The organism is Nocardiopsis oceani (assembly GCF_054777395.1).
Genome location: NZ_BAAHAR010000018.1, coordinates 1 through 114771, shown reverse-complemented (window position 1 = coordinate 114771; position 114771 = coordinate 1). Strand labels below are relative to the sequence as shown.

Here is a 114771-nt window from a genome sequence, read left to right as displayed (position 1 = left end):
CATCGACCGGCTGCCCGCGCCCGCCCTGGCGCGTCCCGCCAGCCAGGCCGAGCGCGTCGCCGACATGCTCCGCGCCTTCGTCATCGACGGTGAGCTCGCACCCGGGGTGCGCCTCTCCGAGGAGAAGCTCAGCCGCAAGTACGAGGTCTCCCGGAACACGCTGCGCGAGGCCTTCCGGCTGCTCAGCCGCGAGCGCATACTGGTGCACCACATGCACCGGGGTGTGTTCGTCAGCCGCCCCACCAGCGAGGACGTCCTCGACCTGTTCAAGGCGCGCAGGGCGCTGGAACTTCCCGCCGTGCGCGGAGCCGCCGAAGCACCGGAGGACCTGGTCCGGGCCGTGGGCGCCGCCGTCGACGAGGGTGAAGCAGCCCGCGCCCAGGAGGACTGGTGGGGGATGGGCAGCGCGAACATGCACTTCCACGAGGCGCTCGCCGCGCTGGGGGGCAGCGCGCGGATCAACGAGTTCATGCGGCAGGTCCTCGCCGAGACCCGGCTCGTGTTCCACGTGATGGCCGCGCCCCGCGAGTTCCACGACCCCTACCTCCAGTGGAACCGGCGCATCCACCTCGCCCTGGAGCGCGGGGACGCGGCCACCGCGTTCGGGGAGCTCACCGAGTACCTGGACACCTCGGAGCACCAGCTGACCACCGCGTGCACCGAGATCGAGAGCGGCACCCGGGCCTGAGGGTGCGGGCGGGGGCCTGAGGGAGCGGCCCTGAGCCGGGACCTGGCCGACCGCGGTCGGCCGGAGTCGGCTGGTTTACGGTCCGGCGGTGGTTCTTCTCCGCGGTCGGAGCGAGTGCGGGTTCAAGTCCCGTCACTCACCCCAGAGGTGAAAGCCCCTGACCAGCGCGAAAGCGCAGTGGTCAGGGGCTTTTGCGTTGCCGGAGGTGCACCGGAGGGTGCACGGAACCCACAACCCGGGCCGGTGAGTGTGCACCACCCATCCCGTCACTCACCGATGTCGCGGGGGTGCACGCCCGTGCACCCCGGCCCAGACCCGCCCCGCAACCACACAGACCCGCCGCATACGCGCATTGGTACATCCGTCGGACACCCGCCCTGGCCTGCGCAAAGATCTTCCAGGACCTTCGCGGATTCCCTTCGCTTTCGCCCGCACCCAAGCGATGGTCCACCCATGGCAACCATCAACCAGCGCACCCTGGCCGACGGACGCGCCCGCTATTGGGTCAAATGGCGGCTGGGCGGCACCCGTGGCGGTGCGCCCCAGTCCGAACCCTTCGGCACCCGCGCCGACGCGCACACCTTCAAACTCCACGTCGAAGCCGCCGGACACCACTGGCCAGAGAACTGGATACCCCGCCGGGGCTGGGCCGAGGGGTGGGTCCCCGGCCACGGCTGGATCAAGGTCGAGGAAGAGGAGGGGCCCGAAGCCGAACCGGTGCTGTTCGCCGACTTCGCCCGCGAGCTCATCGACTCCATGACCGGCATCGAGGAACGCACCCGCGCCGACTACCACCGCGAACTCGAACTCCACCTGATCCCGCACTTCGGACAGGTCAACCTGCGCGACGTCACCCAGCTCAAACCCAAGGACGTCCGCGCCTGGGTCAACCAGCTACGCACCGGCACCCCCGATCCCAAGGCCTCCTACCGCACCCCCAACCCCAGCCGGGGCCGCCAGAAGGAACCCGGGTGGCTGCGCAAACCCCTCTCAGCCAAGTTCATCCACAACCTGCACGGGCTGCTCTTCTCCATCTGCGAGGCCGCCGTACGTGAGGACCCGCCCATCCGGCCCTCCAACCCCGCCGCCCGCACCCGACTGCCCCGCGCCGATCACGAGGCCGACACCGAGATGTGCTTCTTGACCCGCGAGGAGTTCACCCTGCTCCGGGACTCGATGCACCCCGACGTACGCGACATGGTCGAGGTATTCGTACGCACCGGCATGCGCTACAGCGAACTGGTTGCCCTGCAGGTCCGCGACGTCAGCTTCACCCCGACCATCGACCACGAGGGACAGCATCAGGTGCGCGGGCACCTGGACGTGCGCCGGGCCTGGAAGCGCGGACCGAACAACACCTTCCACCTGGGAGCGCCCAAGACCCGCAGCTCCCGGCGGCGCCTGCCGCTCTCACCCCGCACCATCGACCTGCTACGCCCCAGGCTGGAGGGTAAGAAGCCCGAGGAGTTCGTCTTCACCACCGACCAGGGGTCCTGGTGGCGGCACTCCTCCTTCTACGGCCGCCGCTGGGCACCCGGCGTCAAGGAGGCCCAACGGCGCGGGCTGGGCAAGAAGCCGCGCATCCACGACCTGCGCCACACCCACGTAGCGTGGCTGATCGAGAAGGACGTGCACATGTTCAAGATCCAGCGCCGTCTGGGGCACACCTCGATCACCACGACCATGGACCGCTACGGGCACCTGGTCACCGACATCGACGACACCATGATCGAGGCCATCGACGGTCCGCCCACTCCCCCGAGGCCGCGCACCGACCCCGGCGGTGAGCAGCGCCTGCGCCTGATCTCCTAAAGCCCAAGGGCAGGAACGCCCGGGGCCGGTGGCACGGGTCAGCATCCGCACCACCGGCCCCGTTGTCGGCTCCCTCACTACCCGGGTTGCCTCCAACGGTGGGCCATGCGCCTGGTGGTGAGGGCGTGCTGGGCCGCCCCGTCCACGATCGCTTCCAGGTCGCTCGCGCTGAAGCGCACGTGCTTGCCGAGCCTGCGGTGCGCGACCCTGCGCAACCGCACCCGTTCCCGGAGCCAGGACTCGGGCACCGCCAGCACCCGCGCCGCCTCAGGGATCGTCAACAACCGCTCCGGCCGGGCACCTTCCGTTGTCCCCTCACGCCGCTCGGTTTCGCCCACGCGTGCCCCCTTCGCGCTCTACCCGCACCGCGACCCGGTAGCGGCGGCGCTCCTCCTCCGAAGCACCGCCCCACACCCCGTACTGCTCGTCCCGGCGCATCGCCTCGGCCAGACAGTTGAGCTGCACCGGGCACACCCGGCACACCCGTTTGGCCGCACGCACCGAACCGCCCTGGGACGGGAACCACAGATCCGGATCCCGGCCCCGACAGGCCGCGTACCCCCACCAGCCCCCGGCGGCCCCGCCATCGGGCGCCGTGGGGCCGTCAGCGCGCCGGTGGGCCCCTGACGGCCCGCCCGCGCCCGGTGGGCGCGGCACCGGTTTCCGGCCCGCCACGCCGCGCACCGGCCCCGGCCCGTCCGAGCGCGGCGCGCGAGGCCCGTCCGCCCCGTGTGTGGGTTCGTCATCCATGGGCGCCGCCTTTCGCGCGGCCGGGCTCGGGCATCGCTGACCTCGCTTCGCGCAGCCCGGCCGGCCTCATCATCGGCGCAGTCATGGTCGTCAGGGCAGAAGTAGAGCAAGGCTGATCTGATGACGGCTGGGTTGGCGGGGAGGGTTTCCGGCAGGCTGAGAGGCCTGCCGGGTGAGGGTGTGCGGGGGCGTTCACGCCCCCGCACACCCGGGCCGCCGCCCGCCCTACGTGATGGAAACCGCCTACTGGGGTAAAAAGCCGGGGCGACCGCTGGACCACCCCAAATCCCGTCTGACCTGCCGTGAGTCCAGACTCAGGGGTGGTCCACCCAAGGCGGGTCCCCCACCCGGCCCACCGGTCGGAGCAACGGCGGGACAACGGGGCGGACCTCCCATTGGCCCACTGGTTCACTGCCCGATCCGCGCCCATCAGTCTTCCTCCTTCGCCTTGCGCCACGGGTGGAGAAAGGCGATGTCGAGCAGACTCAGCGGCCGCGGATCGGTGGCCGAACGCCACACCCTACGTCCGGCTCCCAACGACGCCATCCGGTGGTGGGTGCTCAGGTACACCCCCACCTGCTTCGAACAGTGCTGGGCCAGCTTCTTCGCGGCGTTGGCCTCGCGCTCTTCGGAGTGCACCAGGAACAGCACTACCGAGGGCAGCCTGCTCGTCTCGGCCAGACGCGCGTAGCCGTGCATCTTCATAGCGAGCTGGGTCAGCGACTCCGAACCGGTGTCGTACTCCACAAACGCCCACAGTCTTTTCCCGCTCTGGTACCAGAACAACAACCCGTCGGGGCGGATATGACGTCCGTATTCGCGTTCGCAGCCGCGCTCGCCCCGCCAACCGCGGACCTCGGCACCCACCTGCCGTGCGCCCTTGAGGAACTCCACCCGCGACTGCGCCAGCCCCAGGATGTGGTCCAACTTGGCGGAGAAGGCCACCGCCAGAGCCCGGTCTCCACGGAAGTTGAGCGCGTCCGGTTCCTTGCCCTGGTGCAAAGCAACCAAGACCGCACCGGTCGGCGACAGAATCCAGTAGTCGGGTGCGTTGCGGTCGTGGGCATGGCGGCGAAAGCGGTTGACCACCCCGTACCGGTGGAGGCTGAGCATCCGGCTGCGGGCACGCCGCGCGCCCGCGTCGGGGAAGTAGATCTGGTGCAAGTGGTGAGTGGTCAGCACTCGGTGCTCCCACAACCCGACGAGAATCCGCCTGTCCCGGTCAGTGATCCGGGGAAGCAGTCGCGCAAGGGTCTGTTCGTACTCGTTCACGGGCACCCTCCCAGGTGACGGCTGTTTCGCCCTTCACTGAGTAAGAAGCACGCCCGCACCCCGGGATTCGACACCCCGCACGAAGATTCCCCGAACCGGCCACACCCGCGCCCGGAGTTGAAGGCCGCTGCGAGCGGCTCGTCACACCTTCAGGCCTAGCTCAGAAGGGGCTCACACCTGCCTCACCACGGCGCGGGCCGACGCTAGAACTCCCACCACGCAAAGCAATCGGGACGGTGCCACCTACGGCACCGCCCCGAGAGCGAGAGTGTGCGCTCAGGTGGTCAGACTCAACCAGGTGCGGACCGCGGCGGCCAGGTCGTCGAACTCCCCCGGCCCCTCCCCCACCGAGGTGCGCGCCCTGCTGGCGCGAGCCCGCTCCGAATCGTGGAACAGGTACAGGCGCACCCCGCGAACCCCGTCATCGTCCATACACCACCCCTGCTCCGAAGGGTGTGGCCGTCGAGGTGGCGGAACCCGCACCGACCCCGGCTCAGGCTCGGGTTCCCCCTCCGCGGAAGCGAGTTCGGCTACCGTCCTGCTCCGCGTCGTGGCAGAGGCGGCGAGCAGGACCTTGGGGGTCGCGCGGCGTTCCAGGGCCAACCGGCCTTCGCGCCGGGGACGGTCGCTGTTGCGGCGCGGTGCGACTTCGAGCGGGCTGCGCAGCACAGCGGCCAGGACCGCGCCGAACAGCCACCGCACGCGCTGTCCCCAGCCCCGTACGGGTTTGCGGTGCCTACCAGTAGGCTTCTCCACGGACCTCCTCCTGCTTTCTCAGGTGGGGATGTCAGCCCCGGCCCGGTGTTCGCCGCACCGTGTCGGGGCGCCTCCACTTCTGGTCGTTCTTCGTTCTTCGGCATGAACAGGTGTCTCTGGCCCCGAGCTGCACGCCGCCCAGGGCTGCGCTTCCCACCCACGCCAGGCAGGGCCCAGGGCCCTGGATTCCCCACTGAACACGCCGTTCCAGCGAGGGGTTGTCGATGTTCGCTTGGGTGAGCAAGGTGCTTCAACCCCGACCGACCACAAACCGGTCGCGGAGTCTCACGCGGCCATCCGCGTACGCCCGGAACGGTCGAAAGCGGCACGAACGGTCAGCCCGCCGCCCGGCTCCCGGGTGAAGTCCCAGTACAGGGCCATCGCGTCCACCATGGCAAGCCCGTATCCGCCTTCGGCGAGCAGTACCGAAGGTCCGCACTCCCCCGGCACCGGGCGCGCCTCGGGCACAGTCGCCTCCTGCCCAATGCGGGGGCCGTCGTCGGTCACGCGGAGCAGGAACAGCCTTCGCCGCCGTTCGATCTCGATGCGCACGCGACCTCCGGGCAGCCCCGAGGCGGTGTGCTTCAACGCGTTGGTGTGCAGCTCAGAGAGCGAGACCAGCAGCGGGTCCGCACAGGGTGGGGGTGTGTCAAGTTAAGGGTGTAACTATTTTTCCTGGTCAGCGGCGTGTCGGGGTCAGCCGGCCAGTTCCGGGCGGACCTGAACGACTACGTCACCAAGTACGCCTTCCTGGCCCAGGTGATGCGCTACCCCGACGCCGAACTGGAGCGCCTGTACCTTTACGGGCGCTTCCTGCTGCGGAAGCTGCCCGCGCGCAAGGACGGCGGGGTGGACCTCGGGGACGTCGACCTCAGCCACCTGAAGCTGTTCCGCAAGGCCGAGGACGACCTACGGCTGCAGGCGGAGGGCGACCAGGAGCTGCCCGGCTTCTCCGACGGCGCGGGCGGGTCAAACGAGGGGAGGAAGGAACTGCTGTCGGAGATCATCGAGGTCTTCAACGAGCACTTCGGCCACAACCTCAACGCGGCTGACAAGCTCATGGTGGAGGAACGGTTCCAGTCGGTCGTGGACCAACCCGACCTGGAGATGGCCGCCGTCAACAACGACGAGGGCGCCTTCCGGCACGCCTTCGAACCCGCCATGAAGGAGGCCGTGATGGAGCGGTACGAGAGCGGGGTCGAGTTCACCGAGCGCTACTTCGGTGAGCAGGACTTCCAGAGCTCCATCAACCGGGCCATGAGCCGGGTTGCTTATCGGCTGCTGCGCCAGCGCAACGGCCTCAGCACCGTCTGACAGCTGGCCGCCTGATCCGCGAAGCGCTCGGCCCCGCCCGCTGACTCACAGCGTGCGGGGCCGAACGGATCAACCAGAGGAGGGTGGCTAGCGAGGGTTGTCCTTGGCAGTGCCGAGGAAGGCCTGCCACTCATCGGCGCCGAAGAAGAGTGCGCCCAGCTCCCGGTGCTTGGTGTCGCGGACGGCTCTTCCCCGTCCAAGGTCGGCTACCTCAACGCAGTGGCTCTCGGTAGCGCTGTAGGAAGACTTGCGAAACTCCATGTCAGGCTTCTTCCAAGATCTTCTTGAGTGTCTTGATCGATTCGCTCTCACTCAGGGCTGAACGCATCAAGGACGCAAGTACTTGCCGGTAGTCATCGATTTCATCGGTTTTCTCCAAGAACGTGCCTCCGGTGCGCCCTTCTAGGTAGACGAGTGAGGGGTCGGATTCGTCGGCATAGTCCAGGATGACAAAGCCCGATCCCATGGACGCATGCAGCCCAGCGCTGAGCGGCAGCACTTGCAGCGTGACTCGGTTGACCCCTTCTCCCAGGCCGATGAGGTGTGTGATCTGCTTCCTTGCCACCTCTGGGGAGTGGGCTGCCCGGAGGAGTGCGCACTCGTCCACGATGGCCAAGAGGTTCAGGTCTTCGTGCAGGAGCTTTTGGCGCTCAAGGCGAGCAGTGACAACCCGGTCGATGTCCGCATCGGTGACTGCCCCGCTCGCCCGCGCGGACACCGCCGCATAGTCAGCGGTCTGCAGTAGGCCGGGGACGGTAGCTGGCTGGTAGACGCTGATGGTGGCGGCCTCAGCTTCGAACCCGAGGTAGTCCGCGTCGAGGACGTTATTGTAGCTGTGCCACCAGCCTTTCTCTCTGGCCTGCCGCCCCAGGGCAAGGATGGCATCGACCCTCTTCGTGTCCTCGATCCCGTAGAGGCGCATGAGGTCCCTGAGCGCGCTGGGGTCGGTTCTGTGTCTTCCGCTTTCGAGGTGGTTGATCCGCCCGGAAGCCCAGCCGAGTTCTCGCGTGACCTGCGCGGTTGACATCCCTACGGCTTCGCGCAGCCTGCGGAGCTCGCGGGCCAGGCGCCGACGGCGCACAGTCGGTGAGGACCTTTTGACCATGGTGGAGATGCTAGCGGCTGACGAACCAGACATACTCATCAATTTAGGTCCTCCACTTGATCTTATCAATTGATGAGTCCATTCTAGTGTTCGTAGGGCAGAAGGCGGCACAGCTCTGGAGGCGCCGAAGTCCACACACGTGCAAGCGCGGTGTGGAACCGAGGCAACGCAGGATGCGCCGATTCGGCCTGGTCACCGGGGAGAGCGCCAGCTCGCCGCCGGGATAGCCGCTCACCAAGTGGCGGCCACATGAAAGCGGGCTCTGGGAGCGATAGCCGCGCCCCCAGAGCCCTGAGACAACACCAGACCCCTGCTCGAAGGAGCTGTGCGTCATGACCATTGTGCCCCGTCCCCGCGTGCCCTTCCACACGCCCACCCCGGGCTTCGAGGGGCGGCGCTGGCCCTCCCGCGTCTACCCCGGCGACCTCTCCCAGGCCGCCTGGGTACGCGAGGACCTGCGCGCCGACCTGTTCCGCCTGGAAAACCTCTGCCCCGACCTCGCCGAGACCGTCACCCTCTGCGCCAGCGAGATGTTCGCGAACTCCGCCGACCACTCCCGCTCCGGCCAGCCGGGCGGCCGCGTCATCCGGACCCTGGCCATGCCCACCCTCCACACCCTGCACCTGTCGGTCGTCGACGACGGCGCCCGGGACGACGCCCCCACCCGCCCGGAGATCCCGCGCCAGCGCACCGTGACCGAGTGGGAGGAGGCCGAACGCGGCCGGGGCCTGCTCATCGTCGACGCCCTCGCCGCCCGGTGGGGCAGCCGGGCGGTGGTCGACCTCCCGTTCTGCGGCGGCCTGGGCACCGCCGTATGGGCCGAGTTCACCCTGCCCGCCGTGGCCGCGCCCGCCGACAGGGAGGGTGCGCGATGACCGCCGAACCCGTCTCCGCCGGGGTCCGCGCGGTCTTGGACGCACCCCGGGGACGGCGCTTCCCGCGCCCCGGCACCCCGCCGTCCTCCACCCGGGAACAGCGCCTGCTGGCCCAGATGGCCGACAACCCCCGGGTGGCCCACCGCCAGGCCCACGGCACACTGCCCGCCTGGATGCACACCCACGCCGCCCGGCTGGCCGAACGCGACAACCAGCCCTTCAAAGAACAGCGCCGACCCCCGCCACCACCGCAGCCCCCACCGGTACCCCCGGTTCCGCCTCCCCGGCCCGCCCCCGACGACGGACCGCCACTTCCCCGGCCCCGCCCGGTGCGCCCGCCACTACCGCGCCGCATCCGGCGCCCGGCCAGCCACCGCAAACCCCGCCGCCTGGGCCGCGCCGCCTGGCGCCTGACCGGCTACACCCTCGCCGCCCTCGCCGGAGCCCTGGCCCACCACCTCAGCGCCGGCCTGCTGTAACCACCCGCCCACGCCCCACCACCCGAAAGGCCGCGCCCGGCCCCACAGCCCGGCGCGGCCTCCTGCCTACTCCGCGCCCAACCGACCGTGCTCCTGTCCTCCTGGACCGAAGACACCGTGGTCAAGCTGCGCCACTTCTACAACCGGCACTTGACCAAACGCCTCATTGATGCACTGTGGGACGCCAAACACCCCGTGCTCTTCCATTACAGCCCGGATTCCCGGATGCTGGGCCGGGCACCGGCCGGTGTCCGGGAACTGCATTGAGGAATCCTAGAACGCAGTGCGAAATGTAGTATGAGGACGGCGTCAGAAATCTTCCTTCATCGATCTCAAGGCGGCAGCCGGATGCGACGAACACGGTGGAGTGCCGAGAGCCCCAGCTCAGCGCCACCGTCCACGTCCGTGATGACGCCGCTCTCCATGCTCTTGCCGGGAACGGGAATCCATGCCTGCTGGGTGCTGCTCATGCCCTTTCAGGTCTCCTCCGGCCAGGACACGCCGAGAGACGTGTTGGTGCTCGCGACTGCCTACACCGGGCTGCTGTTCGTCATCACACTGGCAGGACTGTTGGCGTTCGCCATCATGGGAATGGGAAAGGGAGAGAAGGCCGAATCCGCAGCCGTTGTCACGGCCTCGCTCACAGCTTCCGTTCCGTACTTCGGCATCCCCGCCTCCCTGCTCCTCACCGAACCGATCAGCCTCCCACTGCTGGTAACTCCCCTAGTCCTGGGCCTTTTCGGCTACTTTCTGCAATGGATCTCCATGAGGATCTTCATTGTCTTCCGTGTCCATGCGACGGTCAGAGTGCTCGCGGTGGTACTGCCCATCGCCTTGATCTGCCTCCAAGTGTTCTGGGCCTCTCAGACCTGATTGGCCCGTGTCCCGGCACCCGGGTTCTTCCGGCACAGCATGCAGTGATCCGGAACTACTGATCTCTGAAGGTGAGGCTTGGCGTTCGGCAATCCCTCGTGTCATGCCGCATGTCCGGTTGGGGACCATCGGGCCGCCTCCCCGACCCCGCGCCCCCGTAGGATCGCCACCGGAAGGACGCGACAGCCGCGCGGCCGGGCCGGGGAGGGCGACGGCCGCGCCCGAGGCGGAATGGGGCCCGGTGCACGCCACACCCGAGCGGATCGCCAACCGCTACGAGATCACCGATCCGATCAGCACCGGCGGGATGGGGCAGGTCTTCCGGGGCTACGACACCGTCCTCGACCGCCAGGTCGCAGTCAAGGTCATCCGGCCCGACCTGGTAGGCGAGACCGCCAAGTACGCGGAAATGGCCGGCCGCTTCCGGCGCGAGGCGCGCATCACCGCCCGTATCGAACACCCCAACGTGCCAGCGGTCTACGACGCGGCCGTAGACACCGACAAAGGGCTCCTCTACCTGGTCATGCAGCTCGTGCGCGGGGTCCCGCTGGGCGACGTCATCAACGAGCACGCCCCGGACCCGATGCCCGTCGCGGCGGCGGTCGCCGTGGCCGCGCAGATCTGCTCGGCGCTCTCCCACGCCCACGCCGTCCCCGTCGTGCACCGCGACCTCAAACCGGGCAACGTCATGGTCGCCGACGACGGAACGGTCAAGGTCCTGGACTTCGGCATCGCCGCCGTCCTGCGCACCGACACGACCCGGATCACCATGACCGGCAGCCAGCTGGGCACCTGCGCCTACATGCCCCCGGAACAAGTCCTGGCCGGAGGGGTCAACCCGCGCAGCGACCTCTATTCGCTGGGCTGCGTCCTCTACGAGACCCTCACCGGCCACAAGGTCTTCTCCTCCGGCCACACCCCCTTCGCCCTGCAGCGGGCGCACGTGGAAGAGCAGCCCCGTCCGCCGTCCAAGCACCGCCCCGACCTACCCCAGGACCTGGACCGGCTCGTCTTGGACCTGTTGGCCAAGGACCCCGAGGACCGGCCCGCCACCGCGCAGAACGTCTACGAACGGCTCGCTCCCCACCTGCCCCAGTCCGACCCCTCCGCCCCCGACAAGCCCCTGCCCCCCGGAGCACTGCCGGACCCCACCCGCCCCTACCGGCGCCCCATGGGGCCCCGGCCCCGGGCGGCAACCCCCGTACCGAACCGGACACTGCCGCCCACACTCGTCGAACCGACCGGCCAGGCGGTACCGGGACTGGCCCCCGGGGAGCTGGCCGAAGCGGACGGCCACGCCCAAGCGCTCCTCGACGAGGGCCGCTTCGCCCAGGCCGTGGGCGTCCTCGACGACGTCATCCAGCCCGCCGCGGCCGCGCTGGGCACCGAGTCGGCACAGGTCGTCGAGCTGCGCCTGCTGCGCGCCACCGCCCTGGTCCTCGGCGACGACGCTGGCCGGGCCCTGCCCGAACTGACCTCCCTCGCCGACGTTCTCGAACGGCAGGCTGGACCGGACGACGGACGCGCCCTCCTCTGCCGCCAGCAGGCCGCCTACTGCATGGCCCGGCTGGGCGAGACCACCCGCGCCCTGCGGGCGGCCGAGGACGTCCTCGGCAGGATCAGGGCGGCCCACGGGGAACACTCCGAGGACGTCCTGGACCTGCGTCGGGAGATGGCCATGTGGCGCCTGCGCTCGGGAGACGCCGAACGCGCCGCGGCGGAACTGCGGCCGCTCTACTCCGACCTGCGCGCCGCCTACGGACCGAACGCCCCCGAAACCCTCCAGGTAGCCGACCTCCTGGGAAGGCTGGGACCCGGCCGCGGCTGAACCCGGCCCCCAGTCAGAGCAGCCCCCTTCAGAGCAGCCACAGCCAGAGCCGAGCCGTCCCACCCCGGAGCCAGCCGCACCAGCCGGAGCCGAGCAGACCCAGCCAGAAGGAGACCCCTCCCCCATGCCCCAACTCGCCCTGGGAAAGCAGTTCTTCGAGAGCTGTGAGTACGACGAACTCCCCCCGTCAGCGCGCAGGAACGTCCGGCTCGCCATGGAGAAGTTCGGCCTCCTCACCCCCGCCGAGCTCAAGGCCGACAAGGGCCTCAACTTCAAGAACCCCCAGGGCCGCCGCAACCGCAGCATCTTCACCTTCAAAGTGGACAACTTCTACCGGGGCGTGGTCCTGGCCCCCGCGAGCGGCGACAGCTACGTGCTGCTCAAGGTCATGAACCACGACCCCGCCTACGTCTGGGCCAACAAGCAGGACGCGGGCGTCAACCGGCTCACCGGCTCGGTGGAGATCTGGGACGCCGAAGGGCTGGAGCGCCTGACCCCGGAGCTGGAGGAGAGGGCCGCTCCCACCTCGCCCGATCAGCGGCTGTTCGCCCGGGTCTCCGACGGGGACCTCACCGCCCTCGGTATCCGTGACAAGGTGCTGCGGGCCGCCCGCACCGCCGTGGACGCCGGCGCCCTCGCCGACATCGTCCCGTTCCTGCCCGAGGACCAGGCCGAGGTGCTGCAGTACCTGGCCGCCGGCTTCTCCGTGGAGGAGGTCTGGCGCGACATCGTCGCCCACCGCCCCTCCGGCGCGGTCAGCACGGACCTGGACACCGCCATCCGCAACACCCCCACCCGGGTCCGCCTGGTCTCCGGCCTCGACGAGCTGGAGGACATCCTCTCCCAGCCCTTCGCCGCCTGGCGGACCTTCCTGCACCCGGCGCAGCGCAAGGTCGCCTACAAGGCCAGCTACCCCGGCAGCTACCAGGTCACCGGCGGCCCCGGCACCGGCAAGACCGTCGTGGCCATGCACCGGGTCAAACACCTGCTGGCCTACCTGCGCCCCGACGAACGCATCCTCCTCACCACCTTCACCAACACCCTCGCCACGGCGCTGGGCACGGGCATCCACCAGCTCGCGGACGGGGCGGCCCAACTGGACCGGCTCGACATCACCACCGTCAACTCCCAGGCCAGCAAGGTCCTGGCCGAGGCGGACGGCGGGCGCTCCCCCCGCTTCATCTCCGATAACCAGGAGCTCGACCGCTGGCGCGGCATCGTCCGGGACCGGGGACTGGAGTGGCCCGCGGAGTTCCTCCAGCAGGAGTACCGGCACGTCGTGCTCGCCCAGCGCCTGGACACCCTGGAGCAGTACCGGGCCGCCACCCGCAGCGGACGCGGCAGCCGGTTGGCCGCCGCCCAACGCGAGCCGGTGTGGAAGGCCATGGCCTCCTTCGCCGAGGGTCTGGACACCGACGGGGTGCAGACCCACCTGCGCGGCTGCGACCTGGCCGCCCAGATCCTGGAGGAGACCGGGCCCCGCTTCCGGCACGTGGTGGTCGACGAGGCCCAGGACCTGCACCCCGCCCAGTGGCGGTTCCTGCGCGCGGCCGTGGCGCCCGCACCCGACGACCTGTTCATCGCCGGCGACCCCCACCAGCGCATCTACGACGCCAAGGTCTCCCTGAAGGCGCTGGGCATCAACGTGGTGGGGCGCTCGCAGCGGCTGCGCCGCAACTACCGCAGCACCCAGCAGATCCTCACCTGGTCCCGGCCGCTGCTGGACGGGGAGAAGGTGGAGTCCCTTGCCGACGGCGGCACCGAATCCCTGTCCGGGTACCGCTCGGCGCTCCAGGGCCCGGCGCCGACCACGCACGCCGCCGATGATCTGGAAGGGGAGCTGGACGCGCTCGTGCAGCGGGTGCGCGACTGGATCGAAGCGGGGGTGGAGTCCTCCTCGGTGGCGGTCGCCGTCCGCGCCGGGTGGGTGGGCAAGAAGGCCGTCGCGGCCCTGAACGGCGCGGGGATCGAGACGTGCGGGCTGCGCGAGGCCGACAACGAGACCCCGGGCGTACGGGTGGGCACCATGCACTCGCTCAAAGGGCTGGAGTTCCGGTGTATCGCGGCGTTGGGGGTCGCCGACGGGTCGGTACCCAACTCCAAGGCGATCACGCCGAAGGAGGTGGACGAGCTCCAGCACAGGGCGGACATGATGGCCGAGCGGTGCCTGCTCTTCGTGGTCTGCACCAGGGCCCGGGACCACCTGCACGTGTCCTGGAGCGGCGAGCCGAGCCCGTTCCTGTCGGAAGCGGGTATCGCGTGAGCCCGGATGGTATGGGGTCGGATGCTCCGGGGGCGGAATGCGTGAGCCCGGAACGCACGGGCACGGAACACACGGGCACGGATCGCCTGAGCCCGGGGGAAGCTCCCCCGGTGGGTGGGGGGTGTTGGCGCGTGGGGCCCGGTGGGTGAGGGTTTGCCGCTAGTGCGGGTTACCCCGTTTCCCGCCGCCCGATGGTGGCCGTCTCCGCTGCGCGCCTCAAGGTCGTCGCCATCGAGCGCTTCGCGCGTCATTGGCGCTCCACCTTGACCCGCTTCGCTCCGACGGCGGGTTGGCGGCTATCAGGAAACGGGGGACGTGTGGTCGGGGAGGCGATGGGCCCGGAGGGCCCAACGGCACAAGCACGGCCTGGCGGCCGTCGGTCGCCACTTCGCCGGAGCGTTGACGGGTCGGGTGTCGCGGCCGGTCAATCACCCCTGCGAACTACTGCGGCCTGCGGCCGGTGGGCCACTCCGCCGGAGCGTTGACGCCTGGCGGTGTCGCGGCTGGTCATGGTGTGCGGCGGACACCCGGGGGTGGAGGACTCGGTGCCTGGGCATGGGCGTGTGCGGGTAGGGGCCCGGCGGACGCGGGGTGATTGGGGGTTGGGGGTGGCCGGTTACGGGTGCGGGATTGGGTGTGGGGCTGGGTCCCCATCCCCATCCGAAGCCCCATCCCGGTTTCCGGTGCGGCCTCGGTTGCGGCCCGACCACATCCGGCGGTCCTTGCGCACCGACCACCGGTGCTTGATCTGGTTGTGGGTCGCGCACAGCGGCTGGATATTGGTGGCGCTGGTGGTGCCGCCCTGCCAGAACTCCACGATGTGATCAGCTTGCGTCCACGGGAGGGGTACGTCGCACCCGTACTGCCAGGCGCAGCTGGTGTGGCCGTGGAAGGCGGCCGCCCGGATCTTGGGCGGGGCCAGCCGGCACGAGCGGCCCACGTCCAGGACCTGGCCGTTCTTCTGCTCCACCACCAGGCGGCGGATCCAGCTCTCCCCCAGCAGCTCACGCACCACCGAGACGGGCACGACCTGCCCGGTGTCGGTGGTAGCCGGTGCGGCGTCTTCGGCTTCCTCGTTGCCAGCCAGGGACGTGGCGGGCACGGTGATGTTGATCAACGCCGTCGCCGTAGTCGGGGTCTCGCACCCCTGGTGGGACTGGGCGAACCCCAACGCGGCCATCAGAGCGTCGTAGGTGCGCTCGTACTTGGACAGCCCGTCCTCGGGGTGGAAAGGCACCTGGTAGTTGTCCAACGCCACCTGGATCCGCAGGGCGTCAGCGGGAGAGCCCCACACCTGGAACAAGAACGTGCGGTCGAAGGTGGTGACGAGCTGGGCGCCCCGGGCCGCGTGGGCGGCCGCGTGGGCGGCCGCGTGGTCTTTTTCCACCTTGTTGGGGTTGAGCCCCATGCACAGCTGGTGGGCGAAGCGGGTGATCTGGCCCACCGACATGTTCGGGCGGGTCTCCTTGAAGTTCAGGATCCCGAACTCCATTTTCGCCCGGAACAGCTCCGGGTCGGGGTGGTCGCTCTTCTGCCTTTTCTCCACCCCAGCATCGGCGCCCTTGATCACCGCGGCAGCTTCACCCACCGACAGCATTCCTTGCGCCAGGGCTTCCCGTGTGGGGGTCATTTCCTGGCGGAATTCGGCGCGCCCGATCAGGGCCAGGTCATTAGCTTGCGCGGCGGGGATGCCGAAGGCGTGGCGCAGCCACGCTTCCAGGCTCTTCTGCCCGCCCTGCTCCAACAGCTGCCCGGTGGCCTCCAGCTGGGCCAGCCGGGCGGCCATACTGACTTTGATCTGGTCGAGCTGCTCCCACACCCGGGTGGCCTGGTCCAACACCTCACCCGCCGCCCCCAGCGGCACGTCGCGGCCGAAGAAGCCGACGCTCTCTTCCCGGGCAGCGTCCACCGCAACATCCACCGGGGTGAACCCGGTGGGGGTGGGTGCCGCAGGAGAGATCGTCATTCTTCCATCATAAACGAAAAGGCGCGAGAAAGGGAGTGTTACCTGCGGTAACTTCAGATCTCTTTCCCCGGGTGTGCGCCCCGGGGACCTTTCCGGTCGTCCTTCTCCCTCCACCCGGAAGTGCCTTTATTTCCCCGCCTTCTCTGGCTTTTGTCGGCACCTGGAATTCCAGGTGCCTCAACGGGGGTGATCTTGCCCCTGTCTCCATTCTCGACGGCCGAGGGTGGAGACAGGGGCAAGATCATCGGGGAAAAGGGGCGGCCCGACCGCAAGGGGTTCGCCGCAGACCATGACCGGCCGTGACACCCGACCCGTCAACGCTCCGGCGCAGGGGCAGGTATCGGCCGCCAGGCCGAGGGGGTTCGGTCGTTCGGGCGAAGCCCGAAAGGCCTCGGACCTCAACCACCCAGCCCCTCTTTTCCATAGCCGCCAACCCGCCGTCGTAGCGGAGCGGGTCAAGGTGGAGCGCCAATGACGCGCGAAGCGCTCGATGGCGACGACCTTGAGGCGCGTAGCGGAGACGGCCACAATCGGGCGGCGGGAAAGGAGGGAACCCGCACCCAACAAGCAACCCCCACCCAAGCAACTCCCCCTTCAGCAGCCCCACGCCAGCCTTGGCGCACCCCCACCCCCCTTCAGCAGCCCCACGCCAGCCTTGGCGCAACCCCAACTCCCCTTGTCATCAGGCCCCCATCCGGTCATCTGGCTCACAGACCCGCAACCGCCTCCTGGCGGAGGTCCCGAAGTGCCAGAATGGGGCCCGTAATGGAACTGAACGGACGTCCCGTCAGCACGGGAGAACTCGCCGGCCTCGCCCTGCAGGGCTACGGGCACTTCACGACCATGCTCGTCGCGGACCTGCGGGTACGCGGCCTCGACCTCCATATGGAACGCCTGAGCCGTGACTGCGTGACGCTCTTCGGCACCGAACTCGACATCCCGCGCGTACGCGAACTCGCCCGCCGCTCCGCCCGCGGGCACCCCTCCCCCTCCGTGGTCCGCGTGACCGTCTACGACCCCTCGCTGGACCTCGGGCGCCCCTCCGCGAAGACCCTCCCGCAGATCCTGGTCACGACGCGTTCCGCACCCGCCTCCGCGCCGCCGCCGGTCCACCTCGGCACCCGGCTGTTCTCTCGGGACACCCCCACGGTGAAGGGCACCGGCCTGTTCGGGGTGATCCGGCAGCGGCGCGCGGCCCAGCTGGACGGGTTCGACGACGCCCTCTTCACGGGCGTGGACGGCCGCGTCTCCGAGGGCCCCACGTGGAACATCGGTTTCCTGGACGGCACGGGCCTGGTCTGGCCGCAGGCACCCTGCCTCCCCGGGGTGACGATGCGCCTGGTCGACCAGGTCGCCGACAGCCTCGGGGTCCCGGTGTCCACCCGCCCCCTCGCAGCCGTCGCGGCGACCAGGACGGCCGGTGCCTTCGTCACCAACGCCGCCACGGGCGTGCGCCCGGTCGCCTCGATCGACGGGGTACACCTCCCCCAGCCCGAGCTACTCGGCAAGCTCGGCCGGGCGTACCGGGAGTTGCCGGGACTTCCGCTGTGACCGGGACTGCCGCTGTTGCCGACCGGAGGCGACCCGGCCCGCGCGGCCGGGCCACCACAGGCGGGGTCCCGTGTCCAGGGAGAGCGCCGGGATGAGGAGTGTCCGCACGAGCAGCGCGTCCACCAGGACACCGAAGGCCACCAGGAACGCCACCTGCAGCAGGAACAGCAGCGGGATGACCGCGAGCGCCGCGAAGGTCGCGGCCAGCACCACTCCGGCCGAGGTGATCACCCCTCCGGTCACCGTCAGCGCACGCAGGATCCCCTCCCGGTGCCCGTGCAGGAGGGTCTCCTCCCGCGCACGGGACATCAGGAAGATGCTGTAGTCGATCCCCAGCGCCACCAGGAACACGAAGGCGAACAGGGGCACCACGGGGTCGGCTCCCGGCAGGTCCAGGACGTGGTCGAAGACCAGGGTTCCCACGCCGAGGGCGGCGGCGAAGGACAGCACGTTGGCGGCCATCAGGAGCAACGGTGCCACGATCGACCGCAGCAGCGGGATCAGCACCAGGAAGACCACCACCAGCACCAGCGGCACGACCACCGCGAAGTCCCGCTGCGCGGTCTCCAGGGTGTCCAGGTCGGTGGCGCTCACCCCGCCGACCAGGGCGTCGGCATCCTCGATCGCGCCCACTTCAGAGCGCAGGTCGCGTACGGCGTCCACCGCTTCGGGTGACTCGGGGTCGGCCGCCAGTACCACCTCGACCAGCACCCGGCCGTCCTCGACCAGGGGCGGGGCCTCAGCGCCGGGCGGGCCGGCCTCGGTGACCGGGCTCGCGCCGTCCACCTCGGGCAGGTTCTCGGCGGCAGCCACGACCTCGTCGAGGTAGCCCTCCTCCGCGACCACCAGCGCTGGGGCGGCGCTGGAGTCGGCGCCGAACCCGCGGTTGAGCGTCTCCTGCCCGTCCACGGCCTCGACGTCGGTACGGAAGATCTCGGCCTGGCCCGTGCCTTGGGCGCTGAACTGGGGAGCGAACACCGCGGCGGCGATCAACAGGGCCGCGGTACCCAACCAGTAGGCGCGCGGGCGACGGGCGACGGCGGTGGCGATCCGGCCCCAGAACGGGTGCTGTTCCAGGACCCGTTCGGTCTCTTGGCCCTCTTCATGCCGCTTGTGGTGTGGGGCGCTGGGCCAGAAGGCGGCGCGGCCGAACAGGGCGAGGGCCGCGGGGAGGAAGGTCATCGCGGCGAGCATCGCGGCGGCCACACCGATGGCGACCACGGGTCCGAGGCTGCGGGTGGAGGCGAGGTCGGCGGCGAGCAGGCAGAGCAGGCCGAGGATGACGGTTCCGCCGGAGGCCAGGACGGGGCCGGTGACCCCGCGGACCGCGGCGAGCACGGCGTCGGGGACGCGATCGCGGGCGGCCAGTTCCTCCCGGTAGCGGGCGACCAGCAACAGCGCGTAGTCGGTACAGGCGCCGACCACCAGGATGAACAGGATGCCCTGGCTCTGGCCGTTGAGGGTCACCAGCCCGGTGTCGGCTGCGGCGTAGACCAAGGCGCCGGAGAGCCCGAGGGCCAGCAGGGAGGCGACGACCACCAGGACCGGCAGCAGAGGTGAGCGGTAGACCACCACGAGGATGACCAGGACGGCGGTGATCGCGACGAGCAGCAGGGTGGAGTCGATACCGCCGAAGGCCGCCACGAGGTCGGCCGCGAACCCGGCGGGTCCGGTGACCTCGGCCTGGAGGCCGGGGACGGCTTCGTCGTCGAGGAGGGCGCGCAGATCGGCCACCGAGTCACCGGTGTCGTACTGCGACCCGATCGGGACGACGAGTTGGGCGACGGAGGAGTCCTCGGTCCCCTCGACCGGGCCGATAACCGGGCCCGAGACCCACGGCTGATCCGCGATCCGCTCCCCCAGCGCGGCCGTGTCGGCCAGGTCCGCTTCGGTGAGCTCCTGACCCGAGGAAAGGACCACGACCGCGGGGACGGCGTTTTCACGGTCGAAGTCCTCGGCGATCTCGCCGACCTCGGTGGATTCGGACCCCACCGGCAGGAACGCTCCGGGGTCGTTGGTCTGGACCTCACCGAGCTTGCCCAGGAACATGCCGAGCGGCCCCGCACCGATCAGCCAGACCAGGCTGACCAGCAGCGCGGCCCCGACCCACCAGCGGGACCGCCGGGGCGGAGGTGTGTTTCGCGTGCTCACCGTGGGATGCCCTTCCGGGACGGGCCGGATCACGTACGTGTACGACCGGCACGCCAGTTTAACTTGAAAACCAAGTCTCTCGTATTTCTAGTGATTTCTGCCCATAGGTTAGCCCACCCGGACCGGGCTCCCCCATCGGGGGCGGTCCGAGGCCGGGCGCGCGGCGGCGGGCCGGTGGTGAGGCTCCCCCGGTATCGGGTGGACCACGCGGGGACGCGCCGGGGAAAGCACGGCCCTCGGGGCCTGTGGACAACCTCCGGGCGCTCCCCGCGGTCAGGTCCCTACCGGTGCCCTGTCGTCCTGCTCGGCCCGGGCCGCGATATTGCCCGCCATCGAGCCGAACACGATCCCGTGGAACGGTGTGACCGCCTTCCAGTAAAGGTGGCCCAGGAGCCCTCTCGGGTGAAACACGGCCTGCTGGCAGAAGACCGTCCGGCCCCCGCGGCGGCCCACGCGCAGTTCCAGCCAGGCGGCCCCGGGCAGGCGCATCTCGGCGCGCAGCCGCAGCAGCTCGCCCGGGACGATCTCCTCCACCCGCCAGAAATCCAGCGAGTCACCCGCCCGCAGCCGCTCGGGGTCGCGGCGCCCGCGGCGCAACCCGACCCCGCCCACCGCCCGGTCGATCCAGCCGCGCGCCGCCCAGGCCAGCGGCCAGGAGTACCAGCCGCGCTCCCCGCCGATGCCCTCGATCACCCGCCACAGGGCTTCCGGGGAGGCGTCCACGTAACGGGCCCGGCGATCGGTGTACAAGCTGCCACCGGTCCAGCCGGGATCGGTGGGCAGCGGATCGGACGGGGCGCTCGGCCAGGCCGCCGACGACCAGCGCGTGTCCACCCGGTCCTCGCCGATCCGGCACAGGGCCAGGCGCACCGCCTCATCGAAGCCGATCCGGTCCCGGTCGCCCAGCGCAGCCGCCAGATCGTCCTCCCCCACTACTGAGTCGTGCCGCAGCGACTCCACCAACGGGCGGGCCACCGAGGGCGGCACCGGAGTGATGAGGCCGACCCACAGACTGGACAGTCCCGGAGACAGGACGGGAACCGGGATGATCAGTCTGCGGGCCAACCCGGCCGCGGCGGCGAACCGCTGGACCATGTCCGCGTAGCTGAGGACCTCGGGGCCACCGATGTCGAAAGTGCGGTTCAGGCCCTCGGGCAACTCGTCGACGCGCACCAGCAGTCGAAGCACGTCGCGCACGGCGACCGGCTGCACCCGGCTGCGCACCCACCGGGGCGTGGTCATCGCCGGAAGCCGTTCGGTGAGGTGGCGCAGCATCTCGAAGGACGCCGACCCCGACCCCAGGATGACGGCGGCGCGCAGCACCACCGCGGGCACCGGGCCCTCCAACAGGATCCGCCCGACCTCCTCGCGCGAAGCCATGTGCTCGGACAACTCCGTGTCCCGCGGGGCGAGACCACCGAGGTAGACCAAACGGCCCACCCCGGCCGCACCGGCCGCCTCGGCGAAGCGCTCCGCGCCTTCGGCGTCGGTGCGCACGAAGCCGTTTCCGCCGCCCATCGAGTGCACGAGGTAGTAGGCCGCGTCCACCTCCGCCAGCGCGTCGGCGAGGCCGTCGCCGGAGACCACGTCCCCCTGGACCACTTCCACCCGGTCCCGCCAGGGATGGTCGCGGAGCTTGTTCGGTGTGCGCGCCAGGCAGCGCACCCGGTAACCGGCGTCCAGCAGCTCCGGCACGAGCCGCCCGCCGATGTACCCGCTGGCCCCGGTCACCAGGGCCAGTCGGCCGTCGGACCCTCCGTGCACGCCCTCAGTTCTTGTCACCCCTTCATCTCCTCAGACGTGTCGGTGGCGGTCGACGTGGTCGACGTGCCCCCGGAAGCCGCGTCGTCCTCGGCTGGCTCGGTCCTCGGTCGGGGAACACTCCCGCCGTGCCGCTCCTCCCGGTGCCTGCGGTACGGGTTGTCGGTGGCCAAGCCGCCGCTGAACCTCCCGTACATCCCGAAGGTCATCACCATCAGTCCCACCGCGAAGCTGAAGATCACGTTGGGCATCGAGAAGGCCAGTATGTTGAAGTCGGTGCTCATCAGGTACAGGTTGACCAGCCCGCTCACCACGAATCCCGCACCCACCAGGACGCAGATAGTGGAGGCGTACGTGCCGCCCAGGACCGCCGCGCCCATCAGGAGCGAGCCGATGGCGACCGAGATGAAGCTCAGTGCGCCGTTCGTGGACAGGCCCGCGATGACCTCCCCCTGGGTGTCGAACAGCGGGAGCCGCACCAGCAGACCCGCGGTCCCGAACCCCACCAGCACCAGACCGGTCAGTCCCGCACCGATCCGGTAGACGAGGTCCAGCCGCCGGTCCGCCCGGCGCGTCGTGTCAAGATCCATGATGCTGCCCCTTTCGGTGCTCTCATGACTAGAGTCAGAGGTCAGCGGCTTGCGCCACAAGTCGCACCGCTTTCGCAACGTCTTGGGGTGCCATGACCGACGCACTCACCCCTGGGGCCGCGGCACGCCTCCTCGGGGTCGCACCGACCACCCTGCGCAGCTGGGACCGGCGCTACGGGATCGGCCCCCGGGAGCGCAGTCCCGGGGGCCACCGGCGCTACTCGCCCGCCGACGTCGCCCGGCTGCGGGAGCTGTGCCGCCTGGTGGGTGAGGGCATGCCGCCCGCGGACGCCGCCCGACAGGTGCTCGCCCCGGGAGCCACACCGCTCCCGGCCGTACCGGAACAGTCGGTGCCGGTACCGCCCGCGCCTCGGACACCCGACCCGGGCCCCGCCTGGCGGCCCGGGGGCGACACCCTCCCGCTCGGCGCCGCCACACCCACCCTCCAGGGCGTCGCCCGCGCCGCCATGCGGATGGACTCGGACCTGGTGGAACGCCTCCTCCAGAAGGCCGTGGAGACCCGCGGCACCGTCGCCGCCTGGGAGGACCTGGCGATGCCGCTCCTGTACGGGATGGGCCGCAAGTGGGAGGACACCCGGCGCTACGTGGAGGTGGAGCACCTGCTCTCGTGGAGCGTGTCTTCGGTGCTGCGCCGTGTCCCGGCACCGTCCCCCGGTCGGAACCCCGGTAGCCGCGACCGCCCCGTCGTCCTTTCCTGTGTGCCGCACGAGATGCACAGCCTGCCGGTGGAAGCGCTGGCCGCCGCCCTGCGCGAAGCCGGTCTGGCCCACCGCGTCCTCGGTTCCTGCACTCCCGCGGAGGCGACCGTACGGGCGGTACGGCGCGTCGGCCCGCGCGCCGTGGTCCTCTGGTGCCACACCGGTGGCGAGCGCGACGCGGAGACCCTCGTGGCGACCGCGCGCACCACCCATTCCGCCCCTGAACGCACGGCCCTCTACACGGCCGGACCCGGCTGGCGCGAGGCCGGGAACGCGCTCCGGATCGCGGACGGACACCTGGGTTCCCTGACCGAGGCCATGGCCGTCCTGGCTCACTAGGGCTTACGGGCGCCTTTGGGGATCCTGGGGGCCAGCGGTCCGAACGAGTGCCACAGGTGTTCGGCGGTAGTCAGCGACATCGCGGCGACCGGGGTGGTCAGGCCCATGGCCAGTTCGCGCGGCAGGCGGGAGTCACCGTCCAGGAAGGCAAGCACGTCGCCCAGGCGGTTGGCGGCGAAGAGCCGGGTGAAGAAGTCCGCGCCCGACACCCGGCCGCTGTCCAGGGCACGCAGCATGATCGCGTCCATCGCCAAGTGGCGGCGCCGGTGCGGGACCGGCGGCACCGGCACCCGGCCCGCGACCAGGGCATCGGCGATCGCCGCCGTCTGCCGGGCCACCCCGCTGAAGGTGTAGCCGGTCGAGGGGCGGGTGGCCCCTCCCGCCGTGCCCACTCGGAACAGGCGGCGCCCGGTGCGGGTCGGGAAGCGCGCGTCGGTCATCGGGATGACGCCCTGTTCGGCCGCGGTGACCTCCACGTCGGGCAGGCCCACCCGTTCGCAGTAGTCCTTGAGCGCCCGTTCGTACTCGGGGGTGGTGAGCGCGGAGCGGCCGAACTCGGTGTACTCCACGAGGGCCTCGCGGCGCGACAGCGGAAGCACGTAGCCGAAGGCCACCCCGTTCCGCGGCTGGGGCGGCCGCAGGTCCATGAGCACGGCGGCGGCCGGATCGAAGGTGTCTTCAGGTGTGCGCACGAACCACCCGCGGAAGTGCTGGAGGAGCCGGGTACGCCCGCCGGACGGCGGGGCGGGCGGCCGGGAGTCGAAGACCCAGCGGGCGGTGTACCGCACCCGCTCACCGTCGGGCGCCACGGCGAGGACGGTGGCGTGCCCGTCGCCGTCGGCCACGTCCTCGACGAACAGCCGGCGCTGGTCGAGGTGTCCGTCGGCGGTGGCACGCACGTGCGCCTCGACGTCGGCCGAGCGGAGCATCTTGTAGACGTAGGGCGCGGCCGACGACCGGTGTTCGGCCCCGTCTGCCCCCAGTACGGACAGGTCCTCCCACCGGGCCGCGAGCAGCGGGTCCCACGGCCCTCCGTCAGGCTCCCAGAAGCACCAGGTCCTGGGTGGCGGTGTGTGCGGGCCCGGAGGAGGTTCCAGGAGGGCCGCCCGCAGCGGGGACACGCGTCGCTCGTTGACCTCACCCATGCGTTGGGCCAGGGTGAGCCCTGCGGCCCCGGCTCCGATGATCAGCACGTCGTAGTCGGTCATAACCCCAGCATGCCCGCTCAGGCCACGGAGGCCCCGCCTCTGTCCACCCCTTGGAGGAGCAATGGTCAGCCCGACCGGGCGGATGAAGACCGGAACGGTCACCGACGAGTTCGACCGCGCCGCCGCGGCCTACGACCGCCTGGTCGCGGCCAACCCCGGCTACCACCGCGACCTGCGCACGTCGGCGCGCCGCCTGCGCCTGCCCGGCCGGGGCGCGGGACTGCTCCTGCTGGACCTGGGGTGCGGCACCGGAGCCTCCACGGCCGCCCTTCTGGCCGAGTACCCGATGGCCCGGATCGCCGGGGTGGACGCTTCCCGGGGGATGCTCGACGCCGCGGCGGCCAAGGAGTGGCCGGAGAACGTCACCTTCCACCTGGCACGCGCGGAGGACATCACCCCGGCGTGGGCGGAAGGGCTGCTCGGCGGCCCCGCCGACGCGGTGTTCGCCGCGTACCTGGTGCGCAACGTGCCCGACCCGGACGCTCTCCTGGCCACGGTGCGCGCGCTTCTGCGCCCGGGTGGGAAGGTGGCGCTGCACGAGTACTCGGTGGCCGACTCGGCCTCGGCCCGGGCGGTGTGGACCGCCGTGTGCTGGAGCGTGGTCATCCCTGCGGGACGGGCGCTGGCAGGCCGCGCGGACCTGTTCCGCTACCTGTGGCGGAGCGTTCTGGAGTTCGACGGGCGTACCGCCCTGCTGGGCAGGCTGCGCGGCGCAGGTCTGGAGTCCGTGGCCAGCGCGCCGCTGCCGGGCTGGCAGTACGGGATCACCCACACCTTCGTGGGCCGCAGGCCCTTGGCGGGACAGGACGCGGATGGGAACTGACGCCAACGACCCGCGGGCCGAAGCGCTCCCCGCTCCCCCTCCGGTCGGCCCCCGCCCGGAGCGGAAGCCCCGTGCCGCCGTGGTCGGCGGGGGCATCGCCGGGCTGGCGGCCGCCTGCGGTCTGGCCGAGCGCGAAGTGGACGCGGTGGTGTTCGAGCGCGAAACAGGGCTCGGGGGCCGCCTCCGCGGCTGGGACACGACCCTGGCCGACGGCAGCACAGCCACGATGAGCCGCGGGTTCCACGCCTTCTTCCGCCAGTACTACAACCTGCGCGGGCTGCTCCGGCGCGGCGACCCGGACCTGGGGTCCCTGGTTCCGCTGCCGGACTATCCGCTGGTGCACCGCGGCGGCGCGCGCGACCGTTTCTCGGGGCTGCCGACCACCCCGCCCCTGAACGCGTTCGCGCTCGCCGCCACGAGCCCGAGCTTCCCCTGGACGGAACTGGCCGGGGTGAACCTGCCCGCGGTGCTCCAGCTCCTGGACGTGGACGTCCCCGGTGTCCACGAACGGCTCGGCCACCGCAGCGCCCGGGAGCTGCTGGCGGTCACCCGCTTTCCGAGCACCGCACGCCATCTGGCCTTCGAGGTGTTCAGCCGCAGTTTCTTCGCCGCACCCGAACAGCTCTCCGCCGCCGAGATGGCCGTGATGTTCCACCTGTACTTCCTCGGCTCCTCCGAGGGCCTGGTGTTCGACGTTCCGCGCTCGCCCTTCCCCCAGGCCCTGTGGGACCCCATGGAGGGGTACCTGCGCGAGGCGGGGGTCGGGTTCCGCACCGGTGTCCGGGTGGAACGCGTCGGCCCCGGGGAACGCCTGCGCCACGCCGTGCACTGGTCGGACGCCGAAGGCGGGCACAGCGCGGAGTTCGACGCCGTGGTGCTGGCGACGGACCCTCGCGGGCTGCGCTCCTTGGTCGCGGAATCGCCCGGCCTGGGCTCCGGCGGGACGGGCTCCGACGCATGGCGCGAACGGGTGTCCCGGCTCCCTTCGGCGCCACCGTTCCTGGTGTCGCGCTACTGGCTGGACCGTGCGGTGCGCCCGCACCGGCAGGCGTTCCTGGGCACGGCCGGTTACGCCACCCTGGACAACATCAGCGTGCTGGAACGCTACGAGGACCAGGCGCGGGAGTGGTCGAGGCGCACCGGTGGCTCCGTGGTGGAACTGCACGCCTACGCGCTGCCCGAGGGGTGCGACGCCGAGGCCGAACAGAAATCGCTGTGGGAGCAGGCCGCCGCCGTCTACCCGGAACTGGCCGCGGCACGGCGGGTGGACGCGCGGCACGAGCTGCGTGCCGACTGCGCGCTCTTCCCGCCCGGCGGTTACACGGACCGGTGCGAGGTGACCACCCCGGACCCCTTCCTGGTCGTCGCGGGCGACCACGTGCGCGTGGACCTTCCGGTCGCGCTCATGGAGGGGGCGGCCACCAGCGGTCTGCTGGCCGCCAATGCACTGCTGTCCGGCTGGGGACGGTCCGGGCACACGCTCTGGACCGTGCCCCGACGGGGCCGGAACGCGGCCTTCCGCGCGCTGGCCCGCGCCGCGCGGAGCACGTAGGAACGAGTCAGCCCGGCCAGCGGCCGGAGGCACGCAGGAGGTAACGCCGTTCGGCGTAGGCGAGGTCGTCCTTCCACAGACGGCGCGCCACCAACCGCATGGCCGGTCGGACCGCACCGGCCGCGCGGCGGGCCAGCGCGAAGCCGGTGCGCTCGGACGTGGCGACCGTGGCCTCGATCACCGCCGTACGCGGCACGCCCCCGCGGTCGACACCGAGCGGGGTCGCGTGGGTCTCGACCACGCTGCCCGACCCTTCGCCCTCGACGATGCGCATGACCACCGTGCGGGGCTCGGGGCAGGTGAACTCGGCGCGCACCGGTACGCCCCACCGGCCCGCGACCTTGAAGCCCACGTCCACCACCATCCGGTCCGGCACCGGGTCGGCCCCCTCCGGGACCTCGGTCACCCGCAGCCCCACGAACGAGTAGGGGTGGAACCACGATCCGTGCCACGGGTCGAGCCGGTTGGCCACCACGTCCTCGGGTTCGCACCGCCCCGCCAGGCTCTCCACTGCCGTGATGCTCCCGGCCGCCTCCGGGCGGCGCGGGACGACAGGCGCGTCCAGGGGCTCCTCTCCCCCGGCCTCGTCCAGGCGGACCCACACGAGCACGCCGTCATCGTGCACCGGGTACGGGCTCCACCCCGGAAAACCGCCCGAGCCCAGCGACAGTCCATGCCAGCGGCACACCAGACGCCCCTTGGCCACCGCGCCCCGGCACAGCGGCGCTCCCAGGTGGGGGCAGGCCCCGGGGCCCGCGTGCGCGGTGCCGTCCGGGGTACGCCAGGCGACCAACTCGGTTCCGGCCACCACACGGCCGAAGGGGCGGTCCTGGCGCACCTCCGTGCTGGCCGCCAGCACGAACCAGTTCCCGGAGGGGCGGGCGAGCGCTCGCTTGAGCGCCGCTCCGATGACCGCGGGCGAGGCCTCCCGCCAGGTCGGTTCCTGGCGCGACCAGGTACTTTCGGGCATCCGTCGCAGTGGCAGACGGCGGGGTGCGGGGTCGGGCAGCGACATGGGGGCCTCCTCGCCTCGGGCACCGGGTGGGGATCCGACTCAACCAGCTCTCGGACGCGGCACCGTCCGCGCCCACAGCGAACGGGCCAGGGCGGGAACCGCCGCGGCCAGCTTCCGGCTGTCGGAGACCCGGTGCCGGACACTCCACACGTCGAAGTCGGCCGCGCTGATCTCGTCCAGGATCGCGCGGTAGAGGCGGAAGGCGGTGGCGACACACGGGCGGGCCACCGGGGCGAGCATCGCCACGCCCGGTTCGGCTTCCCGGTAGAACCCTTGGTTGACGTCGACCAGCTCGGCGACCGCACGGCGAGCCCTCGGGTCCGGGGTACGGGTGCGCGCGCAGTGCTCCAGGAGCTCGCGGTCCACCCGGTGCTCGGCCAAGACGTCCTCCGGCAGGTACACGCGGCCGCGGCGCAGGTCCTCGGACACGTCGCGGAGGAAGTTGGTGAGTTGGAAGGCCTCCCCGAGCGCCGCAGCGTGCGGCTCGGCCTCCTCCCTGGGAACGGAGGTGCCGAGCACCGGCAGGACCTGGAGCCCGATCACCGCGGCCGAGCCGTACATGTACTCGCGCAGGTGGGCGAGGTCCGCGTAGGCGTGCACGTCGAGGTCCATGCGCATGGACGCCATGAAGGCGGTGAAGTACTCCTCCGGCAGCTCGTACCGCTCCACCGTGTGCGCCAGAGCCCGCAGGACCGGCTCGTCCGGCTGCCCGCCCCGGAACACGCGGCGGAGGTCGGCGTCGATCTCGGTGAGCCGCGCCCGCTGGTCTTCCACACCGGTGTCCGGTGCCGGTTCGTCCACGATGTCGTCCACCCAGCGGGCGAACCCGTACAGGGCGTGGATGCCGGGGCGGCGGCCGGGCGGCAGGACCCGGGTCGCGGTGTAGTAGGTGCGGCCGTGGCGGGCGTGCAGGGCCCGGCAGCGGAGGTAGTCGCCGCGCAGGCGCTCGGGTTCGATGCCCGCCGCGTCGAGTTCGCCGGTCCCGGTACTCATCGTGGTCCCCGTGCTCCGGTCCGGGCCACGACGCGCGCGGCCGCCAGCTTTCCCGAGAGCAGGACCGTCGGCAGGCCCACGCCCGGCGTCGTTCCGCAGCCCGCCAGGACCGCGTTCGCGGTGCCCGGAACGGTGTTGCGCGGCCGGAAGGGCCCGGTCTGCGCGAAGGTGTGCGCCAAGGAGAAGGGTGTACCGCGCGCCATGCCCTGTCTGGCCCAGTCGGCCGGGGTGACCAAGCGCTCTGCACGCACGGACGCGTCCAGGCCGGTCATGCCCCTGGATTCCAGGGTGGCCACCATGTGGTCACGGTAGCGCGGGCCCTCCCGGTCCCAGTCGATGTCCGCCGAGGCCAGGTTGGGTGCCGGCGCCAGGACGTAGAGGAGGTGGCGGCCGTCCGGGGCGAGGGACGGGTCGGTGGCGGTGGGCTGGGTGACCAGGAGCGAGGGATCACTCATGGTCCGGCCCTCGTCGATGATCTCGGTGAAGGTGCGCTCCCACCGGCCGCCGAAGGAGATGGTGTGGTGGGAGAGCTGGTCCCAGGTGCGGTCGGTGCCCAGGTGCAGGACCACCGCCGAGGGCGAGAACCGGTGCGGGACCGGACGCCGGGAGCGGTGGCCGAGCAGCCGGTGGGCGGCGGGCAGGTCGGTGGTCAGCACCACCTGGTCGCAGGGCAGGCGCTCCTCCCGGTCAGTGACCACCGCGGTGACGCGGTTCCCGCTCCGCTCCAGGGCGCGCACCGACTCCCCGAAGCGCAGGACGGCACCGGCCTTGGCCGCTGCGCCCGCCATGGCCTCGCCGACCGTCCGCATCCCGCCCTTGGGGAAGTAGACGCCCGCGACGGTGTCCATGTAGGCGATGACCGCGTAGGCGGCGAGCGCCCGGTCCGGGGCGACCCCGGCGTAGAGGGACTGGAAGGAGAAGATCCGGCGCAGCCGCTCGTCCTTGAGGTGCCTCCCTACGGCGGGAGCAAGGCGGCCGAACCCGCCCATCGCGGCCAACCGCACCAGGTCGGTACCGAGCAGGTCCAGCGGGGAGTCGAACTGGGCGTCGATGAACGAGCGCATCTCCACCTCGTACAAGCGGGCCAGCCACGCGCGCAGCCGCAAGTAGCCCACCGCCTCCCGGACTCCGGCAACGCGGGCCACCTCCGCGGCCATCCGTGTGCGGTCGGTATGGACATCGATCGTGGACCCGTCGGCGAAGGCCGCACGGTAGGCGGGCGCCAGCGGGAGCAGTTCGAGGCGGTCGCGGACGGACTCACCGACCGCGGCGAACGCCTCGTCGAGGAGTTCGGGCATGGTGAGCACGGTCGGCCCGGTATCGACCAGGAAGCCGTCCATGTCCATGCGGCCCGCGCGGCCGCCGGGGTGGTCCTCCCGTTCGACCACCACTACGTCGCGCCCGGCACCCAGCAGGTGCAGCGCGCACGAGAGTCCGGACAGGCCCGCCCCCACGACGACCACGGGCTTCCGTCGGCTGGTCTGACTAACGGCCACAGATCCTCCTCCTAGGAAGGTCGTGCGGTCGGCAGGCCCACACCCTCCCCCACAAGGACATACCCACACATAGTTCGAAATCCATTTATCTCGCCTGTCGAACTATTTCACGAAGCCCCCCTCCGGGGCCAAGCGACACTTGGGACTCCGCCTAGACTCGGCGTGAGTGATCGGAGGGCCCGTTCACGGAGCGGTAGGGAGACCCATGGACACCGTGCCCAGCACCGAGACCCCAGGGACGGCACCCGGGGACGGCCACGGGCACAGGTCGCGCGAGGACCTCTACCTGGCCCTCCAGACCGACGGCCAGCAGCTCGCCGTGCGCCTGGTGCGCCTGCTGCACCGGATGGCGGCGCGCACCGGGATGAACCCCACCGACTTCCAGTGCTACACACTGCTCCGCGTGGCCGGATCGATGACCCCGGGGGAGATCGCGGACAGCCTCTGCCTGTCCACCGGGTCCGTGACCGGCGTGGTCGACCGGATGGAGTCCCACGGCCTGGTCGAACGCGCACCGCACCCGCTGGACCGGCGCAAGGTCGCGGTTCGCCTGGTCGAAGGTGCGGACGGGACGGTCGGCCCCACGGCTCCAGGGATGCGGGAGGCGATGACCGCCCTGCACTCCGACTACTCACGGGAGGAACTGGAGCTGATCGTGGGCTGGTTGGAGCGCGTCGGGGCGACGTTGGACAGCCTCATCGAACGCCGGGATTGAGTCCTTCTCCGGCCGGATCCGAACACCGGACCGGACGTCACTCCCAGCGACCGACAAGGCACGCTTCGTCGGAAACGCTCTGTGACGTCATAGTCGCTTTACTGCTGGCCACCGAGCCTCTACGATCCCACGAGACATGTCCGAGGCTGGCAGCAGGAACCGGCTATCCAACCCCCGTCCGCAAATCCGTCGGGGCTGGGAAGGAGTCACCATCTCATCCCTGCAGGAGTACATACGAGAACGCACCAATCCCCCGGTGTTCTTCACCTCCAGTCTGGTGATCGTCGTCTTCGTGATCCTGGGCGTCGCCTTCACCGATCCGTTGCTCGAAGCCGCCCAGAATACACGTGACTGGATCGGCGAATCGCTTGGCTGGTTCTACGTCCTGGCGACCACGTTCTTCCTGGGCGCCGCGATCTTCCTACTGCTGAGCCGGTTCGGCAGCCTCCGGCTGGGGCCGGACGACTCCAGGCCGGAATTCAGCACCATGGCCTGGTTCGCGATGCTCTTCACCACCGGCATGGGCATCGGCCTGGTGTTCTGGGGTGTCGCTGAACCCGTCGGCCACCTGCACGCGCCCCGTGACGGCGCCCTCGCCACACCGGAAGGGGAGGCACCGGCCGTCGAGGGGGCCAGCGAGGCCTTGGCCGCGAGCTTCTTCCACTGGAGCTTCCACCCCTGGGCGATCTACATCGCGGTGGGACTGTCCCTGGGCTACTTCGCCTACCGCAAGGGCCTGCCGCTGCGCCCCGCCTCGGCGCTCTACCCGCTGCTGGGCGAGCGCGCCTTCGGGTGGCCCGGCAACCTGGTCGACATCATCGCGGTGTTCGGCACCATCTTCGGACTGGCCACGTCGCTGGGCCTGGGAACCCTGCAGATCAACAGCGGTCTCACCCAGGTGTTCGGGATCCCCAACAACTCGATGACCCAGTCGATCATCATCATCGTCATCACGGCGATCGCCCTGTACAGCGTGTTGTCCGGGATCGACAAGGGGCTGCGCAGGCTTTCGGTCCTCAACCTGTGGCTGGCGTTCCTCCTCATGGTGTTCATCTTCGCGGTCGGACCCAAGCTGTGGATCATCAGCGGCATGACCACGGGCGCAGGAGACTACCTGGCCAACCTGATCCCGTGGAGCCTGTCCTTCCCGAGCCCGCTCGCCGATGAACAGGCAGCCGGCTTCACCACCGCGTGGAGCGTCTTCTACTGGGGCTGGTGGATCTCCTGGGCCCCGTTCGTCGGTATCTTCCTGGCCCGGATCTCCTACGGGCGCACCATCCGCGAGTTCATCATGGGCGCGCTGTTCGCCCCCGTCGTCGTGTCGATCCTGTGGTTCGGCGTGTTCGGCGGCTCGGGCCTCTACTACGAGCTGTTCGGTGACGGCGGTTTCCAGGACGGCGACGAGGCCTACGCCGCCTTCCACCTGATCGAATCGCTGCCCTTGGCTCCAGTGGTCACGCTCATCGCGTCGGTCCTGCTGATCCTCGTCGTGGCGATCTTCTTCATCACCTCGTCGGACTCCGGCTCCATCGTCGTCGACATGCTCACCAACGGCGGCAGCACCAAGGCACTGAAACTCCAGCGCGGCTTCTGGGCGGTCAGCGAGGGGGCTGTGACGCTCATCTTGCTTGTGCTGGGCGGGGAGCAGGCACTCGATGCTCTCCAAGCCGCATCCGTCGTCACCGGTCTGCCCTTCGCGGTGATCCTGATCTTCATGCTGTGGGGTCTGTTCAAGGCCTTCAGCAACGAACCCAAACCGGGGGCGCCCAAGACGACCCGGGCCGAGGACCGGCGACCACCCGAAAGCCCCGTCCCACGCAGTTAGCTCCACGGACCACTGACAGCACGCGCAAGTAGGGAGGCGGCCGATGGCGCCGAAGAGGTTCAGCAACCCCTTCCACGGGGTCGTCGACATGATCACCGAGATGAACCGCATCTCCGACACCATGTCGACGATAGAGACCAGCCAGGCAGGCGAGCGCGAACGCGGTTACGCCGACGCGTGGAGCCCGCCCACGGACATCCTCGCCCGCGGCACGGACCTGGTGATCCGCTGCGAGGTCCCGGGGGTGCAGGAGGAGGACGTGTCCGTCACCTTCAGCCACTCGGTCCTCACCATCACCGGTGAGAGGCAACGGGACGAGATCGACGTCGTCTACTACTCCTCGGAGCGGTTCATGGGCACCTTCCGCAGGGAGATCAGCCTGCCGGAAGGGGTGGACGAGAACGACATCCAGGCCAGCTTCGACGAGGGTCTGCTGGTAGTGACGGTGCAAGGTGCAGCACACGCCACCGGACCCGCGCAGATCGCCGTCCGCAGGCGCAAGCGCAAGTAACACTGGCACTAGCAGAGAACCCCGCCGGAGCGTGCTCCGGCGGGGTTCTTCTCGTCCGGAGCCTGAGACGGCCCCGGTCCGGGGTCCAGCGCCCCCGGAGCGGGCTCTAGAAGACGCGGTCGGTCTCGTACGGACCGATCACGGCCAGGGCGCGGGGGCGGCCCAGCATCTCCGCGGCGACAGCGGCCACGTCGTCCGCGGTGACGGCGTCGTAGCGGGCCAGGTCCTCGTCGATGGAGAAGTGGCGCGGCTGGGTGAGCTCGTGGGCGAGCAGACGGCCCATGCGGGCGTTGGTGCCCTCGCTGCCGAGCACCATCGCCCCCTGGATCTGGCCCTTCGCGCGGGCCAGCTCCTCAGCGGTGATACCGGAGGCGGCCACCTTGGCCAGCTCCTCACGGCAGACACCGATGACCTCGTCGGCCTTCTCCGGCAGGCACCCGGCGTAGATCTGGAAGGTCCCGGTGTCGGCGTAGGCCGTGTGGTAGGCGTGCACCGCGTAAGCCAGCCCGCGCTTCTCCCGCACCTCCTGGAAGAGGCGGGACGACATACCGCCGCCCAGGGCGGCGCTGAGCAGCCGCAGGGCGTGCCAGCGCGGGTCAGTGCGGGTGAGACCCTCCGAACCCAGGATGATGTGCGCCTGCTCCGTCTCACGCGACTGCACGACCTGGCCGCCGTACGTGGGCACCGGTTCCCGGAACCCGCGGGGCCCGACCGGGCGGGCGTCGCCCGCCGCCGCCAGGTGGCCGGAGAACATCTCCCGCACCTGCTCGACGACCTTGTCGTGCTCCAGGCTCCCCGCCGCCGTGACGACGAGCTCTGAGGGCACGTAGGCGTCCCGGTACTGCTCGGCGATGCGCTCGCGCGGCAGTGCCTTGATGGTGTCGATGGTCCCGAGGATGGGGCGGCCCAGCGGGGTGTCACCGAAGAAGTGCTCCGCGAAGACGTCGTCCACCAGGTCGGCGGGCTCGTCCTCGTACATGGCGATCTCCTCGAGGATCACGCCGCGCTCGGTCTCCACCTCGTCCGCGTCGAGTACGGAGTTGGCGACCATATCGCCCACCACGTCCACCGCGAGGGGCAGGTCCCGGTCGAGGACCTTCGCGTAGTAGCAGGTGTGTTCCTTGCTGGTGTAGGCGTTGTGGTCCGCGCCCACACCGTCCAGCAGCGCGGAGATCTGCATCGGGGTGCGGGTCTTGGTCCCTTTGAAGAGCAGGTGCTCCAGGAAGTGCGCCGAACCCGCGTGCGCGGAGTCCTCGTCGCGGGACCCGGTGGCGGCGGAGATCCCGAACGCCGCTGAACGGCCCCCGGGGATGTTCTCGGTGACCACCCGCAGACCGCCGGGCAGTACCGTCCGGCGCACCAGACCGGAACCCCCGTCGGGCTCCAGCAGCGTCGCGGTCGTACCCGGCTCCTGCTCGGCGGCGGTGGGGACAGAACTCATGAATCCTTCTTCTTCGCGTCGGGGTATCCAGCAGAGCATACGGGGGCGAACGACGGCGGGGCGGCCGCATCGTGAAAGACGCGACCGCCCCGTACCGGGCTCAGCCCTGAGGATCAGGTGTTCTCGGAACGCCCGCCCGAGTTGCGGCGACGGCGGCGGCGCGGGGCGCCCTCGCCCTTGTCGTCGCCGTTGCCGTTGCCGTTGCCGGAGTCCTCGTCCGAAGCCTCGTCGGCGTCGGCCTTGGGCGCCGGGGCGGCCTCGGACTCGACGACCTCGACGGGGACCAGGGAGAGCTTCCCGCGGTCGTCGATCTCGCGGATCTCGACCTGGATCTTCTCGCCGATGCCGATGACGTCGTCGAGGTTCTCGATCCGCTGGCCGCCGTGCAGCTTGCGGATCTGCGAGATGTGCAGCAGACCGTCCTTGCCGGGCAGCAGCGAGACGAACGCGCCGAAGGCGGTCGTCTTCACGACGGTGCCCAGGTAGCGGTCGCCCACCTCGGGCATGGTCGGGTTGGCGATCTGGTTGATCGTGTCCCGGGCGGCCTCGGCGGAGGGCCCGTCGGTGGCACCGATGTAGATGGTGCCGTCGTCCTCGATCGAGATGTCCGCGCCGGTGTCGTCCTGGATCGAGTTGATCATCTTGCCCTTCGGGCCGATGACCTCGCCGATCTTCTCGGTGGGCACCCGGACGGTGAGGATGCGCGGAGCGTGCGGGCTCATCTCGGCCGGACGCTCGATGGCCTCCTGCATGACGTCCAGGATCGCCAGGCGGGCGCCGCGGGCCTGCTGCAGGGCCAGGGCCAGCTGCTCGGCGGGGATGCCGTCGAGCTTGGTGTCCAGCTGCAGGGCCGTGATCAGCTCACGGGTACCGGCGACCTTGAAGTCCATGTCACCGAAGGCGTCCTCGGCACCGAGGATGTCGGTCAGCGTGACGAACTGGTCGCCCTCGCTGATCAGACCCATCGCGATACCGGAGACCATCTCCTTCAGCGGCACACCGGCCGCCATCAGGGACATGGTCGAGGCGCAGACCGAACCCATCGAGGTGGAGCCGTTGGACCCGAGGGCCTCGGACACCTGGCGGATGGCGTACGGGAACTCCTCGCGGGCGGGCAGAACCGGCAGCAGGGCCCGCTCGGCCAGGGCGCCGTGCCCGATCTCGCGCCGCTTGGGCGAGCCCACCCGGCCGGTCTCACCGGTGGAGTAGGGCGGGAAGTTGTAGTTGTGCATGTAGCGCTTGGTCTTGTCCGGGTTGAGCGTGTCAACCGTCTGCTCCATGCGCAACATGTTCAACGTGGTCACACCCATGATCTGGGTCTCGCCACGCTCGAAGAGCGCCGAACCGTGCACCCGCGGCAGAATGCCGACCTCGGCGCTCAGCTGGCGGATGTCCTTGGGGCCGCGGCCGTCGATGCGGACCTGGTCGCGCAGGACGCGCTCGCGCATGAGCTGCTTGCTCAGGGTCCGGAAGGAGGCGCTGACCTCCTTCTCGCGGCCCTCGAAGTCCTCGGCCAGCTTCTCGGTGACGGAGGCCTTGATCTTGTCGAGCTCGCCCTCGCGCTCCTGCTTGTCGGAGATGGTGAGCGCCTTGGAGAGCTCCTCGCGCACGGCGCCCTCGACGGCGGCGTAGGCGTCGTCCTCGTAGTCGAGGAAGATCGGGAACTCGCCCTCTTCGCGGCCGGCCTGGTCGGCGACGGCCTGCTGGGCCTTGCACAGCACCTTGATGAAGGGCTTGGCGGCCTCGATGCCCTCGGCGATGGTCTGCTCGTTGGGGCCGACGGCGCCCTCGGCGACCAGCTTCAGGGTGTGGACGGTGGACTCCGCCTCGACCATCATGATCGCGACGTCGCCGTCGTCCAGGACACGGCCGGCGACGACCATGTCGAAGGTGGCGTTCTCCAGCTCGCTGTGGGTCGGGAAGCCGACCCACTGGCCGTCGATGAGCGCGACGCGGACGCCGCCGAGCGGGCCGGAGAAGGGCAGCCCGGCGACCTGCGTGGACATCGAGGCCGCGTTGATGGCGACGACGTCGTACAGGTGCTCGGGGTGCAGCGACAGGATCGTCTCGACGACCTGGATCTCGTTGCGCAGGCCCTTCTTGAAGGAGGGGCGCAGCGGACGGTCGATCAGGCGGCAGGTGAGGATGGCGTCCTCGGAAGGACGGCCCTCACGCCGGAAGAAGGAGCCGGGGATGCGGCCGGCGGCGTACATCCGCTCCTCGACGTCCACCGTCAGGGGGAAGAAGTCGAGGTTCTCCTTGGGGCGCTTCGAGGCGGTGGTGGCCGACAGGACGACGGTCTCGTCGTCCAGGAAGACCGTGGCCGAACCAGCGGCCTGGCGTGCCAGGCGACCGGTCTCGAAGCGGATGTTGCGGGTACCGAACTTGCCGTTGTCGATGACGGCTTCGGCTGAGTAAACGCCCTCCATGGGCGACCTCCTACTACACGTATTCGGGTTCGACGCGCCGGACACAGCTGTGCCGAAGGCGCGGCGCGTTCTTGCTCCCGCGTCGTGCCCCGGAGTTGATGACGGCCGGTCATCGATCGAAGCCCACGGCACCGTCCGTACTGGTACGGGCGGTATTCCGGAGACCACTACCGAGGACCGACCCCGTGGACCGGGGAAGCGGCGCGGGTGGTGCGCGGGTGACGTCCGGTGTCGGACTCCACTCCGGTTACACCTTACTAACAAAGAGGGAGCGGCCGAAGCCACTCCCTCCGATCAACCTAGCGGCGCAGACCCAGGCGCTCGATCAGCGAGCGGTAGCGGGTGATGTCCTGCTTGGCGACGTACTTGAGCAGACGGCGGCGGCGGCCGACCATCAGGAGCAGGCCACGACGGCTGTGGTGGTCGTGCTTGTGGTCCTTCAGGTGCTCGGTGAGCTCCGTGATCCGGTGCGTCAGCAGCGCGACCTGGACCTCGGGGGAGCCGGTGTCACCCTCCGAGTTGCCGTACTCGGCGATGATCTTTTCCTTGGTGGCGGTGTCGATCGACACGGCGCTCCTTCACATGAGAGTCGGTACGCAGGGCGAACCCCGGTACATGACAGGGTTCAGACGCGGTGACCGCGCGTACGAACAGTCACCGTCGCGTGTGGCGTGCGCGGCCCGCCGCCGATGGCGTGGGTGCACCGCGCTCCCGCAGGATCCGCGCACCGAGGGGCGCGGCCGACAGCGGGCACACGTGGACAGGACCACCCTACCGCAAACCGGGAGGTGGCACGCCTGTGTCCAGGGTGACAGCGGACTCAGACGCCCAGAGTGTCCCGGCAGCGGTCGACGTCGCGGCGCATCGCCACGATGAGCTCGTCGATACTGTCGAACCGCTCCTGCCCGCGGATACGCGCGGTGAAGTCCACGGCCATGCGCAGCCCGTAGAGCTCCAGGTCGTCGCGGTCCAAGGCGTAGGCCTCGACCGTGCGCTCCGCGCCGTCGAACGTGGGGTTGGTGCCCACCGAGATCGCCGCGGGCCACTTGGTCTCGTGCCCCTCCGTCCGGTCCAACCGGCTCAGCCATCCGGCGTAGACCCCGTCGCCCGGAACGGCCGTGTCCTGGGCCAGGTCCATGTTGGCCGTGGGGAAGCCCAGGAGTTCGCGCCCGCGGGCCGCACCGTGCACGATCTCGCCGACCACGCGGTGCGGGCGGCCCAGCAGGCCGGCGGCGGTCGCCACGTCGCCGTCCTCGAGGAGGGAGCGGACCCGGGTGGAGGTGATGGTGTCGCCTTCGGCGATGAGGCGCACCCCGTCCGCCGTGAAGTCGTACTTCTCCCCCAGCTCGGCCAGGGCGGCGACGTTCCCGGCCGCGCGGTGGCCGAAGCGGAAGTCCTCGCCGACCACCACCGCCGCGGCGTGGAGGCGGTCGACCAGCACCCGCTGGACGAACTCCTCGGCGCTGAGCGAGGACAGTTCCTTGGTGAAGGGCAGGACGCACACGGCGTCGGCCTCGTACGAACCCAGTAGCTCGATGCGCCGCTCGACCCGGGTCAGGACCGGGGGTGTGGCCCCGCGCAGCACGCGCTGCGGGTGGGGGTCGAAGGTGACCACCACCACCGGGAGCCCCAGTTCGCGCCCGCGGGCCACCGCGGTGGCGAGGATGGCCTGATGTCCGCGGTGCACACCGTCGAAGACACCGACCGCCACCACGGACCGCCCCCAGTCGGCGGGAATGTCCTCCAGCCCGTCCCATCGCCGCACGTTCGGCTCCCCTTGTTCGTGGTCGTGAACTTCGTCCGTCTCAAGCCTGCCACGTCGGAGACCGCGCATCCGACACGCACCCGGTGTGGCCCACCGCACTCGGCCACCGCTCTCCCGTAGGCAAAGAAGGGTTGGCGTTGCGCGGACACCCGGTTTACCGTGCCCGGATGGCGATGATCGACACCGGTACGACGAAGCTGGCCTACGACGAGGCCGGGGCCGGGCCCGCGATCGTCTTCGTGCACGCGGGTGTGGCCGACCGCCGGATGTGGGGCCACCAGTTCGCGGAGTTCTCCAAGGACCACCGGGTGGTGCGCTACGACTGGCGCGGCTACGGGGACTCGGCCGACCACGACGGCGGCGTCCGCCACCACGAGGACCTGCTGGCGCTGATGGACGCGCTGGACATCGGCGAGGCGGCCCTGGTCGGTGCGTCCTACGGCGGTGCCTACGCGGTCGATGCAGCCTTGCATGCCCCCGAGCGGGTCAACCGCCTGGCTCTGGTGTGCCCGGGGATGTCGGGGCACGTGTGGCCGGAGTCCTTCGTGCGGGCCGGTCAGGAGATGGCGCTGTCCGCCGTGGCGCAGGATCGCTTGGCCGCCTACCAAGCGGGGAACGCGACACCCGACCAGGCCGACGTGGCGGCCATGGCCGAGGCGCAGGCCCGGTTCATGGTGCTGGGCCCGGATCGCCTCGACGAGGAGATGCCCGCCGAGGCCTGGGACCTGTCGCTGCTGATGCTCCGCGAGATGTACACGCGCCGCTGGGCGAGCCCGGCCAACCACACCGAGTGGCCGGAGCACCCGGCCGCGGACCGCCTCGGAGAGATCGGGGTCCCCACCCTGGTGGTCAAGGGCCTGTCCGAGATCCCCGAGGTCCAGGAGGTCGCCGACCGCTACGCGGAGGGCATTCGGGGGTCCCGGCTGCTGGAGATGCCCGACACCGGCCACCTCCCGTCCATCGAGCGCCCCGGGGAACTCACCGCCGCCCTGTCCGAGTTCCTCAAGAAGTCCCCCCACCACCTCTGAGCCAAGTATCAGAGGAAGAGGAACTACTTTCCCCGAAACCGCACACAGCCGGTGACGCCCCGCTATCTTCACTCATGTGAGCGATTCACTTACATCAGACCTACACGGGGAAACCACCTGGCAGCCATCCGAATGGCATGGTGGCATGATGGGTAGCATAAGTAGCATGAGTGATGCTACTCAGAAGTACTCGATCACCCTGCCCAGGGACATCGCTGAGCGGGCACGCTCCCGAAGCGGGCCCTCCGGCCTGTCCTCCTATGTCGCCGCTGCTGTCGCGAGACAGCTTGAACGGGACAATCTCAACGACCTCATCGGGGAGATGGAAGCACACCACGGTCCTATCACCGATGAAGAGCTCCATCAGACGCGCGAGGAGTTGTACCGGGCTCGCAAGGAGCAGGGCACCCCGGGACCGGTGGAGTAGGTGACACCTAGCCCTCGTCCCAACGGCACGCTCGTTCTCGACAGTGAAGGACTTGCCAAAGCGGTCCTCCAGGATCGGAGTGTCACTCGCTGGCTTGTACTCGCCAGGGCCGAAGACAGTCGAGTCCTTACGAGTTCCGCAACACTCGTAGAAGTGATCCATCCGCGTATCAACCGCGCGGCATTGGACTGGCGGCTCTCACAGATCACCGTCGAACCGGTAGGTGAGCAGACCGCCAGAGAAGCCGCCCGACTGCTGGCCGAAGCAGGCTTGCACGGCCACCGGCATGCCATCGATGCGATGCTGTGCGCCACCGCGCTCGCGGCGCCCGGCCCGGTCACCATCCTGACCTCGGATCCCGACGACCTGCGCAAGCTCTGCGGGGACAAGGTCACGGTCATCAAGATCTGACGCCGACCTGAACGGCGGACGTCCAAGCGGAAGTGTGGTTGATGGTGGACGAGAAGAAACTCGACAGGCTGGCCGACTACTACGGAAACCGGGACATCAGCGAGGAGATCGACGCCGCCGAGCTGGAACAACACGCGTCGTTTGACAAGGTCATTGTCGTCTCCTCGATTGAACTGCCCAAGTACCTGATGGACCGAGTACGGGAAGCAGCCTCCGACGAGGGGGTCAAGCCAACCGTCCTCATGCGCCGCTGGATCGAAGCCGGGCTGGGTTAAGCCGGGGCGAAGACCACTACGGGTTTCATGTGGCCGGGGCGGTTCTCTCCCAGGGCCACCACGGTCCCGTCCGGGGCGAACAGGCCGATCGGGCCCTCCCCGAGGGAGCTCGGTCCAATGCGGTTGCCGTGCCGGATGGCGCGGGTCTCGTCCTCGTCCATGGTGCGCACCGGGAAGGCCACCGCGACGGCCTGGGCCAGCGGGACCTGAGTGAACTCCTCGGCGAGCTGGTCCAGAGTGCGCGCCTGGGACAGGTCGTAGGGGCCCACCCGGGTGCGGCGCAGCGCGGTGAGGTGGCCGCCCACCGCCAGATCCTCCCCCATGTCGCGGGCGAGCGAGCGGATGTAGGTACCGCTGGTGCAGCTGATGACCGCGTCCACGTCCACGAAGGCGCCCTCGGGATCCGGGGTCCGGCGGATGCCGGTCACCTCGAACCCGGTGACGGTGACCTCGCGGGACTTCAGGGCCACCTCCTTGCCCTCACGGGCCGATTTATAGGCCCGCTTGCCATCCACCTTGATCGCGCTGACCTGCGGCGGCACCTGCTGGATGGGGCCGGTGAGCTTGGCGACGGCCGTGTGCACGTCCTCGTCGGACACCCCGGAGGCCTCCGCGCGGGTACCGGGCTCGCCCTCGGCGTCGTCGGTGTTGGTGACCAGACCGAGCCGGATCGTGGCCTCGTAGGTCTTCTCCGTCAGGGTCAGGTGGCCGAGCAGCTTGGTTCCCTTCTCGATCCCCAGCACCAGGACCCCGGTGGCCATCGGGTCCAGGGTGCCCGCGTGCCCCACGCGTCGGGTGCGCGCCAGACCCCTGGTCTTGGCGACCACGTCGTGTGACGTCCAGTCGGCGGGCTTGTCGACGACCAGGACACCGCTCTCGGCCATGGGACTCCTCAGGGATGTGGAAAGGGAAGGGTGGCGGCGCTGGTCGCACCGCCACCCGAAGGGGTGTTACTGGTCTTCGTCCTCGACCTCGCGGGGGACCTTGTACGGGTCCGCCTCACCCGCGGGCTCGGCTCCGGTGGCCCGCTGGGCCACTTCCTCGTCGGACTTGCGCGCGTCGACCAGCAGCTTCTCGATGTGCTGGGCGTTCTCCTGGACCTCATCGATGATGAAGGTCAGGCTCGGGGTGTGCCGGATACCGGTCTGCCGACCGACCTCCGTTCGGATCACACCCTTGGCGCTCTCCAAGGCGGCCGAGCTGGCCGCCTTCTCCTCCTCGGAACCGAACACCGTGTAGTACACCTTTGCGTCCCGAAGGTCCGCGGTGATGCGGGCGTCGGTCACGGTGACGAATCCCAGGCGCGGATCCTTGATGCGCCGGTCCAGCATCTCAGCGACGATCCGCTGGATACGGTCCGCGATCTTGCGCGCGCGTGCGGCGTCAACCATCGTCAGTCTTCCTCTTCGTTGAAGAGCCGCTGCCTGGCGGAGAGCAGCTCCAGTTCGGGACGGCCCGCGACGAAACGCTCGCAGGTGTCCATCAGGTCCCGTGCGTGGGCGGCGGTCGGCGCGACCACCGCCACACCGATCTTCGCCCGACGGTAGAGGTCGTGCTCCCCGACCTCCGAGACCGACACCGAGAACTTCCGGCGCAGTTCGGCGATGACGGGCCGGACCATCGAACGCTTCTGTTTGAGCGAGTGGACGTCTCCGAGGAGGACGTCCAGAGTGAGCGCCCCAACGTACAAGTGATCACCTGTGGTGTTGTGTGAGCCGTCAAAGGCGGGGCCCCGGACACGCTCGTCCGGGGCCCCAGGTGGATCAGTCCGCGCGACCAGCTAGTCGCGGGGCTTCTCCTGCATCTCGTAGGTCTCGATGACGTCCTCGACCCGGATGTCGTTGTATCCGACGCCGATACCGCACTCGAAGCCGTCGCGGACCTCGGTCGCGTCGTCCTTGAAACGGCGCAGCGAGTCGACGTTGAGGTTCTCCGAGATAACCCGGCCCTCGCGGATGAGACGCGCCTTGCTGTTGCGGCGGATGATCCCGTCGCGGACGATCGAACCGGCGATGTTGCCGATCTTCGGCACCTTGAAGACCTCGCGGATCTCGGCGCTGCCGAGCTGGACCTCCTCGTAGATGGGCTTGAGGAGACCCTTGACGGCGGCTTCGACCTCGTCGATGGCCTGGTAGATGACCGAGTAGTACCGGATGTCGACGCCCATGCGGTCGGCCAGCTGGCTGTTCTTGCCCTCGGGCCGAACGTTGAAGCCGACGATGATCGCCTCGGCGGACGACGCCAGGTTGATGTCGTTCTGCGTGATCGCACCGACACCGCGGCCGATGATCCGGATGCTGACTTCCTCGCCACCGGCATCGATCTTGAGCAGCGACTCCTCGAGCGCCTCGACCGAACCGGACATGTCGCCCTTGATGAGGAGGAGCAGCTCGGAGCGCTCGCCCTCCTTGATGGCGGACTGCCAGTTGTCGAGGGTGACCCGGCGGGCCGACTTCGCCTGCTGCGCGAAACGCTCGCGCGCCTCACGCTGGTTGGCGATCTGACGGGCCACACGGTCGTCCTTGACGACCAGGAAGCTGTCACCGGCGCTGGGCACGTTGGTCAGACCCAGCACCTGGACCGGACGGGACGGCTCGGCGCTCTGGACGTTCTCGCCGTGCTCGTCGAGCATGGCGCGGACGCGGCCGTAGGCGTCGCCGCAGACGATGGAGTCCCCGACATGGAGCGTGCCGCGCTGGACCAGCACCGTGGCCATGGAACCGCGACCGCGGTCCAGGTAAGCCTCGATGGCCAGACCCTGCGCCGACATGTCCGGGTTGGCCTGGAGGTCCAGGGCCGCGTCGGAGGTCAGCACGATCGACTCCAGGAGCGAGTCGATGTTGTCGCCGCGGAGAGCGGAGATGTCCACGAACTGGACGTCGCCACCGAACTCCTCGGCCACCAGGCCGTACTCGGTCATCTGGGCACGCACCCGCTGCGGGTCGGCGCCTTCGACGTCGATCTTGTTGACCGCGACGACGATCGGGACGTCGGCCGCCTTGGCGTGGTCGATGGCCTCGGCCGTCTGCGGCTTCACGCCGTCGTCGGCCGCCACGACCAGAACCGCGACGTCGGTGACCTTCGCACCACGGGCACGCATGGCGGTGAACGCCTCGTGACCGGGGGTGTCGATGAAGGTGATCCTGCGCTCTTCCTCGTCCACCTCGGTCGCGACCTGGTACGCACCGATGTGCTGGGTGATCCCGCCGGCCTCGCCGCTGACGACGTTGGCCTTGCGGATGGTGTCCAGCAGTCGGGTCTTACCGTGGTCGACGTGACCCATGACGGTGACCACCGGCGGGCGCGGACGGAGGTCGGCGTCGCCGCCCTCGTTCTCGCCGAACTCGATGGAGAAGGACTCCAGGAGCTCGCGGTCCTCGTCCTCGGGGCTGACGACCTCGACCCTGTAGGTGAGCTCCTCGCCGAGCAGCTGCAGTGTCTCGTCGGGCAGCGACTGGGTCGCGGTGACCATCTCACCCAGGTGCATCATGACCTGGACGAGCGACGCCGGGTTGACGTCGATCTTGTCGCCGAAGTCCGACAGCGAGGCACCACGCGACAGACGGATCGTCTGGTTGTTGCCGCTGGGGATCTTCACGCCGCCGAAGGACGGGGCCTGGAGGTCGTTGAACTCCTGACGCCGCTGCTTCTTGGACTTGCGGGCGCGTCCGGGACGACCGCCGGGACGGCCGAACGCACCGGCCGTTCCGCCACCGCGGCCACGGCCACCGCCGGGACGGCCGCCGAAACCACCGGGACGACCGCCGCCACCGGGGCGCGGACCCGCACCCGCGGGAGCGCCGCCACGGCCGCGGCCACCGCCGCCGGGACGACCGCCACCGCCACCGCGACCGCCGCCCGGGGGCGGGGTCGGGCGCGACGAGGGCATGTTCATCGGGCTGGGACGCGGACCGCCGGGACGGGGACCGGGGCGCGGGCCACCGGCACCACCGGGACGCGGAGCGCCACCGGCGGCACCGCCGCCGGGACGCGGGGTGCGCTGGTCACCCTGCTGCGGACCGGGACGCGGGCCCGGACGCGGAGCACCGCCGCCCGGACGCGGGGTGCGCTGGTCACCCTGCTGCGGACCGGGACGCGGGCCCGGACGCGGAGCACCGCCACCCGGACGCGGAGCGGCCGGCTTGGAGCCCATGCCCGAGGCGTTGGACGCGAACGGGTTGTTGCCGGGGCGCGGACCCGGACGGGGACCGCCCGGACGCGGGCCGCGACCGCCGTCACGGCCACCGGAACGCTCCTGGCGGTCGCCGCGCTGCGGTCGCTCACCGCGGCCGACGGCCGGACCGGGCTTGGGCGCGGCCGGACGGGGCCCTTCGCCGCGGGGCGGCTTCGGACCCGGCTTGGGGCCGGGCTTGGGCGCGGACTCCTCGGGCTTCTCGAAATGCGGCACCGCGGGCTTGTCCACCTGCGGGGCAGGCTTCTCGGCCGGCTCCTCGGGCTTCTGTTCCTGCGGGGCCGCGGGCTTGGCAGCGGGACCCGGCTTCGGGCCCGGCTTGGGAGCGGGCCCCGGTTTGGGAGCTGCGGGGCGCGCGGAGCTCTCGGCGGCGGGCTTGGCGGGGCCGGGCTTTGCAGCCGAGTCACCCTTCTTGCCGTTGCCGTCGGAACCCTTGTCGTCAAAAGCTTCTTGCAGGCGTCGCACGACGGGGGCCTCTATCGTGGAGGACGCCGAACGAACGAATTCGCCCATCTCGTTGAGCTTGGCCAGCACGGCCTTGCTCTCTACACCGAACTCCTTCGCGAGTTCGTACACCCGGACCTTCGCCACTACTCTCCTTCAGCTTCGGTCCGGGACATGGGCTTGTGCCGGACCGTCGTTAGCTTGAGTTACTCATCGCTGCGTACTCATCAGGCGCTCATCGCAATCTCGACCTGCTTCCTCATCGCTACACAACAATGGGCCAGCTCTGCGTGCCGACACAGCACAGCACACCGACCTCGGTCTCTATAACCTCGAGGCCAGCCCAGACATTCCAACCCTATCCGGATCGGCGAAGTGTTCAGTCACGCGGGGCGTCACCGAGTAGGGCCGCCACAAGTGAGGCGTCCCACCCGGTGGAACCTCCACCGTTCCGGTTCCGAAAGGCACGGGACCACACCCTGCGACGTTCGGCGAGCTCGAGGCATCGCCGGTCGTGGTGCAGGTATGCGCCGCGCCCCGGACGTCGACCCCGGGTGTCGGGCGTGATGACCGTGCCCTCGGCCACCAGCCGCACAAGGTCGGACTGGACTGTCCGCGACCGGCACCCCACGCATGTACGCACGGGACGGTCACGACCGTCTTCGGCCACCATATCGTGTCGGGACATACCTGCGACCCGATTAACCGGCCGAAGGTGCGTTGCCACTGCCCGGCTCGACCCCGCCGTAGCCCTCGGCCACAGGCTCGAAAGTCCCCCCGCTGGGCTCATAGCCCTCACCGGCGGCGTCGGCGGGCTCCGCGTCCGAACGGATGTCAATCCGCCAACCGGTCAGGCGCGCGGCGAGCCGGGCGTTCTGCCCTTCCTTGCCGATCGCCAGCGACTGCTGGTAATCGGGCACGACCACGCGGGCCACACGGGCGGCCAGGTCGAGGATCTCCACGGAGCTCACCCGGGCCGGGGACAAGGCGTTGGCGACGAACACCGCGGGGTCCTCGGAGAAGTCGACGATGTCGATCTTCTCTCCGTGGAGTTCGGCCATCACGTTCCGGACACGACTGCCGAGCGGACCGATGCAGGCGCCCTTGGCGTTGACGCCGCCCCGGTTGGAGCGGACCGCCATCTTGGTGCGGTGACCGGCCTCACGGGCGATCGCCGCGATGTCGACTGTGCTGTCGGCGATCTCGGGGACCTCCAGCTCGAAGAGCTTGCGCACCAGGTTGGGGTGGGTGCGCGACAAGGTCACCGAGGGGCCGCGGTGGCCCTTGCGGACCTGCACCACGTAGGCCCGCAGGCGCTCGCCGTGGGTGTAGGCCTCGGTGGGGACCTGCTCCTGCGGGGGCAGGATGGCCTCGATCTTGCCGAGGTCGACCAGGACGTTCCGCGGGTCCTTGCCCTGCTGGATGATGCCGGAGACGATGTCGTGCTCGCGGCCGGCGAACTCGCCCAGGGTCAGCTCGTCCTCGGCGTCGCGCAGACGCTGGAGGATGACCTGCTTGGCCGTGGAGGTCGCGATGCGGCCGAAGCCGGTGGGGGTCCCGTCGTGCTCACCGACGACCTCACCCTCCTCGCCGGTCTCGGCGACCCAGACGACCACGTGGCCGGTGGAACGGTTCAGCTCCACGCGGGCCTTCTTGTCGGCGCCCTCTTCGCGGTGGTAGGCGATCAGCAGCGCGTCCTCGATGGCCTTGGCCACCAGTTCGACGGCGATGTCCTTCTCGCGCTCCAGGCTGCGCAGGACACTCATGTCAATATCCACGGGGCTCCCCCTCTAGTCCGCCGCGTCGGTGTCGGCGTCGCGGCGGAATTCCACCTGGACCTTGGCCTTGGCGATCTTGTCGTAGGCCAGGGTGCGGGTCCGGCCCTTGACGTCCAGGGTCACGCCCTGGTCGTCGGAGTCGGTGACGCGACCGGTGACATCCCCTCCCTCGACGAGGGAGACCTTCACCAGTCGACCGCGGGAGCGCCGCCAGTGGCGCGGCTGCGTCAGCAGACGGTCCACCCCGGGTGAGGTGACCTCCAGGACGTAGGGCAGTTCACCCATCACGTCGGAGGCGTCCAAGCTGTCGTTGACGGCCTGGCTGACCTCGCCGACCGTGTCCAGGTCGACCCCGTTGTCGGAGTCGACCACCACGCGCAGGACCCGGCGCTTGCCCGCCGGTGTCAGCTCGACGGCCTCCAGGTCCAGTCCGGCTTCGGCCAGTACCGGCTCCAGCAGCTCGACAATGCGCTCATCGCGCGCGTGCGCTCCCATGCGTTCTTGCCCCTCAAACGGCGAAATTCCGCCCGCTCGGCCGTCGGCCGTTGAACGGGGCGGTCCAGCTCTGTACGTAGTCTGCATTCGGTCCGCGCCCCACGGGGGACACGTGAGTGCCGCGCGTCGCGTGCGACGGCGGCTGTGGATGCAAGGGTATCCACACCTGGGGCGGCCCCAGGTCGGTAAGTGCGGGCAGGGCGCGTCGCGGCCTCCGGTGCCGGTGGCCGGAAGCCCGCGCTCGTACGGGGTGTCGCGGCGGACCACGCCCGCCCCCGGCCGTGGAAAGATGGGGCTGGCCGCCGCTGACAGCGGGAGCCGTGGAGACCGCGCCGAGGCGCGGGGCAGGGAGGAGACCGCGTGGGCCTGTGGAACGTCAACCGCCGCACAGTGCTGGGTGTCACGGCCATGGGCGTCGCGGCGGCCGGGACCGCGGGTCTGAGCGGTTGCGGAACGGCCGACTGGTATCCCTCCGACGAGACCCCGGACGTGTACGTCCTGCGCTCGCTGATCAGCGACAAGGAGCGGATGATCGTGCGGTACGAGACGGCGCTGGAGAACGGCACGGGCCCCTCGGAGCTCCTGGAGGAGTTGCTGGAGCACCACCTCACCCACGTGGACTCCCTCGTCAACGCCCTACCGGAGGACTTCGCCCAGGACGAGGACGAGCCCGGCGGAGAGACCGGGCCCGGCGGGGCGGAGGACGGCCAAGAGCCCCCGGCCGAGGACCCAGCGCTGGACGCGGTGCTCGACGTGTCGGGGCTGCGCGCCCTGGCGGCCGCGGCGACCAGCGCACGGCTCGACCAGGCGGCGGCGGTCACCGACCCCGCCCTGGCCCAGCTCATCAGCGGGATCGGCGCGTGCGAGGCCGGGCACGCCCACCTGCTCGCGCGGGCCTGAGCGCGCCCGCCGCCCAGCTCCCGAAACACAGCTTCCGCACCCCGGCCGACGCCCCGCAAGGAAGGCACACACGTTGAGCGACAGCGCTACGCCCTTGGAGACCGCCGCTGAGAGCCCGGCCACGGAGGAGGGCGGCGACCCCACCGCCGCGGCGCTGGCGGAGGCCCTGAGCGCTGAGCACGCGGCCGTGTACGGGTTCGAGTTCATCGGCGGGGCGGCCGAGGACGAGGACCGCCGCGATCGCGCGTCGGAGGCCGCCTACCAGCACAAGGCGCTGCGCGACGCCCTGCACGAGGCCGCGGTGGAGCGGGACATCGACCCCCCGCCCGCGCTGTCGTCCTACCCGCTGCCCGAAGGGCGCGGCGGCGAGGACATGGACTCCTTCGCCGCGGGCCTGGAGACGACCTCGGTGGACGCCTACCTGTGGTTGAGCGCCTCCGCCGACACCGACCTGCGGACCACCGCGGCGCGCAGCCTCCAAGAGGCGACGGTCCGGTCCCTGGAGTGGGGCGCAGGCCTCGACCCCCTCCCCGGTTTCGGGGAGAGCTGACGACGGGGGCGGCGGCCCGGGGTCCGGGCCGCCGCCCCCGTCGTGCGGATGCTGCCTGAGAGCCTACTGACAAAGGGGTTTGGTTACCCGGACCGCGGCCAGGAGCAGCCGGAGCCCCCATGAGCGGAAACTATTGGGCGCTAGTGCCCACACACAGAACTGAAGTTGCTTCAGTTCGGTAGACACCTGTGAGCTGGGTTTCCCTGCTGGTGCGGGGTTCCCTGCTGGTGCGGGGTTCCCCGCTGGTGCGGGGTTCCCCGCTGGTGCGGGGTTCCCCGCTGGTGCGGGGTTCCCCGCTGGTGCGGGGTTCCCTGCGGGTACGGGGTTCCCCGTTTCCTGCCGCTTGATGGTGGCCGTCTCCGCTGCGCGCGTCAAGGTCGTCGCCATCGAGCGCTTCGCGCGTCATTGGCGCTCCACCTTGACCCGCTTCGCTGCGACGGCGGGTCGGCGGCAGTCAGGAAACGGGGGGCGTGTGGTCGGGGCGGCGACGGGACCGGCCTTCGGCCGGGAACTGCCCCGGGCCTGCGGCCCGGTCCGGCCGTGGCCGGCCGGATTCCTTCCCGTAGGTCTGGTTGTGTCGGCAGGCGCGTCGCAATCCAGTGGCCGGCCGGCGACGAAGAGCCCGATCAGGTGCCTGGGTGGCTGGGCGCGTCCCACCGGTCTGGCGGCTCGGTGGGTGGACCGGTCGGGGCGGGGTGGTGCTGTTGGACCGGTCGGGTGTGGGTTCCAGGGCATCGACCCCCCTGCTGGAGTCATTTTGGGCACCGAGAATGCCTCCAGGGAGGGGGCTCACCGGCCCCCGGGTGCTTCCGGGAGGGGGCTCGGCGCCCCAGGCGCCCCCATGTGGGGGGGTAGCGGGCGCCCCCGGTGGGCGCCCCACACGGAGGCAGCCCCGCTGTCCGAAACCAGCCCGGTGGTGGTGACCGCTGCGTCCAAAACCGGTTCATCCCCGATGATCTTGCCCCCAGCTCCACCCTCGGCCGTCGAGGGTGGAGACAGGGGCAAGATCATCGGGGAAGGGGGAGCTGAGTCTGACCGAAAGCCCGGTGGGACGCGCTCTGCCATGCGCCCGGCCTGATCGGGCCCTTCGTCGCCCACTGGCCACTGGATTGCGACGCGCTGGCCGATCAAGCCGGGCGGACGGGCAGGGATCCGGCCGGCCACGGCCGGAGGGCCGGGGCACCAGGCCCGGACGGGCGAAGCCCGGCCCACCGGGCCGGACGGGCGAAGCCCGGCCCACCGGGCCGGACGGGCGAAGCCCGGCCCACCGGGCCGGAGGGCCGGGGCCCGAAGGGACCCCTTGGCTACCCCGACCACACGCCCCCCGTTTCCTGACTGCCGCCGACCCGCCGTCGCAGCGAAGCGGGTCAAGGTGGAGCGCCAATGACGCGCGAAGCGCTCGATGGCGACGACCTTGACGCGCGCAGCGGAGACGGCCACCATCAAGCGGCAGGAAACGGGGCAACCCGCACCCGCAGGGAACCCCGCCACAGAGGAAACCCCCACCTGGGACCCCACCCTCACGGCAATCCCCGCCCACCCTTTGTCAGCTTGTCAGCAGACTCTGCGGTGCCTACTCGGCGCAGGCGGCGACGGTGCGCTCGATGATCTCCTCGACCGGGAGGTCGTCGCGCTCGCCGCTACGGCGGTCGCGGAGCTCCACGACGCCGTCCTTGAGGCCTCGGCCGACGATGACCACCGTGGGGATGCCCAGCAGCTCGGCGTCGTTGAACTTCACGCCGGGGGCCGCCTTGCGGTCGTCGACCAGCACGCGCAGGCCCCGGGCCTCCAGCTCACGGCCGATCCGCAAGGCCTCCTCGACCTCACCGCCCTTGCCGGTACCGACCACGTGCACGTCCGCGGGGGCGATTTCGCGCGGCCAGACGATGCCCTTGTCGTCGTGCGACTGCTCGACGACGGACGCCACGACGCGCGAGACACCGATGCCGTAGGAGCCCATGGTGACGCGCTTGGGCTTGCCGTCCTGGCCGAGGGCGTCCAGCTTGAACGCGTCGGTGTACTTGCGGCCGAGCTGGAAGATGTGCCCGATCTCGATGCCCCGCGCGGTGTACAGCGTGCCCTTGCCGTCAGGCGAGGCGTCGCCGTCGCGCACCTCGGCGACGTCGATGGTGCCGTCCGGGGTGAAGTCGCGCCCGGCCACCAGGTCGACGATGTGGTGGTCGGTCTTGTCCGCGCCGGTCACCCAAGAGGTGCCGGTGACCACGCGCGGGTCGACCAGGAAGCGGACCTTGTTGTCGATCAGCGCCTTCGGGCCGATGTAGCCCTTGGTGAGGAAGGGGTTGGCGGCGAAGTCCGCCTCTTCCAGGATCGAGACCTCGGCGGGCTCCAGCGCGGCCTCGAGGCGCTTGAAGTCGACCTCGCGGTCGCCGGGTACCCCGATGGCGAGGAGCTCCCACTCTTCGCTTCCGGGGGTACGGGTCTTGACCAGGACGTTCTTCAGGGTGTCGGCCTCGGAGAAGTCGCGGCCCATCCCGGCGTTGTTGAGGAAGTCCACCAGGGTCTGGATGGTGGCGGTGTCCGGGGTGTGGTGGACCCGGGCCTCGGGCAGCCCTTCGACGGGCAGTTCCGCGGGTGCCGGGGTCTTGACTGCCTCGACGTTGGCGGCATAGCCGGACTCCGTGCTGCGCACGAAGGTGTCCTCACCGGTGGGTGCGACGGCCAGGAACTCCTCGGAGGCCGAACCGCCCATGGCGCCGGAGGTCGCGGAGACGATGACGTACTCCAGGCCGAGCCGCTCGAAGATCCGGATGTAGGCGGCCCGGTGCTTGTCGTAGGAGGCCTGCAGGCCCTCGTCGTCGATGTCGAAGGAGTAGGAGTCCTTCATGTGGAACTCGCGGCCGCGCAGGACACCGGCGCGGGGCCGCGCCTCGTCGCGGAACTTCTCCTGGATCTGGTAGAGCACGACCGGGAAGTCCTTGTAGGACGAGTACTCGCCCTTGACCAGGACGGTGAAGAGCTCCTCGTGGGTGGGGCCGAGCATGTAGTCGGCACCCTTGCGGTCCTGGAGCCGGAACAGGTTGTCGCCGTACTCGTCCCAGCGGCCGGACGCCTCGAAGTACTCCTTCGGCAGCAGCGCGGGCAGGAGGACCTCCTGGCCGCCCATGGCGTCCATCTCCTCGCGGACCACGCGCGACACGTTCTCCAGGACCCGCTTGCCCAGGGGCAGCCAGGAGTAGACACCGGGGGCGGCGCGGCGGACGTAACCGGCCCGGACGAGCAGCCGGTGGCTCGGCACCTCGGCGTCCGCCGGGTCCTCACGCAGGGTGCGCAGGAACAGGGTCGACATCCGCAGTAGCACGGCCACTCCTCGGTGATCGCGCCCAGAGGGCGCGGTTGGAAAACTTGGGGAAACCCAGGCTAGCGGTCCTCGGAGGGGTTTCGCGCGTCCGTTTCGACAAGGGCCGCGGGAGGCCTAACGTAGGAGGGATTTCCCTAACGTAGGAGGGATTTCCAGATGTGAGGCGGGGACATGGGCAGACGTGTGCGTGACAGGGTCGAGGCCGAGGACGAGGTCTCGGCGGTGCCCGGGGTGGACCTCCTCGCCGACGCGGACCGCCCCAACTCGTGGTTCCTCCTGGTGGAGGGCACCCCGCAATCGCACGTGGACCTGTCCGACCCCGCTTACCTGGACTTCTCGTACGTGCGCCGGATCGCGCACGCCGCCGACCTGGTCGCCCCCGAGGGCGAGCCGATCGAGGCGATGCACCTGGGCGCCGGAGCGCTGACGGTGGCGCGCTATGTGGCGCACAGCCGCCCGAAGTCACGGCAGCGGGCGGTGGACGTGGACCCGGCTCTCGTGGAGACGGTACGGCGGCGCCTCCCTTGGGACCGCAAGGCGCAGCTGCGCGTGGGCATCGGCGACGCCCGGGACTGGATCGCCGCCCGGCACGACTCGAGCGCCGACCTGATCGTGTCCGACGTGTTCGCCGGGGCACGGACCCCGGCCCGGCTGACCTCGATGGAGTTCTACGCCGAAACCGCCCGGGTCGTGCGGCCCGGCGGGTTCCTGGTGGTCAACATCGGTGACGGCTACGCCCTGAAGCACACCCGGACCCAGGTCGCCACGGTCGCTTCGGTGTTCCCGCACGTGGTGATGACCGCGGAACCCGGCGTCCTGCGCGGTCGCCGCTTCGGCAACCTGGTCCTGGTGGCGGGCCACCGGGCGCTGCCGACGGACGAGCTGGGGAGGCTGGCCCACCGCGATCCGGAGATGGCCAGGATGGTGGAGGGCGAGGACCTGGACCGGTTCGTCTCCGGGAGGGCGCCGGTCCGCGACGCCGACGCGGTGGACTCCCCCGCTCCCCCGACCGACATCTTCTGAGAGTTGGTCGGGCCCGGTCTCCTCGAGCAGCGGAGTACGCCCCCGGGAGTAGGCCCGACCCCGAAGTGACCTCCTGAGGGGGACGGCGTCCCGGAGGGGACCGCCGTACTGTCGGACTCGTGGCAGCACTACTCACCCGCGTTCCCCGTCCCACCCGAACCGACCTCTGGCTCGCCTTGGGGCTCCTGTTGCTGTCGGTGGGCAGCACGGCCGTGATCGAAGTGGTCGATCCGGTCCCGGAGGACACGCGTCCCTGGCCATGGGGGTACGCGCTCATCCTCGTGGCCTGCGCGCCGGTGCTGTGGCGTACCGCGTGGCCGTGCGTGACGGCGGCGGTGACGGTGGTGGCCGCGACCGTCTACTACCCGCTCTCCTTCCCCGACGGCGCGGTCATGCTGAGCGCGCTCGTCATGCTCTACACCGTCGTGCGCTGGGGCTACCGGATCTTCGGCTGGCTCCTGGGGCCGGGGCTGTTCGTCCTGCTCAACACTTACACGCTCCTGAAGGGCGGTGCCCTGCGCGCCGACTCCGTGGCCACCCTCGCCTGGATCATCGTGCTGCTGTGCGTCGCCGAGATCCTGCGGTGGCGCGCCGACTACCAGCGGGCGGACCGGGAGCGCGAGGCCGGAGCGCAGCGCACCATGGAGGAGGAGCTTCTCCGCAGGGCCTCGGACGAACGGCTGCGCCTGGCGCGCGACGTACACGACACCGTCGCGCACAACATCTCGCTCATCAACGTGCAGGCCGGGACGGCGCTGTACCTGATGGAGTCCCAGCCCGAGCGGGCCGCCGAGGCGCTCGCCACCATCAAGCAGACCAGCAAGGACACGCTCACCGAGCTGCGCTCCACGCTGGGTGTACTGCGCGCGGTGGACGAGGCTGCTCCCCGGTCCCCGGTCCCTGGGCTCGACCGGCTCCAGGACCTGGTGGAGGGCGCCCGTACGGCGGGGTTGGCCGTGGACCTGTCGGTGACCGGCACCGAACGGCGTCTCGCCGTCGGTATCGACGGGGTGGCCTACCGGGCCGTGCAGGAGGCGCTCACCAACGTGGTCCGGCACTCCGGCTCGGACCGGGCCCGGGTCGGGATCGATTACGGCCCCTCGGCCCTGGTCCTGGAGGTCACCGACGACGGCCGCGGGACCGTGGGGCCGCCGGCCCCGGGCAACGGCATCACGGGGATGCACGAACGGGCCGCCCTCGTCGGGGGAACGGTGGACGCCGGACCCGCCGAGGGTGGAGGATTCCGGGTGCGGGTCGCGCTGCCGGTCGACGGCGGCCCCGCCCAAGGGCAAGGGGAACCCGATGAACGGGGGGAACACGGTGATCCGGGTACTGCTCGCCGATGACCAGGCCTTGGTCCGGGCGGGGTTCCGTGCCCTGTTGGACAGCGCCCCCGACATCGAGGTGGTCGCGGAGGCCTCCGACGGCGGGGAGGCGGTCCGCCTCGCCCGCGCCGAGCGCCCCGACGTGGTGCTGATGGACATCCGGATGCCCGGCGTGGACGGCTTGGCAGCCACCGAACGCATCCTCGCCGAACCCGCGCTGGACCGGACGCGGATCGTCATCCTCACCACGTTCGACCTGGACGAGTACATCTTTGAAGCGTTGAGGGGCGGCGCGAGCGGCTTCCTGGTCAAGGACACCGAACCCCACGACCTGCTCCAGGCGGTGCGGGTCGTCCACGGGGGCGAGGCGCTCCTGTCCCCCGGCATCACCCGGCGCCTCATCGCCGACTTCGCCCGCCGCCCTGCCCGGTCTCCGGAGCCCTCTGTGCGACTCAACGGGCTCACCGAACGCGAGCGCGAGGTACTCGCCCTGGTCGGCCGCGGCCTGTCCAACGAGGAGATCGCCGGGGAGCTGGTGCTCAGCCCGGCCACCGCCAAGACCCACGTCAGCCGCACCATGGTGAAGCTGGGCGTGCGCGACCGGGCCCAACTGGTGGTGCTCGCCTACGAGACCGCGCTCGTGACACCCGGATGGACCCGGGACCACCCTTAGAGGGCCCTGAGGGACATCCGGGATCGCCCGTACACCCCGGGAAGTAGGCCCCTTCCCCGCATACCTCACTCGGGGGTGGCCAAGAGTCGCCCGGGAGACGATGTGGCGGCCCCGGCCGTCGGCGGATGCTGTTCAGCGTCCCCACCCGCCGACCGCAGAGGCCGCACGATGTTCGAGGACCCGCTCGCCCTAGCCCGGCTGCAGTTCGCGCTGACCGCGGCCACGCACTACATGTTCGTGGCGCTCACGCTCGGGCTGGCCCCGTACATCCTCACCACCCAGCTCCTCGCGACACTGCGCGGCGATCGCGCGCGGATGACCTCCGTGCGCTTCTGGGGAGGCCTCTACCTGGTCAACTACGGCATGGGGGTCCTGTCCGGCCTGGTGATGGAACTCCAGCTCGCGCTGAACTGGACCGGGCTGCACGAGATGTTCGGGTACACCTTCGCCGCTCCGCTGGCCATCGAGACGATGACCGCCTTCTTCGTCGAGTCCACGTTCCTCGGGCTGTGGATCTTCGGTTGGGACCGGATGGGGCGCTGGGCGCACCTGTTCTGCTTCCTGGTGGTCACCGTGACGGCGTACTCGTCCGCGTGGTGGGTGCTGGTCGCCAACGGCTTCCTACGGCACCCGGTGGGCTTCGAGATAGTGGACGGGGTCGCGCACATGACGGACCCCGTCGCCATGATGACCAACCCGGCGGCGGTGTTCGCCTTCCTGCACGTGATCACCGGCGCGCTGCTCCTGGGTGCCTTGGTCGTGGCGGCCGTGAGCGCCTACCACCTGAAGCGCGACAGCGACCCGCACGGGATCTTCCGGCGCGGGAGCCGTTACGCGGCACTGATGGTGTGCGTGATGCCGTTCCTCGTGGTGAGCTTCGGCGGCGCCCAGTTCCAGATCTTCGGGGAGGACCCGCCCACCAGCGGGCTGACCTACAGCGCCGCCGAGATCGAGGCGATCGAGAGCGGTGGGCAGAGCGCGTTCCTGACCGCGGCCAACGTCACCGGCGACGTCGTGATGATGGCCGCCTGGGGTGTGATGTTCTTCCTGGGCCCGCTCATGCTCGCGGCCCAGTACATCGGCCTGCTCCACCCTCGGCGGTGGTTCCCGTCCCCGGACCGGGGCCGCACGCGGATGCGGTTCCCGGCCCTGCGTACCGCCGGAGTCCACCTCCGCGGGTGGGGACTGGCCGCGCTCATGGTCTCCCCGTTCCTCCCCTACCTGGCCAGCATCGGCGGCTGGGTCTACCGCGAGACCAACCGCCAGCCCTGGGTGGTGGTGCACCACCTGACCACCGCCGATGCCGTGACCCCGATGTCCCCGGCCGCGGCCCTGGTGTCCTGCACCCTCTTCACCGTCGCCTTCGGCGCCCTGGCCGTCGTGACGTACTGGCTCCTGGTCCGCTTCGCCCGGCGCGGCCCAGCGGGCGGCCCGCTGGCCGAACGCCGCGAGGACGAGCCCGAGGAGCCCACCGCCCCCGTCCCCACGTTCTGAGAGCCAGAGGGAAAACGCCATGGAACTCGCCTCCGCACTGCTCCTCGCCCTGTTCGTCGTGGGCTACCTGGTCCTGGCCGGGTCCGACATCGGCCTGGGCATGCTCATGCCGCACGTGGCGCGCACGCCCGCGGAGCGCCGCCGCGTGGTGGCCGCGATCGCGCCCTACTTCCTGGCCTCCGAAGTGTGGCTCGTCGCCGCTCTGGGAGTGATGGCGGGCCTCTTTCCCGTCCTGGAACACCGGGTGGTCGGCGACCTGTGGCCGGTGCTGGTCGTCCTGCTGGCCGGGTGGCTGACCCGCGACGCGGGGCTGTGGTTCCGTGCCCGGGTGGACGACGCCCGGTGGCGGTCGGCCTGTGACACCGCGATCGTGGCGGGCAGCTGGATCTTGGCGGTCTCGTGGGGGCTCGTCCTGGCCGGGCTGGTCGGCGGCGGGCTGTCCGCGAACCCGTCCACCGTTCTGGGCGCGGCCGCCGTCGTGGCCCTGTTCGCCCTGCGCGGGGCGGCCTTCGGGGCGGAGCGCCTGGTCGGCCCGGGTGACGGGGAGGGCTCGGACGGCGGGGAGAGCGCGGACGCCGCCGCCCTGGCCACCCGGGGCCTGGCCCGGACGGCGCTGGGGGCCGTCGTGGCGGCATCGGCCGCCGCGGTCGCCTTCGGCGGGGTCGACCTGGACCGCCCCGGTGTGGCGGTGGTGCTGTTGGCCGCGCTGCTTGCCGCCTTGGCCGCGACCAGCGGGCTGACCGGACCGATGCTGTCCCGGCACACGTCGGCGCTGGCCATCGCGGTGCCCGGGCTGCTGGTCGCGCTGTCCGCCCCGCTGCCGTCGGCGGACATCCCCGGCATGACCGGGGTGTTCGTGTGGTCGGTGCTGCTGCCCACAGTTCCGGTCATGTTCGTCGGTCAGGTTTGGCTCTACCGAACGACACGTCGGCTGGCGGCCTCCCCTACCTTCTTCGCCTGAAGGGTGATTCGGGGAAACCGCAGTTCAGCGCGGGACCGGCTGGGCTACTCAGGGCTGAGGCGACCGCGATCCCCCGGGTCATGGAAAGGCAGGTTCCGCACCATGGGTTGGGAAAGCCGGGCAGCGGGCATTCCCTGTTGCGGGAACGCGCCCGTGACGCCGCCTCCCGGCGGAGGGAGGACTCTGGCGTGATCGCGCACGGGTGCTGTGTCGAGCCCTGAGGAGGGACTGTGACCCATCCCCTGACGAGACCTCCGTACCTGAGCGGCTGCAACTGCGGATCCAGCTGCGGCTGCGGCTGCCAGAGCGGCGGTTCCTGCAGTTGTGGCGGCGGCTGCGGCTGACCGGACCATGGAAGCGGGTCCGCGCGGCCCGGTTCCCACCCCTTCCAGCGGGCCGCCCCTCCCCTTGGGGGCGGCCCGCGCACGTATTTCCGGCCGGCGAACATCCTTTTCGGGCCAGGCCACTTCCCGCGTATCGCGACATTGTGCGACGATTTGTGTACGCTGAGTCACAGCGCTTTCCTTTCGGGGGAGCCGCTGCGTATCCACCCGTTGGGGGAGATCAGCGATGCCGCCGTTCACCAGACCAGTGACACGGAGGGGACGCCCCTCCGAGCACACGAGGCTGCTCCAGTGTGTGCAGGGAATCCTGGAGCGCTCCGATCGCGCAGTCCCTTGGGAACCGGATACCGTCGGGCTTCCCGACGCCCGCTCTGACAGCGCCCTGGCCCGCATCAACGACCTCGCCTTCTACGCGAACGCCCGCAACGAAGTGTCCGCGCTGGCCGGGGTCTGCGTGGACCTCCTGCTCCTGCACAGCCCGGATCCGGGGGAAGGGCACGAATGCCAGGGCTGCGGACTGGCCTGGCCCTGCCCGACCTTCGACGAGATCGCGCGCCTTCTCAGCTGACCCGGACACCTCCGCTGAACCCGGCCGCACCCACGAGGCCCGACCGCACCCTCGAACGGCGGCACACGGACGCACCCCCGGAAACACGGACGTCGCCCGCCGAAGTCGGGGCGCGATCCGACTTCGACGGGCGACGGTCCTTCGGTTCGCCTGCCGTCAGCGGCACCCCACGACCGAACTGTTGGGTGCCCTCACCGGGCGAGGCTTACTCAGAGGTTAATACTGGAACTCGTTCTACCGCAAGACCCGAGCGCCACTCGGTTGGCACGAAAACCCCAGTGAACAAGGGGACACGGGTCATCTGGAACAAGATCTACTATGCCTGGGATTCCGGAGCATGGGGGAAGGCCAGGCCCAGGGGCGGGGGACAGCCCCTGGGACCGACCGCGAGTGACAGGCGCGGCAATCCACAACTCTCGGTGAGCGAGAGGCCCTCCCAACCGCGTCGAGGGCGCACCATGCACCACTGACGTTAGCCAGGCACCGGTAACGCGAACACCCCCCTTCAGATAACTGGAGCGTCTCGATTCCCCCCGGGAGTATCCTGAACACCCCTCATGACCTGCGATAACTCAGCAGCGCCCACGCTTGCGCACAGCCCTCCTCCTGGGCAAACAAAAAGCCCCCGCCGGACAAACCGAAAATGGAAACGCTCCGCAACAACCCGAATAAAGGTTGCAGGGGGTTGCAATTCCAACGGGGGCATAAATGGATCTTCGCCCGGATCATCCCGGGGAAGACCGGTCAGCTAATCCTGGTCGCCAGCAGGTACGCGCCCGGCGAATCCGCGTCGACGATTTCCGTTACCCTCCAGGCCTGGCCACCGACACTGAACACATCACCCACACGAACATCGACCATGGGCGTGGGGCGCCAGTCTTTCGGACCGCCGATTTTTGCCACCGGCAGACCGTCATCATCGGTCCAGAAGCTCCCTCCGCCAACGGGCCCGCCCGCGAAGCGGTCGTTGCGCCCGTAACTGATCTTCTCCTGCGCGCCGATCTCGTGGACCACCGTCGATTCAGTCCCAACCGTCTCAGGTTCCTTTGAAAACGCATCCATTTTAACCCTCCCGAGCTCTTTACACAGAGAACCGGCGGCCCGGCTTCGCGTTTCAGCAGACGAACCGACAAAAGTAATGCGCGGGCCGGGACTTTAGTCCCGACCCGCGCATATGGCGATGTGAAGAATTCTCAGTCGTCGCTCGACGAACCCCGGCCGCCCTTGAGCCTGCCCACGAGCGTCTCCAGGGCCGAGCTGAACGGGTGGTCGTGCACCATGTAGGTCCACGTCATCGACGGGCGCTTCACCCCGACCGAACCCACGTCGAGCTCGCCGTCCACCACCTCGAGCTCGTCGAAGGTGGTCGCCGCCCTGGCACGGGCGTCGTCGAGGAAGCCCTTGAAGACCGGCACGGCCTCGCGGTTGAACTCGTCCAGCGGGTCGCGTCGGCCCAGGAAGCGCAGGTGGATGCCCTCGCGCAGTTCCGAGAGGAACGCGTTGTGGTCGGTCCAGCCGCGGTCCAGGTGGTACAGGGTGATCGACCGGGCGGCCTGCGCGACCCGCTCGGCGTCCAACTCCTCCACCAGCTCCTGGTGGCGCTCCTTGCTGTCCTTGGCGATGTGCTCGTCGCCCAGGTTGCCCGTGAGGACCAGCTCGCGGTGCTCCAGGACCACGTCGCGCTGCACGTCGATGAGCTTGTTGTACCGCCACGTGTTGCGGTGGACCTCCAGCAGCTGCCCCTCGGAGACCCGCTGGGCGTGGTCGACCATGCCCAGCCAGCCCTCTTCGGTGATCTCGCCGTCGGCCGTGGTCTGGTAGCCGGTGGTCTCCGGGGCGTTGTTCACCAGCAGGTCGTCGTCCATGCTGACGAAGAACACGGAGTCGCCGGGGTCGCCTTGGCGTCCGGCGCGCCCGCGGAGCTGGCCGTCCAGACGGCTGCTGGGGTAGCGGCCGAAGCCCATCACGAACAGGCCGCCGGTCTCCACGACACGCTCGCGGTCGGACATGTCACTGCCGCCGAGCCGGATGTCGGTACCGCGGCCGGCCATCTGGGTGGACACCGTGATCGCACCGTAGGTACCGGCCTCAGCGATGATGGAGGCCTCGTTGGCGTCGTTCTTCGCGTTGAGAACCACGCATTCCAGACCGGCCTCGCGCAAGCGGTCGGCAAGGAGCTCGGACTCGGCGACGTCCTGGGTGCCGATGAGGATCGGGCGGCCGCTCTTGTGGACCTCCTCGACCCTCGCGATGAGGCCGTCTTCCTTCTCCTCCCGCGTGGCGTACAGGCTCGTGCCGTGGTCCTCGCGGATATTCGGCTTGTTGGAGGGGATGACCGCGACCTCGAGTTCGTAGAACTCGCGCAGCTGCTCGGCGACGGACATCGCGGTACCGGTCATACCGCCGAGCGTCGGGTAGCGCAGCACCAGGGACTGGACGGTGATCGAGTCCAGGACCTCGCCGGTCTCGCTGACCGCCACCTTCTCCTTGGCCTCGACCGCGGCCTGCAACCCGTCCGGCCAGCGCTGGAGCAGGGCGATCCGGCCCCGCGACTCGTTGATCAGCCGCACCTCGCCGTCGCGGACCACGTAGTGGACGTCGCGCTGGAGGAGTACGTGTGCGTGCAGGGCCAGGTTGACCTGCGGAAGCACCGAGGTGTCGTCCTCGGAGTACAGGTCGACACCGTCCAGGGTCTTCTCCACCGCGTCGATACCGGCGTCGGTGAGCTGGACGTTGCGCCCCTCGCCGTCGACCTCGTAGTGGAGGCGCGGTTTGAGGCCGCGTACGACGTCGGCCATCTCGACGTCGGCCGGGACGCTCTCGGCCGCGCCGGCCAGGACCAGGGGCACCCGGGCCTCGTCGACGAGCACGGAGTCGGCCTCGTCGATGATGGCGACGTGGGGTTCGGGGACGACCCGGTCGTCGATGTCGGTGACCATGCGGTCGCGCAGCACGTCGAAGCCGAGTTCGCTGACGGCGGCGTAGGTGACGTCGCAGCCGTACGCCTCCTTGCGCTGCTCGACGGTGGACTCCTCGCTGATCCAGCCGACGGTCACACCGAGCATCTTGTACAGGGGGCGCATCCACTCGGCGTCGCGCTTGGCGAGGTAGTCGTTGACGCTGAGCAGGTGGACGCGTTTGCCGCGCAGCGCGAACCCGGCCGCGGCGAGGGTACCGGCGAGCGTCTTGCCCTCACCGGTGGCCATCTCCGACACGTGGCCGTCCAGCAGCGACATGACGCCGAGGAGCTGCACGTCGAAGGGGCGCTCGTCGAGAGTGCGCAGGGCCGCCTCGCGGCCGACCGCGCACAGACTGACGAGGTCGTTGGTGGAATAGGGCAGCTCGGCGTAGCCGAGCTCGATGGCCTTCTCTGTCAGCTCGGCATCGCTGAGTTCTCGCAGACCCTCCTCTTCGGCCTCGATCGCCGGCAGGAGCTTGGTATAGGGCCGCAGGTCCACCGCACCGGGCTTACCCAGTAGACGGCGGACGCTTTCCGCCATTCGTCCGAACACCACGCCAGGGTAACGCCGGACACAACTGATTGGTTCCCCACGGGCGGCCCCTTGTCGTCAGCAACGGCACGAAACCACCCCATAGGGGCTGTGGACCGCGGGCACCCCGGGGCCGACGCCCGGGGCCGGTCAGACGAGCTGGCGCTGGGTCCGCTGCCGGGCTTCCAGGGCCATAGCGTGTTTGACCAGGGTCACCAGGACCCGAACCACGGACCTGCGGTCGCGCGCGTCGCAGTAGACGACCGGGACTTCCGGTGCCAGGTCGAGGGCGTCACGCAGTTCCTCGGCGCTGTAGGCCATCTCGGGGTCGAACTCGTTGACGGCGACGACGAAGGGCAGGCGGTACTGGCGCTCGAAGTAGTCGAGGGCCTGGAACGTGTCCTCAAGGCGCCGGGTGTCCGCGAGGATCACCGATCCGAGGGCGCCGCGCACGAGGTCGTCCCACATGAACCAGAAACGCTGCTGACCCGGGGTGCCGAACAGGAAGAGGGTGAGGTCGGTTTCCAGGGAGATCCGGCCGAAGTCCATGGCCACCGTCGTGCTGGTCTTGTCCGGAGTGTGCGAGAGGTCGTCCACACCCGCGCTGGCCGCGGTCACCGCGGCCTCGGTGCGGACCGGGGGGATCTCCGACACAGCCCCGACGAACGTGGTCTTTCCGACCCCGAAGCCCCCGGCGATGATGATCTTGGTGGACAGCTCGGTGGGTGCGTGAACGTTGTTCGTGCTGTTAGCTGAGTGGATCACAGTTTGTCCTAGCGAGAGTGCCGGGCCTGCACGGACAGTTGGCTCACACGACCCGGTCTGGAGGGGCGCGGTGCTCCCGGGGCCGATACCCCCGAGAGAACGACCGCACAAGGAACCTAACACCGGAAGGGCGCTAGGATCCGGGGTTTCGGCACAGTGGGGCACGAGGTCACAACCCCGACGAGCGTGCAGGTTTCGGTCGTCGGACAGGGGAAGGGGCCCCGAGGTCGGATGTCCACCTCGTGGCAGGGAGTCCGCCTACCCGACGGACCGTAGTCAGGCAAGCACATTCCTGTACCCCGGCAGGTCGACTTTACGACATTGTGAGCGGCCATTTTCGGCCGCTTTCGGCCGCGCCAATCCCTGTCCGGCATGGCTCCCGCCCTCTACGGTGGAGAACAAGGCACCCACCGAAGTGCGGTCGCTACGGACTCCTGGCACGAGGACGCGACCACCACGGGGCCTAGGCGGCGCCTTGGGGCGCACGACCGCCACCGACGTCTCGCTCTTCGACGTCGGACCGGCCGTACTCCCCCGTCGGGCGCGCCAACAACCCCACCGGCCCACAACCGTCCACGTGGGCCGGTGGCGGTTGTCGTGCGGTGCTGGTTCGGGGCCTCCGCCCGCCCGTCGCCCGCCACCAACCCTCACCGGACGCCTACGGCGCGGTCTTTGTCAGGGCTAGCGGCTTGCCTCGTCTTGCACCGTGCTTGCTACAACCCAGACTCTCCGGCGCTCGAACGGGCACCCCCCTGTGGTTGCGCTCTGCGACATGATGCTCGCTATGGCTCAGCGGATCCTTCAGGGCATCCCCCGGGAGTTGCGCATTGCGGAAGGTACTTGCCTTAGCACGGCAGCGTCTTCGCGGTATCGCCTGGGCTTGCTCTTTGCGGGAGGACTCCTGTGGCTCACGCGGAAGGGTCTGTGGCTGGCGTAGCAGGGAACGAACTCCGGCGGGGTGCGTAGGATGGACGGGAACCCTCCCCGAACGGCGCAGCGCGCCTGTTGCCGGGTCGAGGGGCTGTCACTTCCGTACGTATCTCCCAAGGGAGCCGAGAAACCCACATGTCCGATCAGCGCGTCGTCCGCCCCACTCCCATCAGCGGTTTCCCCGAATGGACCCCACAGGTCAGGGCCGTGGAGCAGCGCTGGCTGGACCATATCCGGGCCGGATTCGAGTCCTTCGGCTTCGCCTCCGTGGAGACCCCCTCAGTGGAGAACCTGGACGTACTGATGGCCAAGGGCGAGACCTCCCAGGAGGTCTACACCCTGCACCGCCTCCAGGCCGACGACGCCGATGACTCCGATGCCAAGATCGGTCTGCACTTCGACCTGACCGTGCCCTTCGCGCGGTACGTCGCCCAGCACTTCAACGAGCTGACCTTCCCGTTCAAGCGGTACCAGATGCAGCGCGTCTGGCGCGGTGAGCGCCCCCAGGAGGGCCGCTTCCGCGAGTTCACCCAGTGCGACATCGACGTCATCAACGTGGACTCCGTGCCGCTGCACTTCGATGCCGAGCTGCCGCGCATCGTGCACCGGGTACTCAGCGGGCTGGACATCCCCGCGTGGACGCTCAACGTCAACAACCGCAAGGTACTCCAGGGTTTCTACGAGGGCCTGGGCGTCAAGGACCCGATCGTGGTCATCCGCGCCGTGGACAAGCTCCACAAGATCGGGGACGACGGCGTCCGCGAGATCCTCGAAGGCGAAGGGCTGACCGCCGAACAGATCGACCCCTGCCTGGCCTTGGCCCGCGTGAAGGGCTCCGGGCCCGCCGTAGTGGAGGCTGTTCGCGCGCTCGGGGTGACCTCCGAGCTCCTCGACGAAGGACTGGAGGAGCTCGCCTTCGTCATGAACGACCTCGCGGACCTGCCCGAGGACAGCGTGGTCGCCGACCTGTCCATCGCGCGCGGCCTGGACTACTACACCGGCACCGTCTACGAGGCCTCCTTCGACGACGACCCCGCCTACGGCAGCATCTGCGCGGGCGGTCGGTACGAGGACCTGGCCGGCCAGTTCATCCGCAGGCGGCTGCCGGGCGTGGGCATCTCCATCGGCCTGACCCGGATCTTCGCCAAGCTGGTCGCCGAGGGGAAGGTCCAGGAGGGACGGGTCTGCCCCACCGACGTCATGGTGGTCGTGCCGGGCGCCGAACAGCGCCCCGAGGCGCTGCGCACCGGTGAGCTGCTCCGCGAGCGCGGCTTCAACACCGAGGTGTTCCACTCGACCGCCAAGGTCGGCAAGCAGATCCAGTACGCCTCGAAGAAGGGCATCCCCTTCGTCTGGTTCCCGCCCTTCGAGCAGGGCGGGAAGCACGAGGTCAAGGACATGGGCAAGGGTGAGCAGGGCACCGCTGACCCGGCCGTGTGGACCCCCGAGCGGTAGCCTCCGGCAGCCCGCCGACCACTCCCCTAGCAGGTTGTGCTCCGGCACGGGCGGTTTCCGACCGCTCGTGCCGGAACCGGCCATTCCCGAGACATGTACGGGGACCGGGTGCCAGACTGGTACCGGCTGTACTCCGCAACGTACTGCGCGTACGACGCGGGCCGATTCGGTGTCCTAGTAATCGAGGCCATGTCTCCTCCCCGCCACAACCTGCCCCTGTCCGCCGGCGAATTCATCCGGTTTGTCGGACGTGAACGCGACATCGTCGACCTGGGCCGCCTGCTCGGTACGGCCAGGATGATCACGCTGACCGGTACCGGCGGGATCGGAAAGACCAGACTCGCGCTCCACCTCGCCGAGCGCGTACTGCGCCGGTTCCCGGACGGTGCGCGGTTCATCGACCTCAGCGAGGCCTCCACCCACGACCAGGCGCTGCGCACCGTCGCCGCGGGCCTCCACGCGGTCCAGGACGACACCAGGTCCATGATGGACGGTGTCATCACGGCGCTGCGCACCCAGCACCTCCTGCTGGTCCTGGACACCTGCGAGCACGCCGTCGGACCGATGGCCGAGCTGTGCCGGGCCGTCCTGCGCGACTGCCCGCGGGTGCGGATCCTGGTGACCAGCCGCCAGCCCCTGCACGTGCCCGAGGAGAACATCTGGCGGGTCCCCCCGCTCTCCCTGCCCGCACGCCCCACCCCGACCGACCCCTACGCCGCTGTCCCGGTACCCCTCCCCCGGCGGGACGCCCAGCGCTACGAGTCCGTGCGCCTGTTCCTGACCCGTGCGCACGCCGCCCGCGCGGGGTTCGAGATGACCCGGGAGAACTCGGGTTACGTCGCGGAGATCTGCCGCATGCTCGACGGCATGCCGCTCGCCATCGAACTGGCCGCGGCCCGGGTACGGGTGCTGTCCGTCCAGCAGATCCTGCGCCGCCTCGACGACCGCTTCCAACTCCTCACCAGCGACGGCACGGGCAACCTGCCCGCGCGCCAGCGCACACTGCGCGCCGTGTTGGAGTGGAGCCACGGCATGCTCACCGACTCCGAGCGCCTGCTCCTTCACCGGTTGTCGGTGTTCTCCACCTGGCACCTGGAAGCGGCCGAGGACGTGTGCTCCGGCGAGGGGGTGGACGCCTCGGACATCCTCCCGCTGCACTTCTCGCTCCTGGACAAGTCACTGGTGGTGATGGACGCCGAGATCGACGGCACCGCCCACTACCGGCTCACCGAGACCGTGCGCGCCTACGCCGGCGAACGCCTGGGCGCCGACGGCGACCACCGCTGGGAGCGGTATCTCCGCTTCTGCGTCACCCGCCTGGAAGAGGCGGCCAAGAGTGTCGGCGCCCCGCAGTCCTGGGAGGAGCGCCTCGGTCGGCTGCGCATGTACGACCACCACAGGGACAACCACGCCCGGGTGGTGGCGTGGGCGCTCTCCAAGGGCCGGGTGGACGAGGCCCTGCGCGTGTGCGTGGCCCTGCGCGGCTACTGGCTGGTCCGGGACCTGTCCTCGGAGGGCAGTCGGCTCCTGGAACTGGTCCTGGCGTGCGTGCCCGACGAGCAGGCGCCCCCGCTGCGGGCACGGGCTCTGGCCCTGCACGCGGAACTGCGCTTGGACGTCGACGCCGCGCCCCGGGTGTCCACCCTGGCCTTGTGCGCTCTGGAGGCGGCTCGGGCCTGTCGCGAACCCATGGCCGTGGCCTCGGCCCTGGTGACCATGGCCACACTCTCCCTGCGCACCGGTGACACGGACGAGGGCGAGCGGCAGGCAGCGCAGGCGCTGGAGTGGTCGCAACGGGCCGGAGACCCGATGACCGAGGGAACCGCCCGGCGGGTGCTCTCCCAGTTGGCACGTCACCGGGGAGCCACCGAGGAGGCGGTCAACCACCTCGAGGAGGCCTCCACGGCCGCTCGGGGCCTGGGCGACCGGTGGGGTGAGGCCCGGTGCACGCACGAGCTGGGGACGATCTCCGCCGAGGCCGGTGCCCACGACCGGGCCCGCGCACTGCTCACCGAGGCTTTGGAGGTCTTCGAGGAGCTGCCCTCGGACCCCGCGGCCGCGCAGTGCGCCGCGGACCTGGGCAGGCTGCACCTGTCCGCGCGGGACACCCTGGCCGCGCGCGAACCGCTCGCCCTGTGCCTGCGGGTGAGTTTCACTTCTGGCCGTCGGCTCGCTGTGGCACACGCCTTGGAGGCTCTGGCCGAGTTGGCCCTGGCGGAGGAGGAGCCGACGCGCGCCGCGGCCCTGGCCGGGGTCTCGGCCGATCTGCGGACCGCCCTGGACCGGCCGTCGGCGAAGACCGTCCGACTGCGCTCGACGGTGGAGCGCCGGGTCGGATCAGGTCGTGCCAACGAAGCGTGGAACGCCTGGCGCTCACTGCCCCTGGAACAGGTGCGCGACCGTGCCCTGGCCTTTCCCCGACCACCGAGTCCGCGCCTGACCGGCCCGGAGTCCCTCACTCCCAGGGAGAGCGAGATCGCCGTGTTGGCCGGGAGGGGCCTGTCCAATCGGAAGATCGCCGAACGGCTGACGATCAGTCAGGCCACCGCCGCCCGCCATATCGCGAACATCTTCAGAAAACTCTCGATTTCCTCCAGGACGCAGTTGACCGGCTGGACTTCACAGCGGGAGTCCAGCTGAAGGGGAGGCGTTCGCGCCGGAGCACTTGCACAGTGCGCGTGCACCCGCTAAACCAGAAAGCCCAAGCACCACTGCCCACCTCGACGATGTCCGCCCCCGCCACACCTCTCCCTGCCCCTGTGAGACCACCCCCGACAGCCCCTATTTGTGAAGGCCATGGCACCTTTGACCGCGCCCGCGCGGCACAATCTCCCCCGGCCGGGCACCAGCTTCGTGGGCCGGGAGCGAGATCTGAGCGATCTGCTCCGCCTGCTCGGCTCCAGCCGGTCGGTCACCCTCAGCGGGCCCGACGGGGTCGGCAAGACGCGGCTTGCGCTGCGTGTGGCCGAGCAGTCCACCGTGTCCTTCCCCGACGGCGTCTGGCTCGCCGATCTCACCGACGTTCGGACCGCTTTGGAGGTCCACGCCAAGATCGCCGATGCCGTGGGCGTGTACGAGGAACCCGGGCAGCCCCTGTCCACCACCGTCAACGAAGCCCTGCGCGACCGGCGGCTGCTGCTGTTGCTGGACTCGTGCGAGCACGTGGCCGACACGGTGCACGAGGTCGGTGAGGCGCTCCTCTCGGAGTGCCCCGCGGTGTCGGTCCTGCTCACCAGCGAGGTCCCGGTGCGCCTCACCGGCGGGACGGTGTGGCGGGTCCCCCCGATGGCCCTCCCCGCCGCGGCGCGCCACGCTCCGCCGCCCGACCCGTCCGACGCGGAGTCGGTGCGCCTGTTCACGGACCGCGCCCGGACACGCGACCCCCGGTTCAACCCTTCACCGGAGGAGTTGGAGGTCGTGGCGACCCTGTGCGATCTGGCCGGCGGCGCCCCCTTGGGGATCGAGGTCCTGGGCGCGCGGGCACCCGAAGTCGGTATCGGGACGCTGGTCGAAGGACTCCGTTCCCATCTGGCCTCGCCGGACTTCCAGCCCGGCCCCGGGCAGGCGGTCTCGCGCAGCCAGGTCCTGCCGCTCGTGTTGGACTTCGTCTACCGGAGCCTGCCCGAGCCCGAGCAGGTGCTGTTGCGCCGCCTCTCGGTCTTCCGGGGTTGGGACTTGGAGCTGGCCGAGCAGGTGTGCTCCGATGAGTCGCTGCCCGAGACGGCCGTCCTCGACCTGCTTACCTCCCTGTTGGACCGGGCTCTGATCACGGTGACGGGCGAGTTCGAGGGACGGGTGCGCTATCGGCTGTCCGAGGCGGTGCGCCGGTTCGCGTCGGATCGGCTGATCGCCGCTGACGAGGGCGAGGTCTTCCAGGACCGCCTGCTGACCCGCATGCTGAACCTGGCGGAGGACCTGGGGAACAAGCTGGAGTCGAGCCGGTCGATGCCCTGGACGGAGCGGGACTCCGGCCGTCGGCGGGTGGTCGCCGAATACGACACGCTCAGGTCGCTGCTGCACTGGTCGCACCAGCGCGGGGCGGCCGAGTCCGGCCTGCGCCTGTGCGTGAGCCTGGTCGCGCACTGGGTGAGCCACAACAACTACTCCGAGGGCGCCCACTGGATGGACCGGCTGCTGGCGCTGGAGGAGACCGCCAAGGCGCCGTCACGCGCCCGGGCCTACGTCGGCCGGGCCCAGTTGGCACGTGTCCGCAGGGACCACACTCTGGCCCGGGAGACGGGCGAGGAGGGACTGCGGCTGTGCCGCGAGGCCGGTGACGACGTCTTCGTGCGCACGGCCCTGAACCTGCTGGCGCTGGTGGCGGTGCGCGAGCGCGACCTGGACCGGGCCTCGGTCCGGGTGGAGGAGGCCCTCCGCCTGTGCCGCGAGACCGGTGACCTGTGGGGCGAGGCGATCGCTCTGGGGACCCGGGCGGCCCTGGAGTCCCAGCAGGGCGAGTACCCGGCCGCGGACCAGCACTACAACGCAGCCCTGGCACTGCTGCGCGGCATCGACCACCGCTGGGGTGTCGGCGTGACCCTGATCGGGCACGCCCGCGCCGCGGAGGCCAACGACGACCTGATGACGGCCGACCGCTGTTACCGGGAGGCCCTGGACACCCAACGGCTCATCGGCGCGGTTGCGGAGGAGGCACGCTGCCTGGCCGGTATCGGCCGGGTGGCGCACGCGCTGGGTTCGACGAGCCAGGCGTACGACTACCTGAGCGAAGGGTTGCTCCTCAGCCACGGCAGCGGGCAGCGTGCCGAGGCGGCCCGGGCGCTGGTGTCGATCGCCCGGGTGGCGTTCGGTTCGGAGATGCGGGAGCCGGCCTGCCGCCTCGCCGGTGCGGCGACGGCGGTGCGGGCCCGGGTGGGACTGGCGGCGCACGGGGCCCCCTGGCCGTTCGTGGACGTGGAGCGGGTCCGGCGGCGGCGTCGGCACATGGTGAGGTGGTGGGAGCAGGGATACGTCCTGGGACAGGCCGAGGCGGTCCGAGAGGCCGAACGGCTGGCCGAGGAGGGCCGGCGCCCCCAGTCGGCCTCTTCCCGGCGTTCCCGTAGCACCAGTGGACAGCGGAAGACCGTCAGGCCCGCCCCCGAGTCGACGGACCCGCGTGAGCTGCTCACCAAGCGGGAGCTGGAGATCGCCCGTCTGGTGAGCACGGGCAAGAGCAACCCCGAGATCGCCAAGGCCCTGTTCATCACCTCGGCCACGGCGGCCAGACACGTCGCCAACATCAACCGCAAGATGGGCTTCCATTCGCGCACGCAGATCACCGCGTGGATCGAACGGCACCGGACGGACTGACCCCCGCTCGGCACGCCCCGGACCGACCGGACGATCCGGGCCGTCCGGACAGAACGCACCGCCTCGACGACCCCGACCATCCCGGGGCTGTGTAGCACCCCCATGCCCAAGAATCTACATATGCACATGCATGGCAAGATGCATGTGCATATGGCTGTGAACGCGCTAGGCTACAAGCCATGGGACATCACGCTCTTGGCACTGTGCGAACAGCGCCTCGCGCGTCCCGAATACGGCCGTCGGAGCCCGAGCCGAACACCGGGTCTCCGTCGCGTCGTCGGTCCCGGGGGCGCCCCCGGGACCGGTGGGCAACCGTGCCGGTGCGAGGAACCTGGGGAGGGCCCTCGCTCCGAACGACCGGCACGGCACTTCCGGGCTCGCCACGTGGAGGGGGCGTGACAAGCCCGGAAGGCACACCCGCCAGAACCACCACCGACTGGGGGAACGCATGGGGGTAGGGCTGTCTTCTGGAACCGGGCGACCGGGACGCCACCTGCCGCGTCGGGACGACCCGATCGGCTCACTCACGGGTGGACTGTGTGAGCGCTTGCGCCTGCGGCCGGGCCGGGGCGGGACCATCCGGGGTAGATCCGGTCGGACCGGAGCACTCGCCTTCGCCTCGACGGTGGAGGAGGCCGCCGCCGGGCTGAGCCGCCGGGGCCTGTGCCTCGGCGACGTGGTGGGCGTGCTCGCCCCGGTGGGCCCGGAACGCTTCCTCGCCTCGTACACGGTCATGGCGGTCGGCGGTAGAGCCCTCGCTCTGGCCCCCGACTCCGACCTCGACACCCAGTGCGCGGCGCTGGCCGAAACCGACGCCCGGCTGCTGATCGTCAGCGAGGAGCTGGCCGGTCGGGCCTTGGAGCTGGCCGAACGGTCCCGCGTCCGGCAGGTGATCACGTTCGGATCCGCTATGGGCGCCACACCGTTCGCCGAGCTGCTCCTGCCCAGCCCCGACGGCAACGGCTACAGCCCGGCACGCGGGCTGTTCGACAACGGCCTGCTGGGATACGAGACCACCGGGAACGGCATACTCGCGACGCTGCACACGCACCACGAGCTGCTGGCCAGGTTCGCGGTACTGCGCGAGGAGTTGGCGCTGACGGCGGATGACGTGGTCGCGGTGGACGACCGGGGGGACGAAGCCGACCGGCTCGTGCTGGTGGCGCTCGCGCTGTGGACGGGGGCGTGTGTGGTGGCCGGGGCCGGGTGCCCGGCTCCGGAGGGCCGTCGGGTGACGGTGGCGTGCGATCCCGAGCCGACGCGGCTCTGCCTCCCCCACCCGGGTGGCGTGGCCTAGGGAGTGTCGGCGGCCTCTTCGTCGATCTCGAACCAGGCCACGTGGGTGGCCTCGCTCCAGTACTCGCCGCTGCGCGTGGCACAACTGTCCACGATCAGCTTGCCGCGCCCGTAGTCGTCGCCGTCCGCACGGCTGTGGCCCTCCGAATCGGCTGGGTCGCGCGCCCCCTGGTCGGCGACGGCTACGCGGAGGCGGCTCGAGTCGGAGCGGATGAACAGAGTCATCACACCGCCGCTCTGCCCCGAGCGCGAGTGCAGCAGGGCGTTGGTGGCCAACTCGCTGACGGCGAGCTCCGCGTCGTCCAGAGCCCCTTCGCCGTGTCCGGTCCGGGTGAGGAACTCACGCACCCGGGCGCGGATGGACCGCACAGCGGTCAGGTTTCCCGCACAGCTCCATACGGTGTGGTCGGTGACCCCACCCGTGAGGTCGCCCACCTCGATCGTCTGTGCGGTCGACGTCGCGGCGTCTGGGGCATCCGCGGGCACGTAGTCCCGGAGTTGCCTCGCCTCAGCCATCCGGTCACTCCAATCACCCGCGACGGGCGCGCGGGTTGCGCGGCCTGCACTCACCTTAGACAAGGGTGCACCGGATCCAGAACAACACACCTCGGTTTGTGCCGCTGGGGATTGGTCACAAAACCCCGTCACGTGTCCTCCCCGATATGGACAAAGGAAACAGCCCTGACCCCAGGCGCATCCATGTGAGGTGTAACACGCTGGCAATACCTGACCGGCAGCGCCCCCTCCCCTGACTGCACCTTGACCAATAACGATAACCGTTGCCAAAGAAGCGCACCCCGGCACCCCCTTCGACCACCCGACGGACATCACTCTGCGTGATCGAAAATCAGCCCAAAACGGAAGATTCTTTTCTAAACGCCACGGTTTCACTTCCCGGCGACAACAATGGGGACACAACAGTGCGTGGTGAAAACGTGTCACACGGCACTGACACAGGTCAGGAGCTATACGTGCACACCCACGCGCTACACCCACCCCCATGGCTCGAAACTCCCAGGGCACAGGAGTTCTCAGCGGCACCACAGACACCACCGCCGACACGTCGGGAGATACGTCACGGACACCCCCTCGGCTGCTCACGGCTCGTTTGACGCTTCCTGTGGTGCGAATGAGGATCAATGGGGGCCGATGCTGACAAGCACCCCGGGGGCACCCCCCAGCCACCGTCTGTCACCAAAGTGTCGGCCTACCCATGTTCCCTTCCCACACGAGGTGTCCCGTGCCGTCCATGCCCGAAGAGTCCAATACCGCCCTGACCAGCTTGACCTCGCGACGCTCCCTGCTGAAGGCCTCCGCGGCCGGCGCAGCCGTCGCACCGGTCCTGGCAGCCTGCGGAGGTGACTCCGAGAACGGTGGCTCCGGTGGTGAGGAACCGCAGCAGGGCGGCCGTCTCAGGGCCGGTGTCGCCGGCGGCGGCGCCAGCGACACCCTGGACGCGCACGACCCGACCGACAACGTCGACATCGCGCGCAACTACGCCCTCTACGCCTCCCTCATGCGGATCGCCAACGACGGCAGCATCGAGCCGTACCTCGCGGAGTCGCTCGAGCCCAACGACGACGGCACCGAGTGGACGCTGGTCCTCAAGGAGGGCCTGACCTTCCACGACGACAGCCCCGTCACCACCGAAGCGGTCGTCTACTCCCTCGAGCGCATCCTCGACCCCGACGACCCCCAGCGCGGCGCGGGCGACCTGGAAGGCGTCGACCCGGAGAAGCTCGAGATCGTCGACGACCTCACGCTGATCATCCATGTGGACGAACCGCTGGTGACCCTGCACGAGGCGCTCGCCGAGTACTACAACTGCATCGTCCCGGTCGACTACGACCCCGAGAACCCCATCGGCTGCGGCCCCTTCAAGTACTCCGAGTTCGTCGTGGGCGAGTACAGCCTCTTCGAGCGCCACGAGGGCTACCACGTCGAGGGCCAGCCGTACGTGGACGAGCTCGAGATCATCAACTTCCCCGAGGACGACGCCCGGGTCAACGCGCTCAACAGCGGCAGCGTCGACGTCATCAGCCAGGTGCCGCACTCCCAGGTCGCCATCATCGAGGGCGACCCGGACGTGAACATCCTGGAGTCCGAGACCGGCATGTGGCTGCCGTTCACCATGAACATCGAGGAAGAGCCGTTCGACGACCTGCGCGTCCGCCAGGCCTTCCGTCTGATCGTCGACCGCCAGGAGATGATCGACCAGGCGCTGGCCGGGTACGGGCAGATCGGCAACGACATGTACGCGCGGATGGACCCGTCCTACCCCGAGGACTTCGAACAGCGCGACCAGGACATGGAGGAGGCCAAGCGCCTGCTGGCCGAGGCCGGGTACGAGGACGGCCTGGAGGTCGAGCTCGTCACCGGTGACCTCAACGCCGGTGTGATCGCCTCCGCCGAGGTCTTCCAGGAGCAGGCCCGCGAGGCCGGGGTCACCGTCACCCTGCGCCGCGTCAACGCCAGCGACTACTGGAACCCGGAGGAGGGCTTCCCCTACGCCTTCGGCCAGGACTTCTGGAGCGCCCGCAACTACATCACCCAGACCGCACAGGGGTCGATCGTGGGCGCGCCCTACAACGAGACCATGTGGGGCGAGCACGAGGAGTGGCTCGAGCACCTGAACAACGCGCGGCGTGCCGTCGAGGAGGACGACCGCAACGAGCACATCCGCGAGGCCCAGAAGGTCGAGTACGAGGAGGGCGGCTACATCGTGTGGGGCTTCGTGAACCTGCTCGACGCCTACGCGGTCGGCGTGCACGGCCTGGAGCCCTCGGTCTCGGGCCACCCGCTCGGTTCCTACGCCTTCCAGACCATGTGGCTGGAGCAGTAGCGGACGACCGTTCCGAGCCACACGCCCGCTAACGAAAGCTCACCATGACTCGACTCATCGTCGTCCGCCTGTTCTTCGGCGCACTGACGCTCTGGGCGGTGTCCCTCGTGGTCTTCGCGGCCACGCAGGCACTGCCAGGCGACGCGGCCCAGCTCATCCTGGGCCGCGACGCCACCCCGGAGCGCCTGGAAGCACTCCGCAACCAGCTCAGCCTCCACGAACCCGTGGCCGTGCAGTACATGCAGTGGCTCCAAGGGCTCCTCCAGGGCGACCTCGGCACGTCCTTCTCCAACCGGATGCCGGTCGCCGAGTTCCTGGCGGCCCCCGTGCAGAGCTCGCTGACCCTCATGGGCCTGGCCGCCCTGGTCGCCACGCCGATCGCCCTGTTCGTCGGCGCGTTCAGCGCCCTGCGCCGGGACCGCGCCTTCGACCACACGTCCTCCATGGGCACCTTGGTCATCGCCTCCATCCCCGAGTTCGTGGTCGGCATCCTGCTGATCCTGCTGCTCGGCCCGGGTGGACTGGACCTGTTCCCGTCCGTGTACTCGCGTGAGGGCGGTCCCGATCAGTGGGTGCTGCCGGTGCTGACCCTGGCACTCGCCGTGGCCCCGCCAATCGTCCGCATGATGCGGGCGACGATGATCGAGGTCTTGGAGAGCGAATACGTCCAGCAGGCGCGGCTCAAGGGCATGAACGAGCGCACCGTGCTGTGGCGCCACGCCGCGCCCAACGCGATCGGCCCGGTGGCCCAGGTCGTCGCCCTCCAGCTCGCGTGGCTGGCCGGCGGTGTGGTCGCCATCGAGTTCCTGTTCAACTTCCCCGGTGTCGGCAAGGTCCTCATGGACGCCATCGAGAACCGCGACGTGCCGCTGATCCAGGCCGTGGTTCTGCTCATCGCGGGGATCTACATCCTGGTCAACCTGATCGCTGACGTGATCGGGCTGGCGGCCAACCCGAAGGTGAGGGTCGCGAACCGATGAGTGGACCTTCGACGAGCACCGCCTCCGCGGCCTCCGCGTCCTCGGCGCGCCGCCGCCCGGGGCTCTTCCGAACCGCGTGGCGGTTCGGCCGCACCAAGGTCGGTGTGGTCCTGACCGGCCTCATCGTCCTGATCGCCGTGCTGGGCCCGTTCGTGGCTCCGTACACCGTGACCGAGTTCGTCACCAAGCCGTTCGAGACGGGCGTCGACGGGACGATGTTCGGCGGTGACAACCGCGGCCGCGACGTACTGACCCGTTTCCTGTGGGGCGGTTGGACGCTGCTCCTGCTGGCCGGTGCCGCCGCCGCGATCGGTGTGGGCGCCGGGACGGTCGTCGGCATCATCGCCGGCTACCGCCGCGGCTGGGTGGACGACGTCCTCATGCGGACCAACGACGTCCTGCTGGCCTTCCCCCAGCTCATCGCCGCACTGCTGGTGATGTCGATCATCGGCCCGCGTGCGTGGCTGATCGTCGCGGTCATCGCGGTCTCGCACATGCCCCGTGTGGCGCGCGTGATCCGCGAGGCCACCCGCAAGGTGATCGAGCAGGACTACGTCAAGGCGGCCGAGGCGATCGGCCTGCCGCGCTGGCGGATCATGACGGTGGAGATCCTGCCGAACGTGACCAGCCCGCTCCTGGTGGAGCTGGGTCTGCGCCTGACCTACTCCATCGGTGTGGTGGCCGTGCTGGGCTTCCTCGGTATGGGTCTGCAGCCGCCGACGGCGGACTGGGGCCTGATGATCAACGAGAACCGGCAGGGCATGTCCGTGCAGCCTTGGGCGGTGGCACTGCCCGTGACCGCGATCGCGGTGCTGACCGTCGGCGCCAACCTCATCACCGACGGGCTTTCCCGTGCGGCGATCGGTATCGACCGGGGGGTCGAGAAGTGACGGAGAACGAGAACCCGGAGCAGAAGAACCCGGAACACGGGAACGGCCAGCACGGCGAGGCCGTACTCGAAGTCGACGGGCTCACCGTGATCGGGCGCCCCTCGGACGTCGAGATCATCAGTGACGTGTCGATCACGGTGAAGCGGGGTGAGATCCTCGGTCTCGTGGGAGAGTCCGGATCGGGGAAGACCACCCTGGGGCTGTCGCTCCTGGCGCACTGCAAGCGGGCCACGGAGATCACCGGCGGCGAGGTCCGGGTCGGCGGCCGGGACCTGGCCGGGCTGTCCGAGCAGGGAGTCCGGGATCTGCGCGGCCGCGCGGTGGCCTACATCCCCCAGTCCCCGGCCTCCGCGCTCAACCCGGCGCTGCGCTTGCGCACCCAGCTGAGCGAGGCCCTGCACGACCCGGAGCTGTCGGACGAGGACGTCACCGCGCGGGTGCGCGAGGTGCTGCGCGAGGTGGCGCTGCCCGACGACGACGCCTTCCTGCGCCGCTACCCGCACCAGCTGTCCGGCGGGCAGCAGCAGCGGGTGGCGATCGCGATGGCGTTCGTGGGCCGGCCCCACGTGATCGTGCTCGACGAGCCGACCACCGGCTTGGACGTGACCACACAGGCGCACGTGCTGGAAACCATCCGGGGGATGACCCGCGACTACGGGACCGCCGGGGTGTACATCAGCCACGACATGGCCGTGGTCGCCGACCTGGCCGACGACATCGCGGTGATGTACCGGGGCGATGTCGTCGAGCGCGGGCGCGCCTCCGAGGTGCTGGCCAACCCACAGCACTCGTACACGCGCCAGCTGCTGATGGCCGTTCCGCTGCTGCGGACGTCCGGGCACGAGGAGCCCGCTCCGGAGGAGGACGCGCCCCTGCTGCGCGTCTCCGGTCTGGCCGCCGGGTACGGGCGCACTCAGGTGCTGGAGGGGATCGACATTTCGGTCTCCCGTGGCGAGTGCGTGGCCCTGCTGGGCGAGTCGGGTTCGGGCAAGACGACCCTGTCGCGCGCGGTGGCGGGTCTGCACCACCAGTTCACCGGCGAGATCAGCTTCGACGGTGACGCTCTCGCCACCAGCAGCTACCGGCGTACGGCGGAGCAGCGCCGACGGGTGCAGTACGTGTTCCAGAACCCGTACGAGGCGCTGAACCCGCGCAAGCGGGTGCGGGAGCAGATCCTGGGCCCGTACCGGCACCTCGTGGGCAAGCCCAAGGACCCGGACGCGGTGGTGGCCGAGGCCCTGGAACAGGCCGCCCTGCCCGCTTCCTACGCCGACCGCTTCCCCGAACAGCTCAGCGGGGGCGAGCGCCAGCGCGTGTGCATCGCGCGTGCGGTGGCCACCGGCCCCGACCTGATGGTGTGCGACGAGATCACGTCGGCGCTGGACGTGTCGGTGCAGGCGGAGATCGTGAAGCTACTGCGCGGGCTCCAGGACCGGGGCATGGCCCTGCTGTTCGTCACCCACAACATCGCGCTGGTGTCGAACATCGCGGAGCGGGTGGCGATCCTGAACAAGGGCGAGATCGTCGAGTACGGCCCCGTCGGTCAGGTGATGTCGTCGCCCCAGCACGAGTACACGCGCGCGCTGATCGCCGACACCCCGGACTTCGAGCTGTCCTTCCCCGGCGCCCCCGAGCGCCTGGGTATGGCTGCGGAGGGTGAAACCGCCGAGAACTAGTCAGCCGGTTTCGGTCGGCGCCGGCCGGTGCCGAAACGAACGGCCGGTACCCGAAGGGGCGGGACGCGCGCGTCCCGCCTCTTTCGTGTCGTCCGGGTGGGTGGTTAGAGCGGGAGTCCGCCGGTTTGTAGGGCGGCCTCTGCTATCGCTTCCATCGCCTGGTTCCCCGAGAGCAGAGCCGTGCTCAGGGCCAGGGCTGGCCAGGCCCACCACCGGCGCGGGGCCCGGTGGCGGCCCCGGGAAGCGGAGGGGAACTCCGGAGAGGGTCCGGGCGGGGGTCCGGGCGGGGGTCCGGCGGCCTCCCGGGCCTGTTCGGCTTCCCGCTCGGCTTGTTCCCGCCGCTGGCGGGCGACCGTCACCCAGTGGGGGACGGCGCCGTGTTCGAGCATGTAGGCCACCCGGGGGTTGTCCTGCATCTGTCGCAGCAGCCGTTCCCGGCGGGCCTCGTGCGATTCGGGCCGGGCCTGCGCGGGACGAGGGTCCGTAGGGCGGGGTTCCGTCCGGAGGGCGGAGCCGGGGCGGGAGAAGCGGTGGCCCCGGGGCGCGTTCAGCACTGGTCGCAGCCGGGTGTCGGTTGTGGTGGTGGCCATGCCTTGCCTTCCGTTGCACAGCGCCGTCGGGGTGGGGCGGTGCTGGAGTACTAGGTCTGGGGGCTGCGCGCCCGCCGGGTCCGGGAAGAGTGCTGGGTGCCTCGGCGGGCGTGCGGGGTTGGCGGGTTCAGGCGGTGGGTGGCTTCGGGCCGCCGGGCTTCTTGGGGTTGATGCCCAGGTGGCGGTGGGCGAGCAGGCGCAGGAGCTGGGTGCGGGTGGGTGCGGTGATCCGCTCGAAGGGGTCGCCCTGGCCCGACCAGCCGAAGGGGCGCCGACCCACGTAGACCTCGTTGGGCGGTTGGCCCTCGACGGTCATGGTCCAGTGCCGGTAGAGCAGCGAGCACAGGACGTGCTCGGGGATGGGCAGCTCGCTCTCGGAGGTTGCGCTCTTGTGCATGGGAAGGCGCAGGCGCGCCCCGTCACTCCCATTCCCGGTTGCCTTGGCTGTGCGGGGCGGCGGGATGGTGCAGGCGGGGTGGTCGGCGACGGCCTGGTCGATGAGCTGGGTGGCCAGCTCGCTATCCCCCTCGTCGCGGGCGATGCGCAGGGCGTCCCGGATGAGCGGGAGCCGGTTGCGCAGGGTGTGGGCGTGCCACTCGGAGAGCTGTTGCGGGGCCAGGTGCGCGGGGGCGCGGAGGGCGTCTTCGGCGGCAGTGAGCAGGTCTGCGGTGCAGGTGTCGAGCATCAGAGCGCCACCCCCGGCTGGCGCAATCCCACCAGGACCGTGTGGAGGACATCGAGGGGTGCGGCGTCCAGGGGGCGCCGGGGCCCGGGGACCTGCGGCTGCCGGGGCGAACTAGGCGGCCGACCCTCGGCCTGGGTTCGGGGAGTAGCGGCGTAGGTGCGCACGCGCCCCGCGTTACGGGGGCGACGGCAGCTCAGCAGCTCAGCGGCTCGGTGGCGCACGTAGGCCAGCTCGGACAGGTTCAGGTATCGCGGCATAGCGCGGCTCCTGGTGCTCGGATGCCGGATGGGAGGCCCGGCGTGAGAATGAGTAGCTTTAGAAAATCATGAAATACTCATGGTTTTAATATATTCAGAATTTAGAGTCCACATGGTGTGAGGATTTCATCCTGTCTGTATATGGATGCCCGAATCGTCGACCAGCCGTAACATCCTGAGAGACACCACCCAGGAGAGAGCCCATGCCTGACCCATCACGCCCGAGCGTCCGCAGGCGACGTCTCTCGGAAGAGCTTCGCCGCTACCGGATCGCGGCGGGCATGACTCTGGACGATGCGGCAGCCGCTACCGAATGGAGCGTCGGCAAGGTCTCGAACATCGAGACCGGTGTCCGGCTTCGCCCCAGCGTGGTCGAGGTGCGGGCCTTGCTCGACGTCTACAAGGTGACCGACATCCAGCGTCGAGAGGCCCTATTCGCGATCACCCGCCAGGCAGGAAAGAAGGGATGGTGGACGAAGTACAGCGACGTCTTTCCAGACGAGTTCCCGGTACTGGAGTCCGACGCCACCGCGATCAGCACCTATGAACCGATGATCATCCCGGGGCTCCTACAGACGTCGGGCTACGTAGAACTTCTGACGCGCTCGGGGAATCTGGTCCGAGACCCGGTCGACATCCTGCGCGTGGTCGATGCGCGACGCCGTCGACAGGAGATCCTCGCCAGTGCGGACGGGCCGGACTTGTGGGCTGTGATCGACGCAGGGGCTGTTGAGCGGTTGCGCGCTACACCTGAGGTGTGCCGTGAACAGGTAGGCCACCTAGCCGATGTGGCGGACAACGGCGTTGGCATCACAGTCCAGGTTGTCCCGTTTAGTGCGGGAATCCACGCTGGCGCTAAGGGCAGCTTCGTCCTGATGGACTTCGCCGCCGCGGACCCTGTGGTGTACCTCGAAATGGACCAGGATGGCCTCTTCTTGGAGGAATCAGACGAAATCACTCGCTACCGAAACCTTTTCAACCACCTCGTGAGCAGGTCACTCAACGTCGATGAGAGCGTCGCCTACCTGCGCGAGATAGCCAAAGCACCCTGAGAGAGCTCCCGTGAACCGCATTCCCAACCTCGACACCCTCAACTTCCGCACGTCCAGCTACAGCGACCGAAGCAACTGCGTCGCCTTCGCCGACGTTCCCGGGGGTGCTGTGGTCTGCGACTCCAAGCATCCTGAGCGCGGCTACCTGCCGTTCCCCGGGCCGGAGTGGGTCGCATTGCTGCGCACCACGCGATCGTAGGACACAAAGGAAGGGAGCCCCCCACACCAGCGAGGGCTCCCTTTACTCATTCCCGCGAACACTGTCTTGGTCGGTGGCTAGATGGCTAGAGCGGATAGTTGGTGGCTAGAGCAGAAGTCCGCAGGCCCGGACGGCTGCCGCCGCGACATCCCGAACAGGGACCTCGGGCACCTCGTTCTCGAGTCCTCCCCCTGGCACCACTTCCTGCGGGCCCTCACCTGCTGATCCCCTCAAGGCCGGGGCCCTCCGGGTTTTGGGCAGCACTGTGCCGGGCGGACCTTGAGATCCCCCTATACGAGGGGATCACGTGCGAACCCCCGGTGCCATGCGGCACCTTCCGGGCTGTGGACAACTCGGATCTCGGGGCCGGGTCAGGGACGGGGATCGGATTCAGGAACGGCAGACCTGGCGGGCGGGCGCGTCATCGTCACCATGACCAGCAGCCCGAGCGCCGAACTACCGAACAGCAACAGCCCCATCGGCACAGCGGTGGACTCGTCCAGACCCACCAAGGGCGCGACCAGAGCGCCCACGAACATCGGCAGCGCGCCCAGCAGCGAGCTCGCGCTCCCCGCCCGGTTCTCCTGGCCCTCCATCGCCAGCGCGAAGGAACCGGTCAGGATCGCCCCCATGCAGGTCATGTACACGAAGATCGGCACGACCAGCAGCACCAGCGGACCCTGCAGGAATGCCGTGGCGAGCACCACCGAGGTGGCCGCCACCGCAGTGAACACCGCGACACGGAGCAGGGGACGCTCGCCGAACCGCTCGCTGAGCCGCCCCACCGCAGCACTGCCCAGGATGATCGCGAGACCGTTGACGCCGAACAGGAAACCGAAGACCTGCGGGGACACCCCGTACAGGTCCTGGTACACGAACGGGGTCCCGGCGACGTAGGCGAAACTCCCGCCGTGCAGCAGCCCCACGATGAGCGTGTACCCCAGGTACCGGCGGTCCCGCAGCAGCACCCCCATCGTGTGCAGGCTGCTGCCGAGGGTGCTGGGGATCCGCCGTTCCATCGGCAGGGTCTCCGGCAGCCGCAGCGCGACGATGCCGGCGATGAGGGCACCGAGCAGCGCCAGCGTCCAGAAGATGCTCCGCCAGTCGGTGAAGGGCAGCCACAGGACCCCGCCGCCGATGATCGGGGCCACCATGGGCGCCACCGCGACCACGACCATGATCAGGGCGAAGAACCGGGTGAGGGCGGCGCCGTCGAAGACGTCGCGCACCACCGCTCGGGAGAGCACCACGCCCGCGCTCGCGGTGAACCCCTGGAGGAACCGGCCCAGCACCAGCATCGCCGTGTTGGGTGCGAGGGCGCACAGCGCCGAGGCCAGTACGAACAGGGCGATGCAGACCAGGAGCGGGCCGCGCCTGCCCCGGGAGTCGCTGATCGGGCCGATCACCACCTGGCCGACGGCGAGCCCGACCAGGCAGGCGGTGAGGCTGAGCTGCACCTGCGAGGCGTTGGCCCCGAGGTCATCGGAGATCTCGGGAAAGGCCGGGAGGTACATATCGATGTTGAGCGGGCCCAACACCGTCAGCATGGCGAGCAGGAGGGCCAGACCCAGGCGGTCACGCCCGGTCGGGTTGCGGAGCATGGGGCCCCTCTCGGGCACGAGCGAACGGGGAGAGGTGGGATGACTGTGTCCACGTTACCGAGAAGGGCCCCGGAGCGCCCCGGGTGCACGGCGAATGTGACACGGACTCGTCAGGAACAGCCCTCCAGACGTCTGGGTCCGCTCCTCTCCCTCGCGCTTGTACGGCACCGGTGGACCGGGGCCGGTTGGGCGTGCGGGTCGTGCGGGTGTCCGGTCGAACCGCCCCGGGAAAGGCGCGGGCTCATTCCGCGCCCCGGCACCCGGTCGCGTTCACCGATGAGCGGCCAGCACTGCCGCGAGGCCTTCCCGCAGGTCCTCGACGAAATACTCGGGCATCTCCAGCGACGGGAAGTGCCCCCCGGTTTCGGGCGACCTCCATCGGACGATCTGTCGGTACCGCTCCTGTGCCCAGGGGCGCGGGCTCTTCTCGATGTCGTGGGGATACATGGTGATCGCTGACGGGACGTCGACCCGGAGTTCGGGGTCGAGCGAGTTGTGGCTTTCGTAGTAGATGCGGGCCGCCGATGCGCCGCTCCGCGTCAGCCAGTACAGGGTGACGTTGTCCAGAACCCTGTCCATGGACACCGTCTCGCACGGGCTGTCCTCGGTGTCCGTCCACTCGGCGAACTTGTCGAGGATCCAGGCGAGAAGCCCGACCGGTGAATCGACGAGCGCGTAGCCGGTGGTCTGCGGACGGGTCGCCTGCTGCTTCGCGTACGCCGCGCGGTGGAGCCAGAAATCGCGGGTTCCCTCGGTCCACTTGCGTTCGGCCTCCGTCAGCCCGCCCGTCGACAACCCGGGCGGTGCCTGCGCGACCGTTGTGTGGATGCCGAGAACGTGCTCCGGGAACCTGCCGCCGAGAATCGTCGTGACGACACCTCCCCAGTCGCCGCCGTGGGCTGCGAACTGCCTGTAGCCGAGCCTTCCCATCAGCTCCACCCATGCGGCCGCGATCTTTTCGGTTCCCCACCCGGTGGTGGTCGGCTTGTCGCTGTAACCGAAGCCCGGGAGCGAGGGAACCACGACGTGGAATGCCGGCGCGTCCGTGTCTTTCGGTTCTGCCAGTTCGTCCACCACGTCGACGAACTCGGCGATACTGCCCGGCCAGCCGTGCGTCACGATCAGCGGCGTGGCATCTGCGCGAGCGGACCGGCGGTGCAGGAAGTGGATGCCCAGGTCATCGATGGTCGTGCGGAACTGGCCGATCCGGTTGAGGCGCTCTTCGAACGGCCGCCAGTCGTACCCGGTGCGCCAGTAGTCCACGACATCGACGAGGTCGGCGAGGGGAACGCCCTGCTCCCATCGGCGTGGGCCGGGTGCGGCGCCATAGACCGTCTCGGCTTCCGGCAGCCGCGCCGCGACCAGCCGTGCGCGCAGATCGTCGAGGTCGGCGTCGGTTGCGTGGGCTTCGAATGCTTGTACGTCGCTGGTTGGGCGGGGCATGAGACCTCCTGGCCGTCGCAGAACCGGTTGCGTGTTTCGCGAACCAGCTGAGACGGTTCTAACACCCCGACTCGTCAATCTGCAACCAGCTAAGGTGGTTCCATGTCTGCACAGTTCCCTGACTTCCGCCCCGGCACCGAGCTGACGACCAGCTTCACGGCGACACTGACGGAGCGCCGCGGCGACGCCCTGGAGCGCATTCCCACGCCGCAGCGACTCGTCGACTGGCTCGAGGTGAACGGGCTCGCCGTAGACTCCTGCACCACCGAACAGCTGGAACGCGCCCGGGAACTGCGGGAAGCAATCCACGCCGCCGCGACAGCGGCCGCGAACCAGGACCCTCTCCCAGCGTCCGCTGTCCAGACCATCAATGAGTTCAGCGTTCAGGGGCGGTCCGCGGCCGTTCTGACGCCCGAGGGAAAACAGCGATGGCGGCTCGGCCCGACCCCCCGCGTAGAAGACGCCCTCAGCGTCGTCGCCGCCGACGCGGTCAGCATCATCGCGGGCGAACGGGACGGAAAACTGGCCCTGTGCGCATCGCCCACCTGCCGGGCCGCGTTCTTCGACACCAGTCAGAGCCGCACCCGCAAATGGTGTGACATGAACACGTGCGGGAACCGTCAGAAAAAAGCGCGCTTCAATGCCAACCAGCGCAAGAACACGGGAAAAGCGCAGTAACCGTTATCCCCGGCGCATCAAGGCCGCCCCGCGCTTCAACCGGCACGCGGAAAGCGCCGGGGCCGGGACAGTCTCCCCGTCCGGCCTTCAACCCGTGCGGAGCGCGCCTGGAAGTGCTCTCAGAAGAGCACCGACATGACCTCGCCCACCTGCCGGAAGCCGACTCTTCGGTAGGTGGCGCGGGCCGGTGTGTTGAAGTCGTTGACGTACAACGTGACCCTGGGTGCGATCTCGGCCAGCGCGTAGTTGACCACGGCGGCCATGCCCGCGCTGGAGTGGCCCTGGCCGCGCAGGTCCGGGTGGACCCACACCCCTTGGACCTGGCAGGCGTGCTTGGTCACGGCGCCGATCTCCGCCTTGAACACCACCCGGCCGTCCTCGATCCGCGCGAACGCCCGACCGGTGCGGACCAGTTCCTCGACGCGGGCGCGGTACAGGGCGCCGCCGTCGCCCGAGTCCGGCGGGACGCCGACCTCCTCGGTGAACATGGCCACGCAGGCGGGTACCAGGGTGTTGATCTCGGCGAGCCGCACCCGGCGCACGTGCGGGTCCGCGGGCACGGAGGGCGGTCCGTCGATCTCCAGGACCGGCTGGCTCTCCCGGATCACGCGGGCCTCGCCCCAGGCCGGGGTGACCTGCTGCCAGAAGTCGCTGACCGCCTCCACCGGGCCGACGATCGACGAGCACCGGCGACCGCGCCAGCGGGCGTGGTCGGCGAAGCTGCGCACGGCAGCCGGACCGGCGTTGACCGGAACGAGGTTGGCTCCCGAGTAGCACAGGGCGGTCAACCTGCCGCGCTCGACATGGCCCCAGACTTCGGCTCCTACACCGCCACCGGAGATACCGGTGCTCATCAGACGCGAGGCCACGAAGACGTTGCCCACGGGGTCGGAGTCCAGAAGTACTTGGACGGCCTCCCGGTCGCGTTCTCCCACAATCCGAACCGGCGAGGTCCGCAGCATCGCATCTCCCCCATCTACCCGGTCACCGTGTCCGGCGGGATACCGGATCGGCCCTCGGGCCCACGACGAATTCGCGCCGGTTCCAGCCTATTCGACCGTCTGGCCGGACTCACCTGGGTGTTCGGTGCCGATTGGACCAAATCCTGCCAGCGGCGCGTGAGGGGCGGTCTGTGCGGTGCGCGGATCGGGGGCGGGCCGGGCATCGCAGGTCAGGTCCGGCCCCTCGGCCCCGCGCTCGGGGAGGGTTCCGTCCTGGAGGTAGTCGACGACGGTCTCGTCGACGCAGGTGTTTCCGGTGAGCGCGACACCGTGCGTGATGCCGCCCTCCTCGATCACCAGAGAGGCTCCGGGCAACCGGTCGCGGAGGGCGTAGGAGCCCTCCACGGGGGTGGCGCCGTCACCGGTGGCGTGCACGACGAGGACGTCGCCGTCGTAGGCGGGGTGATCGCCTGGACCGTCACCGACCTGGAACCAGGTGTCGGACTTCCCCTGCCAGGAGGCGCAGGGCGCGTTGTACCAGATGTTGTGCCACCCCATGAAGGGTGCATCCTCGTGCACCTCCTGGGCGTTGGCGCGCCACGACTGTCGGTCGTCGGGCCAGACGGTGTCAGTGCACTGCACCGCGAGATAGCCGCCGTAGGCGGGGGCGTCCTCGGCGTGGTCTCCGTGGGCCTCGTGCAGGTCGAGGAGCGGGGCGGGGTCGTCGTCGTTGATCTGGGCGGACAGGGCGTCAGCCACCGCGGGCCAGGCCTGGCCGCTGTAGGCGACGACGATGACGGCCCCTTCCAGCTCTGTGGGGCCGACCGTGTCCCCGACGGGGTGGTCGCGGACCTCGGCGCGCAAGCCGTAGTAGGCGTCCGCGACGGCTCCGCCGTCGGCCCCCAGGCCGTAGGTGTCGTCGTGGCGGGCGACCCAGTCGAAGAAGTTGCCGGCGGCGCGGTCCAGGGCGCGGCTCTGCACGAGGTTGCTCTCGTACCAGGGGTTGTCAGGGTTGACGACGCTGTCCAGGACCATGGCCCGCACGCTGTCCGGGTAGCGGGAGGCGTAGACGGTCCCGAGGTAGCTGCCGTAGGAGTAGCCCAGGTAGTCGACCTGTTCGAGGTCGAGGGCGACCCGGATGGCGTCCATGTCGTGCGCGGAGTCCTCGGTGCGCATGTGGTCCAGCAGCGGACCGGCGTCCTCCGCGCAGGCTTCGGCGTAGGCCTCGGCGTCGGCGTGCAGGGCCTCCTCCTCGGCCGCGTCGGCTGGAACGGTGTCCTTGCGGACGGGTGCGAAGAAGTCGGGATCGCAGCTGATCGCCGGTTCCGAGGCGCCCATGCCGCGGGGGTCGAAGGCGACCACGTCGTAGGTCTCGCGGAGCTCCTCGGGCATCCGGTGGTGGGTGTGCGCGGCCCACAGGCGACCGGCGCTGCCGGGACCGCCGGGGTTGACCAGCAGAGTGTGCTCGGCGGTCCCGGTGGCGGGGACGCGGGAGAGCGCGATCTCGACCGTTTCGTCCGGGTCTCCGTCCGGGCCCGTGGTGCGCTCGCCGTCGGCGGTGCGTGCCATGGGGACGGTGACGGTGGCGCACTCGAGGTCCTCGCCGTCGACCGGGTCGAGGTCCGTACAGGGCTGCCAGCCCAGGGCCTTCTGGTCGATGCGGTCGGCCTGGTCGATGTCGGCGGCCTGGCCACCAGGCCCGGCGGACTGAACCGTGTCGGCGGACACGGGTGGAGCAGCCACGAGGGAGGCGAGGAGGATCCCGGCGGAGACAGCCGCCCGCTGTGTGCCGGTTCGTGCTCGCACTCGTTGACCCCCGATGTCGACTACATACCCTCATGCATTCTTACCGCTACCCAGAGTGACGCAAGCAAACGACACGGGACCCATGTGAGCACTCCGGCGGTAACATGTGCCCTGGTCGGATCAGACACAGACAAAGGGGCACAATGCGGCTGGATCGCGTCGATGAGCGGATCATCGCGATACTCGGCGCGGACGCGCGGATGAGCTTCGCCGAGATCGGCGGCGAGGTCGGCCTGAGCCCGTCCGCCGTCAAGCGCCGGGTGGACCGCCTCGTCGAGTCAGGCGCCGTACGCGGCTTCACCGTGGTCGTCGAACCGCAGGCCATCGGCTGGACGACGGAGGCCTTCATCGAGCTCTACTGCCGTGCGCGCACCTCCCCCGGGGAGATCCGCAAGGGCCTGTCGGGCTACGCAGAGGTCACCTCGGCGTGCACGGTCACCGGTGAAGCCGACGCCATCGTGCAGATCCGCGCCCGCGACACCCAGCACCTCGAAGAGGTCATCGAGCGCATCGGCGCCGAGTCCTTCGTCGTGCGCACCAAGAGCACCCTGGTGCTGTCGCGCCTGGTCGACCAGCCCGTCCTGGCCGGAACCGCCGACCTGACCTAGACCCGGCGGAAACGCCCCAGCCGGGCCCCGCCGGCCAGAACCCCTGCGAGAGCCCGTGCCGTCCAGCCCCAGCCCGAGGCCGTCCGGTCCGGATCCACCCGGGTGACTGGCGGCGCCCGGTGGCCGCACTCACGTCGAGGGAACCGAGGCAGCCGGACCAGGACCCGGCCGCCGGGGGGTCAACGCGAAATGCCTTTCACTGGGTGAAAAGGTATGTTGCGCCCCACACGAGCACCCATGACCATGTGGTGCGATTCACATCCCCGCCCCGGAGGGTTCGTCCCAGATGGCTGCTCAGCTGCGAGAGCGCATCGACGCCAGCGCGATGACCCGGTTCCAGTGGGGGACGGTCATCATCTGCGTCGCCCTGAACGTCTCGGACGGATTCGACGTCCTCGTCATGGCCTTCACCGCCAATGCCGTCGCCGCCGACTGGGGGCTCTCCGGCGCCCAGGTCGGCTTCCTCCTCAGCGCGGGGCTGTTCGGCATGGCTGCCGGATCCATCCTGCTGGCGCCACTCGGCGACTTCATCGGACGCCGCAACCTCACCCTGCTCAGCCTGGTCATCGCCGCGGTCGGCATGCTGCTGTCATCCGTCGCCCAGGACGCGGCCCAGCTGGGGCTCCTTCGCATCCTCACCGGCGTGGGCATCGGCGCCATGCTCGCTTCGGCGAACGTGATCGCCAGCGAGTCCGCCAACCAGCGCTGGCGTGGACTGGCGGTCAGCCTCAACTCTGCCGGGTTCGCGGTGGGCGCGACCGCGGGCGGTGTCCTCTCCGTACTGCTGATCGACCAGTTCGGCTGGCGTTCGGTCTTCCTCGCGGGCGGGCTGATGACAGTGGTCCTCATCCCCATCGTCCTGGTCCGGCTTCCCGAGTCCCTGGACCACCTGCTCTCGAAGCGCCCCGCGAACGCCCTCGAGCGGGTCAACGCGCTGATGCGCAGGATCGGCCAGCCCGCGCTGGAGGCCCTGCCCCCGGTGACCGCTCAGGACACGAAGCCCAAGGGCCAGGTGCGCCAACTGCTCACGCCGGAGACCGTGCGCTCGACGCTCTTGGTGTGGGTGGCGTTCTTCATGGTGATGTACGGCTTCTACTTCGTGACCTCCTGGACACCGACACTGCTGGTGGAGGCGGGCCTCTCCGCCAACGAGGGCATCACCGGGGGCACGCTCCTCAACGTCGGCGGGATCTTCGGCGCCGCGATCCTGGGTGTGGCCGCAGCCCGCTTCGCCCTGAAGCACGTCCTCGTGGTGTACACGATCCTGGCTGCGGTCCTGTTGGTGGCGTTCGTGCCCACCACCGGTGTCCTGGCACTGGCGTTCGCCCTCGGCGGTGCCATCGGCCTGTTCAGCAACGGATGCGTGGCGGGCCTGTACGCGATCACGCCCTCGCTGTACACCGCCTCCGTGCGTTCGACCGGCGTCGGCTGGGCGATCGGGGTGGGCCGGCTCGGCGCGATCCTGGCCCCGCTCATCACCGGCGCGCTCCTGGACGCCGGGTGGTCCTCCGGCCAGCTCTACGCGGTCACCGCCGGTGTGTTCGTCCTCGGCGGGATCGCCGTGGCCTTCCTGCGCGGCAGCGGTGCGCGCCTGGCCTCCACAGATCCCGACACGGCCGGTCAGGCGCCAGGGACAGCACACGGCGAAGGCCCGTCAGGGGACCGCCGAGGCTAGCTGGGACTAGGAGTCGCCGGCCGAAGCGGTGCTCAGTGCCCGGGAGATCCCCCGGGCGGCCTCCTGCACCAGGGGCGCCAGGGCACGGGGACGTGCGTCGTCGAGCCGCACCACCAAGGAGACGGCGGCGACGACGGAGCCGCCGGAGCCGAACACGGGCGCCGCGACGGACAGCGCGTCGGTGGTCACCTGGCCCTCGCTGACCGCGTAGCCCTTCTGGCGCACCTCCGCCAGCCTCAGGCGCAGGTCTACGGGGTCGGTCACCGTCCTCGGGGTGTAAGCGCGCAGCGGCGACGACAGGATCTCCTCCTGTACGTCGGCGGGCGCGTACGCGAGCAGCACCATGCCGACGCCGGTGGGGTGCAGGTCGAACCGGCCGCCGACCCGGGTCAGGACCGGGACGGCGTCCCGCCCGCCGATCCGCTCGACGAAGACGAGTTCGCTGCCCTCCCTGACCGCGAGCTGCACGTTCTCCCGGGTCACCTCGTACAGGTCATCCAGGAAGGGCCTGGCCGCCTCTCGGAGGCCCAGGCCGCGAGGGGCCAGGGAGGCCACCTCCCACAGGCGCAGACCGATCCGGTAGCGGCCGTCCGCTCCGCGTTCCAGCGCACCCCACTCGACGAGCTCGGAGACGCGGCGGTGCGCGGTGGGCAGGGAGATCCTGGCCTGCCGGGCCAACTCGGTCAGGTTGAGTTCGGGCGTGTCGGGTGTGAAGGCGCCCAACAGCGCCAGCACCTTGCTCGTGACCGACCTTCTTCCGTCCACCGCGTTCGCCATCGTCGTCCTCAGGGTTCGAGCACGGGCCGGGGCCGTACTGGCCCTGGGCGCAACGGCCACGACCGTGTCGCACAGCTCCCGTTCCTCGTCGGCGGGAAGGCGTACCCGTGGCCGAGCGCCTCTCCGAACACGGAGACTCGCAGGTACCACGGGTACCTTCCCTGCCTGAGGACAGTACACGGACGCCGCATCCTCCACAGCCCCGTGGGTCGAGGCCACGGAGGGACTCGGAGGGGCCATGGTTCAGCGCGGTCCGAGCGCCGGGTCAGCGGTCCGTTCGCCGGGGGTCAGTCGTCCGGGAGGGTGACCGGGGCGAGCTCGTCGAAGAGGTCACCGGGACCGGGGTTGGTCGGGTCGGTCTCGCCGCCGAAGTGGTGCATGACGCCCCACACCGCGTTCAGGGCGGTCTGGACGGCGCCTTCGGCCCAGCCCGCCGTCCAGGACACGTCGTCGCCGGCGAGGAACAGGCCCCGGTGGCGCTCGGCCAGGTCCTCCTGGTGGAAGTGCGTGAACAGGCGCCGCTGGTAGCGGTAGTGGCCTGGCAGGTTGGCCTTGAACGCGCCCATGAAGTACGGCTCGTCCTCCCACGAGACGGTAACCGGGTCACCGGTGATGTGGGAGCGGATGTCGACGTTCGGGTAGATCTTGCCGAGCGACGCGAGCATGACCTCCATGCGCTCGTTGGCCGACAGCGGCAGCCACTTGAGCGAGTCGTCGCACCAGGTGTACGACATGCAGATCGCCGCGGGGCCGTCCGGGTCCTCGCCCTCTAGCAGGTAGGTACCCCGGGTCATGCGGTCGGTGAGCGTCATGCTCATGACGTCCCTGCCGGTCTCCGGGTCCTTGTCGCGCCAGAAGGCGCGGTCCACCGGTACGAACAGCTTCGAGGACTCCATGTAGTGGGTGCGCTCGATCGCCGTCCAGTGGTCGATCGGCAGCAGGTCGTCGTCGCAGTCGATCTTGGACAGCATCATCCACGACTGCGCCGTGAACACCGCGGAGGGGTAGGTCCGGGTGGAACCGGAGGCGTCGGTGACCGTGATGTTGCCCGCCGGGGAGCCCTTGGCGGACGTGCGGCGCAGGGCGGTGACCGCCGGGCGGGCCTCGCCGCCGTGCAGCGAGGACAAAGACGTGCCCTGGGCCCAGTGCACGAGCTTGTCCGGTGCGTCCTCCCAGAGGCGCAGCGGGAGCTGGTCGACGCCTCCGACGATGCCCATGTGGTCGTCGTCCGCCCCGGTGTAGGTGACCCGCAGGATCTCCAGGATGGAGTTGGGGAAGTCGGTGTCCCAGCCGCCCGTGCCGAAGCCCACCTGTCCGAAGATCTCCCGGTTGCGGAAGGAGGAGAAGCCCGGGGACTCGCACAGGAAGCCGTAGAAGGTCTGGTTGTCCAGCTTCTCGACCAGCCGGTTCCAGATCTCCTTCTGCGCGGCCACGTCGCGTTCCCGGATCGCGGTCTGCATCCGGGTGTGGTCGACGCTCTCCAGCGTGCGGTCCCAGGCCTCCGCCACATCGCGGTAGACGTCGGGCAGATCGTCCAGGTGCGTCGCGTAGTGCGACTCGCCCTTGAGGTCGACGACGGTGCTCGGGGTGGCTCCGGAGAGCGGGTTCGGGAAGGCGTTGGTACGCAGGCCCATCCGGTCCGCGTAGTGCCAGAAGGCGGTGGACGACGGCGGGAAGCGCATCGCGCCCATTTCGGCGACCACGTCTTCGGGGCAGCCCGGCAGGCGCTCGGTGCGCAGGCGCCCGCCGATCCGGTCCGCTTCGTACACGACCGGCCGCAGACCCATCTTCATGAGCTCGTAGGCGGCGACGATGCCGGACAGGCCGCCGCCGATGACCGCGACCTCGGCGCCGTGGTGCTCGGCGGGCACCTGGCCCAGCCCGGCCGGGGAGGCCAGGAAGGAGTCGTAGGCGAACGGGAAGTCGGGCCCTGACATGGTCAGGGGACGGTCGTCCGCCGAGGCGTTGGCGGGAGCGTTACCGGCGGCCGTGGGCACGGCAGACGTCATGAGGCCCTCCTTCACTGGGCACGGGGATGGTGGGTAAGCAGCGTTTTCGCTGGGTGTTCGCGGTCTTCCCGGGGTGGCGGTCGTCCCGGGGCACGGGCCGGGTGTTCGGTGCCGGTCAGTTCAGCGGGGCGGAGTACAGATCCGGGCGGCGGTCCCCCAGGTAGGAGAGCTCGGACCGGGTCTCCTCGGCGGCCGCGGGGTCGACGTCGCCGACCAACAGGGCTTCGGTGGGACCGGCCCGCAGCAGTTCGGTGCCGTCGGGCCCCACGAGGGCGCTCAGCCCGACGTAGTCGAGATCGCCCTCGGTGTCGCAGCGGTTCACGTAGGCGAGGTGGATCTGGTTCTCCATTGCCCGGGCCGGAGCGAGGAGGGTGGCCACCGAGGTGTTGGGGCCCATCAGGGCGGTGGGCACGACGAGGAACGTGGTCCCGGCCAGCGCGTGCGCGCGCACCGCCTCAGGGAACTCCACGTCGTAGCAGATCAGGAAGCCGAGCCGGTGGCCCCCGATGTCGGCCTGGACGACCAGCTCGCTTCCGGGGCTGAAGAGGTCCCGGTCCAGGCCGCCGTACAGGTGGGCCTTGCGGTACAGCGCCTGGGAGGACCCCGTGGCGTCCACGAGCTGCACCGCGTTGTACACGTTCCCGTCCGCGCGCTCGGCGAAGCCGTAGACGATCGCCAAGCCGGTGTCGGCGGCGATCCGGGACACCGCGTCGAAGAGCGGCCCGTCCGCGGGCTCAGCCAGCCGGTCGACCTCGGGACCGATGTTGTACCCGGTCAGCGACATCTCCGGGCTGACCAGGAGGGCGGCCCCGTGGGCCGCTGCCACTCGGGCCCGGTCCCGGAGCCGGTCGAGGGCGTCGGCGGTGTCGCCGCTGCGTCCCGTGCCCTGGTCGAGGGCCACGCGCAGTGGTGTGGGCATCGCTCTTCACCCCCGGTGTGTCGTCGCTGTTCGGCCGCGTCCACTCTAGGTGGACACCCGCGTGGAAACTGTGCGCCGGGCGTGCACTCTGTTGCGACTTCCCGCCGAACGGCAACGTTCTGTTGCGCACAATCTCCTGTTCGCGACCCGACCCACCGGCTCGGGCTTGGCGCGGTGGGTCGGGACGGGGCGGAAGCGCTAGGAACGGACCTCGAAGGCGGGTTCGGTCTCGAGGGCGGAGCGGCGCATGCCGTAACCGAAGTAGATGGCCAGGCCCAGCGCGAGCCAGACACCGAAGGCCACCCAGACGCTCAACGACATGCTGAACATCAGGTAGGCACAGGCCAGGACGCCGAGGACCGGGGTGACCGGGGCGCCGGGCATCCGGAAGGCGCGCTTGAGGTCGGGGCGGCGCTTGCGCAGGACCAGGACGGCCACGTTGACCAGGGCGAAGGCGAAGAGCGTGCCGATCGCGGTGGCGTCGGCGAGCGGGCCGAGCGGGATGAGCGACGCCAGGAAGGCGATGAACAGCGACGTGATAACGGTGTTGGCGCGCGGGGTGCCCTTGGCGTCGACCTTGGAGAAGGCCTTGGGGATGAGCCCGTCCCGGGACATCGCGAAGAGGATGCGGGTCTGGCTGTAGAGCACGACCAGGACGACGCTGGCCAGGGCGAGCACGGCGCCGGCCGCGAAGACGACCGCCCAGATCGGCGTTCCGGTGACCATGGTCAGGATTCCGGCGAGGGAGGTCTCCCCCTCGGCGAACTCCGTCCAGTTGAGTGCGCCGACCGCGCTGAAGGCCACCAGGCAGTAGATCGCGGTGACCACGATCATCGAGAACATGATGGCGCGCGGCAGGTCCCGCTGCGGGTTCTTGGCCTCCTCGCTCGCGGTGGAGGCGGAGTCGAAGCCGATGTAGGAGAAGAACAGGGTGGCGCCGGCTGCCGAGACACCGGCCATGCCCATCGGCATGAACGGGGCGAAGTTGCCGTCCTGCACGGCGGTGATCGCGATGGCCACGAACATCACCAGGACGGCGACCTTGATGACCACCATGACGGCGTTGACGCGGGTGCTCTCGCGGACCCCGGCGAGCAGGGCGAACATCGACAGCAGGACAACGATGGCGGCGGGCACGTTGATCAGGCCGCCCTCCATGGGGCCGACCAGGAACTCGACGGGCAGCGCCAGCCCGGTGGTCAGGTACAGGAGCTCGTTGATGTACTGGCCCCAGCCGACGCCGACCGCGGCAACGGAGACTCCGTAGGTGAGCATCAGGCACCAGCCGCACACCCAGGCCATGAACTCGCCCATGGTGGCGTAGCTGTAGGAGTAAGCCGAACCGGAAGCAGGGATCATCCCGGCCATCTCGGCGTAGGCGAGGGCGGAGAAGAGCGCGGTCACGCCGGCCAGGACGAACGCCAGGATGACGGCGGGGCCGGCGACCGGGACGGCCTCGCCGAGGACCACGAAGATGCCGGTGCCCAGAGTGGCGCCGATACCGATCATGGACAGCTGCCAGAAGCCCATGGTGCGGCGCAGCCCGTTTCCGCTCTCGGTCTCCGCCACCAGCTTCTCGACGGGCTTGCGCCGACTCAGGCGCTGCCCGAGCGTGGGCACACCCGTGCTCTCGGGCACGCGGGTCTTCTGGTCCACCACGAAATGACTCCTCGACGTTCTGCGGGACTGAGACACAAGTTCGGCGCCGTCTCGAACCAACGGCGCCCCAAATGTGCCCTAGGCAACGTTAATGGTGTTGCCTGAGTAACATGACCCACATACGTTGCGTTTGTCTGACTTCTCCGGCGCAATCATGCGTCTGCGCGCAAGAAAACGCACGCAAGAGTGACACATGCCATATGACCTGACTCTCCGTGATGACGCCCGCTTGACCTGCAACATTGGGCGACCTGAGCGCAGCGTTAGATGTAAGCGCCCCGAGCCCCGACCTGTTCCGCCCGCACACTGTTCTCCAGCACACGGTCTCGGCCACGCGCTGTTCCACCCACGCAAAGGGGGGAGCACGGCGTTCGCCGTGCTCCCCCCAGGAAGCGGTGTGGTGCGGGCCGGTCAGGCGACGGACACGCTGGGCTCGCCCTCGGCCCCGCTCTCGCCCATCTCCTCCGCGATGCGCATGGCCTCCTCGATGAGGGTCTCCACGATCTTGGACTCGGGCACCGTCTTGATGACCTCGCCCTTGACGAAGATCTGGCCCTTGCCGTTGCCGGAGGCCACACCGAGGTCGGCGTCACGGGCCTCACCCGGGCCGTTGACGACGCAGCCCATGACGGCCACGCGCAGCGGCACCTCCATGCCCTCGAGCCCCGCGGTGACCTCCTCGGCGAGCGTGTACACGTCCACCTGGGCGCGGCCGCAGCTCGGGCAGGACACGATCTCCAGGCCGCGCTCGCGCAGGCCCATGGACTCGAGGATCTGCGCACCGACCTTGACCTCTTCGGCCGGCGGGGCCGACAGGGAGACGCGGATGGTGTCGCCGATCCCCTCCGACAGCAGCGCGCCGAAGGCCACGGAGGACTTGATGGTGCCCTGGAAAGCCGGGCCGGCCTCGGTGACACCCAGGTGCAGCGGGTAGTCGCACGACTCGGACAGGAGCCGGTAGGCGTTGACCATCACGACCGGGTCGTTGTGCTTGACCGAGATCTTGATGTCGCGGAAACCGTGCTCCTCGAACAGCGAGCACTCCCAGAGGGCGGACTCCACCAGCGCCTCGGGGGTGGCTTTGCCGTGCTTCTCCAGCAGGCGCTTGTCGAGCGAACCGGCGTTGACCCCGATCCTGATCGGGGTGCCCGCGTCGCCGGCCGCCTTGGCGATCTCGGCGACCTTGTCGTCGAACTTCTTGATGTTGCCCGGGTTGACGCGCACGGCGGCACAGCCCGCCTCGATCGCGGCGAACACGTACTTGGGCTGGAAGTGGATGTCGGCGATCACCGGGATCTGCGACTTCTTCGCGATCACCGGCAGCGCCTCGGCGTCATCGTTGGTGGGAACGGCCACCCGGACGATCTGACAGCCGGAGGCGGTCAGCTCGGCGATCTGCTGGAGCGTCGCGTTGATGTCGGCGGTGCGGGTGGTGGTCATCGACTGCACGGACACCGGGGCGTCCCCACCGACGGGAACGTTCCCGACCATGATCTTCCGCGTCGTGCGCCGGGTCGCCATCGGGCGCGGCGGAGTTGCGGGGATACCGAGATCGATGGTCACGCTTGATTCACCTCGTCTACCGCCGGAGGGGGGCGGCACTTGTGGTCGTCCGGTTCGTGAGGAAGGGCGCCCGGAACAGCGCCCGGAGCCGCGTTCGGGTGCACCATCGCAGCGGCCTCGGCCTCGGCGCCGTTCCCGGAACGCGACCCCAAGGTTACCCGCCCTTGAGGGAACGCACGGCCCGAAGTGGGACCCTTCACACCGGATCAGCCGAACAAGAGCACCGGGTTGACCAGGTCCGCCACGAGCAAAATGACACTGAACACCAGGAAACAGGCCACCACGACATAGGCCACAGGTGTCAGCAAGGCGACGTCGACCGGCCCTGGGTCCGGCTTGCGGAACAGCCGCGCGGTCCACTTCTTGATGGACTCCCAGATCGCCCCGAGCATGTGGCCGCCGTCCAGCGGCAGGATCGGCAGCATGTTGAAGGCGAAGAGGAAGAGGTTCACCCCGGCGAGGATGTTGAGCATGATCGCGGCGGTGTCCACCACCGGCAGGCCCTGCGACATGATCTCGCCGCCGATCCGGGAGATGCCGACGATGCCCACCGGGGAGTCCTCGGTGCGCTGCTCGCCCAGGAAGGCGGCGCCGAACACCTCGGGCACCCGGCTGGGCAGGGCGATGATCGCCTCACCGACGTTGACCAGCATGACGCCCACCTCGGCGGCGGACTCGGTCACCGTGAGGGGTTCGCGCTCCTGGGCGAAGACGATGCCCAGGAAGCCGACGGTCTCGGTGGCCAGGACCCTGCGGCCCTGGTCGTCGTAGACGTGGTCGCCCTGCTCGTCGACCTCGTAGACGTAGTCGCCCTCGGCGTCGCGGGCGGGCAGCTCGTTCTCGATGAGGTCGACGGTGGTGGTGAAGCGCTCGCCGTCGCGCTCGATACCGAACTCGGTGGGGCCGACGGACTCGCGGATCTGCTGGTTGGCGTGCACCCAGTCCGGAGTCTCCACACCGCCGACGGAGACGATGACGTCATCGGCCTCCAGCCCGGCCTCTGCGGCGGGGGTGGGGTCGAAGTCGTCGGTGCACTCGGTGACGGTGGCACCGGCGGGGACCACGCAGTCCTGGACCTCGCCGACTTCGGTGCTGCTCTTGGGGACCCCGATGCCCATGAAGAGCACGCCGAGCAGGATCGTGGCGAGGATGAGGTTCATGCCCGGGCCGGCGAACATGACGATCAGGCGCTTCCACGGGGCGCGCTGGTAGAACTGCCGGTCCTGGTCCTCGGGGGCCAGCTCCACGTAGGAGGCCTCCCGGGCGTCCTCGGCCATCGCCCGCCAGCGCGACATCTTGCGGGAACTGCCTTCGGCCCCCCGCTGCCCGGGCGGGAGCATGCCGACCATACGCACGAAGCCGCCCAGTGGCACGGCCTTGATCCCGTACTCGGTCTCGCCCTTGCGGAAGGACCACAGGGTCTTACCGAAGCCCACCATGAACTCGGTGCACCTGATCCCGAACATCTTGGCCGTGGACATATGGCCGAGCTCATGCCAAGCGATCGAGAACAGCAGTCCCACGAAGAACAGGACGATCCCGACCACGGTCAGCAGCACGACCATGTATCTCTCCTCAAGCCAATGTCGGTCCTCAACCGCGGGCGAGCAACTCGCGCGCGCGGGTGCGGGCCCAGGTGTCAGCGGCGTACACGTCGTCCAGGGTCAGGGTCGGGGCCCCGGGCCGGTCCGTCCGCTGGTGTTCAGAGACTACCTGGGCGACAGTGTCCATGATGGACGGGAACGCGAGGTTTCCCTTGAGGAAGGCGTCGACCGCCTCCTCGTTGGCCGCGTTGTAGACGGCGGGGGCGGTCCCGCCCGCCGAACCGACCTCCGCAGCCAGCCGAACGGAGGGGAAGGCCTCGTCGTCCAGGGGCTCGAAGGTCCAGCTCTGCGCCTTGGTCCAGTCCATGCCGGGCGCCACGTCGGGAACGCGTTCCGGTGCGCCGATCCCGTAGGCGATCGGGATCATCATGCTGGGCGGGCTGGCCTTGGCCAGGGTGGTGCCGTCCACGTACTCGACCATGGAGTGCACGATCGACTGCGGGTGCACGACCACGTCGATCCGGTCGATGGGGATGTCGAACAGCAGGTGGGCCTCGATCACCTCCAGCCCCTTGTTGACCAGGGTGGCGGAATTGACGGTGATGACCGGGCCCATGCTCCAGGTCGGGTGGTTGAGCGCCTCGGCCGGGGTGACGTCGGCGAGCTCGTCGCCGCGGCGGCCGCGGAAGGGGCCGCCGCTGGCGGTGACGACCAGGCGGCGCACCTCGCTCAGCCGGGCGTGCACCAGGCCCTGGGCCGGGCTGGTCAGCTCTTCCCAGGGGCGGTACGGGAAGCACTGGGCGATGGCGTAGTGCTCGGAGTCGACCGGGATGATCTGGCCGGGTTCGGCCAGGTCGCGGACCAGGGGCCCCCCGATGATCAGGGACTCCTTGTTGGCCAGGGCGAGGGTGTTCCCGGCGCGCAGCGTGGCGAGCGTGGACTCCAGGCCCAGCGCGCCGGTGATCCCGTTGAGGACGACGTCGCACGGGGAGCCGGCCAGTTCGGCGACACCGTCGGCACCGGCAAGCACTTCGGCGGTACCGCCCTGCTCGCCGACGAGCCGCGTGAGCTCGGCGGCCTGAGCCGTGTCCGCCACGGCCACCCGGTCGACCCCGAGTTGCACCGCCTGCTTGGCGAGCAGATCCACGCGGCCGCCGCCCGCGGCCAGCCCCACCACCCGGAAGCGCTCGGGATTGCGCTGGACGATATCGATGGCCTGGGTGCCGATCGAACCGGTCGAACCCAGGATCACTACTGTTCGCTGCTGTTCTTCTCGCACCCCTCCATTGTCACGCACCCGCGGGAGGAGAGGTCTCGGCCCTTCCAGAACCCGGGTCTTTACAGGGGCGTGCGAATGGCTTAACTTAACTCGTTAGTAACCTACTTCACAGTAAAGAACGATACCGATCACACCCGGTACGGCCGCACCCCGACCGGCCCTCCCCGATGGCGACGGCGCGACAGTCCATCGGAGCCTCCCCCCGCCCACCACCCCCGAGGTTCCCGACATGCTCTCCTCCCCATCACGCGACACCGCAGGCCCGCGCACCAAAACGCTCGCCTGCACCTTCGCGGCCGTGATCGCCGCCGCGACCGTATCCCCCGCCGCGGCCGACACCGTCGGCTCCACCATCAGCTACGAGACGATCGTCAGCCATGACGACACCGAACTGAAGGCCAAGGTCATCACCCCCACCGGCACCGAGGGACCGCACCCGCTGCTGGTCATGCCGTCCGCATGGGCCACCCCGCACATCCTCTACGTCGGCGCGGCCAAGCGTCTCGCCGAGGAATCCGGATACCAGGTCGTCGCCTACAGTTCACGGGGCTTCTGGGACTCCGGCGGCGGGATCGAGGTGGCCGGGCCCGAGGACCGCGCGGACGCCAGCGCCGTCATCGACTGGGCCTTGGACAACACCGAGGCCGACGCCGACCGCATCGGCATGGCCGGGATCTCCTACGGCGGCGGCATCAGCCTGCTGACCGCGGCCGAGGACGAACGGGTCAAGGCGGTCGGGTCCATGAGCGGCTGGGCCGACCTGGAGGCCTCGCTCTACCCCAACGAGACCATCGACGAGCAGTCCGCGGAGCTCCTGCTCCTGGCCGGAAACCTGCTCGGCACGCCCGGCGAGACGCTCGAGGAGATGGAGCGCGAGTACCGGAACGGCAACGTCGACCCCATCCTCGAACACGCACCGGACCGCTCCGCGGCCACCAAGGTGGACGAGATCAACGCCAACGGCACGGCGGTCATGATCGCGCACGGCTGGAACGACGGCATGTTCCCGGTCAGCCACCTGGCCGACTTCTACGAAGAGCTCTCCGGCCCGAAGCGGCTGATGCTGGCCCCCGGCGACCACGCCACCCAGGAAGCGTTCGGGGCTGTCGGGCTGCCCAACGAGACCTGGGAGGACCTCACGCGCTGGTTCGACCACCACCTCAAGGGCGAGGACAACGGCATCGGCGCCGAGGACCCGGTGCACGTCAAGCCCAACAACGGCGGTGGCGACTGGACCTCCCACTCGGACTGGCCCTCCCTGACCACCGGCAGCGACCAGTACTACCTCGACCAGCCCAGCACCGACTGGGGGCGCTGGCAGAGCAGCGGCGCCATGGAGCCCGAGCCCGCGACCGGCTGGGAGTACGACTTCCGTACCGGCATCGGCACGACTGCACGCAGCGGCACGGTCATCGTGTCCGGGGCACTCCAGCAGTTCTTCGACGTGCCCACCGGCGTCTCGCTGCCCACTGTGGACCGGCACCGGGCGGCGGTGTGGACCAGCCCCGACTACCCCGACGGCGCCCGCGTGGCCGGAACCCCCGAAGTGACGTTCACGTTCACCCCCACCGCGGAGGAGCAGTCGGTGTACGTGTACCTGTACGCCATGAACGACCGGGGCACGGGCTCCCTGCTCAGCCACGCGCCGTACACCCTGCGCGACGGCACCCCCGGTGAGCCGGTAACCGTGGAGACCGAGTTCTCCTCGGTGGTCTGGGACATCCCGGCCGGACACCGGCTGGCCGTGGTGGTGGACAGCGACGACGCCCGCTACACGAGTGAGAGCGAGATCGGGAACACGGTCGAGGTGAGCTCCCCCGAGGAGAACCCGACCCAGGTCACCATCCCGTTCGGGTAACGGGAGAGTTCAGGGCCCGGCAGTACCGGTGGCCGATCGGCACGACTCCCGCAGTGCCGGTCGGCCACCTTCCCGAGAAAGCCACGCCACAAACTTAAAGTAGTCAATAGGTTACTCCAAGTGTGCAAAAATCGTGGCCATGACCTCGTCCACCGCACACAAGATCCTCGCCCCGCTGGCCGCCGCCGCGGTCGCCCTCGGCGGCCTCGCCATCGTCGACAAACTCCCGGCCCCCGCGTCGGCGGTCACCCAGGCCATCCACGCATCGCACGCCCCCGCCGCACAGGCCGTACCCGTACAGCAGGCCTCCTCCCGGATGGACGGGGTCGTTCACCAGAACGGGGCGGTCACCAACGAGCAGAGCGCCGCCGTCCTCGACTACTGGACTGCGGACCGCATGGCCGCGGCCAAGCCCATCACCAGCATGCTCGACCCGGCCCTCGAACTCACCGCGCCCAGCGGGCCGGACAGGGCCGGCGCCGAACCGCAGGCCGCCCACCCAGACAGCGACGGAGAGCCCTGGGCCGAAGGGGGCCTGGTCACCGAAACCACCGGCAAAGTATTCCTGACCATGGACGACCGCGACTTCACCTGTTCGGCCTCGGTCGTGGAGGCCGACAACCGCAGCACCCTGGTGACCGCCGGACACTGCGCCAAGGACGGCACCGGTTCCTGGGCGCGCAACTGGACCTTCGTGCCCGGCTACTCCGACGGCGACGGCCCGCACGGCAGGTACACCGCCCGCGACATGCTGGTCGCCCCCGAGTGGGCCAACGAAGCGGACGACAGCTACGACTTCGCCATGGTGGTCCTCAACGAGGACGAGGGCGACGCGGTACAGGACCGGGTCGGCGCCCAGTCCCTTGCCTTCGACACCTGGACCGAGCAGAGCGTGGCCGACGGAGTCCAGGTGTACGCCTTCGGCTACCCCGCCGCGTCCCCCTTCGACGGCCGGGACCTGCACTACTGCTCCGGCCGGACGGTCCCCGACACCGGAGGCACCACCGCCAACGGGATGCGCTGCACCATGACCCAGGGATCCAGCGGCGGCCCCTGGTTCTCCGGCTTCGACCCCGACAGCGGCCAGGGCGCCATCTCGTCCGTCGTGAGCTTCAAGTACGCCGACGACCGGGACACCCAGTACGGGCCGCGCCTGGGCGCGGAGGCCGAACGGCTCTACAACCACGCGGCCCAGCTGTAAGGGTGCCCGGCGCCGCGGCCTGCGGCCGAGGCACCGGGCCGGAGCCGGGAGCTGGGCCCGGCACCCCCTGCCTCTACAGGTCGATGCCGGTGAGGACGAGGACCCGCTCATGGGTGAGGTCGGTCATCGCGGCGCGGAGGCCCTCCTTGCCCACACCCGAGCCCTTGACCCCGCCGTAGGGCATCTGGTCCGCGCGGAAGGTGGGCACGTCACCGACCACCACACCGCCGACCTCCAGCTCCCGGTGGGCGCGGAAGGCGGTGGGCAGGTCACGGGTGAACACGCCCGCCTGCAGGCCGAAGTCGCTGTCGTTGACCGCGGCGAAGGCAGCGCCGGTGTCGGCGACCCGCTGGACGACCAGCACCGGACCGAACACCTCCTCGCGCACCACCCTGGCGTCGGAGGGCGCGTCGGCCAGGACGGTCGGCGCCACGGTCACGCCGTCGCGGGTGCCGCCGGTCAGGAGGGTGGCCCCGGCCCCGACCGCCTCGTCGATCCAGGCCGCCACCCGCTCGGCGGAGGCCTCGTCGACCAGCGGCCCGACGTCGGTCTTCGGGTCGTCGGGGTCGCCGGTGCCCAACGCCTCGACCTGGGAGACCAGGCGCGGAAGGAAGTCGTCGTGGACGGCGTCGGTGACCACCACCCGCTGCACCCCGATGCACACCTGACCGGCCTGGTTGTTGCCGAACAGGGCCACGCGCTGGGCCGCCCAGTCGAGGTCGGCGTCGTCCAGCACCACGGCCGCGGCGTTGCCGCCGAGCTCCAGGGTGACGTGCTTGTGCGGTGCGCGCCGCTGGATCTCCCAGCCGAACGGGCCGCCGGTGAAGGAGACGACGGGCAGCCGCTCGTCGGTGATCAGCGGGGAGGCCAGTTCGTTGGGCATGGGCAGCACCGAGACCATGCCCGCGGGCAAGTCCGTCTCCGCGAGGATCTCACCGAGGATGAGGGCGGTCATGGGGGTGGCCGGCGCGGGCTTGAGGATTACCGGAGCGCCCACGGCGACGGCGGGGGCGACCTTGTGGGCGACCAGGTTGATCGGGAAGTTGAACGGGGAGATGCCCAGGACCGGGCCCTTGGGGACACGGCGGATCATGGCCATCCGGCCGGTGCCGCCGGGGTCGGTGTCGAGGCGCTGCAGCTCGCCGCTGTCACGGCGGGCCTCCTCGGCGGCCCAGCGGAACACGGAGACCGCGCGGCCCGCCTCGGCACGGGCCCACTTGATGGGCTTGCCGCTCTCAGCGGTGATGACCTGGGCGATCTCCTCCGCGCGCTCGCCGATCCGGCGGGACACGTGGTCGAGTGCACCGGCACGCACGTGCGCGGGCAGGGCCGCGGCCTCGTCGGCCACCGCGTGCGCGGCGGCGACGGCCTGATCGACCTGGGCCTCGGTGGGCACGGAGACGGTGCCCGCCGCCGCACCGGTGTAGGGGTTGAGGACGGTCATTTCGGTGTCGCCGGTCGCGGCGGTGCCGGCCAGCCAGAACGGGTGCGTGGTCATGTGGGCGACGGTAGCCCCGGCCAACGGCACCCGCCTTGTCCAGACCATCCAACCTACCCACTGGGATTTGCCACAGTGGAGCACGAGCAACGACGTCAGGGGATCTTTGGTCAACCGCTGGCATCCGCGCGATCCTTGATACACAGTGGTGGGGAGGGCTCTGCCAGTACGTTCAGCCAGACCCTCGGGTCCACCGCCGCCGACGGGAACCCGGGAGGGCCCATTGCCGCTCGTCTACCGCACGCTCGTCGCAGTACCCAACGCGGACGGGGAACTCGTCGCCGTAACCTCGGGCTTCCTCTCACGGTGGCTCAGCAAACGCGGCAACTCGGGCGCGCGCGTGGACTTCAGCACCTCCGGCCGCTACGAGCTGAGCAACCGCTCCCGCGCCCTGGTCGCCCGGCACGACAACACCGACGAGGGCCTCACCTTCCTGCGCCTGGTCACCGAGTCCGAGAAGCCGGACGGCGTGTGGCGCACCCTGGTCACCGTGGTCGTCGACCCCGAGCTCGCCCCCTGGAACTTCGTGTGGCTCGACATGACCGTCGACCCCACCGCCCCCGGCAACGCCGGCAACCCGGCGGAAGCCCCCCGGCTGGACGTGATGCCGCCAGAGGCCGCACGGATGCTCCTCGACTCGGTCAGGGCCCACGACGGCACCCACCCGCTGCCCCCGACACCGAAGATCGTGCGGGGCCGCGACGACGCCGCCGTGGACGCACTGCTGTCGGCCGTCCGCGATCCCCTCAGGCGGTTGGCGATCGTCGCCACCGGGGCGCCGCGGGACGTGACCGTCGCCGAATGGCGCAACTCCATGGCCGGGGCCCTGTCCCGCTGTACCGGCATGTGTGCCGGGTACGTGTTGGACGCGGCCGCCCTGGAGCGGGTGGACGGGGCCCTCCCCCGGGACCTGGACGTGCCCGCGGGCGGGGTGCGCACGTTCTTACCAGAGGTGGACCTCGCCGACGAGGAGGACGCCGGACGGCACCCGCGGATGAGTCCGAACACCCTCGACACCGCCCGCGAAGGCGAGCGCATCCGCAACTGGGTCGGCGCCGCGCTGTCCCGGCGGGTGCGCGACAACGCTGTGGGGATCGGGCTGCCGGAACCGCTCAGGGCGATCGACGCCTTTCTGACCGAGGAGACCGACGACCTCCGCGCAGGCCCGCGCACCGGGCCCGCGGTCCCCCAGCAGGCGCCGCCCACCGGATCGGGGCACGTCATCGCGCACCAGTCGGAACAGGACTCGGACGGCACGGCGGGTTTGGCGGCCGCCGCTGCCGCCAAGGCACAGGAAAAGCAGACACAGCGGCTGAAAGAGGAGGTCCGCCGGCTGAGCGGGCGGATCGAGGAGCTGTCCGACGAGCGCCAGGCCCTACTCGCCGAGACCGCGGACCTGGCCGACGAGCTGGCCACGGCCAGGGAGGAGGGGCGCAAGGCCCGCTACGAGAACCGGTGGCTGCGCGACCGGGTACGCGAGGAGGGCCTGTACCGGCTGGCCGCGGCGCCGGCCCCACGCGACCCCGACCAGCGCGCCCCCGCCAGCGTCCGGGAGCTCCTGGAACGGATCACCGACGGCACGGCCCTGCCGCACCTGTTCTTCACGATCGAGGACCAGACGGTGTACGAGCTGTCCGACAGCCGCAAAGAGGGCCTGTGGGTGACCCGGGCCTGGGAGGCGCTGCTGGCGCTCAACGACTACGCCCGTTACCAGTTCGACAACCCGGGTAGCGGGCTGGGCTTCCACTCCTACCTGCGCGACCCGCCCAACGGCTACCGGGTGATCCCGGTCAAGCGCCTGGCCTCGCAGGAGTCCGACTACGTCCGCAACCGGGGGAAACTCAACGAGAAGCGGGTGTTCCGGGTCCCGCACGAGGTGGACCCGGCCGGCCGGGTACCGATGTACGCGCACATCAAACTGGACATCGAATACGGCATCTGCCCGCGGCTGTACTTCTTCCCGCACCTGGGTCCCGACACCACCAACCGCGTCTACGTGGGCTACCTGGGACGCCACCTGCCGGTACAGCAGTCGAACTGAGGGCCTAGACCAGGGAGTTGCCGTAGCGCCGGGCCAGCGGTTCCAGATCCGGTTCGCCGTAGCGCTCCACCAGCTCCTTGAACCGCAGCTCCTTGTCCTCGCCGAAGCGCCGGACCTTGGCCGCGAAGGCGTCCGCGGTGAGGAACACCGGCGGTTGGCTCTTGCTGTGGAACTTGTCCGCGTACATGACCAGCTCCTCCTCGGGCGACTCGGCCAGGTAGTCGGCGACCGGGATGGGCAGCCCTTGGGAGCGCACGTCCTCGCAGGTGATCCCCACCCCGGTGTGGTGGGAGCAGAACCGGCCCAGGGCCTCAGGCAGCCCCTCCCCCGCCAGGAGCTCGTAGCCGAGCACCCCGTGGCTGACGTAGCGGGAGCCGTCAAGCTGCCCGTCGGGTCCGTACAGCCGGTAGACGCCGATGTCGTGGAGCAGGCAGCCGGCCCGCACGAGATCAGCGTTCACACTCGGGGCAGCGCGGTCGAGGAGTTGCTCCGCCACCTCGCACACGGCACGGCAGTGCGTGTACACGCGCTCGAAGGCCTCGGCTGTGGGAGCGTACCGCTCGTGGAGGGCCCGGATCTGGTCGTCGGTGGGGATCAGCACATCCGCAGACTAGGCCAGGTGCGCGGAGCACGGCACATATCCTGGGGCCCGTGACGGGAACGAGTACCGAGCCCCTGACGGGCCTGGCGGAGACGGAGTGGCGCGGGCGCGCCGAACAGCACGCGCAGCGCGTGGACGCACTGGTCGGCGACCACCTGCGGCGGCGGCGCGCGGGCGAACGGCACCCCGTCGAGGACTTCCTGTTCACCTACTACAACCTCAAGCCCGCGCAGCTGCGGCGCTGGCACCCCGGTGCGGGATCGGTGCTGCTGGGCGAGGGCGCCCGCGAGCGGCTCTCCGAGCGCTTCTACACCGAGGTCGACGGCGGGGTGGGACTGGACGTACCCGGCTTCCTCGCCGCGCGCCCGGTTCTGGACTTCGTGGAGCGGCTGCTGACCTCGGTGGCCGAGCGCCCCGCGCACCTGGGCTGCTTCGGGCTGCACGAGTGGGCCATGGTGTACCGCACCGAGGACGTCCGGCACTCGCAGGTCCCCCTGCGGCTGGGCCACAAGGGCACCGACCGGGTCGTGGAGTCGCACCGGATCCAGTGCTCGCACTTCGACGCGTTCCGGTTCTTCACCGAGGAGGCCCGCCCGCGCAACACCCTCCAGCCCACCCGGGAGGCGCAGGCCGAGCTGGACCAACCGGGGTGCCTGCACGCCAACATGGACCTGTACAAGTGGGCGTACAAGCTCGCGCCCGCGGTTCCGTCAGAGCTGGTGGTGGACTGCTTCGAACTCTCGAAGGAGATCCGCACCCTGGACATGCGGGCCTCGCCGTACGACCTCGTGGAGTGGGGCTACGAACCGGTCCGGATCGAGACCGCCGAGGGCAAGGCCGCGTACATGGAGTACCAGCGCGACTTCGCCGAACGCGGCGCGGTCCTGCGCGAGCGGCTCCTCGCGGTGTGCCGGACGCTGCGCGCGGCGGGCTGACCTCTGTCCGCCGGGGTTCAGGTCAGGTCGGCGCGGCCCGCCTCCCGGGCCTCACGCTCCCGGGAGAACCGCTGCGCCCGCCACATACCGATGAACAGCAGGGTGAGGCTCACCGCGGTCGGGGCGAGCGTCGCGGCCAGCTGACCGTTCACGGTCGCGGCCGCCGGGATGAGGGCTAGCGCGGGCAGCATCGCCACACCGGCCAACAGCGACCACCGCGAAGCGGCCTCGTGCACCGTGTACCAGGCGAAGTCGCTGGAGTACGTGTACGAAGTGCGGATACCGAAGAAGCGGTTCGGCCGAATCATCCGCCTGCGCCCCATGATCCCCATAACGACCAGCACGACCGACATCAGGCCGAGGCTGGACAGGAGAAGCAGAAGCGGAACGAAGGGGATCATCTGGTCTTGGGCATCGGCCAAAGGGTGCATGGTCGGTCTTCCTCCAGCCGGGGCACGGCGGATCGGGGCAGGTTTGAAGGCGCTAGGGGTTGACACGGGCGGGGCGGGGATCCGGCATCATGGTGCCCGACGGCCCTGCCGATCCAACAGTCACGGGTGTCATGGGCGCACGGTCATGGGTGCGCGGTCATAGGTGCGCGGTCATGGGTGCGCTCCTCCTCGGTGAGCGCTTCGTGTCCGTGGTTCGGGTTTGGCAGACTCCCACCATGCCCGAACTCCGCCAGCGGCACCTCCCCGACCGGCTCGACCCGCGCGGCCCCCGCCCCCGCCTCGCAGTCCACGTACTGTTCGGGGCCACCGTGCTCGGCTTCGTCCTGGTGCGGACCCTCAACGCCATGGCCGAAGGCCGGTTCATCCCGTCGCCGTTCCCGCACCCCGATCCCGTCTACCTGGTCATGCTCGGCGCGCTCCTCCCCGTCTGCGCCCTGTGGCCGTTCACTGCGTGGGAACGCCGGGCACCTGCCCACAGGCGGGCCTTGACCGCAGGTTTCCTCGCCTCGACCGTCCTCCTCATCCCGGTCATGGATTTCGGTGCCTTCGGGCTGGTCGCCGTGTCCGTCGCCCTTGCCACGTGCGCGTTCGGCACGACGGGCGGGCTGGCCCAAGCACTGGTGTTCGCCGTGGTCAACGCTGCTGCCGGACTGGCTCTCCCGGGCCTTCCACTCGGCTATGCCATGTTCAACGGGGCGCTGATGTTCGCCTACGGCCTGGTCCCACTCATGGCCATATGGGTACTGGTCGGCGCGGCCCGGCAGAGCCAGCGCACCCGTGACCTCCTGGCGGAGCTGCAGGAGGCGCACTCCCTGTTGCGTGAGCACGCCGCCCGCGACCGGGAACGCGCCATCGCCGACGAACGCGCCCGCATGGCCAGGGAGATGCACGACAGCACCGGCCACCACCTGAGCGCCGTCCACGTGTGCCTGCTCAACGCGGAGCGCTCCGCGGCCGCGCTACCCGGGGATCTGCCCCGGGAACTCCTCGACGACCTGCATGAGGACATCGGCCAGGCCCGTCGCCTGACCAAGGAAACCCTGGCCGACACCCGCCGCTGGGTACGTGCCCTCAAGCCTCTCGGGCTGGCCGAACGTTCCGGTCCGGCCGCACTGCGCTCGCTCACGGAGTCGTTCGGTAACCTGGGGGTTTCCACCAGCTTCACCAGCACCGGTTCCTGGCCCGACGGACTGGACGGGAACGCCGAGCTGGTCGCCTACCGGTGTGTACAGGAAGCGCTGACCAACGCGCTGCGCCACTCCGGTGCCAGCCGCATCGAGGTGGCCGCGCATGCCGGGCCGGACCGACTGGACCTTCGGGTCACCGACGACGGCCAGGGGCCGGGGGACGGGGCGCCGGGGTTCGGACTGACCGCGTTGCGCGAACGCCTTGCCGCTCTGGGCGGAGCATTGGATACGGGTCCGGGCGCGGGTGGCGGGTTCGAGCTTCGGGCCCGGGTTCCGGCAACGGCGTACCCACACGAGCGGGCACGTGAATGGGAAGTGGCGTTGTGACTGAGCGGGTTCGGGTGCTGTTGGTGGACGACCACCTGATCGTGCGGCGCGGTCTCGCCCGGCTGCTGGCAGCCGAGGCGGGTGTGGAAATCGTCGGCGAGGCGGCCGATGGTGTGGAGGCGCTCGAACTCCTCTCCTCGGCCGAACTAGCCGAGCCGCCGCACGTGGCCCTGGTGGACGTGCACATGCCGCGGATGAACGGTACGGAGCTGGTCGAGCGCCTCCGAGTGGAGCATCCCGGGATCTCGGTGGTGGTTCTGACCAGCTTCGATGAGGACGAGCACCTGTTCGCGTGCTTGCGCAGCGGGGCGAAGGGATACCTGCTCAAGGACGCCGAACTCGACGACGTCGCCGGGTCCGTCCATCGGGCAGCTCGTGGGGAGAGCACACTGCTCGGGTACGCCGCCGAACGGATGATCGCCGGAATCACCCCACCGGTCCCAACTCCTGTTTCCCCCGTGACTCCCCCGGCCGACCACGGGCTCACCGCACGGGAGTTGGACGTGACGCACCAGGTCGGTTCCGGCGCCACCAACCGAGAGATCGCCCGTGCCCTCCACATATCGGAGGGCACCGTCCGCAACCACATCACCAGTGTCCTGCGCAGACTCGACCTGCGGGACCGCACCGCCCTCGCGCTCTGGTACAACGACCGTCACTAGTCCAACCGCGGGTGAGCGCCCGGCACCTGAGGTGGAGCGGGGCCGAGGGCGCCCGCCCCACCGTCACGGCACAGGGCCGGGTCGCGGCTCAGGACCAGGCGGTGAGGGTGCCCCACAGCGCCAGAGAACCGAGGGCCAGTGAGAACAGCACCGAGGGCACGAACAACGTGATGCGCAGCCAGCGCCACCGGGCCGCCTCGACGGGCACCCGGCTCCAGTGCCACACGGCGACCGTGAGCGCTGCGGCAACCAGGGCGACGCCGAGAGCCCACACGAACGGAGGCGTGTCCACCCAACCGCCGACCCGCAGGGCGGCGAGCAGCCAGGCCACGGACCCGAGGGTGAGCGAGACGATGCGCAGCCGGTCGAGGGGCCGCTGGGCAATGAGCGTGCGGCGGCGCAGCACCAGGGCGAACAGCAGGAGCGACGGCAGCAGCACCATGGCCAGGGTCAGCGACAGGAACAGCCACGGGGCGAAGGTCGGGGCGAGGGGCTCCGGATCGTCCCCGAGCAGGTCGAAGGCCAGGTTGACGGAGTCGGTCGAGAAGCTGTTGGACATGACCACGACGGAGTGCTCCCCGTCCGTGGCAACCATGCTCCGGCTGCCCAGGGTGCCGCCGCTGTGCCAGGTCACCTGACCGACATCGGAAACGTAGAGCAGGTGCCAGCCCAGACCGATACCGGTCCCGTCGAACATCTGCCCCGGGATCGCCGCGTCGAAGGGATCGTGGACGGGGTCCATCGAGCCCAGGCCCGGTGCGCTGCCGTCGGCCACGGCGGTCATGAAGCGGACCAGGTCCTCGGTGGTGCTCCAGGTGGTGATCCCGGCCGCCGCGTAGTCGGTGTTGCGCCACTCCTGGACGCGCGCGCCGGGTTCGGCGTGCGGACCGGCGCCGCCCTCCGGCACCCCGTCGTCGACGACGTACGTGTCGTCCATGCCCAGCGGGTCCAGAATCCGCTCGCGGACCAGGTCCGGGTAGTCGGTGCCGGACTCGGCCGCCAGGGCCTCACCGAGGACGGCGTAACCGGCGTTGCTGTACTGGTAGGAGCCCCGGTTCAGCGACATGGTGGCGGTCGCGTGTTCGAGGGGCGGCGTGGCGGTGCGGTACATGTCGCCGGACACCAGGGTCGCCACGGGTCCGCGGAGACCGGTCTCCGCCTCCGTCACGAACCCGGCGTGGTGCGTGGCCAGCTCCTCCAGGTTCGCGTCGGCGATCTCCGGATCGGAGAAGTCGAGTTCGGGGAAGATGTCCGCGAGGGTGCGGTCCAGCGAGGTCTCGCCGTTCTCCACCATGTCCGCGAGGGTCATCGCGGTGAAGGCCTTGAACACCGACGCGGTCTCGAACAGGGTGTCCTGGCCGATGGGCTCGGTACCGTCGGCGGTCCCCGCGGTCACCCACTCGATCCCGTCCGGGTCCTCGTTCGGGAATCGGGCGACAGCCAGGCCTTGGACCAGCTCCGGGTCGAGGGCGGCCGAGACATCGTCGACCAGTGGGGCGTCCCCCTCGAACTCGGCCCCGGACGCGGAGCGGTGGGGCAGGAGCGGGAAGAGCAGGAACGCGATGAGGCCGACCGCGGCACCGGCCGCCAGGGCCACGAGCAGTGTCCGGCCGGGTGCGGCCTGGGCTCTGGGCCTTGGTCCGCGGGACGGCACGTTCTGTTCGGCCGCGGCGGCCGGGGAGGGTACTTCGGGAGCTGTCATACGGCGATTCTCTAGAGGGAAGGCGTATGCGGACCAGTCACTGGAGTCATGGACCGGTCACGTTTTCCAGTCATGCCTCCGTTCACAGGTAGGCGGCGACGAGGCCCCAGGTCATCAGCGACCCCAGGGTCAGGGAGAAGAGCACCGAGAACACGAACACGGTGACGTGCAGCCAGCGGAAGCGCCCGGCCTCGGTGGGGACCCGGACGAAGTGCCAGGCCAGGACGGCGATGGACGCGGCGACCACCCCCGCGGACAGGGAGAAGGACACGTGGGGCACCTCCAACCAGATGCCGCTGCGCTGGAGGAAGGCGAGCCACGCGAGGTTGCCCAGGGACAGGGAGACCACCCGGAGCCGGTCGATCGGGCGCTGGGTGATCAGGGTCCGGCGGCGGATCGCCAGGGAGATCAGGAGGCCCGGCGGGACGATCAGGAGGAAGACCACGAGCGCCGAGTAGAGGAGGACGCTGGGTTCTGCGCTGATGGGGTCGGTGCCCTCGGGGCTGGACAGCAGGTTGAGGGCCAGTGCCGACTCTTGGAGGACGGCGGTGTTGCCCATGAGGACCACGGCGCGGTCATCGTTGAACAGCAGCATCGTGGAAGCGCCGTAGACCATGCCGCCGTGCAGGGTGACCGGTCCGAACTCCTCGGTTTCGTGGCGCTGCCAGGCGAGACCGCTCGAGACGGTCTCGGAGCTGTCGGGGACGATGTCCTCGAGAACGGTGTCCGTCGAGTCCGCTCCGGGCGCGCTGCCGTCGGTCAGCCCGGCGGCGAGCTTGGTCAGGTCGGCAGTGGTGCTCCAGGTACCGATCCCGGCCGGGGCGTAGTCCGCGTTGGTCCACGGCGCGATGCGCACACCGGGTTCGTAGTAGGGGTGCGCGGCGCCTGCGGGGAGGTCCTCACCGGCGATGACGGTGTCGTCCATGTCGAGCGGGTCGAGGATCCGCTCGCGGGCCAGCTCGGGGTAGGGGGTGTCTGCCTCAGCTGCCAGCGCCTCGCCGAGGACCGCGAAGCCGAAGTTGGAGTAGAGGAAGGTGCCCTTGGTTTGTGCCCGGGCGCTGGCCAGCGACTCCAGTGGGGGGTCGACGTGGCGGTAGGGGCCGGTCATGGGCAGCGTGCCGAGGACGGAGGCGGGAAGGTCCGGGTCGGCGACCGCCCCCAGCCCGGAGTGGTGGGTGGCCAGCTCCTCCAGAGTGATGGAGGCGACCTCGGGGTCCGTGTAGTCGACCTCCGGGAGGACCTCCGCCAAGGTGCGGTCCAGGGTGGTCTCCCCCTCCGCGACCATGTCGGCGAGGAGCATGCCCGTGATCCCCTTGAAGATCGAACCGGTCTCGACGGGTGTGTGCTCGTCGAAGGGGACGGTCCCGTCGGTGGTTCCTGCCTGGGCCCACTCGACCGTGTCCGGGGCCGTGTCGGCCGCGTCCGAGTCCGTCTCGACCGCGCCCGGGTCCGGGTCGGCCGCGTCCGGGTCCGTATCGGCCGCGTCCGAGTCCGTCTCGACCGCGCCCGGGTCCGTATCGGCCGCGTCCGGGTCATTGAGGTCGAAACGGGCGACGGCCAGCCCCTGGACCTCCTTGAGCCGGTCGCCGAGGGCCTCCTCGACGTCAGCGGCAAGGGGCGCGTCCCCGGTGACCTCGCTGGCCGGCGTGGGCCGCACCGGCGCGAACAGGTGGGCCAGAACAGCCACGACGATGCCGACAGCCAGGGCGACCAGCCAGACACCACGCGGGGCCGCCAGTGGGCGTGAATCCGCCAGGGGGCGCGGGGAGTGGGAGAGAGCCATGCCTCCAGGCTTTCGCGGACTGCTGTCCAACGGTAGTCGTTGCTGTCATCGCCCTGCCATGACAATCCGATGGTTCCGGGATGACAACTGTCATCAACAGATCCTGTGTCGGCTGCTGTGTCGGCTGCTGTGTCGGCACATTGGGGTTGCCTGCTCTGATGGTGTGGGGTTGCTTTTCCGGCTGGGGTGTCCTCCTTTCCCGCCGCCCGATTGTGGCCGTCTCCGCTGCGCGCCTCAAGGTCGTCGCCATCGAGCGCTTCGCGCGTCATTGGCGCTCCACCTTGACCCGCTCCGCTACGACGGCGGGTTGGCGGCTATCGGGAAAGGGGGACGGGTGGTTGAGGTCCGAGCGGTCCCGGCCTTCGGCCGGGTAACCCCGGTCGGCCTGGGGGCCGATGCCTGCCACGCCGCCGGAGCGTTGACGGGTCGGGTGTCGCGGCTGGTCATGGTGTGCGGCGGACCCCTCGGCCTGGGGGCCGATGCCTGCCCCTGCGCCGGAGCGTTGACGGGTCGGGTGTCACGGCTGGTCATGGTG

The 114771-nt window shown here is 70.0% G+C and carries 99 protein-coding genes (1 of these 99 only partly in view); 48 read left to right on the top strand and 51 right to left on the bottom strand.

The features are described 5' to 3' along the window. Nucleotides 1-688, top strand: partial view of a GntR family transcriptional regulator gene (locus ACYVDG_RS12625; RefSeq protein WP_460750197.1) — the 3' portion only. The gene continues 20 nt to the left of window position 1, outside the view; 688 of the gene's 708 nt are visible here — the last part of the coding sequence; its start codon lies beyond the left edge, outside the window; the stop codon is at nucleotides 686-688. A 453-nt stretch (nucleotides 689-1141) separates the two neighbouring features. Beyond that, the gene (locus ACYVDG_RS12620; protein ID WP_460750194.1) at nucleotides 1142-2500 is read left to right on the top strand and encodes a tyrosine-type recombinase/integrase; all 1359 of its coding nucleotides are present in this window, start codon (nucleotides 1142-1144) and stop codon (nucleotides 2498-2500) included. A gap of 77 nt (nucleotides 2501-2577) precedes the next feature. On the opposite strand, the gene ACYVDG_RS12615 is transcribed toward ACYVDG_RS12620, so the two are convergent. The 5 genes from ACYVDG_RS12615 to ACYVDG_RS12595 all read right to left on the bottom strand — a co-directional run bounded on the left by ACYVDG_RS12615 (nucleotide 2578) and on the right by ACYVDG_RS12595 (nucleotide 5902). Continuing rightward, on the bottom strand, nucleotides 2578-2781 hold the full coding sequence (locus ACYVDG_RS12615) for a helix-turn-helix domain-containing protein (protein WP_460750192.1): 204 nt from the start codon (nucleotides 2779-2781) through the stop codon (nucleotides 2578-2580). A 34-nt stretch (nucleotides 2782-2815) separates the two neighbouring features. Continuing rightward, a complete protein-coding gene (locus ACYVDG_RS12610) occupies nucleotides 2816-3250 on the bottom strand; it encodes a WhiB family transcriptional regulator (protein ID WP_460750189.1) in 435 nt (144 codons plus the stop codon). A 429-nt stretch (nucleotides 3251-3679) separates the two neighbouring features. Further along, nucleotides 3680-4522 (bottom strand): replication-relaxation family protein, encoded by an 843-nt coding sequence (locus tag ACYVDG_RS12605; RefSeq protein WP_460750186.1) that lies wholly within the window; start codon nucleotides 4520-4522, stop codon nucleotides 3680-3682. Between the two features lie 276 nt (nucleotides 4523-4798). Beyond that, the gene (locus ACYVDG_RS12600; protein ID WP_460750182.1) at nucleotides 4799-5278 is read right to left on the bottom strand and encodes a hypothetical protein; all 480 of its coding nucleotides are present in this window, start codon (nucleotides 5276-5278) and stop codon (nucleotides 4799-4801) included. 285 nt (nucleotides 5279-5563) lie between these two features. Continuing rightward, nucleotides 5564-5902, bottom strand: a complete 339-nt coding sequence (locus tag ACYVDG_RS12595; RefSeq protein WP_460750280.1) for an ATP-binding protein — start codon at nucleotides 5900-5902, stop codon at nucleotides 5564-5566. A 63-nt stretch (nucleotides 5903-5965) separates the two neighbouring features. Here ACYVDG_RS12595 and ACYVDG_RS12590 point away from each other — a divergent pair, with 63 nt between their 5' ends. Then, entirely contained in the window at nucleotides 5966-6592 is a 627-nt protein-coding gene (locus ACYVDG_RS12590; RefSeq protein ID WP_460750178.1) for a hypothetical protein, read from the top strand. Between the two features lie 87 nt (nucleotides 6593-6679). Here the strand turns inward: ACYVDG_RS12590 and ACYVDG_RS12585 are convergent, their stop codons facing one another. Both ACYVDG_RS12585 and ACYVDG_RS12580 read right to left on the bottom strand, forming a co-directional pair. Next, complete coding sequence (locus ACYVDG_RS12585) at nucleotides 6680-6853, bottom strand: DUF397 domain-containing protein (protein WP_460750175.1); 174 nt, start codon at nucleotides 6851-6853, stop codon at nucleotides 6680-6682. A gap of 1 nt (nucleotide 6854) precedes the next feature. Then, nucleotides 6855-7697 (bottom strand): DUF5753 domain-containing protein, encoded by an 843-nt coding sequence (locus ACYVDG_RS12580; RefSeq protein WP_460750171.1) that lies wholly within the window; start codon nucleotides 7695-7697, stop codon nucleotides 6855-6857. A 332-nt stretch (nucleotides 7698-8029) separates the two neighbouring features. On the opposite strand from ACYVDG_RS12580, the gene ACYVDG_RS12575 reads away from it, so the two are divergent. The 3 genes from ACYVDG_RS12575 to ACYVDG_RS12565 all read left to right on the top strand — a co-directional run bounded on the left by ACYVDG_RS12575 (nucleotide 8030) and on the right by ACYVDG_RS12565 (nucleotide 9318). Further along, on the top strand, nucleotides 8030-8572 hold the full coding sequence (locus tag ACYVDG_RS12575; RefSeq protein ID WP_460750166.1) for an ATP-binding protein: 543 nt from the start codon (nucleotides 8030-8032) through the stop codon (nucleotides 8570-8572). After that, the gene (locus tag ACYVDG_RS12570) at nucleotides 8569-9051 is read left to right on the top strand and encodes a hypothetical protein (RefSeq protein WP_460750162.1); all 483 of its coding nucleotides are present in this window, start codon (nucleotides 8569-8571) and stop codon (nucleotides 9049-9051) included. The genes ACYVDG_RS12575 and ACYVDG_RS12570 overlap by 4 nt, the downstream gene beginning before the upstream one ends. Before the next feature lie 87 nt (nucleotides 9052-9138). Beyond that, on the top strand, nucleotides 9139-9318 hold the full coding sequence (locus tag ACYVDG_RS12565) for a hypothetical protein (RefSeq protein WP_460750156.1): 180 nt from the start codon (nucleotides 9139-9141) through the stop codon (nucleotides 9316-9318). Between the two features lie 65 nt (nucleotides 9319-9383). Here ACYVDG_RS12565 and ACYVDG_RS12560 read toward each other — a convergent pair whose 3' ends face one another. Continuing rightward, entirely contained in the window at nucleotides 9384-9521 is a 138-nt protein-coding gene (locus ACYVDG_RS12560) for a hypothetical protein (protein ID WP_460750153.1), read from the bottom strand. Here ACYVDG_RS12560 and ACYVDG_RS12555 point away from each other — a divergent pair. The 3 genes from ACYVDG_RS12555 to ACYVDG_RS12545 all read left to right on the top strand — a co-directional run bounded on the left by ACYVDG_RS12555 (nucleotide 9520) and on the right by ACYVDG_RS12545 (nucleotide 14015). Beyond that, a complete protein-coding gene (locus ACYVDG_RS12555; RefSeq protein WP_460750150.1) occupies nucleotides 9520-9924 on the top strand; it encodes a hypothetical protein in 405 nt (134 codons plus the stop codon). The genes ACYVDG_RS12560 and ACYVDG_RS12555 overlap by 2 nt on opposite strands. Before the next feature lie 241 nt (nucleotides 9925-10165). After that, on the top strand, nucleotides 10166-11752 hold the full coding sequence (locus ACYVDG_RS12550) for a serine/threonine-protein kinase (protein ID WP_460750147.1): 1587 nt from the start codon (nucleotides 10166-10168) through the stop codon (nucleotides 11750-11752). Between the two features lie 124 nt (nucleotides 11753-11876). After that, nucleotides 11877-14015, top strand: coding sequence for a UvrD-helicase domain-containing protein (locus tag ACYVDG_RS12545; RefSeq protein ID WP_460750144.1), 2139 nt, complete (start codon nucleotides 11877-11879; stop codon nucleotides 14013-14015). 616 nt (nucleotides 14016-14631) lie between these two features. Here ACYVDG_RS12545 and ACYVDG_RS12540 read toward each other — a convergent pair. After that, nucleotides 14632-15981, bottom strand: a complete 1350-nt coding sequence (locus ACYVDG_RS12540) for an HNH endonuclease signature motif containing protein (protein WP_460750141.1) — start codon at nucleotides 15979-15981, stop codon at nucleotides 14632-14634. A gap of 765 nt (nucleotides 15982-16746) precedes the next feature. Between ACYVDG_RS12540 and ACYVDG_RS12535 the strand changes: the two genes are divergently transcribed. Then, the gene (locus ACYVDG_RS12535) at nucleotides 16747-17532 is read left to right on the top strand and encodes an aminotransferase class IV family protein (protein ID WP_460750136.1); all 786 of its coding nucleotides are present in this window, start codon (nucleotides 16747-16749) and stop codon (nucleotides 17530-17532) included. Here the strand turns inward: ACYVDG_RS12535 and ACYVDG_RS12530 are convergent. The 3 genes from ACYVDG_RS12530 to ACYVDG_RS12520 all read right to left on the bottom strand — a co-directional run bounded on the left by ACYVDG_RS12530 (nucleotide 17479) and on the right by ACYVDG_RS12520 (nucleotide 22034). Continuing rightward, on the bottom strand, nucleotides 17479-19581 hold the full coding sequence (locus tag ACYVDG_RS12530) for an MMPL family transporter (RefSeq protein ID WP_460750276.1): 2103 nt from the start codon (nucleotides 19579-19581) through the stop codon (nucleotides 17479-17481). The genes ACYVDG_RS12535 and ACYVDG_RS12530 overlap by 54 nt on opposite strands. Nucleotides 19582-19956: 375 nt before the next feature. Continuing rightward, nucleotides 19957-21465, bottom strand: a complete 1509-nt coding sequence (locus tag ACYVDG_RS12525; RefSeq protein ID WP_460750133.1) for an SDR family oxidoreductase — start codon at nucleotides 21463-21465, stop codon at nucleotides 19957-19959. Beyond that, nucleotides 21462-22034, bottom strand: a complete 573-nt coding sequence (locus ACYVDG_RS12520) for a DUF4383 domain-containing protein (protein WP_460750130.1) — start codon at nucleotides 22032-22034, stop codon at nucleotides 21462-21464. Before ACYVDG_RS12520 ends, ACYVDG_RS12525 begins: the two co-directional genes overlap by 4 nt. Nucleotides 22035-22126: 92 nt before the next feature. On the opposite strand from ACYVDG_RS12520, the gene ACYVDG_RS12515 reads away from it, so the two are divergent. Then, nucleotides 22127-23092, top strand: a complete 966-nt coding sequence (locus tag ACYVDG_RS12515) for a MerR family transcriptional regulator (protein WP_460750125.1) — start codon at nucleotides 22127-22129, stop codon at nucleotides 23090-23092. Here ACYVDG_RS12515 and ACYVDG_RS12510 read toward each other — a convergent pair. After that, nucleotides 23089-24300, bottom strand: a complete 1212-nt coding sequence (locus ACYVDG_RS12510) for a lycopene cyclase family protein (RefSeq protein ID WP_460750121.1) — start codon at nucleotides 24298-24300, stop codon at nucleotides 23089-23091. The two genes, ACYVDG_RS12515 and ACYVDG_RS12510, sit on opposite strands and share 4 nt — an antisense overlap. Nucleotides 24301-24361: 61 nt before the next feature. On the opposite strand from ACYVDG_RS12510, the gene ACYVDG_RS12505 reads away from it, so the two are divergent. Both ACYVDG_RS12505 and ACYVDG_RS12500 read left to right on the top strand, forming a co-directional pair. Then, on the top strand, nucleotides 24362-25123 hold the full coding sequence (locus tag ACYVDG_RS12505; protein ID WP_460750117.1) for a class I SAM-dependent methyltransferase: 762 nt from the start codon (nucleotides 24362-24364) through the stop codon (nucleotides 25121-25123). Then, complete coding sequence (locus ACYVDG_RS12500; protein ID WP_460750114.1) at nucleotides 25113-26675, top strand: FAD-dependent oxidoreductase; 1563 nt, start codon at nucleotides 25113-25115, stop codon at nucleotides 26673-26675. The genes ACYVDG_RS12505 and ACYVDG_RS12500 overlap by 11 nt, the downstream gene beginning before the upstream one ends. 7 nt (nucleotides 26676-26682) lie before the next feature. On the opposite strand, the gene ACYVDG_RS12495 is transcribed toward ACYVDG_RS12500, so the two are convergent. Genes ACYVDG_RS12495 through crtI form a run of 3 tightly spaced genes read right to left on the bottom strand, consistent with a single transcriptional unit; the run spans nucleotide 26683 to nucleotide 30146 of the window. After that, the gene (locus ACYVDG_RS12495) at nucleotides 26683-27690 is read right to left on the bottom strand and encodes a DUF5914 domain-containing protein (RefSeq protein WP_460750111.1); all 1008 of its coding nucleotides are present in this window, start codon (nucleotides 27688-27690) and stop codon (nucleotides 26683-26685) included. A 39-nt stretch (nucleotides 27691-27729) separates the two neighbouring features. After that, nucleotides 27730-28683 carry a phytoene/squalene synthase family protein gene (locus tag ACYVDG_RS12490; protein ID WP_460750108.1) on the bottom strand — a complete coding sequence of 318 codons (954 nt, stop codon included), beginning with the start codon at nucleotides 28681-28683 and terminating at the stop codon, nucleotides 27730-27732. Next, the gene (crtI, locus tag ACYVDG_RS12485) at nucleotides 28680-30146 is read right to left on the bottom strand and encodes a phytoene desaturase family protein (RefSeq protein ID WP_460750273.1); all 1467 of its coding nucleotides are present in this window, start codon (nucleotides 30144-30146) and stop codon (nucleotides 28680-28682) included. Before crtI ends, ACYVDG_RS12490 begins: the two co-directional genes overlap by 4 nt. Before the next feature lie 238 nt (nucleotides 30147-30384). Between crtI and ACYVDG_RS12480 the strand changes: the two genes are divergently transcribed. The 3 genes from ACYVDG_RS12480 (at nucleotide 30385) to ACYVDG_RS12470 (ending at nucleotide 33230) form a co-directional block, all read left to right on the top strand. Then, the gene (locus ACYVDG_RS12480) at nucleotides 30385-30894 is read left to right on the top strand and encodes a MarR family winged helix-turn-helix transcriptional regulator (RefSeq protein WP_460750103.1); all 510 of its coding nucleotides are present in this window, start codon (nucleotides 30385-30387) and stop codon (nucleotides 30892-30894) included. A gap of 256 nt (nucleotides 30895-31150) precedes the next feature. Beyond that, nucleotides 31151-32719 (top strand): BCCT family transporter, encoded by a 1569-nt coding sequence (locus ACYVDG_RS12475; RefSeq protein ID WP_460750097.1) that lies wholly within the window; start codon nucleotides 31151-31153, stop codon nucleotides 32717-32719. Nucleotides 32720-32762: 43 nt separating this feature from the next. Continuing rightward, the gene (locus ACYVDG_RS12470) at nucleotides 32763-33230 is read left to right on the top strand and encodes an Hsp20/alpha crystallin family protein (protein ID WP_460750091.1); all 468 of its coding nucleotides are present in this window, start codon (nucleotides 32763-32765) and stop codon (nucleotides 33228-33230) included. Between the two features lie 106 nt (nucleotides 33231-33336). Here ACYVDG_RS12470 and ACYVDG_RS12465 read toward each other — a convergent pair whose 3' ends face one another. The 4 genes from ACYVDG_RS12465 to ACYVDG_RS12450 form a co-directional block, all read right to left on the bottom strand. After that, the gene (locus ACYVDG_RS12465) at nucleotides 33337-34671 is read right to left on the bottom strand and encodes a M16 family metallopeptidase (protein WP_460750086.1); all 1335 of its coding nucleotides are present in this window, start codon (nucleotides 34669-34671) and stop codon (nucleotides 33337-33339) included. A 113-nt stretch (nucleotides 34672-34784) separates the two neighbouring features. Next, nucleotides 34785-37100, bottom strand: a complete 2316-nt coding sequence (locus tag ACYVDG_RS12460; RefSeq protein ID WP_460750083.1) for a polyribonucleotide nucleotidyltransferase — start codon at nucleotides 37098-37100, stop codon at nucleotides 34785-34787. Between the two features lie 299 nt (nucleotides 37101-37399). After that, nucleotides 37400-37669, bottom strand: coding sequence for a 30S ribosomal protein S15 (rpsO, locus tag ACYVDG_RS12455; RefSeq protein WP_460750078.1), 270 nt, complete (start codon nucleotides 37667-37669; stop codon nucleotides 37400-37402). 251 nt (nucleotides 37670-37920) lie between these two features. Continuing rightward, nucleotides 37921-38865 carry a bifunctional riboflavin kinase/FAD synthetase gene (locus tag ACYVDG_RS12450; protein ID WP_460750074.1) on the bottom strand — a complete coding sequence of 315 codons (945 nt, stop codon included), beginning with the start codon at nucleotides 38863-38865 and terminating at the stop codon, nucleotides 37921-37923. A 167-nt stretch (nucleotides 38866-39032) separates the two neighbouring features. Here ACYVDG_RS12450 and ACYVDG_RS12445 point away from each other — a divergent pair, with 167 nt between their 5' ends. From ACYVDG_RS12445 to ACYVDG_RS12430, 4 genes are all read left to right on the top strand, one after another. Then, the gene (locus ACYVDG_RS12445) at nucleotides 39033-39893 is read left to right on the top strand and encodes an alpha/beta fold hydrolase (protein WP_460750068.1); all 861 of its coding nucleotides are present in this window, start codon (nucleotides 39033-39035) and stop codon (nucleotides 39891-39893) included. Nucleotides 39894-40059: 166 nt separating this feature from the next. Continuing rightward, the gene (locus ACYVDG_RS12440; protein WP_460750062.1) at nucleotides 40060-40320 is read left to right on the top strand and encodes a CopG family transcriptional regulator; all 261 of its coding nucleotides are present in this window, start codon (nucleotides 40060-40062) and stop codon (nucleotides 40318-40320) included. Beyond that, nucleotides 40321-40731 carry a type II toxin-antitoxin system VapC family toxin gene (locus ACYVDG_RS12435; RefSeq protein ID WP_460750058.1) on the top strand — a complete coding sequence of 137 codons (411 nt, stop codon included), beginning with the start codon at nucleotides 40321-40323 and terminating at the stop codon, nucleotides 40729-40731. Between the two features lie 44 nt (nucleotides 40732-40775). Next, nucleotides 40776-41006, top strand: coding sequence for a hypothetical protein (locus ACYVDG_RS12430; protein ID WP_460750054.1), 231 nt, complete (start codon nucleotides 40776-40778; stop codon nucleotides 41004-41006). Here the strand turns inward: ACYVDG_RS12430 and truB are convergent. The 7 genes from truB to rimP form a co-directional block, all read right to left on the bottom strand. Then, nucleotides 41003-41890 carry a tRNA pseudouridine(55) synthase TruB gene (gene truB / locus ACYVDG_RS12425; protein ID WP_460750049.1) on the bottom strand — a complete coding sequence of 296 codons (888 nt, stop codon included), beginning with the start codon at nucleotides 41888-41890 and terminating at the stop codon, nucleotides 41003-41005. The two genes, ACYVDG_RS12430 and truB, sit on opposite strands and share 4 nt — an antisense overlap. Before the next feature lie 66 nt (nucleotides 41891-41956). After that, entirely contained in the window at nucleotides 41957-42397 is a 441-nt protein-coding gene (gene rbfA / locus ACYVDG_RS12420) for a 30S ribosome-binding factor RbfA (protein WP_460750045.1), read from the bottom strand. 2 nt (nucleotides 42398-42399) lie between these two features. Beyond that, on the bottom strand, nucleotides 42400-42696 hold the full coding sequence (locus tag ACYVDG_RS12415; protein ID WP_460750042.1) for a DUF503 domain-containing protein: 297 nt from the start codon (nucleotides 42694-42696) through the stop codon (nucleotides 42400-42402). Nucleotides 42697-42786: 90 nt separating this feature from the next. Further along, a complete protein-coding gene (infB, locus tag ACYVDG_RS12410; RefSeq protein WP_460750037.1) occupies nucleotides 42787-45789 on the bottom strand; it encodes a translation initiation factor IF-2 in 3003 nt (1000 codons plus the stop codon). 232 nt (nucleotides 45790-46021) lie between these two features. Next, entirely contained in the window at nucleotides 46022-46315 is a 294-nt protein-coding gene (locus ACYVDG_RS12405; RefSeq protein ID WP_460750270.1) for a YlxR family protein, read from the bottom strand. 28 nt (nucleotides 46316-46343) lie between these two features. Continuing rightward, a complete protein-coding gene (gene nusA, locus ACYVDG_RS12400) occupies nucleotides 46344-47408 on the bottom strand; it encodes a transcription termination factor NusA (RefSeq protein WP_460750034.1) in 1065 nt (354 codons plus the stop codon). Between the two features lie 24 nt (nucleotides 47409-47432). After that, nucleotides 47433-47915, bottom strand: coding sequence for a ribosome maturation factor RimP (rimP, locus tag ACYVDG_RS12395; protein ID WP_460750030.1), 483 nt, complete (start codon nucleotides 47913-47915; stop codon nucleotides 47433-47435). Between the two features lie 360 nt (nucleotides 47916-48275). Here rimP and ACYVDG_RS12390 point away from each other — a divergent pair, with 360 nt between their 5' ends. Both ACYVDG_RS12390 and ACYVDG_RS12385 read left to right on the top strand, forming a co-directional pair. Beyond that, a complete protein-coding gene (locus ACYVDG_RS12390; protein WP_460750024.1) occupies nucleotides 48276-48815 on the top strand; it encodes a hypothetical protein in 540 nt (179 codons plus the stop codon). Between the two features lie 73 nt (nucleotides 48816-48888). Further along, entirely contained in the window at nucleotides 48889-49365 is a 477-nt protein-coding gene (locus tag ACYVDG_RS12385; RefSeq protein WP_460750019.1) for a ferritin-like domain-containing protein, read from the top strand. Nucleotides 49366-50938: 1573 nt separating this feature from the next. Here the strand turns inward: ACYVDG_RS12385 and ACYVDG_RS12380 are convergent. Continuing rightward, nucleotides 50939-52672, bottom strand: a complete 1734-nt coding sequence (locus ACYVDG_RS12380; RefSeq protein WP_460750266.1) for a proline--tRNA ligase — start codon at nucleotides 52670-52672, stop codon at nucleotides 50939-50941. A 183-nt stretch (nucleotides 52673-52855) separates the two neighbouring features. Here ACYVDG_RS12380 and ACYVDG_RS12375 point away from each other — a divergent pair, with 183 nt between their 5' ends. The 6 genes from ACYVDG_RS12375 (at nucleotide 52856) to ACYVDG_RS12350 (ending at nucleotide 59072) form a co-directional block, all read left to right on the top strand. Continuing rightward, nucleotides 52856-53707, top strand: a complete 852-nt coding sequence (locus tag ACYVDG_RS12375; RefSeq protein ID WP_460750016.1) for a spermidine synthase — start codon at nucleotides 52856-52858, stop codon at nucleotides 53705-53707. Nucleotides 53708-53826: 119 nt separating this feature from the next. Then, the gene (locus ACYVDG_RS12370) at nucleotides 53827-55053 is read left to right on the top strand and encodes a sensor histidine kinase (protein ID WP_460750012.1); all 1227 of its coding nucleotides are present in this window, start codon (nucleotides 53827-53829) and stop codon (nucleotides 55051-55053) included. Next, nucleotides 55028-55705: a response regulator gene (locus tag ACYVDG_RS12365; protein ID WP_460750263.1), complete on the top strand. Its 678-nt coding sequence runs from the start codon at nucleotides 55028-55030 to the stop codon at nucleotides 55703-55705. Before ACYVDG_RS12370 ends, ACYVDG_RS12365 begins: the two co-directional genes overlap by 26 nt. 168 nt (nucleotides 55706-55873) lie before the next feature. Further along, a complete protein-coding gene (locus ACYVDG_RS12360; protein ID WP_460750008.1) occupies nucleotides 55874-57199 on the top strand; it encodes a cytochrome ubiquinol oxidase subunit I in 1326 nt (441 codons plus the stop codon). Between the two features lie 19 nt (nucleotides 57200-57218). Then, entirely contained in the window at nucleotides 57219-58160 is a 942-nt protein-coding gene (locus tag ACYVDG_RS12355; protein ID WP_460750005.1) for a cytochrome d ubiquinol oxidase subunit II, read from the top strand. Between the two features lie 639 nt (nucleotides 58161-58799). Further along, on the top strand, nucleotides 58800-59072 hold the full coding sequence (locus ACYVDG_RS12350) for a hypothetical protein (protein WP_460750002.1): 273 nt from the start codon (nucleotides 58800-58802) through the stop codon (nucleotides 59070-59072). 744 nt (nucleotides 59073-59816) lie between these two features. Here the strand turns inward: ACYVDG_RS12350 and ACYVDG_RS12345 are convergent. From ACYVDG_RS12345 to ACYVDG_RS12335, 3 genes are all read right to left on the bottom strand, one after another. Continuing rightward, the gene (locus ACYVDG_RS12345; RefSeq protein ID WP_460749997.1) at nucleotides 59817-60086 is read right to left on the bottom strand and encodes a DUF6406 domain-containing protein; all 270 of its coding nucleotides are present in this window, start codon (nucleotides 60084-60086) and stop codon (nucleotides 59817-59819) included. A gap of 179 nt (nucleotides 60087-60265) precedes the next feature. Beyond that, nucleotides 60266-62572: an accessory Sec system translocase SecA2 gene (gene secA2 / locus ACYVDG_RS12340; RefSeq protein WP_460749990.1), complete on the bottom strand. Its 2307-nt coding sequence runs from the start codon at nucleotides 62570-62572 to the stop codon at nucleotides 60266-60268. Between the two features lie 141 nt (nucleotides 62573-62713). Next, a complete protein-coding gene (locus ACYVDG_RS12335) occupies nucleotides 62714-63328 on the bottom strand; it encodes a GTP-binding protein (protein ID WP_460749986.1) in 615 nt (204 codons plus the stop codon). Nucleotides 63329-64393: 1065 nt separating this feature from the next. On the opposite strand from ACYVDG_RS12335, the gene hisS reads away from it, so the two are divergent. From hisS to ACYVDG_RS12315, 4 genes are all read left to right on the top strand, one after another. Further along, nucleotides 64394-65713 carry a histidine--tRNA ligase gene (gene hisS, locus ACYVDG_RS12330; RefSeq protein WP_460749980.1) on the top strand — a complete coding sequence of 440 codons (1320 nt, stop codon included), beginning with the start codon at nucleotides 64394-64396 and terminating at the stop codon, nucleotides 65711-65713. A gap of 189 nt (nucleotides 65714-65902) precedes the next feature. After that, nucleotides 65903-68353 carry a helix-turn-helix transcriptional regulator gene (locus ACYVDG_RS12325; protein ID WP_460750257.1) on the top strand — a complete coding sequence of 817 codons (2451 nt, stop codon included), beginning with the start codon at nucleotides 65903-65905 and terminating at the stop codon, nucleotides 68351-68353. Nucleotides 68354-68518: 165 nt separating this feature from the next. Then, a complete protein-coding gene (locus ACYVDG_RS12320; RefSeq protein ID WP_460750254.1) occupies nucleotides 68519-71020 on the top strand; it encodes a LuxR C-terminal-related transcriptional regulator in 2502 nt (833 codons plus the stop codon). A 448-nt stretch (nucleotides 71021-71468) separates the two neighbouring features. Continuing rightward, nucleotides 71469-72317 (top strand): AMP-binding protein, encoded by an 849-nt coding sequence (locus tag ACYVDG_RS12315; RefSeq protein WP_460749975.1) that lies wholly within the window; start codon nucleotides 71469-71471, stop codon nucleotides 72315-72317. Here ACYVDG_RS12315 and ACYVDG_RS12310 read toward each other — a convergent pair. Then, complete coding sequence (locus tag ACYVDG_RS12310) at nucleotides 72314-72832, bottom strand: ATP-binding protein (RefSeq protein WP_460749971.1); 519 nt, start codon at nucleotides 72830-72832, stop codon at nucleotides 72314-72316. The genes ACYVDG_RS12315 and ACYVDG_RS12310 overlap by 4 nt on opposite strands. A 724-nt stretch (nucleotides 72833-73556) precedes the next feature. Between ACYVDG_RS12310 and ACYVDG_RS12305 the strand changes: the two genes are divergently transcribed. The 4 genes from ACYVDG_RS12305 to ACYVDG_RS12290 are packed head-to-tail and all read left to right on the top strand — an operon-like array spanning nucleotide 73557 to nucleotide 78704. Next, complete coding sequence (locus ACYVDG_RS12305) at nucleotides 73557-75158, top strand: ABC transporter substrate-binding protein (protein WP_460749967.1); 1602 nt, start codon at nucleotides 73557-73559, stop codon at nucleotides 75156-75158. Between the two features lie 44 nt (nucleotides 75159-75202). Then, complete coding sequence (locus ACYVDG_RS12300; protein WP_460749963.1) at nucleotides 75203-76138, top strand: ABC transporter permease; 936 nt, start codon at nucleotides 75203-75205, stop codon at nucleotides 76136-76138. Beyond that, a complete protein-coding gene (locus ACYVDG_RS12295) occupies nucleotides 76135-77028 on the top strand; it encodes an ABC transporter permease (RefSeq protein WP_460749960.1) in 894 nt (297 codons plus the stop codon). The genes ACYVDG_RS12300 and ACYVDG_RS12295 overlap by 4 nt, the downstream gene beginning before the upstream one ends. Then, complete coding sequence (locus ACYVDG_RS12290; protein WP_460749955.1) at nucleotides 77025-78704, top strand: ABC transporter ATP-binding protein; 1680 nt, start codon at nucleotides 77025-77027, stop codon at nucleotides 78702-78704. The genes ACYVDG_RS12295 and ACYVDG_RS12290 overlap by 4 nt, the downstream gene beginning before the upstream one ends. A 104-nt stretch (nucleotides 78705-78808) precedes the next feature. On the opposite strand, the gene ACYVDG_RS12285 is transcribed toward ACYVDG_RS12290, so the two are convergent. From ACYVDG_RS12285 to ACYVDG_RS12275, 3 genes are all read right to left on the bottom strand, one after another. Continuing rightward, entirely contained in the window at nucleotides 78809-79294 is a 486-nt protein-coding gene (locus tag ACYVDG_RS12285) for a hypothetical protein (RefSeq protein ID WP_460749950.1), read from the bottom strand. A 127-nt stretch (nucleotides 79295-79421) separates the two neighbouring features. Then, the gene (locus ACYVDG_RS12280) at nucleotides 79422-79979 is read right to left on the bottom strand and encodes a hypothetical protein (RefSeq protein WP_460749945.1); all 558 of its coding nucleotides are present in this window, start codon (nucleotides 79977-79979) and stop codon (nucleotides 79422-79424) included. Next, nucleotides 79979-80236, bottom strand: a complete 258-nt coding sequence (locus ACYVDG_RS12275; protein WP_460749942.1) for a hypothetical protein — start codon at nucleotides 80234-80236, stop codon at nucleotides 79979-79981. The genes ACYVDG_RS12280 and ACYVDG_RS12275 overlap by 1 nt, the downstream gene beginning before the upstream one ends. Before the next feature lie 203 nt (nucleotides 80237-80439). Between ACYVDG_RS12275 and ACYVDG_RS12270 the strand changes: the two genes are divergently transcribed. Together ACYVDG_RS12270 and ACYVDG_RS12265 are read left to right on the top strand one after the other, a co-directional pair. Beyond that, a complete protein-coding gene (locus ACYVDG_RS12270) occupies nucleotides 80440-81288 on the top strand; it encodes a helix-turn-helix domain-containing protein (RefSeq protein ID WP_460749937.1) in 849 nt (282 codons plus the stop codon). Nucleotides 81289-81298: 10 nt separating this feature from the next. Next, nucleotides 81299-81487, top strand: a complete 189-nt coding sequence (locus ACYVDG_RS12265) for a DUF397 domain-containing protein (protein ID WP_460749934.1) — start codon at nucleotides 81299-81301, stop codon at nucleotides 81485-81487. 371 nt (nucleotides 81488-81858) lie between these two features. Here ACYVDG_RS12265 and ACYVDG_RS12260 read toward each other — a convergent pair whose 3' ends face one another. Both ACYVDG_RS12260 and ACYVDG_RS12255 read right to left on the bottom strand, forming a co-directional pair. Next, nucleotides 81859-83088: a multidrug effflux MFS transporter gene (locus ACYVDG_RS12260; RefSeq protein WP_460749931.1), complete on the bottom strand. Its 1230-nt coding sequence runs from the start codon at nucleotides 83086-83088 to the stop codon at nucleotides 81859-81861. Nucleotides 83089-83358: 270 nt separating this feature from the next. Continuing rightward, nucleotides 83359-84531: an epoxide hydrolase family protein gene (locus ACYVDG_RS12255; RefSeq protein ID WP_460749928.1), complete on the bottom strand. Its 1173-nt coding sequence runs from the start codon at nucleotides 84529-84531 to the stop codon at nucleotides 83359-83361. 102 nt (nucleotides 84532-84633) lie between these two features. Between ACYVDG_RS12255 and ACYVDG_RS12250 the strand changes: the two genes are divergently transcribed. After that, nucleotides 84634-85209 (top strand): CGNR zinc finger domain-containing protein, encoded by a 576-nt coding sequence (locus ACYVDG_RS12250; RefSeq protein WP_460749919.1) that lies wholly within the window; start codon nucleotides 84634-84636, stop codon nucleotides 85207-85209. A 119-nt stretch (nucleotides 85210-85328) separates the two neighbouring features. On the opposite strand, the gene ACYVDG_RS12245 is transcribed toward ACYVDG_RS12250, so the two are convergent. Together ACYVDG_RS12245 and ACYVDG_RS12240 are read right to left on the bottom strand one after the other, a co-directional pair. Continuing rightward, on the bottom strand, nucleotides 85329-86171 hold the full coding sequence (locus ACYVDG_RS12245) for a GNAT family N-acetyltransferase (protein WP_460749916.1): 843 nt from the start codon (nucleotides 86169-86171) through the stop codon (nucleotides 85329-85331). An 87-nt stretch (nucleotides 86172-86258) separates the two neighbouring features. Further along, the gene (locus ACYVDG_RS12240; protein ID WP_460749913.1) at nucleotides 86259-87956 is read right to left on the bottom strand and encodes an alpha/beta hydrolase; all 1698 of its coding nucleotides are present in this window, start codon (nucleotides 87954-87956) and stop codon (nucleotides 86259-86261) included. Nucleotides 87957-88099: 143 nt separating this feature from the next. Between ACYVDG_RS12240 and ACYVDG_RS12235 the strand changes: the two genes are divergently transcribed. Together ACYVDG_RS12235 and ACYVDG_RS12230 are read left to right on the top strand one after the other, a co-directional pair. Continuing rightward, a complete protein-coding gene (locus tag ACYVDG_RS12235) occupies nucleotides 88100-88564 on the top strand; it encodes an Lrp/AsnC family transcriptional regulator (RefSeq protein WP_460749910.1) in 465 nt (154 codons plus the stop codon). A gap of 286 nt (nucleotides 88565-88850) precedes the next feature. Then, nucleotides 88851-90239 (top strand): MFS transporter, encoded by a 1389-nt coding sequence (locus ACYVDG_RS12230; protein WP_460749905.1) that lies wholly within the window; start codon nucleotides 88851-88853, stop codon nucleotides 90237-90239. 6 nt (nucleotides 90240-90245) lie between these two features. Here the strand turns inward: ACYVDG_RS12230 and ACYVDG_RS12225 are convergent, their stop codons facing one another. From ACYVDG_RS12225 to dxr, 7 genes are all read right to left on the bottom strand, one after another. Beyond that, nucleotides 90246-91016, bottom strand: a complete 771-nt coding sequence (locus ACYVDG_RS12225) for an IclR family transcriptional regulator (protein ID WP_460749900.1) — start codon at nucleotides 91014-91016, stop codon at nucleotides 90246-90248. Between the two features lie 287 nt (nucleotides 91017-91303). Next, the gene (locus ACYVDG_RS12220; protein ID WP_460749895.1) at nucleotides 91304-93025 is read right to left on the bottom strand and encodes a flavin monoamine oxidase family protein; all 1722 of its coding nucleotides are present in this window, start codon (nucleotides 93023-93025) and stop codon (nucleotides 91304-91306) included. A gap of 115 nt (nucleotides 93026-93140) precedes the next feature. After that, nucleotides 93141-93944 carry a carbon-nitrogen hydrolase family protein gene (locus tag ACYVDG_RS12215; protein WP_460749892.1) on the bottom strand — a complete coding sequence of 268 codons (804 nt, stop codon included), beginning with the start codon at nucleotides 93942-93944 and terminating at the stop codon, nucleotides 93141-93143. A gap of 198 nt (nucleotides 93945-94142) precedes the next feature. Further along, nucleotides 94143-95603 carry an amino acid permease gene (locus tag ACYVDG_RS12210; protein WP_460749888.1) on the bottom strand — a complete coding sequence of 487 codons (1461 nt, stop codon included), beginning with the start codon at nucleotides 95601-95603 and terminating at the stop codon, nucleotides 94143-94145. A gap of 411 nt (nucleotides 95604-96014) precedes the next feature. Further along, on the bottom strand, nucleotides 96015-97166 hold the full coding sequence (gene ispG / locus ACYVDG_RS12205) for a flavodoxin-dependent (E)-4-hydroxy-3-methylbut-2-enyl-diphosphate synthase (RefSeq protein ID WP_460749883.1): 1152 nt from the start codon (nucleotides 97164-97166) through the stop codon (nucleotides 96015-96017). Between the two features lie 206 nt (nucleotides 97167-97372). Continuing rightward, nucleotides 97373-98731: a M50 family metallopeptidase gene (locus ACYVDG_RS12200; protein WP_460749880.1), complete on the bottom strand. Its 1359-nt coding sequence runs from the start codon at nucleotides 98729-98731 to the stop codon at nucleotides 97373-97375. 28 nt (nucleotides 98732-98759) lie between these two features. After that, nucleotides 98760-99962: a 1-deoxy-D-xylulose-5-phosphate reductoisomerase gene (dxr, locus tag ACYVDG_RS12195; protein WP_460750250.1), complete on the bottom strand. Its 1203-nt coding sequence runs from the start codon at nucleotides 99960-99962 to the stop codon at nucleotides 98760-98762. Nucleotides 99963-100218: 256 nt separating this feature from the next. Between dxr and ACYVDG_RS12190 the strand changes: the two genes are divergently transcribed. Together ACYVDG_RS12190 and ACYVDG_RS12185 are read left to right on the top strand one after the other, a co-directional pair. After that, entirely contained in the window at nucleotides 100219-101847 is a 1629-nt protein-coding gene (locus ACYVDG_RS12190; RefSeq protein WP_460749877.1) for a CocE/NonD family hydrolase, read from the top strand. 139 nt (nucleotides 101848-101986) lie between these two features. Continuing rightward, complete coding sequence (locus ACYVDG_RS12185; RefSeq protein WP_460749873.1) at nucleotides 101987-103048, top strand: trypsin-like serine peptidase; 1062 nt, start codon at nucleotides 101987-101989, stop codon at nucleotides 103046-103048. Between the two features lie 73 nt (nucleotides 103049-103121). Here the strand turns inward: ACYVDG_RS12185 and ACYVDG_RS12180 are convergent, their stop codons facing one another. Further along, a complete protein-coding gene (locus tag ACYVDG_RS12180; protein WP_460749868.1) occupies nucleotides 103122-104546 on the bottom strand; it encodes an aldehyde dehydrogenase family protein in 1425 nt (474 codons plus the stop codon). 223 nt (nucleotides 104547-104769) lie between these two features. Here ACYVDG_RS12180 and ACYVDG_RS12175 point away from each other — a divergent pair, with 223 nt between their 5' ends. After that, complete coding sequence (locus ACYVDG_RS12175; protein ID WP_460749864.1) at nucleotides 104770-106587, top strand: hypothetical protein; 1818 nt, start codon at nucleotides 104770-104772, stop codon at nucleotides 106585-106587. A 4-nt stretch (nucleotides 106588-106591) separates the two neighbouring features. On the opposite strand, the gene ACYVDG_RS12170 is transcribed toward ACYVDG_RS12175, so the two are convergent. After that, a complete protein-coding gene (locus ACYVDG_RS12170) occupies nucleotides 106592-107188 on the bottom strand; it encodes an HD domain-containing protein (protein WP_460749861.1) in 597 nt (198 codons plus the stop codon). A gap of 50 nt (nucleotides 107189-107238) precedes the next feature. On the opposite strand from ACYVDG_RS12170, the gene ACYVDG_RS12165 reads away from it, so the two are divergent. Then, nucleotides 107239-108123, top strand: coding sequence for a 3-methyladenine DNA glycosylase (locus ACYVDG_RS12165; RefSeq protein ID WP_460749857.1), 885 nt, complete (start codon nucleotides 107239-107241; stop codon nucleotides 108121-108123). 17 nt (nucleotides 108124-108140) lie between these two features. Here ACYVDG_RS12165 and ACYVDG_RS12160 read toward each other — a convergent pair whose 3' ends face one another. Beyond that, nucleotides 108141-108554: an SdpI family protein gene (locus ACYVDG_RS12160; protein WP_460749852.1), complete on the bottom strand. Its 414-nt coding sequence runs from the start codon at nucleotides 108552-108554 to the stop codon at nucleotides 108141-108143. 173 nt (nucleotides 108555-108727) lie between these two features. Here ACYVDG_RS12160 and ACYVDG_RS12155 point away from each other — a divergent pair, with 173 nt between their 5' ends. Together ACYVDG_RS12155 and ACYVDG_RS12150 are read left to right on the top strand one after the other, a co-directional pair. Beyond that, entirely contained in the window at nucleotides 108728-110089 is a 1362-nt protein-coding gene (locus ACYVDG_RS12155) for a sensor histidine kinase (RefSeq protein ID WP_460749848.1), read from the top strand. Continuing rightward, nucleotides 110086-110751: a response regulator gene (locus ACYVDG_RS12150; protein WP_460749845.1), complete on the top strand. Its 666-nt coding sequence runs from the start codon at nucleotides 110086-110088 to the stop codon at nucleotides 110749-110751. The genes ACYVDG_RS12155 and ACYVDG_RS12150 overlap by 4 nt, the downstream gene beginning before the upstream one ends. Before the next feature lie 88 nt (nucleotides 110752-110839). Here ACYVDG_RS12150 and ACYVDG_RS12145 read toward each other — a convergent pair whose 3' ends face one another. Together ACYVDG_RS12145 and ACYVDG_RS12140 are read right to left on the bottom strand one after the other, a co-directional pair. Continuing rightward, on the bottom strand, nucleotides 110840-112453 hold the full coding sequence (locus ACYVDG_RS12145) for a serine hydrolase domain-containing protein (RefSeq protein WP_460749842.1): 1614 nt from the start codon (nucleotides 112451-112453) through the stop codon (nucleotides 110840-110842). Between the two features lie 82 nt (nucleotides 112454-112535). After that, complete coding sequence (locus tag ACYVDG_RS12140; protein ID WP_460749836.1) at nucleotides 112536-114236, bottom strand: serine hydrolase domain-containing protein; 1701 nt, start codon at nucleotides 114234-114236, stop codon at nucleotides 112536-112538. Nucleotides 114237-114570: 334 nt separating this feature from the next. Here ACYVDG_RS12140 and ACYVDG_RS12135 point away from each other — a divergent pair. Beyond that, a partial coding sequence (locus ACYVDG_RS12135; protein ID WP_460749831.1) for a hypothetical protein occupies nucleotides 114571-114771 on the top strand: 201 nt, incomplete at its 3' end.

Bases quoted from the DNA above. Each gene is read 5' to 3' on its own strand.
- ACYVDG_RS12620 (WP_460750194.1), top strand. From the start codon at position 1,142: ATGGCAACCATCAACCAGCGCACCCTGGCCGACGGACGCGCCCGCTAT.
- ACYVDG_RS12610 (WP_460750189.1), bottom strand. From the start codon at position 3,250: ATGGATGACGAACCCACACACGGGGCGGACGGGCCTCGCGCGCCGCGC.
- ACYVDG_RS12585 (WP_460750175.1), bottom strand. From the start codon at position 6,853: ATGGAGTTTCGCAAGTCTTCCTACAGCGCTACCGAGAGCCACTGCGTT.
- ACYVDG_RS12580 (WP_460750171.1), bottom strand. From the start codon at position 7,697: ATGGTCAAAAGGTCCTCACCGACTGTGCGCCGTCGGCGCCTGGCCCGC.
- ACYVDG_RS12575 (WP_460750166.1), top strand. From the start codon at position 8,030: ATGACCATTGTGCCCCGTCCCCGCGTGCCCTTCCACACGCCCACCCCG.
- ACYVDG_RS12570 (WP_460750162.1), top strand. From the start codon at position 8,569: ATGACCGCCGAACCCGTCTCCGCCGGGGTCCGCGCGGTCTTGGACGCA.
- ACYVDG_RS12555 (WP_460750150.1), top strand. From the start codon at position 9,520: ATGCCCTTTCAGGTCTCCTCCGGCCAGGACACGCCGAGAGACGTGTTG.
- ACYVDG_RS12560 (WP_460750153.1), bottom strand. From the start codon at position 9,521: ATGAGCAGCACCCAGCAGGCATGGATTCCCGTTCCCGGCAAGAGCATG.
- ACYVDG_RS12545 (WP_460750144.1), top strand. From the start codon at position 11,877: ATGCCCCAACTCGCCCTGGGAAAGCAGTTCTTCGAGAGCTGTGAGTAC.
- ACYVDG_RS12540 (WP_460750141.1), bottom strand. From the start codon at position 15,981: ATGACGATCTCTCCTGCGGCACCCACCCCCACCGGGTTCACCCCGGTG.
- ACYVDG_RS12535 (WP_460750136.1), top strand. From the start codon at position 16,747: ATGGAACTGAACGGACGTCCCGTCAGCACGGGAGAACTCGCCGGCCTC.
- ACYVDG_RS12530 (WP_460750276.1), bottom strand. From the start codon at position 19,581: ATGTTCCTGGGCAAGCTCGGTGAGGTCCAGACCAACGACCCCGGAGCG.
- ACYVDG_RS12520 (WP_460750130.1), bottom strand. From the start codon at position 22,034: ATGGATCTTGACACGACGCGCCGGGCGGACCGGCGGCTGGACCTCGTC.
- ACYVDG_RS12515 (WP_460750125.1), top strand. From the start codon at position 22,127: ATGACCGACGCACTCACCCCTGGGGCCGCGGCACGCCTCCTCGGGGTC.
- ACYVDG_RS12510 (WP_460750121.1), bottom strand. From the start codon at position 24,300: ATGACCGACTACGACGTGCTGATCATCGGAGCCGGGGCCGCAGGGCTC.
- ACYVDG_RS12505 (WP_460750117.1), top strand. From the start codon at position 24,362: ATGGTCAGCCCGACCGGGCGGATGAAGACCGGAACGGTCACCGACGAG.
- ACYVDG_RS12500 (WP_460750114.1), top strand. From the start codon at position 25,113: ATGGGAACTGACGCCAACGACCCGCGGGCCGAAGCGCTCCCCGCTCCC.
- ACYVDG_RS12495 (WP_460750111.1), bottom strand. From the start codon at position 27,690: ATGTCGCTGCCCGACCCCGCACCCCGCCGTCTGCCACTGCGACGGATG.
- ACYVDG_RS12490 (WP_460750108.1), bottom strand. From the start codon at position 28,683: ATGAGTACCGGGACCGGCGAACTCGACGCGGCGGGCATCGAACCCGAG.
- ACYVDG_RS12480 (WP_460750103.1), top strand. From the start codon at position 30,385: ATGGACACCGTGCCCAGCACCGAGACCCCAGGGACGGCACCCGGGGAC.
- ACYVDG_RS12470 (WP_460750091.1), top strand. From the start codon at position 32,763: ATGGCGCCGAAGAGGTTCAGCAACCCCTTCCACGGGGTCGTCGACATG.
- ACYVDG_RS12465 (WP_460750086.1), bottom strand. From the start codon at position 34,671: ATGAGTTCTGTCCCCACCGCCGCCGAGCAGGAGCCGGGTACGACCGCG.
- ACYVDG_RS12460 (WP_460750083.1), bottom strand. From the start codon at position 37,100: ATGGAGGGCGTTTACTCAGCCGAAGCCGTCATCGACAACGGCAAGTTC.
- ACYVDG_RS12445 (WP_460750068.1), top strand. From the start codon at position 39,033: ATGGCGATGATCGACACCGGTACGACGAAGCTGGCCTACGACGAGGCC.
- ACYVDG_RS12440 (WP_460750062.1), top strand. From the start codon at position 40,060: ATGAGTGATGCTACTCAGAAGTACTCGATCACCCTGCCCAGGGACATC.
- truB (WP_460750049.1), bottom strand. From the start codon at position 41,890: ATGGCCGAGAGCGGTGTCCTGGTCGTCGACAAGCCCGCCGACTGGACG.
- rbfA (WP_460750045.1), bottom strand. From the start codon at position 42,397: ATGGTTGACGCCGCACGCGCGCGCAAGATCGCGGACCGTATCCAGCGG.
- ACYVDG_RS12405 (WP_460750270.1), bottom strand. From the start codon at position 46,315: ATGGTGGCCGAAGACGGTCGTGACCGTCCCGTGCGTACATGCGTGGGG.
- nusA (WP_460750034.1), bottom strand. From the start codon at position 47,408: ATGAGTGTCCTGCGCAGCCTGGAGCGCGAGAAGGACATCGCCGTCGAA.
- rimP (WP_460750030.1), bottom strand. From the start codon at position 47,915: ATGGGAGCGCACGCGCGCGATGAGCGCATTGTCGAGCTGCTGGAGCCG.
- ACYVDG_RS12380 (WP_460750266.1), bottom strand. From the start codon at position 52,672: ATGTCGACCCTGTTCCTGCGCACCCTGCGTGAGGACCCGGCGGACGCC.
- ACYVDG_RS12375 (WP_460750016.1), top strand. From the start codon at position 52,856: ATGGGCAGACGTGTGCGTGACAGGGTCGAGGCCGAGGACGAGGTCTCG.
- ACYVDG_RS12360 (WP_460750008.1), top strand. From the start codon at position 55,874: ATGTTCGAGGACCCGCTCGCCCTAGCCCGGCTGCAGTTCGCGCTGACC.
- ACYVDG_RS12355 (WP_460750005.1), top strand. From the start codon at position 57,219: ATGGAACTCGCCTCCGCACTGCTCCTCGCCCTGTTCGTCGTGGGCTAC.
- secA2 (WP_460749990.1), bottom strand. From the start codon at position 62,572: ATGGCGGAAAGCGTCCGCCGTCTACTGGGTAAGCCCGGTGCGGTGGAC.
- hisS (WP_460749980.1), top strand. From the start codon at position 64,394: ATGTCCGATCAGCGCGTCGTCCGCCCCACTCCCATCAGCGGTTTCCCC.
- ACYVDG_RS12325 (WP_460750257.1), top strand. From the start codon at position 65,903: ATGTCTCCTCCCCGCCACAACCTGCCCCTGTCCGCCGGCGAATTCATC.
- ACYVDG_RS12315 (WP_460749975.1), top strand. From the start codon at position 71,469: ATGGGGGTAGGGCTGTCTTCTGGAACCGGGCGACCGGGACGCCACCTG.
- ACYVDG_RS12310 (WP_460749971.1), bottom strand. From the start codon at position 72,832: ATGGCTGAGGCGAGGCAACTCCGGGACTACGTGCCCGCGGATGCCCCA.
- ACYVDG_RS12300 (WP_460749963.1), top strand. From the start codon at position 75,203: ATGACTCGACTCATCGTCGTCCGCCTGTTCTTCGGCGCACTGACGCTC.
- ACYVDG_RS12295 (WP_460749960.1), top strand. From the start codon at position 76,135: ATGAGTGGACCTTCGACGAGCACCGCCTCCGCGGCCTCCGCGTCCTCG.
- ACYVDG_RS12285 (WP_460749950.1), bottom strand. From the start codon at position 79,294: ATGGCCACCACCACAACCGACACCCGGCTGCGACCAGTGCTGAACGCG.
- ACYVDG_RS12280 (WP_460749945.1), bottom strand. From the start codon at position 79,979: ATGCTCGACACCTGCACCGCAGACCTGCTCACTGCCGCCGAAGACGCC.
- ACYVDG_RS12275 (WP_460749942.1), bottom strand. From the start codon at position 80,236: ATGCCGCGATACCTGAACCTGTCCGAGCTGGCCTACGTGCGCCACCGA.
- ACYVDG_RS12270 (WP_460749937.1), top strand. From the start codon at position 80,440: ATGCCTGACCCATCACGCCCGAGCGTCCGCAGGCGACGTCTCTCGGAA.
- ACYVDG_RS12260 (WP_460749931.1), bottom strand. From the start codon at position 83,088: ATGCTCCGCAACCCGACCGGGCGTGACCGCCTGGGTCTGGCCCTCCTG.
- ACYVDG_RS12255 (WP_460749928.1), bottom strand. From the start codon at position 84,531: ATGCCCCGCCCAACCAGCGACGTACAAGCATTCGAAGCCCACGCAACC.
- ACYVDG_RS12250 (WP_460749919.1), top strand. From the start codon at position 84,634: ATGTCTGCACAGTTCCCTGACTTCCGCCCCGGCACCGAGCTGACGACC.
- ACYVDG_RS12245 (WP_460749916.1), bottom strand. From the start codon at position 86,171: ATGCTGCGGACCTCGCCGGTTCGGATTGTGGGAGAACGCGACCGGGAG.
- ACYVDG_RS12235 (WP_460749910.1), top strand. From the start codon at position 88,100: ATGCGGCTGGATCGCGTCGATGAGCGGATCATCGCGATACTCGGCGCG.
- ACYVDG_RS12230 (WP_460749905.1), top strand. From the start codon at position 88,851: ATGGCTGCTCAGCTGCGAGAGCGCATCGACGCCAGCGCGATGACCCGG.
- ACYVDG_RS12225 (WP_460749900.1), bottom strand. From the start codon at position 91,016: ATGGCGAACGCGGTGGACGGAAGAAGGTCGGTCACGAGCAAGGTGCTG.
- ACYVDG_RS12220 (WP_460749895.1), bottom strand. From the start codon at position 93,025: ATGACGTCTGCCGTGCCCACGGCCGCCGGTAACGCTCCCGCCAACGCC.
- ACYVDG_RS12215 (WP_460749892.1), bottom strand. From the start codon at position 93,944: ATGCCCACACCACTGCGCGTGGCCCTCGACCAGGGCACGGGACGCAGC.
- ACYVDG_RS12200 (WP_460749880.1), bottom strand. From the start codon at position 98,731: ATGGTCGTGCTGCTGACCGTGGTCGGGATCGTCCTGTTCTTCGTGGGA.
- ACYVDG_RS12190 (WP_460749877.1), top strand. From the start codon at position 100,219: ATGCTCTCCTCCCCATCACGCGACACCGCAGGCCCGCGCACCAAAACG.
- ACYVDG_RS12185 (WP_460749873.1), top strand. From the start codon at position 101,987: ATGACCTCGTCCACCGCACACAAGATCCTCGCCCCGCTGGCCGCCGCC.
- ACYVDG_RS12180 (WP_460749868.1), bottom strand. From the start codon at position 104,546: ATGACCACGCACCCGTTCTGGCTGGCCGGCACCGCCGCGACCGGCGAC.
- ACYVDG_RS12160 (WP_460749852.1), bottom strand. From the start codon at position 108,554: ATGCACCCTTTGGCCGATGCCCAAGACCAGATGATCCCCTTCGTTCCG.
- ACYVDG_RS12155 (WP_460749848.1), top strand. From the start codon at position 108,728: ATGGGTGCGCTCCTCCTCGGTGAGCGCTTCGTGTCCGTGGTTCGGGTT.
- ACYVDG_RS12145 (WP_460749842.1), bottom strand. From the start codon at position 112,453: ATGACAGCTCCCGAAGTACCCTCCCCGGCCGCCGCGGCCGAACAGAAC.
- ACYVDG_RS12140 (WP_460749836.1), bottom strand. From the start codon at position 114,236: ATGGCTCTCTCCCACTCCCCGCGCCCCCTGGCGGATTCACGCCCACTG.